Annotated in this window: 72 protein-coding genes and 1 tRNA gene (1 of these 73 cut by a window edge); 37 read left to right on the top strand and 36 right to left on the bottom strand. The window is 65.0% G+C overall.

Annotated elements, in window-relative coordinates; genetic code table 11:
- The 11 genes from DFR45_RS06100 to DFR45_RS06150 all read left to right on the top strand — a co-directional run.
- Nucleotides 1-176, top strand: the 3' end of a protein-coding gene (locus DFR45_RS06100; RefSeq protein ID WP_114482820.1) for an acyl-CoA dehydrogenase family protein. 973 nt of this gene lie to the left of the window's left edge; only the last 176 of its 1,149 coding nucleotides appear in the window; the start codon falls outside the window, past its left edge; it ends in the stop codon at nucleotides 174-176.
- Nucleotides 177-189: 13 nt separating this feature from the next.
- Nucleotides 190-1,716: a class I adenylate-forming enzyme family protein gene (locus DFR45_RS06105; RefSeq protein ID WP_114482821.1), complete on the top strand. Its 1,527-nt coding sequence runs from the start codon at nucleotides 190-192 to the stop codon at nucleotides 1,714-1,716.
- 82 nt (nucleotides 1,717-1,798) lie between these two features.
- Nucleotides 1,799-2,287, top strand: a complete 489-nt coding sequence (locus DFR45_RS06110) for a MaoC/PaaZ C-terminal domain-containing protein (RefSeq protein WP_114482822.1) — start codon at nucleotides 1,799-1,801, stop codon at nucleotides 2,285-2,287.
- 35 nt (nucleotides 2,288-2,322) lie between these two features.
- Complete coding sequence (locus DFR45_RS06115) at nucleotides 2,323-3,114, top strand: citryl-CoA lyase (protein WP_114482823.1); 792 nt, start codon at nucleotides 2,323-2,325, stop codon at nucleotides 3,112-3,114.
- 130 nt (nucleotides 3,115-3,244) lie between these two features.
- Nucleotides 3,245-4,378, top strand: coding sequence for a CaiB/BaiF CoA transferase family protein (locus tag DFR45_RS06120; protein ID WP_114482824.1), 1,134 nt, complete (start codon nucleotides 3,245-3,247; stop codon nucleotides 4,376-4,378).
- 84 nt (nucleotides 4,379-4,462) lie between these two features.
- Nucleotides 4,463-5,275, top strand: coding sequence for an enoyl-CoA hydratase-related protein (locus DFR45_RS06125; RefSeq protein WP_114482825.1), 813 nt, complete (start codon nucleotides 4,463-4,465; stop codon nucleotides 5,273-5,275).
- A 146-nt stretch (nucleotides 5,276-5,421) separates the two neighbouring features.
- A complete protein-coding gene (locus DFR45_RS06130; protein ID WP_114482826.1) occupies nucleotides 5,422-6,588 on the top strand; it encodes an acyl-CoA dehydrogenase family protein in 1,167 nt (388 codons plus the stop codon).
- Between the two features lie 31 nt (nucleotides 6,589-6,619).
- The gene (locus DFR45_RS06135; RefSeq protein ID WP_114482827.1) at nucleotides 6,620-7,072 is read left to right on the top strand and encodes a PaaI family thioesterase; all 453 of its coding nucleotides are present in this window, start codon (nucleotides 6,620-6,622) and stop codon (nucleotides 7,070-7,072) included.
- A gap of 126 nt (nucleotides 7,073-7,198) precedes the next feature.
- A complete protein-coding gene (locus DFR45_RS06140) occupies nucleotides 7,199-8,473 on the top strand; it encodes an ABC transporter substrate-binding protein (RefSeq protein ID WP_144686927.1) in 1,275 nt (424 codons plus the stop codon).
- 18 nt (nucleotides 8,474-8,491) lie between these two features.
- Nucleotides 8,492-10,954, top strand: a complete 2,463-nt coding sequence (locus DFR45_RS06145; RefSeq protein WP_114482829.1) for a putative bifunctional diguanylate cyclase/phosphodiesterase — start codon at nucleotides 8,492-8,494, stop codon at nucleotides 10,952-10,954.
- A gap of 35 nt (nucleotides 10,955-10,989) precedes the next feature.
- Complete coding sequence (locus DFR45_RS06150) at nucleotides 10,990-12,186, top strand: MFS transporter (RefSeq protein ID WP_114482830.1); 1,197 nt, start codon at nucleotides 10,990-10,992, stop codon at nucleotides 12,184-12,186.
- Nucleotides 12,187-12,245: 59 nt separating this feature from the next.
- Here the strand turns inward: DFR45_RS06150 and DFR45_RS06155 are convergent, their stop codons facing one another.
- The 3 genes from DFR45_RS06155 to otnI all read right to left on the bottom strand — a co-directional run bounded on the left by DFR45_RS06155 (nucleotide 12,246) and on the right by otnI (nucleotide 14,006).
- Complete coding sequence (locus DFR45_RS06155; RefSeq protein ID WP_114482831.1) at nucleotides 12,246-12,767, bottom strand: GNAT family N-acetyltransferase; 522 nt, start codon at nucleotides 12,765-12,767, stop codon at nucleotides 12,246-12,248.
- Nucleotides 12,764-13,090, bottom strand: a complete 327-nt coding sequence (locus DFR45_RS06160) for a type II toxin-antitoxin system TacA family antitoxin (protein WP_114482832.1) — start codon at nucleotides 13,088-13,090, stop codon at nucleotides 12,764-12,766. Before DFR45_RS06160 ends, DFR45_RS06155 begins: the two co-directional genes overlap by 4 nt.
- A 61-nt stretch (nucleotides 13,091-13,151) precedes the next feature.
- Nucleotides 13,152-14,006 carry a 2-oxo-tetronate isomerase gene (gene otnI, locus DFR45_RS06165; RefSeq protein ID WP_114483019.1) on the bottom strand — a complete coding sequence of 285 codons (855 nt, stop codon included), beginning with the start codon at nucleotides 14,004-14,006 and terminating at the stop codon, nucleotides 13,152-13,154.
- A gap of 125 nt (nucleotides 14,007-14,131) precedes the next feature.
- Between otnI and DFR45_RS06170 the strand changes: the two genes are divergently transcribed.
- A complete protein-coding gene (locus DFR45_RS06170; RefSeq protein ID WP_114482833.1) occupies nucleotides 14,132-14,851 on the top strand; it encodes a glutathione S-transferase family protein in 720 nt (239 codons plus the stop codon).
- Nucleotides 14,852-14,898: 47 nt separating this feature from the next.
- Entirely contained in the window at nucleotides 14,899-15,516 is a 618-nt protein-coding gene (locus DFR45_RS06175) for a glutathione S-transferase family protein (protein WP_114482834.1), read from the top strand.
- 701 nt (nucleotides 15,517-16,217) lie between these two features.
- Here DFR45_RS06175 and DFR45_RS06180 read toward each other — a convergent pair.
- The 7 genes from DFR45_RS06180 to DFR45_RS06210 all read right to left on the bottom strand — a co-directional run bounded on the left by DFR45_RS06180 (nucleotide 16,218) and on the right by DFR45_RS06210 (nucleotide 28,398).
- Nucleotides 16,218-22,589, bottom strand: coding sequence for an excinuclease ABC subunit UvrA (locus DFR45_RS06180; RefSeq protein WP_114483020.1), 6,372 nt, complete (start codon nucleotides 22,587-22,589; stop codon nucleotides 16,218-16,220).
- A 199-nt stretch (nucleotides 22,590-22,788) separates the two neighbouring features.
- Nucleotides 22,789-23,808 (bottom strand): porin, encoded by a 1,020-nt coding sequence (locus tag DFR45_RS06185; protein ID WP_114482835.1) that lies wholly within the window; start codon nucleotides 23,806-23,808, stop codon nucleotides 22,789-22,791.
- A gap of 321 nt (nucleotides 23,809-24,129) precedes the next feature.
- Nucleotides 24,130-25,788: an MFS transporter gene (locus tag DFR45_RS06190; RefSeq protein WP_114482836.1), complete on the bottom strand. Its 1,659-nt coding sequence runs from the start codon at nucleotides 25,786-25,788 to the stop codon at nucleotides 24,130-24,132.
- A 193-nt stretch (nucleotides 25,789-25,981) separates the two neighbouring features.
- Nucleotides 25,982-26,620 carry a 2-hydroxychromene-2-carboxylate isomerase gene (locus DFR45_RS06195; RefSeq protein WP_114482837.1) on the bottom strand — a complete coding sequence of 213 codons (639 nt, stop codon included), beginning with the start codon at nucleotides 26,618-26,620 and terminating at the stop codon, nucleotides 25,982-25,984.
- On the bottom strand, nucleotides 26,617-26,937 hold the full coding sequence (locus DFR45_RS06200; protein WP_114482838.1) for a DUF1289 domain-containing protein: 321 nt from the start codon (nucleotides 26,935-26,937) through the stop codon (nucleotides 26,617-26,619). Before DFR45_RS06200 ends, DFR45_RS06195 begins: the two co-directional genes overlap by 4 nt.
- A gap of 4 nt (nucleotides 26,938-26,941) precedes the next feature.
- On the bottom strand, nucleotides 26,942-27,478 hold the full coding sequence (locus DFR45_RS06205; RefSeq protein WP_241659285.1) for a YbaK/EbsC family protein: 537 nt from the start codon (nucleotides 27,476-27,478) through the stop codon (nucleotides 26,942-26,944).
- Between the two features lie 2 nt (nucleotides 27,479-27,480).
- Nucleotides 27,481-28,398 carry a hydroxymethylglutaryl-CoA lyase gene (locus DFR45_RS06210; RefSeq protein WP_421781469.1) on the bottom strand — a complete coding sequence of 306 codons (918 nt, stop codon included), beginning with the start codon at nucleotides 28,396-28,398 and terminating at the stop codon, nucleotides 27,481-27,483.
- A 135-nt stretch (nucleotides 28,399-28,533) separates the two neighbouring features.
- On the opposite strand from DFR45_RS06210, the gene DFR45_RS06215 reads away from it, so the two are divergent.
- Nucleotides 28,534-28,609 (top strand) — tRNA-Arg (locus DFR45_RS06215).
- Between the two features lie 104 nt (nucleotides 28,610-28,713).
- Complete coding sequence (locus DFR45_RS06220) at nucleotides 28,714-29,352, top strand: outer membrane lipoprotein (protein ID WP_114482840.1); 639 nt, start codon at nucleotides 28,714-28,716, stop codon at nucleotides 29,350-29,352.
- A gap of 163 nt (nucleotides 29,353-29,515) precedes the next feature.
- Here DFR45_RS06220 and DFR45_RS06225 read toward each other — a convergent pair whose 3' ends face one another.
- Nucleotides 29,516-30,808: a nucleotide sugar dehydrogenase gene (locus DFR45_RS06225; RefSeq protein WP_114482841.1), complete on the bottom strand. Its 1,293-nt coding sequence runs from the start codon at nucleotides 30,806-30,808 to the stop codon at nucleotides 29,516-29,518.
- A gap of 146 nt (nucleotides 30,809-30,954) precedes the next feature.
- Here DFR45_RS06225 and DFR45_RS06230 point away from each other — a divergent pair, with 146 nt between their 5' ends.
- Genes DFR45_RS06230 through DFR45_RS06255 form a run of 6 tightly spaced genes read left to right on the top strand, consistent with a single transcriptional unit; the run spans nucleotide 30,955 to nucleotide 37,570 of the window.
- Nucleotides 30,955-32,685 carry an ABC transporter ATP-binding protein gene (locus DFR45_RS06230; RefSeq protein WP_114482842.1) on the top strand — a complete coding sequence of 577 codons (1,731 nt, stop codon included), beginning with the start codon at nucleotides 30,955-30,957 and terminating at the stop codon, nucleotides 32,683-32,685.
- Nucleotides 32,675-33,403, top strand: a complete 729-nt coding sequence (locus DFR45_RS06235) for an FkbM family methyltransferase (protein ID WP_114482843.1) — start codon at nucleotides 32,675-32,677, stop codon at nucleotides 33,401-33,403. Before DFR45_RS06230 ends, DFR45_RS06235 begins: the two co-directional genes overlap by 11 nt.
- Complete coding sequence (locus DFR45_RS06240; RefSeq protein ID WP_114482844.1) at nucleotides 33,400-34,419, top strand: glycosyltransferase family 2 protein; 1,020 nt, start codon at nucleotides 33,400-33,402, stop codon at nucleotides 34,417-34,419. Before DFR45_RS06235 ends, DFR45_RS06240 begins: the two co-directional genes overlap by 4 nt.
- 25 nt (nucleotides 34,420-34,444) lie before the next feature.
- Entirely contained in the window at nucleotides 34,445-35,365 is a 921-nt protein-coding gene (locus DFR45_RS06245; RefSeq protein WP_158636965.1) for a glycosyltransferase, read from the top strand.
- The gene (gene glf, locus DFR45_RS06250; protein ID WP_241659286.1) at nucleotides 35,350-36,453 is read left to right on the top strand and encodes a UDP-galactopyranose mutase; all 1,104 of its coding nucleotides are present in this window, start codon (nucleotides 35,350-35,352) and stop codon (nucleotides 36,451-36,453) included. The genes DFR45_RS06245 and glf overlap by 16 nt, the downstream gene beginning before the upstream one ends.
- Before the next feature lie 4 nt (nucleotides 36,454-36,457).
- The gene (locus DFR45_RS06255; protein ID WP_114482847.1) at nucleotides 36,458-37,570 is read left to right on the top strand and encodes a glycosyltransferase family 4 protein; all 1,113 of its coding nucleotides are present in this window, start codon (nucleotides 36,458-36,460) and stop codon (nucleotides 37,568-37,570) included.
- A gap of 24 nt (nucleotides 37,571-37,594) precedes the next feature.
- Here the strand turns inward: DFR45_RS06255 and DFR45_RS06260 are convergent, their stop codons facing one another.
- The 9 genes from DFR45_RS06260 to sucC form a co-directional block, all read right to left on the bottom strand.
- Nucleotides 37,595-38,758, bottom strand: coding sequence for a glycosyltransferase family 4 protein (locus DFR45_RS06260; protein WP_114483022.1), 1,164 nt, complete (start codon nucleotides 38,756-38,758; stop codon nucleotides 37,595-37,597).
- 38 nt (nucleotides 38,759-38,796) lie between these two features.
- A complete protein-coding gene (locus tag DFR45_RS06265; protein ID WP_114482848.1) occupies nucleotides 38,797-39,651 on the bottom strand; it encodes a glycosyltransferase family 2 protein in 855 nt (284 codons plus the stop codon).
- Nucleotides 39,652-39,666: 15 nt separating this feature from the next.
- Entirely contained in the window at nucleotides 39,667-41,445 is a 1,779-nt protein-coding gene (locus DFR45_RS06270) for a tetratricopeptide repeat protein (protein WP_194161650.1), read from the bottom strand.
- A gap of 230 nt (nucleotides 41,446-41,675) precedes the next feature.
- Nucleotides 41,676-42,119: a pilin gene (locus DFR45_RS06275; RefSeq protein ID WP_114482849.1), complete on the bottom strand. Its 444-nt coding sequence runs from the start codon at nucleotides 42,117-42,119 to the stop codon at nucleotides 41,676-41,678.
- A 259-nt stretch (nucleotides 42,120-42,378) separates the two neighbouring features.
- Nucleotides 42,379-42,810 carry a pilin gene (locus tag DFR45_RS06280; RefSeq protein WP_114482850.1) on the bottom strand — a complete coding sequence of 144 codons (432 nt, stop codon included), beginning with the start codon at nucleotides 42,808-42,810 and terminating at the stop codon, nucleotides 42,379-42,381.
- Nucleotides 42,811-42,979: 169 nt separating this feature from the next.
- Nucleotides 42,980-43,636, bottom strand: coding sequence for an FHA domain-containing protein (locus tag DFR45_RS06285; protein WP_114482851.1), 657 nt, complete (start codon nucleotides 43,634-43,636; stop codon nucleotides 42,980-42,982).
- Between the two features lie 286 nt (nucleotides 43,637-43,922).
- On the bottom strand, nucleotides 43,923-44,609 hold the full coding sequence (locus tag DFR45_RS06290) for a TerC family protein (protein ID WP_114483023.1): 687 nt from the start codon (nucleotides 44,607-44,609) through the stop codon (nucleotides 43,923-43,925).
- 96 nt (nucleotides 44,610-44,705) lie between these two features.
- Nucleotides 44,706-45,605, bottom strand: a complete 900-nt coding sequence (gene sucD / locus DFR45_RS06295; RefSeq protein ID WP_114482852.1) for a succinate--CoA ligase subunit alpha — start codon at nucleotides 45,603-45,605, stop codon at nucleotides 44,706-44,708.
- A 24-nt stretch (nucleotides 45,606-45,629) separates the two neighbouring features.
- Entirely contained in the window at nucleotides 45,630-46,790 is a 1,161-nt protein-coding gene (gene sucC / locus DFR45_RS06300) for an ADP-forming succinate--CoA ligase subunit beta (RefSeq protein ID WP_114482853.1), read from the bottom strand.
- A gap of 155 nt (nucleotides 46,791-46,945) precedes the next feature.
- Between sucC and argC the strand changes: the two genes are divergently transcribed.
- The 8 genes from argC (at nucleotide 46,946) to DFR45_RS06340 (ending at nucleotide 55,163) form a co-directional block, all read left to right on the top strand.
- The gene (gene argC, locus DFR45_RS06305; protein ID WP_114483024.1) at nucleotides 46,946-47,878 is read left to right on the top strand and encodes an N-acetyl-gamma-glutamyl-phosphate reductase; all 933 of its coding nucleotides are present in this window, start codon (nucleotides 46,946-46,948) and stop codon (nucleotides 47,876-47,878) included.
- 273 nt (nucleotides 47,879-48,151) lie between these two features.
- Complete coding sequence (gene motA / locus DFR45_RS06310) at nucleotides 48,152-49,012, top strand: flagellar motor stator protein MotA (RefSeq protein ID WP_114482854.1); 861 nt, start codon at nucleotides 48,152-48,154, stop codon at nucleotides 49,010-49,012.
- Between the two features lie 42 nt (nucleotides 49,013-49,054).
- Entirely contained in the window at nucleotides 49,055-49,993 is a 939-nt protein-coding gene (motB, locus tag DFR45_RS06315) for a flagellar motor protein MotB (RefSeq protein ID WP_114482855.1), read from the top strand.
- A 64-nt stretch (nucleotides 49,994-50,057) separates the two neighbouring features.
- Entirely contained in the window at nucleotides 50,058-50,456 is a 399-nt protein-coding gene (cheY, locus tag DFR45_RS06320; RefSeq protein WP_114482856.1) for a chemotaxis response regulator CheY, read from the top strand.
- A gap of 59 nt (nucleotides 50,457-50,515) precedes the next feature.
- On the top strand, nucleotides 50,516-51,157 hold the full coding sequence (locus tag DFR45_RS06325) for a protein phosphatase CheZ (protein WP_114483025.1): 642 nt from the start codon (nucleotides 50,516-50,518) through the stop codon (nucleotides 51,155-51,157).
- A 48-nt stretch (nucleotides 51,158-51,205) separates the two neighbouring features.
- Complete coding sequence (locus tag DFR45_RS06330; protein WP_114482857.1) at nucleotides 51,206-53,299, top strand: molybdopterin-containing oxidoreductase family protein; 2,094 nt, start codon at nucleotides 51,206-51,208, stop codon at nucleotides 53,297-53,299.
- Between the two features lie 49 nt (nucleotides 53,300-53,348).
- A complete protein-coding gene (locus tag DFR45_RS06335; RefSeq protein ID WP_114482858.1) occupies nucleotides 53,349-54,677 on the top strand; it encodes a DUF3108 domain-containing protein in 1,329 nt (442 codons plus the stop codon).
- A gap of 180 nt (nucleotides 54,678-54,857) precedes the next feature.
- A complete protein-coding gene (locus tag DFR45_RS06340; RefSeq protein ID WP_114483026.1) occupies nucleotides 54,858-55,163 on the top strand; it encodes a BTH_I0359 family protein in 306 nt (101 codons plus the stop codon).
- 123 nt (nucleotides 55,164-55,286) lie between these two features.
- Here the strand turns inward: DFR45_RS06340 and DFR45_RS06345 are convergent, their stop codons facing one another.
- The 12 genes from DFR45_RS06345 to DFR45_RS06400 all read right to left on the bottom strand — a co-directional run bounded on the left by DFR45_RS06345 (nucleotide 55,287) and on the right by DFR45_RS06400 (nucleotide 73,431).
- Complete coding sequence (locus DFR45_RS06345; RefSeq protein ID WP_114482859.1) at nucleotides 55,287-55,856, bottom strand: hemerythrin domain-containing protein; 570 nt, start codon at nucleotides 55,854-55,856, stop codon at nucleotides 55,287-55,289.
- A gap of 30 nt (nucleotides 55,857-55,886) precedes the next feature.
- Nucleotides 55,887-59,645, bottom strand: a complete 3,759-nt coding sequence (locus DFR45_RS06350; RefSeq protein ID WP_114482860.1) for an LAGLIDADG family homing endonuclease — start codon at nucleotides 59,643-59,645, stop codon at nucleotides 55,887-55,889.
- 87 nt (nucleotides 59,646-59,732) lie between these two features.
- Nucleotides 59,733-60,569: a peptidylprolyl isomerase gene (locus tag DFR45_RS06355; protein ID WP_114482861.1), complete on the bottom strand. Its 837-nt coding sequence runs from the start codon at nucleotides 60,567-60,569 to the stop codon at nucleotides 59,733-59,735.
- Nucleotides 60,570-60,631: 62 nt separating this feature from the next.
- Entirely contained in the window at nucleotides 60,632-61,348 is a 717-nt protein-coding gene (narI, locus tag DFR45_RS06360; RefSeq protein WP_114482862.1) for a respiratory nitrate reductase subunit gamma, read from the bottom strand.
- Nucleotides 61,345-62,040 (bottom strand): nitrate reductase molybdenum cofactor assembly chaperone, encoded by a 696-nt coding sequence (gene narJ / locus DFR45_RS06365; RefSeq protein ID WP_241659287.1) that lies wholly within the window; start codon nucleotides 62,038-62,040, stop codon nucleotides 61,345-61,347. The genes narI and narJ overlap by 4 nt, the downstream gene beginning before the upstream one ends.
- Before the next feature lie 34 nt (nucleotides 62,041-62,074).
- Nucleotides 62,075-63,607, bottom strand: coding sequence for a nitrate reductase subunit beta (narH, locus tag DFR45_RS06370; protein ID WP_114482864.1), 1,533 nt, complete (start codon nucleotides 63,605-63,607; stop codon nucleotides 62,075-62,077).
- A gap of 17 nt (nucleotides 63,608-63,624) precedes the next feature.
- The gene (locus DFR45_RS06375; RefSeq protein ID WP_114483027.1) at nucleotides 63,625-67,419 is read right to left on the bottom strand and encodes a nitrate reductase subunit alpha; all 3,795 of its coding nucleotides are present in this window, start codon (nucleotides 67,417-67,419) and stop codon (nucleotides 63,625-63,627) included.
- Between the two features lie 37 nt (nucleotides 67,420-67,456).
- The gene (locus DFR45_RS06380) at nucleotides 67,457-68,815 is read right to left on the bottom strand and encodes an MFS transporter (protein WP_114482865.1); all 1,359 of its coding nucleotides are present in this window, start codon (nucleotides 68,813-68,815) and stop codon (nucleotides 67,457-67,459) included.
- 59 nt (nucleotides 68,816-68,874) lie between these two features.
- Nucleotides 68,875-70,188: an MFS transporter gene (locus tag DFR45_RS06385; protein WP_114482866.1), complete on the bottom strand. Its 1,314-nt coding sequence runs from the start codon at nucleotides 70,186-70,188 to the stop codon at nucleotides 68,875-68,877.
- Nucleotides 70,189-70,410: 222 nt separating this feature from the next.
- A complete protein-coding gene (locus DFR45_RS06390) occupies nucleotides 70,411-71,193 on the bottom strand; it encodes a response regulator (RefSeq protein ID WP_114482867.1) in 783 nt (260 codons plus the stop codon).
- Complete coding sequence (locus DFR45_RS06395) at nucleotides 71,190-73,106, bottom strand: type IV pili methyl-accepting chemotaxis transducer N-terminal domain-containing protein (protein WP_114482868.1); 1,917 nt, start codon at nucleotides 73,104-73,106, stop codon at nucleotides 71,190-71,192. The genes DFR45_RS06390 and DFR45_RS06395 overlap by 4 nt, the downstream gene beginning before the upstream one ends.
- 49 nt (nucleotides 73,107-73,155) lie before the next feature.
- Nucleotides 73,156-73,431, bottom strand: a complete 276-nt coding sequence (locus DFR45_RS06400; RefSeq protein ID WP_146953246.1) for a hypothetical protein — start codon at nucleotides 73,429-73,431, stop codon at nucleotides 73,156-73,158.
- Between DFR45_RS06400 and DFR45_RS06405 the strand changes: the two genes are divergently transcribed.
- From DFR45_RS06405 to DFR45_RS06415, 3 genes are all read left to right on the top strand, one after another.
- Nucleotides 73,420-75,243, top strand: a complete 1,824-nt coding sequence (locus tag DFR45_RS06405) for an ABCB family ABC transporter ATP-binding protein/permease (protein ID WP_114482870.1) — start codon at nucleotides 73,420-73,422, stop codon at nucleotides 75,241-75,243. The two genes, DFR45_RS06400 and DFR45_RS06405, sit on opposite strands and share 12 nt — an antisense overlap.
- A 301-nt stretch (nucleotides 75,244-75,544) precedes the next feature.
- Entirely contained in the window at nucleotides 75,545-75,802 is a 258-nt protein-coding gene (locus tag DFR45_RS06410; RefSeq protein ID WP_114482871.1) for a type II toxin-antitoxin system Phd/YefM family antitoxin, read from the top strand.
- Nucleotides 75,792-76,070 carry a Txe/YoeB family addiction module toxin gene (locus DFR45_RS06415; RefSeq protein WP_114482872.1) on the top strand — a complete coding sequence of 93 codons (279 nt, stop codon included), beginning with the start codon at nucleotides 75,792-75,794 and terminating at the stop codon, nucleotides 76,068-76,070. The genes DFR45_RS06410 and DFR45_RS06415 overlap by 11 nt, the downstream gene beginning before the upstream one ends.
- 66 nt (nucleotides 76,071-76,136) lie before the next feature.
- Here DFR45_RS06415 and DFR45_RS06420 read toward each other — a convergent pair whose 3' ends face one another.
- The 4 genes from DFR45_RS06420 to DFR45_RS06430 form a co-directional block, all read right to left on the bottom strand.
- Nucleotides 76,137-77,177 carry a DctP family TRAP transporter solute-binding subunit gene (locus tag DFR45_RS06420; protein ID WP_114482873.1) on the bottom strand — a complete coding sequence of 347 codons (1,041 nt, stop codon included), beginning with the start codon at nucleotides 77,175-77,177 and terminating at the stop codon, nucleotides 76,137-76,139.
- Between the two features lie 54 nt (nucleotides 77,178-77,231).
- Nucleotides 77,232-77,474 (bottom strand): hypothetical protein, encoded by a 243-nt coding sequence (locus tag DFR45_RS14490; RefSeq protein WP_170132846.1) that lies wholly within the window; start codon nucleotides 77,472-77,474, stop codon nucleotides 77,232-77,234.
- 100 nt (nucleotides 77,475-77,574) lie between these two features.
- Complete coding sequence (locus DFR45_RS06425; protein ID WP_114482874.1) at nucleotides 77,575-78,873, bottom strand: TRAP transporter large permease; 1,299 nt, start codon at nucleotides 78,871-78,873, stop codon at nucleotides 77,575-77,577.
- Nucleotides 78,870-79,472, bottom strand: coding sequence for a TRAP transporter small permease (locus tag DFR45_RS06430; protein ID WP_114482875.1), 603 nt, complete (start codon nucleotides 79,470-79,472; stop codon nucleotides 78,870-78,872). The genes DFR45_RS06425 and DFR45_RS06430 overlap by 4 nt, the downstream gene beginning before the upstream one ends.
- A gap of 110 nt (nucleotides 79,473-79,582) precedes the next feature.
- Here DFR45_RS06430 and DFR45_RS06435 point away from each other — a divergent pair, with 110 nt between their 5' ends.
- From DFR45_RS06435 to DFR45_RS06455, 5 genes are all read left to right on the top strand, one after another.
- A complete protein-coding gene (locus tag DFR45_RS06435) occupies nucleotides 79,583-80,572 on the top strand; it encodes a LysR family transcriptional regulator (RefSeq protein ID WP_114482876.1) in 990 nt (329 codons plus the stop codon).
- A 121-nt stretch (nucleotides 80,573-80,693) separates the two neighbouring features.
- Nucleotides 80,694-81,623 carry an amino acid ABC transporter substrate-binding protein gene (locus DFR45_RS06440; protein WP_114482877.1) on the top strand — a complete coding sequence of 310 codons (930 nt, stop codon included), beginning with the start codon at nucleotides 80,694-80,696 and terminating at the stop codon, nucleotides 81,621-81,623.
- Nucleotides 81,624-81,712: 89 nt separating this feature from the next.
- Nucleotides 81,713-82,471 carry an amino acid ABC transporter permease gene (locus DFR45_RS06445; RefSeq protein WP_114482878.1) on the top strand — a complete coding sequence of 253 codons (759 nt, stop codon included), beginning with the start codon at nucleotides 81,713-81,715 and terminating at the stop codon, nucleotides 82,469-82,471.
- 2 nt (nucleotides 82,472-82,473) lie between these two features.
- Nucleotides 82,474-83,139 carry an amino acid ABC transporter permease gene (locus DFR45_RS06450; RefSeq protein ID WP_114482879.1) on the top strand — a complete coding sequence of 222 codons (666 nt, stop codon included), beginning with the start codon at nucleotides 82,474-82,476 and terminating at the stop codon, nucleotides 83,137-83,139.
- Nucleotides 83,140-83,165: 26 nt separating this feature from the next.
- Complete coding sequence (locus DFR45_RS06455; RefSeq protein ID WP_114483028.1) at nucleotides 83,166-83,903, top strand: amino acid ABC transporter ATP-binding protein; 738 nt, start codon at nucleotides 83,166-83,168, stop codon at nucleotides 83,901-83,903.
- The last annotated feature ends 265 nt before the right edge of the window (nucleotides 83,904-84,168 follow it).

The raw sequence follows: 84,168 nt of genomic DNA on the forward strand, positions 1-84,168 counted from the left end.
CGCACGAGGTGGCCAGCATGGCGCTGCAGGTGCACGGCGGCTCGGGCTACAGCGAGGACTTGCCGATCGAGCGCATCTTCCGTGACACGCGCGGCGGCATGATCCCCGAAGGCACGACCGAGATCCAGACCCTGATCATCGGCCGCGAGGTGCTGGGGATTTCCGCCTTCCATTGAAAGAGGTGACACCATGGGCATGAGCCTGCTCAAAGCCTTGCGCCTGAATGCGCGCCGCGTGCCGCAGCGCACGGCCCTGCGCTTTCGCGACACGCGGATGAGTTACGCCGAGCTCCTGCAGGCCACCGAACGCGCGATGTGCGCGCTGGCCGATCTGGGCATTGCGCCCGGCGAAAAGGTGCCGCTGCTGTCGTTCAACCACCCCGACATGCTCGTGGCCTACTTTGCGCTCACGGGGTTGGGCGCGGTGCCGGCGCCGCTCAACTACCGCCTGAGCGACGACGACCTGCGCTACGGCATGGACGCCGCGCACGCGCGCTGGGCCTTGCTGGGTTCGGGCTTTGCCGAGCGCGCCGAGGCGCTCGCGAGCCCCGCGCGGCGCTGGATCTGGTTTGGCGACGCGGCTGCGCAGGCGCCGCAAGTCCCGCGCGCCGAGCTGCGCTGGGGCGATCTGCTCGCGCAGGCCGGCGGCACACCGCCCGAGGGACGTGACGGCAGCACCATCATGCTGCACACCTCGGGCACCACGGGCCGGCCCAAGGGCGCGCTGCGCTCGCGCTTCGGCTTCGAGGAGCGCGCGATCGAGCAGGGCTTCGGCATGGACGACCACACCTTGTGCGTGCTGCCGCTGTGCCTGTCGGCGGGCTGCGTGTATGCGCTGCTGCCGCTGTACCTGGGCGCGAGCGTGTCGCTGCAAGAGCACTTCGACGCGGGCGCGGTGCTCGACGCGATCGAGCGCGAGCGCATCCATTCGGCCATGCTGCTGCCCGCGATGCTGCAGCGCATAGTCGAGCACCCGCGCTTTGCCACGGCCGACCTGAGCAGCCTGCGCGTGATCCAGTCGGGCGCGGGCGCGATTCCCGCCGCGCTCAAGCGCACGCTGCTCGATCGGCTGGGCGACGGCGTGCTCAACATCTACGCGGCCTCGACCGAGGTCGGGCCCTACGCCAACCTCAAAGGGCCCGAAGTGCGCGCGCATTTGGACGGCAATTGCGTGGGGCGGCCGTTTTTTGGCGTGGAGCTCAAACTGCTCGCCGACGACGGCCACGAAGTGCCCACGGGCGAGGTCGGCGAAATCTGCTGCCGCAGCGATTCGCAGTACGACGGCTACTTCGAGGACGAGGCGCTCACCGCGAGCACGCGGCGCGGCGAATTCCTCACCGTGGGCGACCTCGGGCGCTTCGACGCGGACGGGCTGCTGTATTTCGTGGGCCGCAAGCGCGACATCATCAAAAGCGGCGGCATCAACGTGCACGCCTCCGAGATCGAAGATGTGCTGCAGCAACACCCCGCCGTGGCCGAGGCGCACTGCATCGGCCTGCCCGACGAGCGCTGGACGGAGCTGATCTGCGCCGTGATCGTGCTGCGCCCCGGCGCGCAGGCGAGCGCCGACGAGATCGCTGCGTTTGCCGCCGAGCGCCTCGCGCCCTACAAAAAGCCGCGCCGCGTGGTCTTCGTCGATGAAGTGCCGCGCAACCTCACGGGGCGCGTGCTCAAGGCCCAGCTGGTCGAGCAGGTGCTCGCGGGCGCGCACCGTTGAAATGCTATTGAATAAAGAGCTGGTAGCGCTTGGTACATCTACACGAAAGCCGTTTTTTATCTAAATTGTGTGAGGAATTTGCATGAACATCCCCGCCCCCGCCTTGCAAGCCCGCCCGTTCTTTTTTGAAGACCTGAACGTGGGTGACTTTTTCGACAGCCCCACGCGCACCATCACCGAGGCCGACGTGGTCAACTTTGCCTGCCTGTCGGCGGACTTCAACCGCCTGCACGTCGATGCCGAATACGCCAAGGGCACGGCCTACGGCCAGCGCATCGCGCACGGGCTGCTGGTGCTCGCGGTGATGTCGGGCCTGGTCACGCGCATGCTGCTGAACCAGCACCTCGAGCCCAACCTGATGGGGCTGCTCGACATCCAGTGCCGCTTCCCCAAGCCGACCTTCATCGGCGACACCGTGCAGGTGCGCGTCTTCGTGGCCGAGAAAACCGCCACCTCCAAGCCCGACCGCGGCGTGGTCGCGTTCCGCCGCGAGGTGGTCAACCAGCGTGGCGAAGTCGTGGTCGAGGGCGTGTGGAAGCTGCTCGTGCGGCGCCGGCCCGTCGAGGTGTGAAGCGTCCGTTTTCCCTCGTTTTGGAGCCCCGCCCTATGAGCATCAAGACCGACATCGGCTTTACCACGCAAGACCAGATCTTCGTGCGCGGCCGCAATCTGAGCGAAGACATCCTCGGCAAGATGGACTTCATCGACATGATTTATTTCACCGCCACGGGCCAGGAGCCGAGCGCCCCCTTGCGCGCGATGATGAACGCGATCATCGTCACCGCGACCGACCACGGCCTCACGCCCAGCGCGATCGCCGCGCGCATGACCATCCTGGGCGCGCCCGAGTCGCTGCAGGGCGCGGTGGCCGCCGGGCTGCTCGGCGCGGGCAACCACTTTCTCGGCACCATGCAAAACGCCGCGCAGTTCGCACAGGACCACATCGGCAGCCTGACGCTCGAGTCGCCTGACGCCGAAGTGGCCGCGCAGGCGCGCAGCGTGGTCAAAAGCTACCGCGCGGCCAAGCGCATCCTGCCCGGCATGGGCCACCCCATCCACATCCACGGCGACCCGCGCACGCCGCGGCTGCGCCAGATCGCGCGCGACAACGGCTTCGACGGCAAGCACTGGCGCTTCATGTGCGCGGTGGAACAGGCCGCCAAGGACGAATACGGCCGCCTGCTGCCCATGAACGCCGCGGGCGCCGTGGGCGCGAGCGTCTCGGACATGGGCCTCGCGCCGATCTGGGCGCGCGCGTTTGCGCTGATCGGGCGCTCGGCCGGGCTGCTCGCGCACCTCATGGACGAGGCCGCGAAGCCGCTCGGGCAAAAAATCTGGGACTTGATCCTCGCGCAGGACGACTCGGCCCAGCTCGCCGGCCTCGCGCCGCGCAACTGAGGATGGCGCGGCGCCGTCCTGCGCACGATGGCGTTGCCCATCTTCGCTTGCCCGCATTCCACCGCCGCACCTGACGGCCACCCCCCCCCCGAACCACCATTCCCTTTTTGCCACTGCTTTGAAAAACTCCATGAACTTCGCCGCTTCCGCCTCTGCCCCCGCCCCGCTCGCGGGCCTGACCGTGCTCGATCTGACCGAACTGCTGCCCGGCCCCTACGCCACGCAGCAAATGGTCGAAATGGGCGCGACCGTGATCAAGGTCGAGCGCCCCGGCGGCGACAACGCGCGCGGCATGTTCCCGGGGCTGTTTGCCGCCGTGAACCGCGGCAAGAAAAGCATCGTGCTCGACCTCAAGACCGACGCCGACCGCGCCACGCTCCAGCAGCTCGCGCAGCAGGCCGACGTGCTCATCGAGGGCTACCGCCCCGGCGTCACGACGCGCCTGGGCATCGATTACGCGAGCCTCAGCGCGCTCAACCCGCGCCTCATTTATTGCTCGATCAGCGGCTACGGCCAGACCGGCCCGGCGCGCCTGTGGCCGGGGCACGACCTCAACTACGCAGGCATCGCCGGCGTGGTGGCGCTCTCGGGCCACGGCAGCGAGCCCGACTACAGCATCGGCATCCCCGTGGGCGACCTCGCCGCGGCGATGTACGCGCTCGTGAGCATCCTCGGCGCGCTGCACAGCCGCGCCCGCACGCAAAAGGGCCAGTACCTCGACGTGGCCATCACCGACGCGCTCGCGAGCTGGGTCGTGCCGCGCCTGGGCGTGTGGAACGAGGCGCGGCAAAAGGGCGAAGTGTTCGACAAGTCCAGGCTCATGAACCACCCCGGCTACGGCATCTTCCGCACCCAAGACCAGCGCTACATCACCATTGGCGCGATCGAGACGCCGTTCTGGCGCCGCCTCGTGCAGGCGCTCGAACTGAAAGAGTTTGCCGACCCGGCCTACGAGGACTTCGCCACGCGCAGCCAGGCCTACGAAGCCATCACCGCCGCGCTCGCGCAGCGCATCGCCACGCAGAGCTACGCGCACTGGGCCGCGCTGCTCGAGCGCGCCGACGTGCCCTTCGGCCCGCTCAACACGCTCGACGACCTCGCCGACGATCCGCAGCTCAAGGCGCGCGGGCTGGTGCAGCACATAGGCAACGCGCAGATGATCGCCTTCCCCGTGCCCATGCAGGGCATCGCAGGCGTGGCGCAGGGCGTGCCCGCGCTCGGCGCGCACCAGGCCGAGGTGCTGCAAGCGCTCGCCACGCGCTGATTCAATCCGCCCCCCACACACGCGCGCCACCCATTGCATGGCAGATTCGCTTTCCAACCCCCGCCGCACGGCCAAGGAGCTCTCATGGCAAGTCCAACATTCGAAACCATCCACCTGGACATCGACGCGCTCGGGGTCGCGCGCCTCACGCTCGCGCGCCCCGACATGCACAACGCGCTCAACCCCACCATGTTCGAGGAAATCGACCAAGCGCTCGACACCATAGAGGCCGACCCGACGGCGCGCGTGGTGGTGCTCAGCGGCGCGGGCGAGAGCTTCTGCGCAGGCGGCGACTTCCGCTGGCAGCAAAGCCAGCGCGAGCAAAACCGCGCGAGCCGCATCCGCAGCGGCATGCCGCTGGCCCATGTGCTCGCGCGGCTCGACACCTTCGGGCGCCCCATCATCGGCCGCATCAACGGCTCGGCCTACGGCGGCGGCGTCGGACTGATCTCGATCTGCGACGTGGTCGTGGCCGTGGACAGCGCCAAGATTTCGCTCAGCGAAGTGCGCCTGGGCCTGGTGCCCGCGACCATTTCACCTTATGTCGCAGCCAAGCTCGGCCCGAGCTACGCGCGCCGCGTGTTCTTGAACGGCAAGATCATGAGCGCCGCCGAGGCGCAGCGCTACGGCCTGGTGCACGAGGTCGTCCCTGCGGCCGAGCTCGACCAGGCCGTGAACGCCGAAATCGACCTCGCGCTCGCCTGCGCCCCGGGCGCGGTGCAGATGACGAAAAAACTGGTGCAGTACGTGCTCGCGCACGACATGGCCGACAACCTGATCTACACCGTCGATCGCCTCGCCGACTTCTGGGAAACCGACGAAGCCCGCGAGGGCCTCACGAGCTTCTACGAAAAACGCGCCCCGGCCTGGCGCCGCAAGCACAGCGACAAGGCGTGAGCACCGTGCGCCAACCGTCCAAATTTCTAGAAAATGCAATCAAAAAAGGAGCTGATTGCGCTTTGATATAAAGCGCTAGTTGGCATTTTTATAGGTATAAATTCACAATCAAAAACGTAGCATTTAGCCCACCCAGGAGACCCACCATGCGCTACACCCACGAACACCGCGAAATCCAGCAGACCCTCAAGCGCTTCATCGACGACGAGATCAACCCCCATGTCGATGAATGGGAGGAGGCCGAAATCTTCCCCGCGCACGAGGTCTTCAAAAAACTCGGCAACCTGGGCCTGCTCGGGCTCACCAAACCGCAGGAATACGGCGGCGCGGGGCTCGACTACAGCTACAGCGTGGCCATGGCCGAGGCGCTCGGGCACATCGAGTGCGGCGCGATTCCCATGGCCATCGGCGTGCAAACCGACATGTGCACGCCGGCGCTCGCGCGCTTTGGCAGCGACGAGCTGCGCCGGCAGTTCCTCGCACCCGCGATCGCGGGCGACATGGTGGGCTGCATCGGCGTGTCCGAGCCCGGCGCGGGCAGCGACGTGGCGGGCATCAAGAGCCGCGCGCGCAAGGACGGCGACGACTACGTCATCAGCGGCCAGAAGATGTGGATCACCAACAGCCTGCAGGCCGACTGGATGTGCATGCTGGTCAACACCGGCGATGGCCCCATCCACAAGAACAAAACCTTGGTCATGGTGCCCATGCGCGAAAACGGCAAGCTGCGCCCCGGCATCGAGGTCGCGCGCAAGATCAAGAAAATCGGCATGAACGCGAGCGACACGGGTCTGATCTACTTCGACGAGGTGCGCGTGCCGCAGCGCTACCGCATCGGCGAGGAGGGCAAGGGCTTCATCTACCAGATGCAGCAGTTCCAGGAGGAGCGCTTGTGGGCCGCGGCGAGCTGCCTGCAGTCGCTCACCAACTGCATCCAGTGGACCATCGAATGGGCGCAGGAGCGCAAGTTGTTCGGCGGCGCGCTGGCTGACAAACAGTGGGTGCAGTTCAAGCTCGCCGAGCTCAAGGCCGAGGTCGAGGCGCTGCGAGCGCTGGTGTACCAGGCGTGCGAGCACTACGTCGCCGGCGAAGACGTGACCGAGTGGGCCACCATGGCCAAGCTCAAGGCCGGACGCCTGAACCGCATCGTGCCCGACACCTGCCTGCAGTTCTGGGGCGGCATGGGTTTCACCTGGGAAAACAAGGTGTCGCGCATGTACCGCGACGGGCGCATCGCCTCGATCGGCGGCGGCGCCGACGAAGTCATGCTCGGCATCCTGGCGAAGATCATGCGCATAGGTTCGCAGAGCTGATCTCCACCCACTTTTTGCGAAAAAGGACTCCATGAGCGGCACCTACATTCAAGAAAAACTCCGCCCCAACCACTGCTTCGGCTGCGGGCCGGACAACCCCTACGGGCTGCAGATCCACAGCTTTTGGGAGGGCGACGAAGTCGTCTGCCGCTGGACGCCCAAGCACTACATGACCGGCCCGCCCAACTTTCTCTACGGCGGCATCTCGGCGAGCCTGATCGACTGCCACTCGCTCAACGCCGCCATCGCTTGGGCCAACCGCCAGGCCGGGCATGAGGACGCGTTCGACCCTGAGCTTTTCATGGTCACGGGCACGATGACGATCAAGTACCACAAGCCCGTGCCCATGCGCGAGGTGGAGCTGCGCGCGCGCATCGCCAAGGTCGAGGGCCGCAAATACCTCGTGCACACCGACGTCCTGAGCGACGGCGAGCGCTGCGTGAGCGGCGAGGTGCTGGCGATACGCATTGCGCGCATGGGGTAAAAAACGGCCGTTGGCGCAGTAGCAGGCAGTTTCACCGAGATCAAAGCTGATGTGCCTGCAAGGAGCGGATGCGAACCAGAAGTTTCGCGCCGCACGCAGTTACCGCTGGTTAAACTTGCGGCCATCGTGAAAAAGACATTGTTACGTTCGTGGGCTTTGCTGGGCATGGGCCTTTTCATGGCCTGCGTGGCATGGGCGCAGACGTCTGCGGCTGTGCCTGCGGCCGCCAAAGCGCCGCTCGTGATCGCCCATGTCGCGCCCACGAGCGGGCGTTTCGCGCTGCACGCTGAAGCCGATCGGCGCGGCGCCGAGATGGCCATCGAGGAGTTCAACGCGCGCGGCGGCGTGCTCGGGCGCGAGGTGGTGCTGGTCGCGCGTGACCCCACGCTCGACAAGGCGCGCGCGGCGCAGGTGGCGCAGCAGCTCATCACCGAGAGCAAGGTGGGCTTTTTGCTCGGCGCCATCGATTCGGGCGTAGCCGCGAGCATGTCCGCGGTCTGCCAGCAGTACGGCGTGCTGTTCATCAACACCAATTCGTCCGCGCCGTCCGAATCGGTCGAAAACGCGCACCGCAGCAAATTCACGTTCGACGCCAACGGCGCCAATTTCAACCGGGCCCTGCTGCAGTACGCGCTGGCGCAGCGCCCCGGCAAGCGCGTGGTGCTGCTCACCGAAGACAACGACTGGGGCCGCAGCAACGCCGCCGCTTCGCGCGCCATCGTGGCCGAATACGGCGGCAGCGTGGTGGGCGAAGTGCTGGTGCCGGTCGCGCTGCCAGACCCGGCGGGCGCGCTGCGGCAGGTTGCAGCCATTGCTGCCGACGTGGTGGCGGTCAACGTCAGCGGCAGCAACCAGATCCGCCTGTTCGCGCAAATCGACCCCGCGGTGTTCGAGGCGCAGTCCTGGGTCGTCGGCGAGGTCGATTGGGAGGAGCTCTACCCCGCGCCCGGCACGCCGCGCCCGCTTTACGGCACCACCTGGGCCTGGAACCTCGACACGCCGGGCACGGCGCAGTTCGTGGCGCGCTACCGCGAGCGCTATCGCCACACCCAGCGGCTGCCCTACCCCGGCGACGTGACCCACGCCGCCTACCTGGCCACCAAGGCGCTGCTCTCGGCCATGGAGCGCACCGGCAGCACCGACAACCACGCGCTGATCCGCGCGCTCGAGGGCATGCGCTGGAGCGCGCGCGAGCGCATGCAGCACGACGACGCCTATATGGATCCGCAGAGCCACCATCTGCAGCAGACCATCTACATCGCCACCTGGAAGCCGCGCCCCGACCGGCCCGAGCTCAGCCAGGTGATCCTCGGCCACCTGCCACCCGCGCAGGTACGCTACGTGCCCGAAGGCAAGACGCAACTTGAGCCTCTGGCCAGCATGCCGCGCTATGCGCCTTGATGCGCGAATCGACGTGCGATGAAGAAATTTCATCTCGGTCTGATCGGTCGTATCGCGCTTGTGGTGATCGCGATCGAAGTGCTGGCCTTCGGTGCGCTCGGCTGGTTCTACATCGACCGCTTCAGCCGCGCGATCGCCGAGCGCACCTATGCGCGCCTGCACCAGATCGGGCACATGATCGCTGCCGAAGACTTGCCTATAGGCATGGTGGCGCGGCCGCCGATCATGTCCGACCTCGTGGGCCTGCCTTACCTCGAAGGCATGGTGATCGGCGGCAACGGCCGCGTCATCGTGGCGAGCAACCCGGCGCAGCTCGGGCGTCTGGCCGCGCAGGTGTCGGGTTGGGACGCTGCATGGCTCGCGCCCGGTGCGCCCGAGGATCGCTTCGTCGCGCGCGGCGAAGCGCTCACCTTCGTTTTGCGCCCGCGCAGCGCTGCCGATGTTGCGCCCACCTACACCACAGTGCTCACGGTGAGCACCGCGCCGCTCGTGGCCACGCAGCGCGCCATTGCCTGGGGTGGATTCGCAGGCTCGCTGCTGTTCATCGTGCTCACATCGGTGGCCATCGTGCTGTTTGCGCGGCGGCTGATCACGCGGCGTGTCGATCAGTCGTTGCGGGTTTTGAAGCGCGTCGAACAGGGCGAGCTCGATGCGCGCATTCCCGTCACGGGCCATGACGAGCTCGGCCTGCTGCAGCGCGGCGTGAACGCGATGACGGAGCAACTCGCCCGCCTGCTCGCGCAGCAGCAGCGCCATGTCGAAGCGCTGCGCGCGCAGAAAGAACTGCTCGCCTCCGTGATCGAAAACGCGCCCATCCGCGTGTTCTGGAAAGACCGCGACTCGCGCATCATGGGATGCAACACCCAGTTCGCGCGCGACGCCGGCGCGCAACGACCCGAGCAGCTCATAGGCAAGACCGATGAGGAGCTGCCCTGGCGCGACCAGGCCCAGGCCTACCGTGCCGACGATCAGCAGGTCATGGCGAGCGGCCAGCCCAAGCTCGACTACGAGGAGCCGCAGACCACGCCCGAGGGCCGCACCATCTGGCTCAGCACCTCCAAGGTGCCGCTGCGCGACGCTGCAGGCCAGGTTTCGGGCTTGCTCGGCATTTACGCCGACATCACCGAGCGCAAGCAGGCGCAGGAGCAGGTGTACCGGCTCGCCTATTTCGATGCCTTGACAGGCCTGCCCAACCGCACGCAGCTGCTCGAGCGCCTGCGCCAGACCATGGCGTGTTGCAGCGGCGGGGCTTGCGACAGTGGCACCTGCGGCGCGCTGCTGTTCATCGACCTCGACGACTTCAAGGCCATCAACGAAACCGCCGGGCACGACATAGGCGACTTGCTGCTGCAGCAGGCGGCGCAGCGCCTGCGCGCAAGCGTGCGCCCCGAGGACATGGTGGCGCGCGCGGGCGGCGATGAATTCCTGGTGCTGTTGCCCCTGCAGAATGCGAGCGAAGCGGCGGTCGTGCACCTCGTCGAAACCGTGGGCGCGCGCATGCTCGAGGCCTTGAACCAGAACTACCGCCTCGACGGCATGGTCTTTCACTGCACCGCGAGCATAGGCGCCACGCTCTTGCACGGACGCGACACGTCGGTCGAAGAACTGCTCAAGCAGGCCGACATGGCCCTGTACCAGGCCAAGGACGCGGGGCGCAATGCGCTGCGTTTTTTCGACGCCGAGATGGCCAGTGCCGTGCGCGCGCGCATGGCGCTCGAAAAAGACCTGCGCGAGGCCCTGCCGCAGGGGCAGCTCACATTGCATTACCAACTGCAGGTCGATGGCGCAGGGCGCGCCACGGGCGCCGAGGTGCTGCTGCGCTGGCAGCACCCGCAGCGCGGCATGGTCTCGCCCGCCGCCTTCATCCCGCTGGCCGAAAAGACGGGCCTGATCCTGCCCATAGGCCAGTGGGTGCTGCACGCGGCTTGCGTGCAGCTCGCCGCGTGGGCCGGTCAACCCGAAACCGCACAGCTCACACTCGCGGTCAACCTCAGCGCGCAGCAGCTGCGCCAGGCAGACTTCGTCGCGCAGGTGCTGCAGGTGCTCGATGAAACGGGCGCGAATCCGCAGCGCCTCAAGCTCGAGCTCACCGAGAGCATGCTGGTGAGCAACGTCGAAGATGCGATCGAAAAAATGCAGGCCCTCAAGGCGCGCGGCGTGCGCTTTGCACTCGACGACTTTGGCACCGGTTATTCCTCGCTCGCCTACTTGCGGCGCCTGCCGCTGGATCAGCTCAAGATCGACCAGTCGTTCGTGCGCGACGTGCTCGGCGACCCCAGCGCCGCCGCGCTCGCGCAGTCCATCGTCGCCCTGGCGCAGACCATGGGCCTGGGCGTGATCGCCGAGGGCGTGGAGACCGCGGAGCAGCGCGAGTTTCTGGCCCGCGTGGGCTGCCACGCCTACCAGGGCTACCACTTCGGCCGTCCCGTGCCGCTGGCGGAGTTCGAGGCGCAAATGCAGGCGCTGCGCGCGGCGGGCTGAAAAACACGTACCGCCGAGCCATTTTTTTCTTATCCATGAACCAAAACCTTGCCCTGCTGGCGCTGTGCCAGGGTCTTTTTCTGACCAACAACGTCGTCTTCATCGCCATCAACGGACTCGTGGGGCTGCAGCTTGCGCCGCAGGGCTGGATGGCCACGCTGCCGGTGATGGGCTACGTGGTCGGCGGCGCGCTTTCGACCGCGCTGGTGGCGCGCAGTCAGGCGCTGTGGGGGCGCAAGGCTTCGTTCCAGGCGGGGCTGCTGGTGGCGCTGCTGTCGGCGCTGCTGTGCGCCTGGGCGGCGGTGGGCCGGCAGTTCTGGTTGCTGTGCGCGGCCACCGTGGTCGCGGGGTACTACAACGCCAATGCGCAGCTGTACCGCTTTGCCGCGGTGGAGCTGGCACCGCCGCAGGCGCGCGAGCGCGCCGTCTCGCTCGTGCTCGCGGGCGGCCTGATCGGCGCCGTGGCCGGGCCCTACCTGGCGCGCGTCACGCGCACGCTGTTTGCCGTGCCGTTTGCGGGCGCGTACCTGGCGCTGGTCGGCGTGGCGCTGCTGTCCATGGCCTGCATGGCGGGCATACGCTTTCCTGCGGCTGCACAGCCATCCTCCGCGCACAAGGGCGCGGCCGCCGCAGCACCTGCCCCAGGCCGCAGCGTGGCCGAGTTGCTGCGCGAGCCCGCGTTTGCCGTGGCCGTGCTCGGTGCGGCGCTGGGCTACGGCGTCATGAACCTGCTCATGGCCGCGACGCCGCTGGCCATGCAGGTGTGCGGCTTCAGCTTCGACGACGCGGCCCAGGTGCTGCAGTGGCACGTGATCGGCATGTTCGCGCCGGGCTTCTTTACGGGGCGCCTGATCGAGCGCTGGGGCGCCGTGCGCATCATGGCCGTGGGCGTGCTGCTCAACCTCGCCTGCGTGGGCGTGGCGCTGGCGGGGCTGGAGCTGCGGCATTTCGGCGTGGCGCTGTTTTTGCTCGGCGTGGGCTGGAACTTTCTGTTCACGGGCAGCACCACGCTCGCCGTGCGGGCCTACCGCCCCGAAGAAAAAGACCGCGCCCAGGCGGCGATCAACTTCTTCGTCTTCGCCACCATGGCCGTGACCTCATTCTCCTCGGGCGCGCTCGTGACCACGCAGGGCTGGGTGCTGCTCAACTACGGCTCGCTCGCGCCCATCGCGCTCGTGGCGCTGGGTTTGCTGTGGCTCGCCGCGCGCCAGAGGATGCTTGCGAAACAGTAGCTGCTTGCGCTTGCTGCGCCTGCGTGAAACGGTATTTTGTCTTGTAATTTTCGATGGCTTCACGCCGCAGGTGAAGAGGAATTGCGCGCCGCCTGAAAGCTTGCCAAGGGCAGAAACAAGGTACGAGGTGACTCCGGTAGGGCGATGAATCCGTGGTGACGGTAAAAGGCCACCGCCGCCTCGTCCTTGGCGTCCACCACCATGGCGTGGGCGGCGATTTCCGAGCGCAGGGAGCGCTCGAGCGCATCGGCCAGCAACGCGCCGCCCAGCCCTTGGCCTTGGAAGTGCCGGTCGACTGCAAGCCGCCCCAGGCGCACCGCTGGTACTGTGGGGTAACGCGGCAGCTTTTTGGCGATCTGCGCAGGGAGCGCGGCCAGCAGCAGACTCGCCGCTGCCAGCGTGTAGTAGCCGGCGATGCGCTGGCCCTCGTCCAGGGCCACGAAGCAGGCAGCCACGCGGCGACGCTGGTCCTGCGTGACTTGTTCGCGCAAATAACGATCCAGGGCCGCGGAGCCGCTGTCGAAGGTGACGCGCTCGTGGGCAGCCGCGAGCGCAGCCAGCCGAAACGGTGTGCCGCTCATTCTTGCAAAAGTGCGCGCCGCCGCTGCACTGCGCGCTCGAGCGCCGGAGTGGGCGGTGGCGGCGAGAGCAGCGCCTGGGCGAAGCATTCCTGGTCGGCGAGCGAAAGCTGCAAGACCGTGGCTTGTTCGATGGCGCGCTGCGCGGCATCCTGAACGGCAGCCACGACGAAGTCGGTCACGCTGCGCCCTTGTAGTTCGGCGGCATGCCTGAGCAAGGTCTGCAGTTCGGGGCTGATGCGGGCTTCGAGCCGGGCAGTGGCGCGGGCGCCGGTGCGAGGAGCGACAGGGGGCGTTGGGCGAGAGCCGGTGGCGACCGAGGACATGGTAGCAATCTCCGAAAGAACGAAAATTGTCCGGCAATAAGCCGTACAAGTCAAGCCCTCATCAAGTTGCGCACGGCGGTCCGCTGCCATGCTGGCACTCCCCCATGCGCCGCAGCCACCCGAGCCCCTGCGAGGTGTCTCCCGCGGGGCGGTATTCGCAGCCTATCCAGCCGTCCCAGCCCAGCGCGTCGATCAGCGCGAACAGGTAGGGGTAGTTGAGCTCGCCCAGGTCGGGCTCGTGGCGCTCGGGCACGCCGGCGATCTGGATATGCCCCACGCGGCCCGTGGGCAGGTACTGGCGCAGCTTGGTGCTCAGGTCGCCCTCGACGATCTGGCAGTGGTACAAGTCCATTTGCACCTTGAGGTTGGGTGCCTGCACGGCGTCGAGCAGCGCGTGCGCCTGCGCCTGGCGGTTCAGCACGTAGCCCGGCATGTCGCGCGGGTTGATGGGCTCGATCAGCACTTCGCGCCCGCACTGAGCGGCCTGCGCTGCGGCCCAGCGCAGGTTGGAAGCGAGCTGCTGCAGCAGCACCGCGCGCTCGGCTTCTGCGCAGCCCGGTGGCGCAATGCCCGACATCACGTGGATACGCGGGCAGTGCAGCACCTCGGCATATTCGAGCGCCTGCAGCACGCCGGCGCGGAATTCGGCCTCGTGCCCCGGCAGCGCCGCCGTGCCGCGCAGGCCCTGCGCCCAGGCTTCGGCCATGGCGCTGCGCTGCGTGCCGCCCGCGGGCGCGTTGAACAGCACGAGCTGCAGGTCGTGCGCGGCCAGCTGCGCGGCCAGCGCGCTCGCCTCGAAGGCGTAGGGAAACTGGCACTCCACGGCCGTGAAACCGTCGCGCGCGGCGGCGGCAAAGCGCTCGAGAAAGGGCAGCTCGGCGTACATCAGGCTCAGATTGGCAGCAAAGCGGGGCATGGGGCAGGGCTCGTGATCGGGGAAAACCAGGGGAATGGGCACGCGCAGCGGCATTTGCCGATGGGCTTGACTATGATCGTTGATCGTCGCACCGACCCGCACCAACCACCCACCGGAGCCAAGCCATGATAGACCTCTACACCGCCGGCACGCCCAACGGCCACAAAGTATCGATCGCGCTCGAGGAGCTCGGTCTGCCCTACGAGCTCAAGGTGCTCGACCTGGCCAAGAACGAGCAGAAGTCGCCCGAATTCCTCGCCATCAACCCCAACGGCCGCATCCCCGCGATCGTCGATCACGACGAGGACGACTTTGCCGTGTTCGAGTCCGGCGCGATCCTGATCTACCTCGCCGAAAAAACCGGCCGCCTCATGCCCACCGACCGCAAGGGCCGCTCGCGCGTGATCCAGTGGCTGATGTTCCAGATGGGCGGCGTGGGCCCCATGATGGGCCAGGCCAACGTGTTCTACCGCTACTTCCCGGAAAAAATCCAGCCCGTGATCGACCGCTTCCAGGGCGAGTGCAAGCGCCTGTTTCGCGTGCTCGACGGCCACCTCAAAGACCACGAATACCTCGCGGGCGACTACTCGATCGCCGACATCGCCAACTGGGCCTGGGTGCGCACGCACCGCTGGTCGGGCATAGAAATCGACGACCTGCCGCACCTCAAGCGCTGGCGCGACGCCATCCGCGCGCGCCCCGCCGTGCAGCGCGGCATCGAGCGCCCACCGTCCAAGATCGACCTCACGCGCGACGGCGACGAAAAAGCCGCGCAGTTCGCACAAGAGGCGCGTGCCATGGTCGAAATGGGCCAGTCCAAAGACGCTGCGCCGCCGGCACGCTGACGCTCATCCCCACGGACATCCATTCACCCACCAACAAGGAGACGACAATGCTGCTCTACACCACCGCGCGCGCCCCGAACCCGCGCCGCGTGCTCATGTTCCTGGCCGAAAAAGGCATCCACGACATTCCGCTCCAGGAAATCGACCTCAACGCGCAGGAGCACAAGACCGAGGCCTTTCGTGCCAAGAGCCCGCTGGCCAAGGTGCCCGCGCTCGAGCTCGACGACGGCCGCGTGCTGACCGAGACGCGCGCCATCTGCACCTACATCGAAGGCCTGCACCCCGAGCCCAACCTCATGGGGCGTGACTTCGAGGAGCGCGCCTTCATCGAAATGGCCGACCGCCGCGCCGAGTGGTATTTGCTCGCCAACATCGCGAATTGCGTGCGCCACACGCACCCGGGCCTCGCGCCGCTCGAGCAGCCGCAGTTCCCCGACTTCGGCCACGCGCAGGCGCGCAAGGTGCGCGAGGTGGCAGGCTGGTTCGACGAAGTGCTCGCGCGCCAGCCCTGGGTTGCGGGCGAGCGCTTCACGATCGCCGACATCACGGCCTTTTGCGCGATCGAATTCGCCAAGCTCATGAAGTTCAAGCCCGCCGACGAAGGCTTTGCCGCGCTCCAAGCCTGGCGCGACCGCGTCGCCGAGCGCCCGAGCGCGCGGGTGTGAGTTTGCATGTAATTGGGGTCAGATTCCTGTAATTGGGGTCAGATTCCGATTATTTGTGCAGGTGAATGAGCCAATGGCGGGTGCCGGGATGTGCGCCCGGCGGCGCACCTTCTTTTCTTGTCTCGCCAAGAAAAGAAGGCAAAAGAAGGCGACCCTGCTGTCTGCGTCCCTGTGCGCCTGCTCGGCGCCCAGGGCAACCTGCGGTGCTCGCACCCGGCGGGGTCGCGCGAAACTCGCTGCGCTCAAACATCGCGCGCCCTTGATCCGCCGGGCGCTGCGCTCCTCGGCGCAGCCAGAAAGGGCGGGGATACCGCACGGGCCGTCGCTGCGCTCGGCCTTGGTCTGAAAAGCTCCCGTCATTGCGAGCCCCGCAGGGGCGCGGCAATCCAGGCCGGGCTCAGCAAGGGACGCAGGCGCTGCATCGAAAGCCGCTTGGATTGCCGCGGGCCTGCGGCCCTCGCAATGACCGGGAACGATCCGCCCGCGTCCTGATGATGAATGGGCCATGGCGGCCCGGCTGTACCGATGGCCATGCGCCGCTAGTGCAGTGTTTGACGCTTGATGCGACAAATAAAACCGATGGATTTTTGGTCTGGGCAAGGCGCAAACCGCAGCGATACCGGGTGGTATCGCGAGGATTTGCAACGCGGCCCAGGCCGAAAAGACGCGGTTTTATGTCGCAGATAGCGTCGAACACTGCACTAGCGCGCGAGCACCGGCGCGAGCGCCTGGCCTGTCGGGATCGCTAATTCGGCGACGGCTTCGGGCGTGCCTGCGGCGGTGATGCGGCCGCCCTCGGCGCCGCCCTCGGGCCCCAGGTCTATGACCCAGTCGGCCTCGGCGATCAGGTCGAGGTCGTGCTCTATCACGAGCACGCTGTGGCCGTGATCGACCAGGCGGTGCAGCACGTTGATGAGCAGGCGCACGTCGGCCATGTGCAGGCCCACGGTGGGTTCGTCGAGCGCGTAGAGCGTGTGCGGCGTCTTTTGCCCGCGGCGGCCGACTTCGTCGCGCACCTTGCTGAGCTCGGTCACGAGCTTGATGCGCTGCGCCTCGCCGCCCGAAAGGGTGGGGCTGGGCTGGCCCAGCGTGAGGTAGCCCAGGCCCACGTCCTGGAGCAGCTGCAGCGGGTGCGCGATGCTGGGCATGCTCGCGAAGAATTCCACCGCTTCATCGACTTCCATGCGCAGCACGTCGCCAATGCTTTTGCCGCGCCAGCGCACCGTGAGCGTCTCGGGGTTGAAACGCGCGCCGTGGCAGGCTTCGCACGGCACTTTGACGTCGGGCAAAAAAGCCATGCCTATGGTGCGTATGCCCTGGCCTTCGCAGCTTGTGCAGCGGCCCGCGCTGGTGTTGAAAGAAAAGCGCCCCGGCCCCCAGCCGCGCGCCTTGGCTTCGAGCGTTCCGGCAAACAGCTTGCGCACCGTGTCCCAAAAGCCGATGTAGGTCGCGGGGCAGCTGCGCGGCGTCTTGCCTATGGGGGTCTGATCGACTTCGAGCACGCGGTCTATGCTCTCGAAGCCCGCGAGCCCCGTGCAGCCCACGAGCGCCGGCGCGCGCCCCGCGTCCAAGGCTTCGCGCCCGGCGCGCGTGCTGCGCTGCTGCACCCAGGCCTGCACGTTGCGCAGCAGCACTTCGCGCGCGAGCGTCGATTTGCCCGAGCCGCTCACGCCCGTGACCGCGACCAGGCGCCGCAGCGGCACGCGCACGTCGAGCTGCTGCAGGTTGTGCAGCTGTGCGCCGTAGAGACGGAGCCACTCGGCGGGCTGCACGTTTTTGGCATCAAATTCGGCTTTTGCGCTGATGGAATCAGCGCTTGCAGCTTCTTTATCCGTAGCGTTTTGCGGCGTTGCAGAGCGCCCGCCCTCCCAGGCCGGATCGGGCAGCACGGGCCGGCGCGGCTGCAGCGGGTGGCGCATGGCATGCAGCAGGTAGCGCCCGGTTTGCGATGCGGGCACGGCGGCCAGGTCTTGCGCGCTGCCCTGCGCCACCAGGCGCCCGCCGCGCCGGCCCGCGCCGGGGCCAATGTCGATGAGGTGGTCGGCGGCGCGCAGCGTGTCCTCGTCGTGCTCCACCACCACCAGCGTGTTGCCCTGGTCGCGCAGCTGCTGCAGCGCGCGCAGCAGCACGCGGTTGTCGCGTGCGTGCAGGCCGATGGTGGGCTCGTCGAGCACGTAGCACACGCCCTGCAGGTTGCTGCCGAGCTGCGCCGCGAGCCGGATGCGCTGCGCCTCGCCGCCGCTGAGCGTGGGCGCGCCGCGGTCCAGCGTGAGGTAGCCCAGGCCCACTTCTTCGAGAAAGGCGAGGCGGCTTTGAATTTCGGGCAGCAGGTCGCGCGCGATTTCGGCCGCGCGACCCTGCAGCCGCAGCCCCGCGAACCAGCGCCGCAGTTCGCGCACGCTCTGGCGCGCGAGCGTGGTGATGGCGATGCCGGCGTGCGTGGCGGTGTCGGCCGGGGTGTCGGTCGGGGTGCTGGCGTCGGTGCCGACGTCGGTCGTGGCGAGCGCCCCGGCGCCCGGCAATTCGAGCCGCACCGCGCGCGCCGTGGCGTTCAGGCGCGTGCCCTGGCAGCTTGGGCAGACGGTGTCGGCCAGGTCTTCGACTTCGGGCTCGGCAAAGGTCTGCTCGCGGCCCTTGGCGTCGTCGGCGCGCTGCGAATCGTCGAACAGCTTGCGCTGCTCCTTGCTCAGCAGCACGCCCGTGCCCACGCAGTCGGGGCACCAGCCGTGTTTGCTGTTGTACGAAAACAGGCGCGGGTCGAGCTCGGCATAGCTGGTCGCGCACACCGGACAGGCGCGCGTGGTGGAAAACACCTGCAGCGTGCCGACCCCGGCCGTGGAGGCGCCCGCGGCCAGCGCTTCGGCCAGGCCGTCGAGCGGCGCGAGCACGTGCAGCACGCCCTTGCCGAATTCGAGCGCGCGCGCCAGCCCGTCGCGCAGCAGGTCTTCGGCCTCGGGCGTCACGTGCAGGCTTAGCACAGGCAGCTCGATGCTATGTTCTTTGAAGCGGTCGAGGCGCGGAAATGGCGCGGTGGGCACGAATTCGCCATCCACGCGCAAATGGCTGTAGCCGCGCGCGCGCGCCCACTCGGCAAGCTCGGTGTAAATGCCCTTGCGCCCCTGCACCAGCGGCGCGAGCAAGCCGATGTGCTGGCCGCGGTATTGCTGCAGCAGCTGCGCGGCGATGCGCTCGGGCGTTTGCGGCTGCACCGCGGCGCCGTCGTGGATGCAGTGCTGCACGCCGAGCTTGACGTACAGCAGGCGCAGGAAATGCCAGATTTCGGTGCTCGTGCCCACCGTGCTCTTGCGCCCGCCGCGCGAGAGGCGCTGCTCTATCGCCACCGTGGGCGGAATGCCATAGACCGCATCGACTTCGGGCCGCCCCGCGGGCTGCACGATGCTGCGCGCGTAGGCGTTGAGGCTTTCGAGGTAGCGGCGCTGGCCCTCGTTGAACAGAATGTCGAAGGCCAGCGTCGATTTGCCCGAGCCGCTCACGCCGCTGACCACGTTGAAGCGCCCGCGCGGAATCTGCACGCTCAGGTGCTGCAGGTTGTGCTCGGTGGCGTTCACGATGTCTATGGTGTTTTTGGCCTCTAGGAGCCTGTCGGACTTTGGAATCGTCGGCTGCGAATGCGCCGCAGCGGCCCATTTTTTACCGGCTTCTTGCCCCATAGCACCACTATGGGGCGGCGAATCCGGCAAAAACTGGCCTCGCTGGGGCGCATTCTCGCTATCGACGCCCAAAGTCCGACAGGCTCCTAGCGCCCGTGATTCTTGCGCTGATAGCTCTTGTTTCGGGAGCCCCGGCGCCGCTTCCTGCACGGCGCCTGAACCCAGGCCCAGCGTCTGGTCGTAGTCGCGCAGCGCTTGGCCGGTGTGCGAGCTCGGGTGCTGGCGCAGGTCTTCGGGCGTACCCTCGGCCACGATGCGTCCGCCCGCGTCGCCGCCTTCGGGGCCCAGGTCGATCAGCCAGTCGCTCGCGCGGATCACGTCGAGGTTGTGCTCGATCAGGATCAGCGAATGCCCCGCGTCGAGGAGCTTGCGCAGCGCGCGCATGAGCTTGGCAATGTCGTCGAAGTGCAACCCCGTGGTGGGCTCGTCGAACAAAAACAGCGTGCCCTTGCGCGCGAGCGGCTGCCGGCTCGCCGACGCGCTCTTGCCCGCCTGCGCCAGAAAACCCGCGAGCTTGAGGCGCTGCGCCTCGCCGCCGCTCAGCGTGGGCACGGGCTGCCCCAGCGCCAGATAGCCGAGCCCCACGTCCACGAGCGGCTGCAGCATGCGCAGCACCTCGCGGTCCTGCGCAAACACCTGCACCGCCTCGCCCACCGTGAGCTCCAGCACCTGCGCCACGTTCAGGCGCCTGAAATGGGTGAAATGGGGGTCAGATTCCGATGTCCGGCCTTCTTCTGCCAAATTGGGGTCAGACTCCAATTTCTGCCCGTCTTCAGGGTCGCCAAAATAATTGGAATCTGACCCCAATTTCTGGAGCGCGCCCGAAGCGTCGGCAAAATTGGAATCTGACCCCCATTTCCGCTCGATCGTGACTTCGAGGATTTCGGGGCGATAGCGTTGGCCGTTGCAGTCGGGGCAGCGCAGATAGACGTCGCTGAGGAACTGCATCTCGACATGCTCGAAGCCTGAGCCGCCGCAGGTGGGGCAGCGGCCGTCGCCGCTGTTGAAGCTGAACTTGGCCGCGGTGTAGCCGCGCTGGCGCGCGAGCGGTGCGTCGGCGAACAGGGCGCGGATGGCGTCCCAGGCGCCGACGTAGCTCACGGGGTTGGAGCGCGCGGTCTTGCCTATGGGCGACTGGTCGACGAAGACCACGTCGCTCAGGTGGTCGGCGCCGAGCAGCCTGTCGTGCGCGCCGGGCGGCTCGGTGGGCTTGCCGAAGTGGCGCAGCAGCGCGGGTGCGAGGATGTCCTGGATCAGCGTCGATTTGCCCGAGCCGCTCACGCCCGTCACCGTGACCATGCGCTGCAGCGGAAACTCCACCGTCACGTTCTGCAGGTTGTGCGCGCGGGCGCCTTCGAGGATCAGGCGCGGCGTGGCCTCGGTCACGCGGCGCTTGAAGCCGAAGCCGACCTGCTTGCGCCCGCTCAGGTACGCGCCCGTGAGCGTGTCGGCCTGGCGCAGCGCCGCGGGGCTGCCGTCGAAGACGATGCGCCCGCCCTGCGCGCCCGGGCCCGGCCCCATGTCGATCACGCGGTCGGCCGCGAGCATCACGGCCGGGTCGTGCTCCACCACCACGAGCGTGTTGCCCGCGTCGCGCAGGCGCAGCATGGCCTCGGTGATGCGGTGCATGTCGCGCGGGTGCAGGCCTATGCTGGGCTCGTCGAGCACGAACAGCGTGTTGACCAGCGAGGTGCCCAGCGCCGTGGTCAGGTTGATGCGCTGCACCTCGCCGCCGCTGAGCGTGCGGCTTTGCCGGTCGAGCGTGAGGTAGCCTATGCCCACGTCGCACAGGTAGCGCAGGCGCGTGCTGATCTCGTCGTACAGCAGGCGCAGCGCCTGCGCCTCGCCGTGCGATTTGAGGTCAAATCCGCCCTTGGCGCCCGTGGATGGTGCGCTAGCAGCTCCTGATTCAGAAGCGTTTTGCGCCTGCTGCAATTCTTCTGTGAGCAGCGCGAAAAAGCGCCGCAGCCGCACGATGGGCAGCAGCATCAGGTCGTGCAGGCACAGGCCCGGCAGCGCCTCGAGCTGCGCGCGGCCCCAGGGCAGGCCCACGGGCATGAAGCGCTGCGCAGGTTCGAGCACGGCGTCGGCCGCGGCCTTGCTGCCCACGCGCCACAGCAGGCTCTCAGTGTGCAGGCGCGCGCCGCCGCAGGCCGGGCAGGGCGTGTAGCTGCGGTATTTGGACAGCAGCACGCGGATGTGCATCTTGTACGCCTTGCTTTCGAGGTAGTCGAAAAAGCGCTGGATGCCGTACCACTGCTTCTGCCACTGGCCCGCCCAGCCCGGCGCGCCCTGCAGCACCCAGTGCTGCTGTTCGGGCGTGAGTCGGTTCCAGGGCGTGTCGCGCGGGATGCCCGCAGCCTCGGCGTGGCGCAGCAGGTCGGCCTGCACCTCTTTCCAGGCGGGCGTCTGTATGGGCTTGATCGCACCGGCGCGCAGCGTGAGCTTGTCGTCGGGGATCACCAGGTCCCAATCGACGCCGATCACGCGGCCAAAGCCCCGGCAAGTCGGGCACGCGCCCACGGCGGAATTGAACGAGAACATCGACGGCAGCGGCTCGTGGTAGTGCAGGCCGCTGTCGGGGCAGTGCAGGCCGCTGGAAAAGCGCCAGCGCTCGGGCGCACCAACATTTTTGCCATCGCCATTGCCCTCGGTTTGGTGCCCGGCCTCGCCTTCAGCCTTGCCGCCGGCGCCCAGCCGGTACACCGTGAGCTGCCCGCCGCCGCGCTGCAGCGCGAGCTCGATCGCCTCGACCACGCGCGCCTTGTCGGCCACGCTCCAGCGAAAGCGGTCGGCCACCACGTCGAGCACCTTGACGGGCGCCTGCCCCGGCGCGCCGGGCTCCTCGCGCTCGGCCTGCACCTTGGTAAAGCCGCTCGCCGACAGCCATTGCTCGATCTGCTCGGGCGGCGTGCCCGCGGGCACGGTCACGGCAAAGGTGAGCACGATGCGCGCATCCTCGGCGGCGCAGCGCCGCTGCAGCTCAGCGTAGATGCTCTCGGGCGTGTCGTGCTGCACGGGCAGCGCGGTCTGCCGGTCGAACAGCCGGCCCGCACGCGCGAACAGCAGCTTGAGGTGGTCGTTGAGCTCGGTCATCGTGCCCACGGTGGAGCGCGAGCTGCGCACGGGGTTCGTCTGGTCGATCGCGATCGCCGGCGGCACGCCCTCGACCTTGTCCACCGCGGGCTTGTCCATGCGGTCGAGAAACTGGCGCGCGTAGGCGCTGAAGGTCTCCACATAGCGCCGCTGACCCTCGGCGTAGAGCGTGTCGAACACCAGGCTCGACTTGCCCGAGCCGCTCGGCCCCGTGACCACGGTGAGCTCGCCCGTGCGCAGGTCGAGGTCGAGGTTCTGCAGCTTGTGCTGGCGTGCGCCGCGGATGCGTATCAGTCCCTGGGTCATGGCTGCAATGGGGATGTGCTGTGGTTGAGGCGGGGCATTGTAGGAGCGGGGCAAAGTCCTTGGGGGCGCATGTTTTTGCGCGCCCTTGCGTTCCGGCCGGCGAAAAAAAACCTTGCAGCCGCTGGACTGCAAGGCAGGAAGATTCGCAATGATGAAAAAAAGCACATGGCCACTGAGGGCCATGTGCGCAGCCGGGCAATCAGAAGTTGTGCGACAGACCGACGCCGAAGGTGTTCAGGTCAGCACCCGTGATGTAGGTGCCGTAGCGCGCGCCAGCCTTGTTGTCCACCCGGGTGTAAATCGCGTACACCTTGGTGCGCTTGCTGAAGTTGTAGTTGTAGCCCAGGATGATCTGGTTGGCATCGCTGTCGGCCACGTGGTCGAGCTTGGTCGTGTGCGCAAAGCCCAGGGCCACGTCGGATGCTCCAAAGGCATAGCCGCCAGTGATGCGATAGACGTTGCGGGAACCAGCATTGATCAGGTAGTCGTTATCGTAATTTTTGACATGCTGGTAATAGCCGCCGATCTGGAACGGCCCCCAGGTGTAATGGGCACGCAAGCCGAACTGGTTCGCGTCGCCCACCTTGGTGTAGCCAGCGCCCAGTGCGATCGGGCCATTTTCCCAGTTGGCTGCCAGATCGTAGGCGTTCTTGGCGGTTTGGATGCTGCGGGATGGGACGGTCGGATCGGTAAATGCCGTGTTTTGGCGCTCGTTCAGCGAAACGGCACCTTCCACCGTCAGCCCGGCGAACAGCGGAGTGCGGTAAGCCACCTTGTTGACGTCGCGCATCATGTAGCCATACAGCGCGTCCGAAGCGTTGCCGGTGTCGTAGTTCGGGGCGTCGAGCACACCGTAGTCAGCCACGGCGAAGTACGACTCGGCAATCCAGCGGCCCATGCGTACCATGCCGAAGTTGCCCGAGAGGTTCACTTCGCTCTGGCGGCCGAAGAAGCTCGAGCTCGATTGCGCGCCCGTGCTCGAATCAAACCCGCTTTCGAGCTGGAAGCCGGCCTTCAGGCCGCCGCCCAGGTCTTCCACGCCCTTGAAGCCGAAGCGCGAGGCGTTGTTGTTCATCTTGGTGGTCGTGGTGTCGCCGATCTTTTCGCGCTCGATCGAGGTGTTGATACGGCCGTAGAGCGTCACGTTGCTCTGGGCCAGAACAGCGCTGCTGCCGGCCACGGCCAGCGCTGCGAGGGCGATGCGGGTCATGGTTTTCATGGGACTTCCTCCGAACGAAGATTGGTTGTTGAAAAGAATGGCATGGGTTTTTGGCTTGTCCATTCCTGCTTTTACGCGGACGCGATGGTAGAGAAAAACGTGAAAATGAAGAAGATTTATTGAAGGTTTGATGACAGTTGGTGCATGTTTGATGTCCATTTACAACATTTGCGCGCGATTCATGGGCGTCCAAACAGGTTTGCACCAAATCTGTGCGTTGCCTGCCGCTGCAACTTCCTGCCATGGAAAAACCCCATGGCCACAGGCACCGGGCCTGTCTCCATGGGGCGGCTGCACAGGGGCTGCAGAGCAGGGCGCGCGTCAGTCGTTCGCGTAGATGTCCACGTCTTTGGTTTCAGGTACGAACAGCGTGCCCACCACGGCCGTGATCGCGGCGATGATGATCGGATACCACAGGCCGTTGTACATGTTGCCCGTCTGCGCCACGATCGCGAACGAGGTCGTGGGCAGCAGGCCGCCGAACCAGCCGTTGCCGATGTGGTAGGGCAGGCTCATCGAGGTGTAGCGGATGCGCGTGGGGAACAGCTCCACCAGCATCGCGGCGATCGGGCCATAGACCATGGTCACGAGGAGCACGAGGTAGGTCAGCAGGGCGATCATCATGCCCTTGTTCATCTTTGCGGGGTCGGCCTTGGTCGGATAGCCTTCGGCCTTGAGCGTCTCGACCACGGCCTTTTTGAACTCGGCTTCCTTGGCCTTGGCTTCGGCGGGCGGCAGGCCCTTGGCAGAGAAGCTCGGGATCACCACGTCGCCGATCTTGATCACTGCGGGCGTGCCTGCGGGCGCGGCCTCGTTTTCATAGCTCACCGAATTGGCGGCCAGCACCTGCTTGGCAATGTCGCACGAGCTCGTGAACTTCACCGTGCCCGTGGGGTTGAACTGGAACGAGCACTCCGCCGGGTCGGCCACGACCACCACCTTGCTCTTGGCCTGTGCGGCCGCGAGGTCGGGGTTGGCGGCTTCGGTCAGCGCCTTGAAGGTCGGGAAGTAGGTCAGGGCCGCAAGTGCACAACCCGCCATGATGATGGGCTTGCGGCCGATCTTGTCCGACAGCGCGCCAAACACCACGAAGAACGGCGTGCCGATCAGCAGCGCGGCAGCGATCATCAGGTTCGCCGTGACGGCATCGACCTTGAGCTGTTGCGTGAGGAAGAACAGCGAATAGAACTGCCCCGTGTACCAGACCACGGCCTGGCCTGCGGTGATGCCGACCAGCGCAAGGATCACGATCTTCAGGTTCTTCCACTGGCCGAAGGATTCGGACAGCGGCGCCTTCGAGGTCTTGCCCTCGGCCTTCATCTTCTGGAACGCGGGCGACTCGGACAGCGACAGGCGAATCCACACCGAAATGCCCAGCAGCAGGATGGACACGCCGAACGGAATGCGCCAGCCCCAATCACCAAAGGCTTGCTCGCCCGTCACCGTGCGCGTGCCCAGGATCACCAGCAGCGACAGGAACAGCCCCAGCGTCGCGGTGGTCTGGATCCACGCGGTGTAGGCGCCGCGCTTGCCGTGCGGCGCGTGCTCGGCCACGTAGGTTGCGGCGCCGCCGTATTCACCACCGAGCGCCAGACCTTGCAGCAGGCGCAGGGCGATCAAAATCACCGGCGCAGCCACGCCGATGCTCGCGTAGTTGGGCAGGATACCGACGATGAAGGTCGAGAGACCCATGATCAGGATGGTCACCAAAAAGGTGTATTTGCGCCCGATCATGTCGCCCAAACGGCCAAACACCAGCGCGCCGAAGGGCCGCACGATGAAGCCGGCCGCAAAGGCCAGCAACGCAAAGATGAAGGCCGAGCCTTCGTCGAGGCCGCTGAAGAACTGCTTGGCGATGATGGCCGCCAGCGAGCCGTACAGGTAAAAGTCGTACCACTCGAACACGGTGCCGAGCGACGAGGCGAAGATGACCTTCTTCTCCTCGGCCGTCATGGGACGGGGGGCGGGATGGGTTGCCATGGATTTGTCTCCTCAAAAAAGCCATGCGATCCGCGCCGGGGCCAAACGCCCAACGCGAGCCATGGCATTTTTCGGGCTACCGCTGACCCGACTCTGACGCCAAACTGACGAGGCTCTGACAATCTCAGGTCAAACCCGCAGCGCTGATTTCATGATGTGAGAATTGGCCCGGGAGACCGTCTGCCTGCGGCCTTCACGCCGTCGGCAACTGGCGCACGGCGTCCCAGTCGGGGCCGTCGAACCAGGCGTCGCCCGTGAGGTAGGCGCGCAGCATGGGCAGGCTGTCCAGGCCCCAGAACAGCTTGTCATCGACGACGAAGGCCGGCACGCCGAACACGCCCTGCGCGATCGCGGCGTCGGTGTTGGCGCGCAGCAGCGCCTTGGGCGCTTCGCTCGTGCTGCTCTGGCCGGGGCGCGTCTGCTCGGCCAGCGCCTGCGCGAGCGCCTCAAGGCGCTGCGGGTCGAGCGCGTCCTGCCCATCCGCCCACACATGGCGCAACACCGTGCCGGTGACGAAGCGGTTGACGCTGCCGTCGTCGCTGCAGGCCAGCGCCTGGCGCAGCAGCGGCAGCGGGCTGAACGGAAAGCGCGCCGGCATCTTGAGCGGAATCCCCAGCGCATGCCCGAGCCAGGCCACGTGGCGGAACGTCCAGTCGCGCTTGGGCGTGATGCCGCCCGGCCCCGGATTGCCGTGCTGCTTGAGCAGCGCGCCGAGCAGCACGGGCCGGTAGCGCACGCTGTAGCTCAGCCCTTCCAGTTCCAGCGGCAGGCGCTCGAACGCGAGCCAGGCGTAGGGTGAGAGAAAGTCGAGGTAAAAGGTGATGTGCTTCATGGCTTGCCGGCCGAGGAGCCTTCGGCGGGGTGGGTTTGCGGTGCAGGGCTCTCGGCGCGCGCAGGAAAAACAAAACCTGCGCGCTGCGCGAGCCGCGCCCAGATGGCCAAGCGTGCGGCGCTATCGGCGCTGGCCCAGGCCCGGATCTCGGCCACGGTGCGAAAGCAGCCTTCGCAATGGCTCTGGTCGGGCGCCATGCGGCACACCGAGATGCAAGGCGAGGGGATGACCTCGTCGGAATCTGCATCAAAATAGCCCGCAGACGCCAACAGGCCTGCGCGGGCAGCTATGGGTTTGGTAGTTTCTTCGGCGTTCATGGGTTCATTGTTTGGCTGAGCCAGCTGCCCCATCGGAAGCAGCATCGACCACCACGTCCACAACGGGGGCGCCCGTCCAGCGCTGCAGCTCACTCGGGTGCAGCGGGAACACTGCGTGCGGATGCCCTGCGGCGGCCCAGACCTCGGCAAAGCGCAGCAGATCACGGTCGATCAGCGTCACGGGCGGCGTGGCATGCGCGATCGGCGCCACGCCGCCAATCGAAAAGCCCGTGCGCGCCTTGACGAAGTCGGCGTCGGCGCGGCCTATGGGGCCCACGAGCGCCGCCACCTTGCGCTCATCGACGCGCCGGTCGCCCGAGGTGATCACGAGTACCGCGGCATCGTCGCTCTTGCGCCGGAAGATGATGCTCTTGGCCACCTGCCCGACGAGAATGCCCAGCGCATCCGCCGCCTGCTGCGCCGTGCGCGCCGCATCGTCGAGCATGCGCGGCAAATGCGCGTGCCCCAGCGCCTGCAGCTGCACGCTGACGCGCTGAACGCCCTCGGGGAGTTTCGGCGTATTCTGGTCTGGCTGCATCATCCTCACCCCGCACGCTTGTTCAGAATCGCCGTGGCCGCGCGCGACTGCGTCTTGCGGCCCAGAAAGTCGCTGATATACACACCCGCGTCGATGAGCTTGTCGAGGTTGATGCCCGTTTCTATGCCCATGCCGTGCAGCATATAAACCACGTCCTCGGTGGCCACGTTGCCGGTCGCGCCCTTGGCGTAGGGGCAGCCGCCCAGGCCCGCCACCGAAGTGTCGAACTGCCACACGCCGAGCTCGAGCGCCGCCAGCGTGTTCGCGAGCGCCTGGCCATAGGTGTCATGAAAGTGGCCCGACACGTCGTCGAGCGCGTAGTGCTGCAGCGCCGCCTCGATTGCGCGCTGCACCTTGAGCGGCGTGCCCACACCGATGGTGTCGGCCACGCCCACATGCTGCACGCCGATCTGCTTCATCAGCTGGGCCACGTAGGCCACGCGCTCGGGCGCCACCTCGCCCTCGTAGGGGCAGCCCACGGCGCAGGAAATCGCCCCGCGCACGTAGATGCCGGCAGCGCGCGCTGCTTCCACGACCGGAGCAAAGCGCTCGATGCTCTCGGCGATGCTGCAGTTGATGTTCTTCTGGCTGAAGGCTTCGCTCGCCGCGCCAAAGACCACGACTTCATCGGGCCGGCTCGCGCGCGCCGCCTCGAAGCCCTTGAGGTTGGGCGTGAGCACCGAATAGCGCACGCCGGGCTTGCGCTGTATGCCCGCCATGACCTCGGCGTTGTCGGCCATCTGCGGCACCCACTTGGGGCTCACGAAGCTGGTCACCTCGATCTCGCGCAGGCCCGCGTCTTGCAGGCGGTGCACGAGGGCGATCTTGACCGCGGCGGGCACGGGCGATTTTTCATTTTGCAGGCCGTCGCGCGGCCCGACATCGACGAGCTTCACGCGGGAGGGGTAGGAGGCGGTGGGCATAGGAGACATTTACGGCTGTTCGGAGGGGTGAAAGATCGGCTGCGCGGTCGTTTGGGTCGTCATTTTCGCCGATTGCAAAATACCGCCGGCCAGCGCGTCTGACCACACCGCCGTTTCTGCGACAATTGCCCGTTCGCGGCTGTAGCTCAGTGGATAGAGTATTGGCCTCCGAAGCCAAGGGTCGTGGGTTCGATCCCCGCCAGCCGCACCACATTGCGCCATACAAAAGGCGGTCGTCTGTCGTCGCAAACGTCCATCGCGGCGTTTCATCTGATGACCTTTGTCTTGCCCACTTCACCACACTGAAGGAAACCCATGCGCAGCCAACACCTCGCCCCCATCGCCGCCGTCCTTTTTGCCCTGGCGCCGCTTGCCCAGGCGCAAACTGCCGCCCCCAGCACCCCCTTGTCGCCCAAGGCGCAATACGCCGCCGACAGCAAGGCAGCCAAGGCCCGCTACGACCAGGATTTGAAACTCTGCGCCAGCGAGCCCACCGCCGAAGGCCGCATGCAGTGCAAGCGCGACGCCAAAGCCGCTTACGACCAGGCGCTGGCCGAGGCCAAGGCGCGCACAGGCGTCAGTGCACCAGCCAAATCCAGCGCCGCCGCCCAGCCCGCCTGCGCGGACTGCGGCAAAGTCATCGCAGTGCGGCAGGTTCAAAAAGAAGGCGAAGGCAGTGCCGTCGGCCTCGTCGCCGGCGGGGTGGCCGGCGCCTTGCTGGGCAACCAGGTCGGCAGCGGCACGGGCCGCAAACTTGCTACCGTTGCAGGAGCTGCCGGCGGCGCTTACGCGGGCCGTGAGATCGAAAAAAAGGTCAAAACCCACACCGTCTGGGCCGTTACTGTGGAATTCCCCCACAGCGGCAGCGCCGTTTACGAATTCGAAAGCGACCCAGGCTTTCGCGTAGGCGAAACCGTGCGCCGCACCGAGAACAACAGCATCGCCCGGCCTTGAGCCAGTGCAGTGTTCGACGCTATCTGCGACATAAAACCGCGTCTTTTCGGCCTGGGCCGCGTTGCAAATCCTCGCGATACCACCCGGTATCGCTGTGTTTTGCGCCTTGTCCAGACCAAAAATCCATCGGTTTTATTGGTCGCATCAAGCATCGAACACTACACTACAGCCGCTCATCCACACAGTCGCGCGGCCACACGGACTTCACGTCGAACACCACCCCGCCTGGCGCCAGCAGCTGCTTGATCTGCGCCGGCGCCATGCGGCAAAACGGCGCGTGCGCCACCGCCAGCACCAGCGCGTCCCACGGCCCCGCGGGCAGCGTGCGGGCCAGCGGCTCGCCATACTCTTGCAGCACCTGCGGCGCATCGGCCACCGGGTCGTGCACCTGCACCTGGGCGCCAAAATCGCGCAGCGTGCGCACGATGTCCACCACCTTGGTGTTGCGAATGTCCGGGCAGTCCTCCTTGAAGGTCATGCCCAGCACCAGCACGCGCGCGCCACGCGGGGCAAAGCCGCGCCGCGACAGCAGCCGCAGCACGCGCATCGCCACGTGCTCGCCCATGCCGTCGTTGATGCGCCGTCCGGCCAGGATCATCTCGGGGTGGTAGCCCAGCTGCTGCGCCTTGTATGTCAGGTAATACGGGTCCACGCCGATGCAGTGCCCGCCCACCAAGCCGGGGCGAAAGGGCAGAAAGTTCCACTTCGTGCCCGCCGCGTCCAGCACCTCGCGCGAATCCAGCCCCAGGCGCTCGAACAAAATCGCCAGCTCGTTGACCAGTGCAATGTTCACGTCGCGCTGGATGTTCTCTATCACCTTCGCCGCCTCGGCCACGCGCAGCAAGCCCACCGGGTGCGTGCCTGCGCGGATGATCTGGCGGTACAAAGCGTCCACATACGCCGCGCACTCGGGCGTCGAGCCCGAAGTCACCTTGACCACGTCCGCAAGCCGCCGCTGCCGGTCGCCCGGGTTGACGCGCTCGGGGCTGTAACCTACGAAAAAGCCCTCGTTGAAGCGCAGGCCCGAGGCGCGCTCCAGCACCGGCACGCACACCTCTTCGGTGCAGCCCGGGTACACCGTGCTCTCGTAAATCACCAGGCCGCCCGCGCGCAAATGCCGCCCCACGAGCGCGCTGGCCGCCTCCAGCGGCCCCAGGTCAGGCCGCCGCGCCGCGTCCACCGGCGTAGGCACGGCCACGATGAACACGTTGCACGCGGCCAAGTCCGCCTCGTCGGCGCTGAAGCGCAAGCGGCTCGCCGCCGCCAGCTCCTGCGCATCCACCTCGGCGCTCGCATCCAGCCCCTGCTGCAACTGCGCAATGCGCGCCGCGCTCACGTCAAAACCCACGGTAGCATGGTGCTGCCCAAACGCCACCGCCAGCGGCAGCCCCACGTAGCCGAGGCCGATGATGGCGATGTGAGGGGAGGTGGGGAGGGGCGAAGGGGTGAGAGGCATAGAAGGTCAGGAAAATGGCAAAAATCATGGCTCGGATTCAAGGGTATGATTTTCCACTCCCTTTGCTGCCTCACCTGTCACATCCTCTTCCAACCCCCGGGCTAACGCGCTGCGCGTGCAGCACACCAGGTTGCCATCCAGTTTGCATGCTTTCCCAACCGAAAAAAATCTGGCAGCTTTTTACCCCCGAAGAACGGCGCAAGGCGTGGTGGATGCTGCTGCTCGTGTTTCTGATGGCGCTGGCCGAAACCGCCGGCGTGGTTTCGATCATGCCCTTCCTGTCCGTGCTCAGTCGGCCGGCCGTCATCCACGAGCTGCCCTGGCTCGATGCGCTCTACACACGGCTCGGCTTTGGTGAATACCGCCCCTTCATCCAACTGCTGGGCGTGGTTTCCATCGTGCTGGTGGTGGGCTCATCGCTTTTCAAAACACTCACCCTGCACGTACTCAACCGCTTTGTGCACCTGCAGCGGCATTCGCTCAGCACGCGCCTGCTCTCGCGCTATTTGCACCAGCCGTATGAGTTCTTTCTAACGCGCAACCCCTCGGTGCTGGCCAAAAATGTCCTCTCCGAAGTCGATCAACTGGTGTTCGACCTCATTCAACCCCTGTCTCAACTGCTGGCCCAGGGCGTGCTGGTGATCGCCATGGTGGCGCTCATTTTTTACTACGACCCCGTCACCGCCGCCTGTACCGTTACCGTGCTCGGGCTGCTCTATGGCGGCATTTACGGCTTGGCGCGCAAGCACCTGGCGCGCATAGGTCGCGAGCGCCAGGCCGCCGACGCGCAGCGCTACCAGGCCTGCAACGAGGCGCTGGGCGGCATCAAAGACGTACAAGTCAACCACGTGGCCCCGGCGTACCTCGCCAAGTTCGAGGCCGCCTCGCGCCTTTTTTCGCGCCACATGGCAGCCAACGAGACGCTAAACCAATCACCGCTCTACCTGGTCGAGGCCACCGGTTACACCGGCCTCATCCTCATCGCCCTCATCCTGCTGCGCCGCACGGACGACATTGCCCACCTGCTGCCAGCGCTCGGCCTGTACGGCTTTGCCGCCTACCGCATGCTGCCCTCGGCGCAGATCATGTACCGCGGCTTTGCCCGCCTGCGCTTTGCGTCTGCGGCCTTGGACAACCTGGCGCGCGACCTCGCCCTGCCGCAGCCTTCACCCCCGCCGCCCATGCCGCCCCTGGTGCCGCAGCGCGAAATCCGCCTGCAGGGCATCCGCTACGCCTATCCATCCACGCCCGACAAACCCGTTCTGGAGAACTTTGACCTCGTCATCCCGGCCGGCACCAGCCTGGGCATCGTCGGGCGCAGCGGCGCGGGCAAAAGCACGCTCATGGACATTCTGCTCGGCATCCTCACCCCGCAGGCCGGCACGCTGAGTGTGGACGGCGTTCCCATCACCGCTGAAAACCTGCCGGCCTGGCAGCGCGCAATAGGTTACGTGCCGCAGCATATCTACCTGGCCGACATGAGCGTTGCCGAGAACATCGCCTTTGGCCTGCCGCGGCAGGCCATCGACATGGCAGCAGTGGAACGTGCCGCGCGCGTTGCGCAGATTCATGACTTCATCGTCAATGAGCTGCCGAACGGCTATGACACCCTGGTGGGCGACCGCGGCATTCGTCTTTCTGGTGGGCAGCGCCAGCGCATAGGCATTGCGCGGGCGCTGTATCGCGATCCGCCGGTGTTGTTGATGGATGAGGCGTCGAGTGCGTTGGATGGTCACACAGGGGATGCCGTCAATAGTGCTATTCAAAATGCATTCAACGATGTGACCTTAATTGTCATTACCCACAAAGAATCGGCTATAAAGCACTTTTCAAATAATATATTAATTTCTAACGAGATTGGTAGGCATGGCGCTTAAGAAATATATCCCAAAATGGATGTTGGTCTACGTCAGAGCAATGCTTCACCATATGGGGAGGTATGCTCGCGCAAGTTATTCGCAAGAGGGGGAGGATATTTTGCTTGCGCGTTATATTGACGAAAAGCGGGGGGGGTTCTATGTGGATATAGGTGCACATCATCCGTCGCGTTTTTCGAATACGTTTTATTTTTACAAGCGTGGGTGGCGTGGCATAAATATAGATGCGCAGCCTGGGAGTATGCGTGTTTTTCGACTGACGCGCCCTCGCGATATAAATTTGGAAATTGCTATATCCGATAAAAATGAGACTTTAGAGTTTCATCTCTTTAAGGAGCCATTGCTTAATAGTGCAAACAAGGAGCTTGTCGAGTCGAGGCGTAGAGTCCTTGGTGAGCACCGAAATGAAAATAATGTTTTTTGCGTTCGAGCAGTGACTCTTGAATCCGTTCTGGATAGTTTTTTGCCTTCTGATGTCTTTATCGATTTTATGAGTATTGATGTAGAGGGATTGGACTTGAATGTATTGCGATCAAATAACTGGGAGATATATCGTCCAAATTATGTGCTTGTCGAGGTGCTTGGGGGCGACCTGCAGTCGCTGGCGCACACTGATATTGGTGAATTTCTTCTCGGCGTTGGGTATGAGCCAGTGTCAAAATTGGTACATACGGTTGTTTTTAGGGAAAAAGGGCTGGGGAAAGTTAACTATATATGAAAGATGAAGATCGAAATGACGTTTCGTGTCCCCATGTTTCGGTGGTTATTCCTACAACTGGTAAGCGCCAAAACTTGTTGGCCCGGGCAATAAATTCTGCTGATGCTCCGGGTTATGATGTTGAAGTCATTGTTGTGGTGAATGGCAATGACGCCTCTGCATTTCAGTTGCCCTGCCTGAATTTTAATGGCACAGTTCGTGTTATAAGGCTTGAAAGTTCCGGGGTGAGCAACGCGCGAAATTGTGGATTGGATGCAGCAAAAGGCCTGTTGGTAAGATTTTTAGATGATGATGATTATTTGCTGCCTGAATTCACTGTTAAGCAATATGCATTGGCGTTAGAGAGTGGTGTGTCGATCGTCTCTGGTCGGATAAAAATATTAGACGAGTCTGGGGCGTGTTATGGTGTGAGCCCACAGATAGGGGAGAGTGATCCTTATTGTGATCTTCTTTCCGCGAGTATGGTTGTGTTGCCGTTAGCACATGTTTATAAGGCGAGTTCAATAAAATGCCTGCGTTGGGATGTGCGCAAAAATAACGCCGAGGATGTGGATTGGCTGCATCGTGTGGCGCGTGATCAGGAACAAGCGTGGCGGGCGATAGATGAAATTGTTGGTGTGTGGTATCAGCACTCGGATATAAATAGGCTTTCATATGTTTTTGTTAATAATGAGGCAACAAAAGTTAGCGCAGAAGCTATATTGGAGACCAATAAAGTATTAAGAGAATCAGGCCGGGCTACTTTATTGCGTGAATCGGCGGCAGCGCTGGGGCTTTGGCGCTGTGCGCATAAAGCATTTTATTTGTCACCGATCTATTGGACAAAAATTAAAAAAATATCGATGATGCTGGATAAGGAGATTGTAAATCAATTTCCTCTTTATCGTGAGCTGAGTCTTTTTGGAATTACGCCAATATTTATTGACTGGCTAATGATTCCAAAGCGTTTTCTAAATAATTGTTGGCGCATGGTGACGTGGCGTGCTCTTCGTGTCGCGCATGTTCGGCGCTTTTAATTGACTGTGAAAATCAATGAATTCAATGCGTGAGGGAAGTGTTGCTGCTGTCGTCGTTTCATATAATCGCAAAGAGCTCTTGTCGCATTGTTTGAGAAAGCTTACAAGCCAATCGCGAAGGCCGGATAGAGTCTTTATTGTGGATAATGCTTCAACTGATGGCACGGCTGAGTTATTGTGCGACAATGACTGCTTGCAACGCCGGGGTGTGCAAGTGATACGGCTGTCCGAAAACATCGGGGGGGCGGGCGGTTTTGGATGTGGCGTGGAGCATGCGATGCGTGCCGGTTTCGATTGGATGTGGCTAATGGATGATGATGCCGCACCTCATTCGGACGCGCTTGAAGAACTTCTCAAGGTTGCAAAAGATCCATCTAACATCTATGGTTCATTGGCAATTTCTGGCGCTGAGACCTCGTGGATGATGACCTTGCTTGGTGAGCGAAAAGTCACTACACATCACGTGCAAGAAATTCCGGCGTCTGCTCAGGTTCAAATGCTTCCATTTCTTGGTTTTTTTATCCATCGAAGCTTGGTAGAGAAAATTGGACTACCTGATGCCGGATTTTTCATAGCTGCTGATGATGTCGAATATTGCGTTCGGGCCCGGCAGGCCGGTGCGGACATTATCGTTGCGGGCTTGAGTCACATAGACCATCCAAAATCAAGGCCGTATAAGATTCAATTCTTTGGCTACACGTTGACGGGCCTCGAATTGCCGCCATGGAAGCGCTATTACGACACTCGTAACCGACTGCTCATTGCGCGAAGACACTTCGGGTTAAAGCTGGTGACGCAAACAATTCCAGGGTCGTTCGTCCGACTCATTGCTGCTTTGCTGCGCGAGCCGAATAAGCTGCGGCAGCTTCATGCCTTTTGTGCCGGTATGTTTGATGGACTGCTTGGCATCAAAGGTAAGCGGCACACTAAATGGGGTATAAAGTGATGGAATTGGTATGCATCATCGGCGCCGGCTTCGCTGGCAGTGTCGTCGCCCGTGAACTGGCCGAGGCCGGACGGCGGGTGCATGTCATCGACAAGCGGCCGCATATCGCTGGAAATGCCTACGACGAATATGATGCCCACGGTGTATTGATTCACAACTACGGCCCGCATATTTTTCATACCAACAGCGAGCGTATTTTTGAATATTTGTCTCGCTTTACCGCATGGCGCCCTTATGAGCACCGGGTTCGTGCCGTTCTTGACGGTAAAACCTATCCGTTCCCTATCAACCGCGATACGCTGAACCAGCTTTATGGATTAAACCTGGATGAAGCTGGCGCTGCTGTGTTTTTGGAGCGCGTTCGCGAGCCGCGTGATCCGGTACTGACCAGCGAAGATGTGGTCTTGAATAGCGTCGGTCGCGATTTGTATGAAAAGTTTTTTTTGAACTACACGCGCAAGCAGTGGGGGCTGGAGCCCTCGCAGCTCAAGGCGGGCGTGGCGGCGCGCATTCCGGTGCGCACCAATACGGATGATCGTTACTTCACGGACACCTTTCAAGCCATGCCCAAGGATGGCTACACGAAAATGTTCGAAGCCATGCTCGACCACCCCAACATCTGTGTAGAGCTTGGCGTGGATTTTGAAGACGTGCGCGATTCCTTGCGCCCGGCGCACCTTGTTTATACCGGGCCTATCGATGCGTATTTTCGCTATTGCTACGGCCGGCTACCCTACCGTTCGCTGCGTTTCGAGCACGCGCATTTGCCCGGTGTGCAGAGGTTTCAAGAAGTGGGGACGGTAAACTACCCCAATGATTTCGGCTACACCCGAATCACCGAATTCAAGCACATGACAGGCCAGCAGCACAGTGGCACGTCTATCGTGCGCGAATATCCTCAGGCCGAGGGCGATCCGTATTATCCCATTCCGCGAGCTGAAAATGAGGCGCTTTTTCAGCGCTATGAAGCCTTGGCGGCGCGCGAAAAAAATGTGACTTTTGTCGGTCGGCTGGCCCAGTATAAGTACTACAACATGGATCAGGTGGTGGGCGCTGCCTTGGCGGCGGCGAAGCAGATCATTGGATGACTGAATGAAAATCGCCTTTTTGTGCAAACGCCGCTACATGGACAAAGATGTAGTGGCAGATCGATATGGGCGCTTGTATGAAATCCCTTATCAGCTGAGCCGTTTGGGGCATGCGGTAGAGGTTTTTTGTCTTGATTACAAAAGCGGCCTGGCGCAGCGGCTGGAGCATGAGGCAAGTCCTGGCAGCTTGCGCTGGAATTCGCGCGCGCTCGGGTCGGGTATTTTGCCGCAGGCTGTGCGCTACCCTTCTCGCCTGCTGCGCGCCTTGCAGAGCTTTTCGCCTGACATCGTGATCGGGGCTTCGGATATTCCGCATGTGGTTTTGGGGTGGTGGCTGGCGCGACGCCTTGGCCGGCCTTATGTTGCCGACCTCTACGACAATTTTGAGAGTTTTGGCCAGGCGCGCATCCCTGGAATGGTGCCCGCGCTGCGGCATGCGGTGCGCAATGCCGATGTGGTGACGACGACGAGTGAGCCGCTGGCCCGTTTCGTGCGCAGTGTTTACCGTGCACGCGGAGACGTTTTCGCATTGCCGAGCAGCGTGGATTTGGCGGTGTTTCATCCACGAGATCAGCAAGCCTGTCGCAGGCATCTTGGGCTACCCTTGCACGCAAAGCTCATCGGCACCGCGGGGGGGCTCAGCCGGATGAAGGGAATAGATACTCTGTATGCGGCGTGGCAATTGCTTGCCCACAGCCATCCCGAGGTGCATTTGGTTTTGGCTGGATCGATTGACGCTGATTTGCCGATTCCAAAGGGCGAGCGGGTGCATTATCTTGGCCAGTTGCAGCACGCCAGCGTGGCAGAATTATTTTGCGCGTTGGATGTGGGCGTTATGTGCGTGCCAGATACGCCTTTTGGGCGTTATTGTTTTCCGCAAAAGGCGTATGAAATGTTGGCCTGCGCCCTTCCGGTGGTGGCGAGCGATGTGGGGGCCATCGGCGGTTTGTTGGAATCCTATCCCTCTTGTCTTTTTCGGGGAGCAGATGCCGCACATCTTGCGCAGCAAATAACCACACAGCTGACCACGCCCACCGTGCCTGCGGTGCCTATCGAGGATTGGGCGGGCCTCGTCGCCCGGCTCCATGCAAAATTGAGCAAACTGGGCCAGCGGTAGAAAACGCCCGCAGCGTGCGCAAGGCTAAGTGCCGGCCCCTAAGACCCGCTCCACCCGCTCCCCGAACGCCTCCCACGCAAAACCCCGGGCGAACGCGTGGATGCCCGCTTCGTCCAAAGGCTTGGCAAGCAGCTGCAGGACGGCATCGGCAAAGGCGGCGGCATCACCGGGCGGCACCAGAGAGCCGCTTTGGCCGTGGGCCACCGCATCCACCACGCCGCCCGCGGCGTAGGCCACCGTCGGAAGGCCGTGCACTGCGGCTTCGATCGCCACCATGCCGAAGCCTTCGGGGTCGTTGGGCAGCGCGCGGATCGGGAAGGCATGCACCTGTGCGGCCTGGTAGGCGGCGGCAAGCTCCTCCTCCGATACTTTGCCGAGGAAGATCACATGCTGCGCCACCCCGGCCACCGCGGCGGCGGATTGGATGGCGGCGGGCGTTTGCGCCTGGCCGTAAAGGGCATTGGCGGGCGCATCGCCGATCACCAGCAGGCGCACATCGGGCCGCTCGGCAGCGATGCGCGGCAGCACTTCGGTGACGAATTCGCGCAGCCCCTTGCGCGCCGTCAGGCGCCCGACCGAGAGCAGCAGCGGCGCATCGCCCAGCCCGTGCGCGGCGCGAAAGGCGTGAGCGGAGGGCGTGGGCCGGGCGGCGGGCGACGCGGGCGGTAGCTGCACGCCGGGGTGCACGATGTGGATGCGCTGCGGGGCGATGCCCGCCTGCGCGGCCAGTGCTGCTGTGGCGTGGCTGTTGGCAATCACGGCGTCAACGCGGCGAAGCGCAGGCAGCCACAGGCGCCGGTACAGCGCATGCGGCACGGTGATGTCCAGCCCATGCACATAGGCCACTGCGCGCGCACCCGCACAGCGCGCGGCCAGCCAGGCGAGCGGCGCCGTCAGCCCGCTGCCGGCCAGCACCACGGCAGGGCGGTCGCGCCGGGCGGCCCGAAAGGCGCGCCAGCCAGCGGCCAGCACGAAGCGCCACAGGGGTTTGAGCGGCACTTCTTCCACCGTGACGCCCGTGGGGGCCTGGGCGGCGGCACCTGCGGGGGCGATCACGTGCATGGGGTGGCGCTTGCCAAGCTCGGCCGCCAGATGCCAGTTGAGCCGCTCCATGCCGCCCAGGAGCGGCGGAAAGTTGCGCGTCACGAGCAGGACGCGGGTGCGCGCAGGCAGGGGTTGCGGGGGCATGGCGTTGGGCATCACAGCGCAGCGCAGGTCGTGATGGATCAACCCTCACGCTTGTAAGTCAGGTTGGTAATCTGCTCTGAAATCAAGCCGATCAAAAACACGATCACCGCGGCCGAAAGCAGCAGTGCGCTCATGTTGGTAAAGCGGCGTTCGGTCAAAAAGGTGTGCAGATAATTGCCCAGCCCCAGCAGAAAAAAGCCCGCACTCACCGGAAAGAACAGCTTGAGCGGTGAATACAGCGTGGCGATTTTGAAGATGATGAGCAAAAAGCGCACGCCGTCGCGCACGAGGCGGATGTGGCTTTTGCCTATGCGCCGCGCGGCGACGATGGGCACGTAGGCCACGGGGTAGGCGCTGCGAAAGAACGCCATTGTGCAGGTGGTGGGGTACGAAAAGCCGTTGGGCAGCAGGTACAGAAATTCGCGGAACTTGGCGGCGCGCACGGCGCGAAAGCCGCTGGTCAGGTCTTGCACCGGGTGGCCCGTCATCCAGCTGGCCAGGCGGTTGTAAACGCCATTGGCCATGCCGCGCCCCACGCTGGCCTGCGAGCCCTGGCCGCGCGCGCCCACGGCCATGTCGTAGCCTTCATCCAGCTTGGCCAGCAGGCGCGCAATGTCGGCCGGGTCGTGCTGGCCGTCGGCGTCCATGAAGACGAGCACATCGCCCGTGGCGGCGCGCGCACCGGCCTTGATGGCGGCGCCGTTGCCCATGCTGTAGGGGCGCGAGAGCACTTGCGCACCGGCGGCGCGGGCGATGGCGGCGGTGTTGTCGGTGGAGCCGTCGTCCACCACGATGCACTCGGCAGCAGGGTAGTGCGCGCGCAGGCGCGCGAGCAGCGGGCTTAGGGCAGCGGACTCGTTTTTGGCGGGCAGGATGATGGAGAGCTGGGGCATGGCCGGCGGGGCGCGTCAGCGCATTTCGTTTTGCAGGATGGCGCGGATGCGGGCGATTTCGCGGTCGTAGATGCTGCGGGGGAACTTCAGCGATGCCTCGCTTTGTGCGTGGTAAATCGCCTCGGCCTGGTCGAGCAGACGCATCGCGTGCTGCGGGTAGCCGGCGTTGCCCATTTCGGCCACCATTTGCATGGCCGAATCGATGTTGCCGTATTTTTGCATGGCAATGCGGTATTGCGCCTCGGCCTCGTCGGGGCGGCCGTCGGCCAAGGCGAGCCTGGCTTTGAGGTAGGGGATGAAGCGCAAGAAGATGGGGAACAAGGCATAGCGGCTGTGGTTTTCCGCTTGCGAGAGGCGATCGAGCAAGGCTTCGGTGGCGTGCCGCGTCCATGAGGGCTGGCCTTTTTGCGTCACCTTGTCCACCAGTTGGCGCAGCGCCATGACGGCTTGTGCATCGAAAGGCTGTTCGGTAAGGCGCTGCGCAGCCCAGTCGAAGTCCTCGGGCCTGGCGCTGCCAAGATACACTTTTTCTAGCAGATAACCCATGGTCAGCAAGGGGCTGTCGGGCATTTTCTGCATTGCGCTGCGCATGACGGTGTCGGCCTTGTCTGCCTCGCCGTGGCGCGTGTAATAGTTGGCGAGCGCATTTTGTGCGCGCGGCGAATTGGGCGCGGCCAGCGCCCAATAAAGCTCCAAACCTTCAGGCTGGCCCCACAGCGTGGCGCGCTGGTAGGTCAAAAAGGCCAGCGTGGCCACGATGGCTATGGCCAGGCCCGCCACGAGGCGGCGCGAAATATGGCGCCCCAGCGCGTCCAGCCCTTGCGCAATGGGCAAAAACAAAAAGGCGGCGGGCAAATAATTGCGATGTTCGAAATACAGCTCCAGCCCCACGACGGTGGATTCGAGCAAATGCCCGGCTAAGAAAAACAGGAGCGCAAGGCCAAGGAACGGCCAGCGCTTGCGGGCAAAAATACCCACGAAAAACAGCGCGAGCAAACCCACTGCCGCCAGCAAAGTGGAGGGCGGCGAGAGCCAGCCATGCGAGACGACGATGCCGTCCTGGTACAGGCCGCTGCCCTCGATGCGCGGCAAAAACAGGTTGCGCAGGTAGTCCCACATCAGGCGCGCTTCGGTCCACAGGCGCTCGGGCTGGTTGAAGGTGCGGTGCGGCCACGGGTTGGACGAAAAGTCCACCATGCGCAGCAAGTAGCCCAGCAGCGCAATGCTGGGCAGCCACAGGCATAGCGCGAGAAAAAGCCGCGCCGGGCGCGGGCGCGTCTGGGTTTGCGGGGCGCAAAACTCGACCACGGCGAGCAAAAGCGGTAGCAGCGCGCCGTTTTCCTTGCTCAGCGTAGCGAGCACGGTGCCCAGGCCCAGGCTGGCCAGCATCCACGCATAGGCGGCGCGCGGGCGCTGCGCGAGGCGTTGCCGGCCATGCAGGTAGCCCGCCATGCCCGCAAAGACGAACAAGGCCGCAAGCTGCGTCATGCGCTGCACGGCGTACAGCGTGGTCGAGACCAAAAACGGGTGCAGCAGCCAGACCGTGGCGCTGAACAAGGCATACGCCTGCGCCTTGCGCTCGGGCAGGCCGTAGTTGCGGCACAACTGCAGCGTGGCCCACAAAAGCAGGCAGCCGCACAGCAGGTGCAGCAGGATGTTGGTGTATTTGAACGATGCCGGGTCGGACGGCCAGGCGTTGTCGTTGAGCAAAAAGCTCGCGAGGGCAAGCGGGCGGCCGCTGGGGCCGGAAAACCCGCTGAAAACAAAAGCGCGGAAAGTATCCCAATCCGTCACGCCGCCATAGGCAGAAAGGTCTTGCAGGTTGGGAGCGTCGTCAAATAAAAATGGCCCACTCAATCCAGGCCGTAGACAAAAAAAGGCCAGGGCCAAAGCTAACGCGAAAAAGAGTGTGTTCGTAATTTCGTAATTGGATGGGCGACGCATTCCTGGGGAATTGAGATTTGAGGGTTTATGTAATAGAAAACGCCCGATGAACGGGCGTTTTTCAAAGAAATATCAGGATATCAACGGCAATTGGAGGGGAGCCACTTGTTAGGAACAGGATTAGTGAGGCCCGTCGTTTTGCATCGCCATTGAACGCTCCCTCCCGATCCCGTGATGGGGCTGAGAGCAAGTGTGTCATTATTTGCCGAATCCACTTTGCTGTTATAGGTAATGGTGATAAGGCCATTTGTGCCAACCGACACGCTAGAAACAGCATTTCCCTTAATGCTGGTAGCACTGGCCAAGCCAGCGGAGGAGTTGCTTGCAGGCATTCTGTTGTTGGTGGAATAAAACTCCGTCACCGACGCCTTCGCTCCGGAGGCCAAAGTCAAACCTTCAGACACATGCGTGCGCTTGGTGTAGTCCTGGTAGGCCGGCAGCGCGATGGCGGCCAAGATGCCGATGATCGCGACGACGATCATCAATTCGATGAGGGTGAAACCCTGCTGCATGGAACGCTTCATGAAAAACTCCTGAAAAAAAGGGGGAAGAAGACTCGCCCTGATGGATAAGCAGCAATCATGCCACATTAGTCCTGCCACACAATCTGGTGATTTTGCGGGGCTTCCAAGCGGCGGCCGATGGCTTGCGCCAGGACATGGATGCGTCGGGCTGACAAATTTGTTGCACGCAAATGTTGCTGAAGGGCCGGAAATTGCGGGGCTGCACGCTTTGCACGTGGCTGGCGGCTCTGCCATCTTGCGCTCTTTTGCGCTGCCTGCATCAGCGGCAGGACATTGGGCGCCACTTGGGGTCGACGGTCGAGCCGCTGGCGCCGCACTTCCACTGAACGCTGCCCGCGCTGGTACTGGGGCTCAGGGTGAGTGTGGCGTCCTCCTGCACCTTGCCGTTGTAAGTGATGGTGATGACGCCGCTGGTATCGAGCGCCACGCTTTTGACGGCATGGCCCGTAATGGAGCTGCTGATGGCAAGCCCTGCAGAAGTGTTGCCAGTGGGCATGCGGTTGTTGCTGCTATAAAACTCCGAGACCGCTGTCTTGGCGCTGGCCGCCAGCGCCAGGCCCTCGGAGACGTTGGTGCGCCTGACGTACTCTTGGTAAGAAGGCAGTGCAATGGAGGCCAAGATGCCGATGATCGCCACGACGATCATCAGTTCGATGAGGGTAAAGCCCTGTTGTTGGCCGGAGCGCTTCATCGATCCCTCTGGACGTTTGTTGTAGTTTGGGGTTCTCGGCTGCGATCACCGCGATCACGGAGGTAAGGTCTTTGGATGCCCGTCGCTTTTATCGCCTGCGGGCAGGTGATAAGCAGCAACCGTGCCACTGACTGCCGGCAGGGGTTGGTTTGGCCGGCTCGCAGCGCCGTCAATGCTGCTCGAACACCATCTGCGTGCCCGCGAGTTCGATTTGGTCGCCGTCGTGCAGCAGGATGGGGGTATCGACGCTGATGGGGGTGCCGTTGAGCCGGGGCATTTCTGCGCCGTCGACGTGGGCCAGCATGAACCCTTGCGTGCGGCGCGTGATCGATGCCACTGCCACGCCGGGTTTGCCGATGGTGGTCACGACTTTTTGCAACACCATTTCTCGTCCGGCCGTCGGGCCCGAGAGGATGCGAATGTTTGCCACGAGTGGCAGCATGGGTGGGGGTGGCGGCGGTGGAACTTGCGGGTGCGCTGCCGACGGCACGGCTGTGAGCGGGGCGTGGGCAGAGTTGCGCGTGGCATGGGCGAGGGCTTGCTCGTCCACGAAACGCAACAGGTATTTGCCGACGATGATCTTGTCACCATGCTGCAGCACACGGCGGCGCACGGGCTTGCCGTTGACGTAAGTACCGTTGGTGCTGCCCAGGTCTTCGATTTCGACCTCGCCATCGTGCATGTGCAGGGCGGCGTGCTCGCCGCTCACCGCAAGGTTGTCGATCACGATGTCGTTGTAGGGCCGGCGGCCCAGCGTGGTGTGCGCTTGGGTGAGCGGCACTTCACGGGTAACGAGGCCATCGATGGAGATGATCAGGCGCGGCATGGGGGCTCCCTTGGTTCTCTGTGTATGTGTCCCAGACTGTTCATCATGACACGGGCTGATCCTTTCCCCGTCATTGCGAGGGCCGAAGGCCCGCGGCAATCCATGGGGCCTGTGCAACAGCGCTGGCGCACGCTGACACGAGCGGGGGGCTGGATTGCCGCGCCCCTGCGGGGCTCGCAATGACGGGTTTCTTTGCAGCGGCCAAAATGACCGGCAGCGGCAGCGTAGGTGTGCATGCCGGGCGAGATCCGGGTGAAATCGAGGGGAAGGGCTTGCGCGGCGCCGCTCATGCCCCGGTGGCGGGCTGCGCTTTGTGCTGCCAGAGTTTGCCCACACCGACCACGAAGGCGGCACCGAGCGCAGGGGCCAGGTAGTGCAGCAGCGGGACGGCCAGAGCAACATCGTGCAGCGCCGTATCGCTGATGATGGTTTCGCCACCCACCCAGCCGATCAGGCCCGCGCCGAGCACGACGATCATCGGCAAGCGCGCCATGAGCCGGATCATGAAGCTGCTGCCGAAGATGACGAGCGGGATGCTCAGGGCGAGCCCCAGCACCAGCAGCACCAGGTTGCCTTGCGCGGCGGCGGCCACGCCGATGACGTTGTCCAGGCTCATGACCAGGTCAGCGACGAGGATGGTGCGTATGGCGCCGAGCAGGTTGCCATGGGTGGGTGTCGCGGCGTCGTCTTCGTCCTCTTCGCGCAGCAGTTGCAGGCCGATCCACAGCAGCAGGCAGCCGCCGACGATTTGCAAATAGGCGAGGGTGAGCAGTTTGGCCGCGACCATGGTGAGCGCAACGCGCAGCACGACGGCCGCGCCGGAGCCCCAGAAGATGGCTTTTTTCTGTTGCGCAGCTGGCAAAGTGCGGGCGGCGAGCGCGATCACGACGGCGTTGTCACCCGAGAGGATGATGTTGATCCAGACGATCTCGAACAGGCCGATCCAGAAGGCGGCGGTTTGCAGGGATTCCACGGCGGACATTCCAAAGTGCGGTCGGGGTTTTGTAGCACAAAAAACAAAACGCCCGGAACCGAAGTTGCGGGCGCTTGGGGGTGAGCCAGGGCGGGGTTACTTCTTGAGCGCGGCCTTGGCGAGTTTGCCGAGTTCGGAGGGGTTGCGCGTGACGATGAAGCCGCATTCTTCCATCACGGCGAGCTTGGCTTCGGCGGTGTCGGCGCCGCCTGCGATGAGCGCGCCGGCGTGGCCCATGCGCTTGCCGGGCGGGGCGGTGACGCCCGCGATGAAGCCGATGACGGGTTTCTTCATGTGGTCTTTGCACCAGCGCGCGGCGATGGCTTCGTCGGGGCCGCCGATTTCGCCGATCATGATGACGGCGTCGGTTTCGGGGTCGTCGTTGAAGGCTTTCATCACGTCGAGGTGCTTGAGGCCGTTGATCGGGTCGCCGCCGATGCCCACGGCGCTCGATTGGCCCAGGCCCTCTTCGGTGAGCATGGCCACCGCTTCATAGGTGAGCGTGCCCGAGCGGCTCACCACGCCGACGCGGCCGCGGCGGTGGATGTGGCCGGGCATGATGCCGATCTTGATCTCGTCGGGGGTGATGAGGCCGGGGCAGTTGGGGCCGAGCAGCAGGGTTTCTTTGCCGCCGGCGGCGACCTTGGCCTTCATTTTGTTGCGCACGATGAGCATGTCGCGCACGGGGATGCCCTCGGTGATGCAGACCACGAGGTCTAGGTCGGCCTCGACGGCTTCCCAGATGGCGTCGGCAGCACCGGCGGGCGGCACGTAGATGACCGAGACGGTGGCGCCGGTGTGCTGGGCGGCCTCTTTGACCGAAGCGTAGATGGGGATGTCGAAAATCGACTCACCGGCCTTTTTGGGGTTCACGCCGGCGACAAAGCAGTTTTTGCCGTTGGCGTATTCCTGGCATTTTTGCGTGTGGAACTGGCCGGTCTTGCCGGTGATGCCCTGGGTGATGACTTTGGTGTTTTTGTCGATGTAGATGGACATGTTCGTGGCTCCTGGTTCCGTCTTTTACTTGGCAGCGGCAACCACTTTTTGCGCGGCTTCGGCCATGGTGTCGGCGGGGATGATGGGCAGGCCCGATTCGGCGAGCATCTTTTTGCCCAAGTCTTCGTTGGTGCCCTTCATGCGCACGACCAGCGGCACGGACAGGTTCACGGCCTTGCAGGCGGTGATGACGCCGGTGGCGATGGTGTCGCACTTCATGATGCCGCCGAAGATGTTGACCAAAATGGCCTTGACCTTGGGGTTCTTGAGCATGATCTTGAAGGCTTCGGTGACTTTCTCAGGCGTAGCGCCGCCGCCCACGTCGAGGAAGTTGGCCGGCTCGCCGCCGAAGAGCTTGATGGTGTCCATGGTCGCCATGGCCAGGCCCGCGCCGTTGACCAGGCAGCCGATGTTGCCGTCGAGGCTGATGTAGGCGAGGTCGTATTTGGAGGCTTCGACTTCGGCCGGGTCTTCTTCGTCGAGGTCGCGCAGGGCGACGATCTCAGGGTGGCGAAAGAGCGCGTTGTCGTCGAAGTTGAACTTGGCGTCGAGCGCGATCAGGCGGTTCTGGCTGTCGCGGTTGAGCGGGTTGATTTCGACCAGTGTGGCGTCGGTGTCCATGTAGCATTTATAGAGCTTCTGGAACATGTCGATGGCCTGCGCCATGGAGGCTTCGGGCAGGCCGATGCCGGCGGCGATCTTGCGCGCCTGCGCATCGGTCAGGCCGATGAGCGGGTTGATGTATTCGGTGATGATTTTTTCGGGCGTGGAATGGGCCACTTCCTCGATGTCCATGCCACCTTCGCTCGAGGCGATGAAGGCCACGGTTTGCGTGGCGCGGTCGGTCAGCAGCGAGACGTAATACTCTTTTTGGATGTCTGCGCCTTCTTCGATGTAGAGGCGCCGCACTTTTTGCCCTTCAGGGCCGGTCTGGTGCGTGACGAGCTGCATGCCGAGCATTTGGCCGGCGAGCTCCTTGACCTGATCGACGCTCTTGGCGAGCTTGACGCCGCCGCCCTTGCCACGCCCGCCGGCGTGGATCTGCGCTTTGACGACCCAGACCGGGCCGCCGAGCTTTTGCGCGGCCTCGACCGCTTCTTGCACCGTGAACGCCGGAATGCCGCGCGGCACGGACACGCCGAAATTGCGCAGGATTTCCTTGGCTTGGTATTCGTGAATCTTCATGAGGTCTCTCTCAGGAATGGGTGACGACAGCCCGCTCGTCGAGCCAAAAACCGCAGGCTGTCTGTGACAAGGGACATGGCAACCAGCGAATGTATCATGCTGCGGCGCATCATTCGTGCGGCCACGAAGGCAAAACGCATCTGGAAGGAAGGTTCATGTTCAAAGTATTCATCGACGGCGAGGCCGGCACCACGGGCCTGCAAATCCGCGAGCGCCTGCAGGCCATGCCGCAGATCGCGCTGCTGAGCATCGCGCCCGAGCAGCGCAAGGACCCGAAGGCCAAGCGCGCGCTGCTGGCCGAGGCAGACCTGGTGGTGCTGTGTCTGCACGACGATGCGGCGCGCGCGAGCGTGGCTCTGGTCGAGGAAGTGGAGGCCGCCACGGGCCGCGCGATCAAGGTGATCGACGCGAGCACCGCGCACCGCACGGCGCCGGGCTGGGTGTTTGGCTTTCCTGAGCTCGCGCCCGGCCAGGCCGATGCCGTGCGCGCGGCGCAGCGTGTGGCGAACCCCGGTTGCTATGCGACCGGCGCGATCGCGCTGCTGCGCCCGCTGGTGGACGCGGGGCTGATGCCGGCGGACTTTGCGCTCGCGCTGCCAGCCGTGAGCGGCTATTCGGGCGGCGGGCGCAGCATGATCGAGGCGCACGAGCAGGGCGTGGCGCCGCCGTTCGAGCTCTATGCGCTCACGCTGGAGCACAAGCACCTGCCCGAGATCATGCGCTACAGCGGCCTCACGCGCCGCCCGATCTTCGTGCCCGGCGTGGGCAACTTCCGCCAGGGCATGCTGGTGCAGGTGCCGCTGCACCTGGACCTGCTGCCCGGCGCGCCCAGGGCGAGCGATCTGCACGACGCGCTCGCCAGCCACTACGCGCGCAGCAACACGCCCGCGCAGTGGGTGCAGGTGCTGGCGCCCACACCGGACGGCCGGCTCGACGCGACAGGCGTGAACGACACCAACCGGCTCGAGCTGCGCGTGTATGCCAACGAGGCCGAGCGCCAGGCGGTGCTGGTCGCGCGGCTGGACAACCTGGGCAAGGGCGCGAGCGGCGCGGCGGTGCAGAACTTGCAGTTGATGCTCGGCTGCTGAGCGCGTTGCTTTTGTATTGATAGCTGCATGCGCTTGTATATCAAGCGATAGAGTCCAAAAACACCTTAAATTCTATGCTTCGGCCCTCAGGCTTGCGGCATTGCCCGGTTTCGTGGTGCAGGCCGCGCGAAAGCCGCAGAAAAGCCATGGGAAAGCCGCAAAATGGCGGCGAATTCTCTGGTTTTCGTAGCGATGGGCGGGCACTGATCCGATACATTCGGGCCTGTGGCGCGCAGGCGCCGTTGCCATCAACCCCGATTCTCTTCAGCTTGCATGTTCGTCATCATTGGTTATGTCGTCAGCCTGGTGTGCGTCTTTGGCGTGTTCATGCTGCACGGCGGAAACATTTTCGTGGTGCTGCACGCGCTGCCGTTCGAAATGGCGACGATCGGTGGCGCAGCCATCGGGGCGTTTTTGGTGAGCAACCAGCCCAAGGTCATCAAGTCCACGCTCAAGGCGCTGGGCGGCGTGCTCAAGAGTTCCAAATACACCAAGGCGCGCTACCTGGAGCTCATGACCATGCTCTACGAGATTTTGCAAAAGGCGCGCAAAGAGGGCCTGATGGCGATCGAAAAAGACGTGGACGCGCCGCAGGAGTCTGAAATTTTCAACAAGTTTCCCATGGTGGGCAAAGACCATCACGTGATCGAGTTCACCACGGATTACCTGCGCATGATGGTGTCGGGCAACCTCAACGCACATGAAATCGAGTCGCTGATGGACAACGAGATCGACACCCACCACGAAGAGGCTTACGCGCCGGTGGCCGCGCTCAACCGTGTGGCGGGTGGCCTGCCGGCGTTCGGCATCGTGGCGGCCGTGCTGGGGGTGGTGAACACCATGGGCTCGGTGGGGCAGCCGCCTGCGGTGCTCGGGGCCATGGTGGGCTCGGCGCTGGTGGGGACGTTTCTCGGCATCTTGCTGTCGTATGCCTTTGTCGAGCCCCTCGCGGCGCTGATCGAACAAAAAACGCAGGACGCCGCCAAGGAGCTGTTGTGCATCAAGAGCACTTTGCTCGCGAGCATGCAGGGTTACAACCCCGCGACGGCGATCGAATTCGGCCGCAAGGTGCTGTTTTCGGGCGACAGGCCGGATTTTGCCGAGCTCGAAAGCCACGTGCGCGGCAAGAAATAAAGACGAGAGGTAGCGCCCCGATCCGCGTGCGCCCCAGCCACCATGGCCGAAAAAAAGCTCCAGCCCATCATCATCAAGCGCGTCAAAAAGGGCGGCCATGCGGCCCATGGCGGCGCATGGAAAATCGCCTACGCCGACTTCATGACGGCGATGATGGCGTTTTTTCTCGTGATGTGGCTGCTGGGCTCGACCACCGAGGGCGATCGCAAAGGGATTGCGGACTACTTCAGCTCGCCGCTCAAGCTGTCCATGTCAGGCGGCAGCGGTGCAGGGAATAGTTCAAGCATCATTCCTGGCGGCGGCAACGATCTGGCGCGGGTGCACGGCCAGGTTCGGCGCGCGGACGCCAAGGCGGACAAGGACCCTACGCGCAATGTAGATACGCCTTACCTTGGACGTGGGCGCGACGACACGGCGCGCATCAAGGCGTTGCAAAAGCGCCTGGACGCCGCAATCACGGCCAACCCGCGCCTCAACGAATACCGCTCGCAGATCCGCATAGACCTCACGCCCGACGGCTTGCAGGTGCAGATCGTCGATGCGCAAAACCGCCCCATGTTCGATAGCGGCAGCGCCGTGGTCAAGCCCTACATGCGCGACATCCTGCATGCGATCGGCGCAGCGCTCGCCGACGTGGACACCAGCATCAGCCTGGCGGGCCACACCGACGCGACCCCTTACGCGGGCGGCGAGCGCGGCTACAGCAACTGGGAGCTTTCGGCCGACCGTGCGAACGCCGCGCGGCGCGAGCTGATCGCCGCGGGCATGCCAGAGTCCAAGCTGGCGCGGGTGGTGGGCCTTGCCGCAAGCGACCCGCTCGAGCCCAGCGACCCGCGTGCACCCATCAACCGGCGCATCACGATCACGGTGCTCACGCGCGAAGCCGAAGAACGCTTGCTGAACAAAAAGCCGGTGATCGTGCCGGCGGCAGAATTGGCCGCGCAAAAGAGCGAAAATCCGGCCTCTGCCGCACAGCCGTAACGAGTTGTCACAATAGCGGTGTTTCCAGCAGTATTCACCCATCCTGACCGAAAGGGTCCCCCACGTGAGCCATGCCCTTCGCTTTTTGATCGTCGATGACTTTTCCACGATGCGCCGCATCGTGCGCAACCTGCTCAAAGAGAGCGGCTACCCCGACGCCGACGAGGCCGAGGATGGCGTGGTCGCGCTCAACAAGTTGCGCAACGGCAAGTTCGATTTCGTCATCACCGACATCAACATGCCCAACATGAACGGCTTCGAGCTGCTCAAGGAAATCAAGAAAGACGAGCAGCTCAAGCACCTGCCCGTGCTCATGGTGACCGCCGAAGCACGCAAGGAGGACATCATCGCCGCCGCGCAAAACGGCGCGGCTGGCTACATCGTCAAGCCGTTCACCAAAGCCACGCTCGAAGAAAAAATCGGCCTGATCCTGCAAAAAATGGGTTTGGAGAAAAAACCATGACGGCGCCGCAGACCCCCTCTGGAAGCGCGGGTGCGGCGGACGCGGCGGCGGGCAGCGCCATGGCGCCGACGGCCGGCAGCGGCGCGGGCGCAGCGTCGTCCAGTGCCACCGACATCCACCACAAAATCGGCCGTCTGGCGCGCCAGCTGCACGACGCACTCAACGAGCTCGGCTTCGCGCAGCAACTGCGCTCCACCATGAGCGAGTTGCCCGATGCGCAAAGCCGGCTGTCGTACATCGCGCGGCTCACCGGCGAAGCTGCCGAAAAAGTGCTCAACCGCGTCGAGCAAGCCAAGGCGCAGAACGACTACATCGTGACCGAGACGCGCCGCGTCAAAGAACTGCTCATCCAAGACCCGGTGGCTGCGGTTGCCAAAGGCGAGGTCATGAACTACATGCTCGACATGGAGCGCGTGAGCCGCGACATCGACACGCACCTGACCGAGATCATGATGGCGCAGGATTTTCACGACCTCACGGGCCAGGTGATTGCACGCGTCGTGAACCTCACGGCCACGCTGGAGCAGCAACTCGTGCAACTGCTGATCGAAACCGCCCCGCCCGACGCACCCATGCCCTCACTGCCTGCCGAGGCCGAACACCACCACTTCCCCGGCCCCGTGGTCGATCCCGCGCACACCCCCGACGTCGTCACCAGCCAATCGCAAGTGGACGACTTGCTCGCCAGCCTTGGATTCTGAAATTGGTGAAATTGGGGTCAGATTCCAATTTCCCGCGACCGAATTGCCATGCCCGATAATTGGAATCTGACCCCAATTTCCCCAACGGTCTCGCCGCTGCAGGTGCGCGGCGCGTGTCCGCACGATTGCCCGGATACTTGCGCGTTGCTCACCACCGTTGAGGGCGGCGTCGCGACGCGGGTGCAGGGCAATCCGGCGCACGCGCACACGGCCGGGGTGCTGTGCGCCAAGGTGGCGCGCTACCCGGAGCGCACCTACCACCCCGAGCGCATCCTCTCGCCGCTCAAGCGCAGCGGCGCCAAGGGCAGCGGGCAGTTCGTGCCCGTGGGCTGGGACGAGGCGCTCGCGGACATCGCGGCGCGGCTGCAGGCCATCGCCACGCGCGATGCGCAGGCCATCCTGCCCTACAGCTACGCGGGCACCATGGGGCTGGTGCAGGGCGAGAGCATGGACCGGCGCTTTTTCCACCGTTTGGGCGCGTCGCTACTCGAGCGCACCATCTGCTCGACCGCCGGCACCGAAGGGCTGGTGCACACGCTGGGCGGCAAGGTGGGGATGAAGGTGGAGTTTTTCGCCGAGGCGCAGCTCATCCTGATCTGGGGCAGCAACTCGATCACGAGCAACCTGCATTTCTGGCGCTACGCGCAGCAGGCCAAGCGCCAAGGGGCCAAGCTCGTGTGCATAGACCCGCGCAGGAGCGAAACCGCGGACAAGTGCCACGAGCACCTCGCGCTGCGTCCGGGCACCGATGCCGCGTTGGCGCTGGCGCTGATGCACGAGCTGACCGTGCACGACTGGCTCGACCACGACTACATCGCGCGCTACACCCTGGGCTGGGAGGCGCTGCGCGAGCGCGCCTTGCAATGGCCGCCCGAGCGTGCAGCCGATGTGTGCGGCGTGCCGGCCGCGCAAATCCGCGCCCTGGCGCGCGACTACGGCACCCTGCGCCCGGCGGCCATTCGCCTCAACTACGGCATGCAGCGCGTGCGCGGCGGCGGCAACGCGACGCGCGCCGTGGCCTGTCTGCCGGCGCTCGTCGGCGCCTGGCGGCAGCGCGCGGGCGGCTTGCTGTTGTCGAGCTCGGGCTACTTTCCGGTGCAGCGCGCGCAACTGCAGCGCCCCGAGCTGCTCGCGGGCCGCCAGCCGCGCAGCCTCAACATGGCGACGCTGGGCAACGATTTGCTGCGCCCCGCCTCGGCCGACTTCGGCCCGCGGGTCGAGGCGCTGGTGGTCTATAACAGCAACCCCGCCGCGGTGGCGCCGGAGTCGGGCAAGGTGGTGCAGGGCTTGGCGCGGCCCGATTTGTTCACCGTGGTGCTCGAACACTTTCGCACCGATACCGCCGACTGGGCCGATTACATCCTGCCCGCGACCACGCAGCTCGAACACTGGGACGTGCATTTGTCCTACGGCCACACCGATGTGTTGCTGAACCGCCCTGCGATTGCGCCGCTGGGCCAGGCGCGCTCGAACGCGCAAATTTTTCGTGATCTGGCGGCGCGCATGGGCTTTACCGAGCCCTGCTTCGCCGACAGCGACGAGGCGCTGTGCCGCCAGGCTTTCGGCGCGGCCGTGGATGGCGCGTTGCTCGACGCGCAGGGCTTTGCCCCGCTGCATCTGCCCGACGCGCCCTTTGCGCAAGGCGGCTTCCCTACGCCGTCGGGGCGCTGCGAATTTTTCAGCGCGCGGCTCGCGCAGCAGGGGCTCGATGGTTTGCCCGATCACCTGCCCAACCACGAGACGCCGGGTGCTGCACCGCAGCATGCGCCGTATCCGCTGGCGATGATTTCGCCCCCGGCGCGCAATTTTTTGAACTCCACCTTCGTGAACGTGCCCAGCCTGCGCGCCGCCGAAGGCCGGCCTTTGCTCGAAATCCACCCCGACGACGCTCAGCCGCGCGGCATCGAAGACGGCGCGGTGGTGCGCGTGTTCAATGCGCGCGGCAGTTACATGTGCCACGCGGCGCTGAGCACGCGCGCGCGGCCCGGCGTGGTGCATGGCCTGGGCATCTGGTGGCGCAAAGACGGTTTGAACGGCACCAACGTGAACGAACTCACGAGCCAGGCGCTGACCGACCTGGGGGCCGGGCCGACGTTTTACGACTGCCTCGTCGAAGTGGAGGCGGTCGCCGATTGCTCCTAAGAAAATAGCTGCTTGCGCAGGTATATTCTGGGTATTCTCGTGTTTTGGCATGCAAACCCGGCATTTCCTTACCCTCACCCTGCTCGTGCTGGCTTTGCATCTGCTGCTGCTCGGCGGCCTGCCTTTGCAGATGGGCGGAGGGGGCACGCCGTCCGCTGCAGCGCCGCTCGTGTTCAGCACGCGCAGCATTCCTGCGCCGCTGGCGTCGCCTGAGCCACCCGCCACGAGCGCCGAGGCACCGCCAGCCCCTACGTCCCAGGCAGCACCCACACCGACGGCGCGCAAAAAACCGCCGCGCCGCAAGCCCGCAGCGCCCGTTGCGGAGCCGAGCATGGAGCCGAGCGTGGAGCCGACCGATCAGGCCACCGCAGCGGCGCAGACCCAGGCGCAGCCCGACGAAGCAGCACGCGCCCCGGCCGACGCCGAGGAAGCTGCGCAACCAGGGCACGCGGGACAAGAGGCGCAAGAGGAACAACAAGGCCCCGCCGATCGCCTGGCGTCCGTAGCCGAGCCCCCCGCCACCGGCGCAGCGGGCGCTTCAATGGCCGCGTCCAGCACGCCGGCCGTCGCTGCCGCCCCCGTTGTTTCTGCCGCTGCGGCCAGCAGCCCCGCCGCCCCCATGGAGGCCGCCAGCACCGCCCGTGCCGCAGCGATCGGCAGCGACAGCGACGCAGGCCTCGAAATCCTCGCCCCTGGCGCTGCAGCCGAGGCGTCTGCTGCGAGCCGCACGCCGCCACCCGTGCGCATACCGCCGCCCATGCGCCTGGAATTCGACGCGCAAGGTCTGGTCAAAGGGCTGCACTACACGGCCAGTGCACAGCTGCTGTGGCAACACGATGGCAGCCGCTACCAGGCGCGCCAGGAAGTGCGCGTGTTTTTGCTGGGCACGCGCGCGCAGACGAGCACCGGCAGCATCACCGCGCAGGGTTTGCGCCCCGAGCGCTTTGGCGACATCGCGCGGCGTGAACTCGCGGCGCACTTCGACTACGCGCAGGGCCGCGTCATCTTCAGCGCCAACACGCCGCAGGCGCCGCTGCGCGCGGGTGCGCAGGACCGGCTCAGCGTCTTCATCCAGCTTGGCGCCATGTTCGCCGCGCAGCCGCAGCGCTTCGTGCCCGGCACGCGCATCAGCGTGCCCACCATCGGCCCGCGCAGCGCCGACCGCTGGGTCTTTGCCGTGCGGGCACTCGAAACGCTGCACCTGCCCGCAGGCGACATCCCCGCCTGGAGGCTGGAGCGCCTGCCCGAGCGCGACTACGACCAGAAGGCCGAACTCTGGCTCTCCCCAGACTTCGAGTACCTGCCCGTGCGCATCCGCCTCACGCAGAGCAATGGCGACTACGTCGATTTGCAGCTGCGCAGCAGCGGGCCGCCCTGATGCGACGCTGAGGGGTGCGGCGCCTGCCGTGACGTGCGGACGGCACGCCACGTGGGGCTTTTGCGCAAGGTGCATGGTGCGCAGGCTTGGATGTTTCGTGAAATACTGCAAGCGATGCCACGTCTTGAAGTTTGTCAAGCAGCGGTCATCTGATGCGCATACCGAATGGGGGGAAACATCATGCACATGCTCTACGACTCTGAATCCTTTGTAGTAGTCCACATGCTGCCTGAAGCAGCAGACCCTGCCGCGGTCGAGCAAACCGAGCCCAAAACGGGCGCATCTGCCGCACCGCACATGGTGCGCCACGGCTTCGAAATCGTGGACAAGCGCTCGGGCAAAGAGGTCTATCTCGACGGCTCCTGGGCCGAGCTCTTTCAGCAGCAAATCCTTGCCTGGCAACAAAAAACGCCCACGCAGGAAGAAGTCGAAGACACGCTCGACCGCTACGCCAGCCTCGCGCAAAACCCGGTAGTGGTGCACTGAGCCCTGCTGGCTCTGCGGCTGCTGTCCGAGGGAGTGCGAAAAGGCCGCAGGGCAGGCTCTATTGCTGCATGGTTCGAGGTGAAATCGGCCTCGAACCCGCATGAATAAAGCGTAGGCAGATCCTTATTTAGGAGTCTCCGAAGGAGGCGGCCTTGCCCCGCGCCGCGCTGCCATTTCCTGCCCCATCGCCAGCAGCGCCTGTGCCTCCAACAGCTTTTGCGCGGCGGGGTAGGCGTGCTGTTCTTCATCCTTGATGTGGCGAGCGTAGTGCGCTGCGAAACAGTCGAGTGCAGTCTCCTCCTGTGCGCGGAAGCCGAAACGCTGCCCGTTCGCAAGCGCCAGCAAGGGCATGCGCAGCTGCGCCCAGGTGGTCGCCATGTGCACATGGTCTTGCGCAAGGCGCTCCACCAAAGCCCGCACCTCGGCGTTGCCCTGCACGCGCAGTAGCGGAAAAAGGTGTTTTTCTTCGTCCTCGTGGTGCAGCGGGCCGGCTTGGTCGAAGTAGCGCAGCACGTCGCGCGCGGCCTGGCGTGCTGCGTCGTCGCAGCCGTGCGCGCGCAGGTGGGCGCAGAGCTTTTGCAGCAGGGCCAGCATGCGTTGCACGCGCTCGTGGCAGGCTTCGAGCATGGCAAACGGCTGCTCGAAGCCCGCTGCAGGCGTGTGCAGACCGGGGAAGGCTTGCGAGGTGCGCATGGTGAAAGCTGATGAAAGCTGCGCGCACCCTCAGCCACAGGCGCCGATGTGGCCGCACTGGGTGCAATAGTCGCAACCATCCTTGCGGATCACGGCATGCGCGCCGCATTCGCTGCATTTTTTGCCGAGCATGACGGGCGGCATGCCTGCGGGTGGGTCGGCGTTTTGCAGAGCGTCGGGCGTGGCGCTGGTGCCGGATGCGTTGGCCGCGGCGCGGCGCGCAAGGATGTTTTGGATCGCGTAGGCAATGGCCGCGACTTCCGAGTCGTGCCACATGGGCACGCGCGTGCCGTCTGCTTTTTCATAGCTGCCCAGGCGCACGGGGCCTCGATCCCAGGCCACTTTGCGCATGTCGCGCAAGGCACGCTCCAAAAAGCCGCCGCGCGCGGCGAGCGAGAGCAGGCGCATGCTCGAGGTGATCCACTGCTGCGATTCGCCGCTTTGCCCCACGGGCATGAAGAATTCGATCGCGCGATCGACCGTGCCCTGGCCGTCGGCCGTGGGCACGGGCAGGAAGGACACCACGAGGTACAGCGTCTTGTGCCCTTCCTGCGTCCAGTATTCGAGCTTTTCGGCCACGGCCGAGAGCGCGCCCTTGGGGCGGCTCTCGATCACGCTGCGCATCGGGTCGGTGGCTGCTGCTTCTTTTTCAGGAGCTGCTTGCGCTGGTTGGGCGCTGCCTTCATGCGCTTCGAGCACTGCGCCGAGGATGGCGTTGGGGCGGTACGTGGCCAGGCCCTTGAGCCCTGCGCGCCAGGCTTGCAGGTACAGGCCCTTGAAGTCGTCGAAGGGGTAGTCGGCGGGGATGTTGACGGTCTTGGAAATGGCCGTGTCCACGAGCGGCTGCACGGCCTGCATCATGGCGATGTGGCCCGCGGTGGACATTTCAAGCGCCGAGACGAAGTACGCAGGCAGCGCCTGCACGTCACCGCCGAGCGCACGGTACAGGCGCCAGGCGTGGTCTTGCACCTCGTACTCGCTGGTGCTGCCGTCGGCCTCGCGCTTTCTGCGCGTGTACGTCCACGAGAACGCGGGCTCGATGCCGTTGGAGGCGTTGTCGGCAAAGGCCAGGCTCACGGTGCCTGTGGGCGCGATCGACAGCAGGTGGCTGTTGCGTATGCCGTGCGTGCGGATCGCTTGCTGTAGCGCCGCGGGCAGGCGGCTCGCGAAGGTGCCTTCGGCGAGGTAGCCGGCGGCGTCGAACTTGGGGAACGCGCCTTTTTCGCGCGCGAGCTCGACCGAGGCGGCGTAGGCCGCGTCGCGCATGTGCGTGGCGATGCGCTGCGCCATTTCGCGGCCTTCGGGCGCGTCGTAGCGCAGGCACAGCATGCTCAAGGTGTTGCCCAGGCCCGTGAAGCCCACGCCGATGCGCCGCTTGGCCATGGCCTCGGCGCGCTGCTGCGGCAGCGGCCACCAGGTGAGGTCGAGCACGTTGTCGAGCGCGCGCACCTGCAGCGCCACGGCTTTTTCGAAGGCGGCAAAGTCGAACGCGGGCACGCCGTCGAAGCCGAACGCATGGCGCACGAAGCGCGGCAGGATGATGGGGCCGAGGTCGCAGCAGCCGTAGGGCGGCAGGGGCTGCTCGCCGCAGTTGTGCACCACGAGGCCGTTGGCGTCGAAGGCGTGCACGTCGGCCACGGTGACGTCGAACACGTCTTCAAAGCCGTCGTCGGCCAGCGATTCGACGGTGGCGGTGAAGCGCTCGCGGTTCAAGGCGCGGCTGTAGCCGGCCAGGGCGGCTTGCAGGCGCGCGGCTTTGTCGGTGTCGGCAAAGCCGATGCGCTCGGCAAACACGCGCAGGTTGTCACCGCTGAGGACCAGCTCGTGCTGGCTGCGCGTGGCGTAGTGCTGCATGCCGCCGCGCCCATCGGGCAATGCGCGCACGGCCGCGGGGCGGCGTTCGCGGTACAGCGTGCAGGCCATGCCCAGGCGCAGCAGCATGCGCTGCACGGTCTGCAGCAATGCCAGGTCGCTTTGCGCCAGGCGCACGCTGACGCCTTTTTCTTGACTGCCCTGCACTGAGCCATCGGCATCGAACAGGCCGCGCAGCAGGCCGCAGGCGAAGGCCGACGATTGCCGCTCCATCGCCGGCGTGATGGTTTTGCGGCGCGGGGTCATACCGGGGAGCCTGTCGGACTTTGGAATCGTCGGCTGCGAATGCGCCGCAGCGGCCCATTTTTTACCGGCTTCTTGCCCCATAGCACCACTATGGGGCTGCGAATCCGGCAAAAACTGGTCTCGCTGGGGCGCCTTCTCGCTATCGACGCCCAAAGTCCGACAGGCTCCCTGGCGCTGCGCCAGTCGGCACAGCGCACCGCTGGCCAGGCGTGCTTCCCCTCGCGCATGGATGGGGCGCTGAAAGCCCGTGAAATCAGCGCGGTGCGCTAATGTTTGGATAGCATCTTGGGCTGCTTGCATGATGCCCGCGGCGCCGCTCGCGGCGTAGGCCACGCTGCCCTCGCTGCCATTGCCCACGGCGCGCAGCTCGGGCGCCCAGACCGAGAGCACGGCCTTGTGCTCTTGCAGGGTGCCGTCGCCGATCAGCAGGCCCAGCAGGTAGCCCTCGGCCTCGGTGCCGGGGCCCTCCCAGCCGGCGGCTGCGCGGTGGTCGTGCAGCAGGATTTCGTCGCCGGGGGCGAGCTGCGCGGCGGGCGTCCACTCCACTTCGAGGCTGTAGCGGGTTTTGCGCGCCACGCGGCGCACGCGGTGGTCGGCCGTGAGCCTCAGGCGGTAGCCCTCGCGCGTTTGCAGGCGCAGCACGGGCTTGGTGCCGGTTTTGAAAAAGCCCTGGCTCTGCACGCGGTAGGCGCGGCCATCGACCAGCGCGCTGAAAGGCTGCCCCACGAGGTCTGCCACCTGCGCGGGCCCGCTGGCCGTCATGACCCAGGTGTCGGCCGTGACGCAGGGGTTGGTGGCCTCTATGGTTTCGCAGTAGCGCAGGTTGTTGTCGCGCTGAATCTGGTCGAGGAACAGGATGCCCGGCTCGGCGAAGTCGTAGGCGGACTGCATGATGCTGTCCCACAGCGTGCGTGCGGGCAGGCGCGTGTAGGCCCACAGGCCGTCGGCGCGCTGGTAGGCGCCCTGGGCGATCAGCGCGGCGCTGGGGCGCGCGCGGTGCACGAGCTCCCAGGGCTGGTCTTGTTCGACGGCCTGCATGAAGGCGTCGGTCACGGCGACCGAGACGTTGAAGTTGTTCCAGCGCCCGGGCGTGCGCTTGGCGGTGATGAATTCACGCACGTCGGGGTGGTCTATGCGCAGCACGCCCATTTGCGCGCCGCGGCGCGCGCCGGCGCTCTCGACCGTGGCGCAGGACTGGTCGAACACGTTCATGTAGCTGCACGGCCCCGAGGCCAGCGAGGCGGTGGCGCGCACTTCGGCGCCGCGCGGGCGGATGCGCGAGAAGTCGTAGCCCACGCCGCCGCCGCGGCGCATGGTTTCGGCGGCTTCGCGCAGCGCTTCATAGATGCCGGGGTAGCCGTCTTCATCGACGCCCTGGATGCAGTCGCCCACGGGCTGTACGAAGCAGTTGATGAGCGTGGCCTGGATGTCGGTGCCCGCCGCGCTCATGATGCGCCCCGCGCCGATGGCGCCCGCGTGCAGGTTGGCGAGGAACAGTTTTTCGTAGCGCGCGCGCAGCTCGGGCGCCTCGACCGAGGCGAGCGCGCGCGCGACGCGCTGGTAGAGGTCTTCGACGCTGTTTTCGCCGGGCTTGAGGTACTTCTCGCGCAGCACGTCGAGGCTGATGGGCTGCGGCGGCAGGGGTTCAGGGGGAAGGGTGTCGCGTTTCATGGCGAGGGGGTGCGGTACGAATCAAAAGGGAGTAGGGGATTGTGCACCGCACCGCAGCGGCACCACCGTGCAGGGATGCAGTGACCGCTATTGCACCAGTGGCGTCTGGGCGGCGCCCAGGTCTATACCCTCGACCTCGGCCTGGCCCGCGAGCAGCAGCATGTATTGGTGCAGCGCCCGGGCGCGCGACTGCAGCGCCAATTGCGCCGCGATGCGGTCGCGCACATGGTCAAAGCTGGCCAGCTTGCCCTTGCGCCGCTCCAGCACCTCGATGATGTGAAAGCCATAGCGCGTATGCACGAGCCGCGGGTGCACGCCCAGCCCCCATTGCGCGTGTTTTTGCTGGAACAGCTCGTTCGCGAGTTCGGGCGCACAGTCCTCGGGCGCCACCCAGCCAAGGTCGCCGCCCTGCGCGCCCGAGGGGCAGTTGGAGAGCTCCGCCGCGAGTTCGGCAAAACGCGGGGCGGGCGCGTCCTTGCCCACCAGCTCCAGCAAGGCCTGCTCGGCGCGTACGGTGAGCGCATGCACGTTGACGCCTGGCGTCACCGCAAAAAGGATGTGCCGCAGGTGCACGGCCTGCCCCTGCATGAACTGCTGGGGGTTGGCCTCGTAATAGCGCCGCACTTCTTCAGGCGTGGGCTGGGGCGAGGCCACGGCGCGCTCCACCATGGATTCGATGACGGCGCGCTCGGCGGCGTCGAGTTCGGGCGCGAGCGCTGTGTCGAGCGCGGGCAACAGGCCCGCGCGCACGGCTTCCTGGCGCAGCAGCTCGGCATACGCACGCTCGCGCAGGGCGTCGGCGCCGTGGTGCTCATCGGTACGGTGCAAGGCCACGCCGTTGATGCGGGCGGGCGCGGACGGCGCGCCTGTGCAGGCGCAGGCAGCGTGGCCGCAGCCGGTGACGGTGGAGGTATGGGGTTTCATGGAACGCCTCGAAAGTTCAGGCCATGCCGGGAAGATCAGCCGTTTGCAGCCATTGCCGCGCCTTAGCGCATCGCCTGCGGGCCGCCCAGGCCCACGCGGCGGCTGCGCACGAGCTGGTAGGGGCGCCACAGATAGGCCAGGGTGCCGAAACCGCTCCACACGTGCACGAGGCGCGTGAACGGAAACACCAGGAAGATCGTCATGCCGAGGAACATGTGCGCACGGAACACCCAGCTCGCCTCGGCCAGCAACTCGGGCGCGCCGCTGCGGAAGGTGACGATGCGCTGCGCCCATTCGGCCAGCAACATCATCATGCCGCCGTCGAGGTGCTGGGCAGACAGCGGAATCGTGGCCAGGCCCAGCGCGAATTGCAGCCACAAGAGCCACAGCAACACGATGTCGCTGGTCTTGGAGGTGGCGCGGATGCGCACGTCCGACAGGCGGCGGTGCAGCAGCAGCGACACGCCCACGAAGCCGAACAGGCCGAACAGGCCGCCCGAAACCATGGCAAGCAACTGCTTGGCGCCCGCGCTGATGAATGGCGAATACACGAAGTGCGGCGTGAGCATGCCCACGCTGTGCCCGAAAAACAGGAACAGGATGCCGACGTGAAACAGGTTGCTGCCCCAGCGCAGCTGGCCCGCGCGCAGCAGCTGGGAAGAATCGCTCTTCCAGGTGTATTGGTCGCGGTCGAAGCGGATCAGGCTGCCGAGTAGGAACACGGTCAGGCAGATGTACGGGTAGTACCCGAACAAGAAGTGGGTGAGGTAGTCCTTCATGCTGGAACTCCTTGGGTGGGCGTCTTGCGAACGATGTGGATGGGTTGGGCCTCGCCCGGGCGCGATTGCCCGTGTGTGCTGCAGCCGGCGAAAGCCTCGGGCTCGGCCCAGCTGTCGTCCATGGGGACGTCGGGGTCGAAGGCGACGGCCTGGACTTTCTCGCCGGCGAGCTCGAGCACGGCGGCGATGACGCTGGCGTAGGGGTTGCCGCGCGCGCGCAGGGCACTGAAGATGGCCTGCAGGATGTGCGCCATTTCCGCCAGAAAGGCCCGCGCGAGCTTGGGTGGCTGCGTGGAGGCAAACTCCAGCACCACGCACAGGTGGTCGGGCAACTCCTCGGGGGCGAGGTACAGGCCGGCCTGTGCGTAGGTCTGAACCAGGTCCAGCATGGCCGGCCCGCGGTCGCGCGAGTCGCCATGCACGTGTTCGAACAGGTGCAGCGAGGTCGAACGCCCGCGGTCGAAGGTTTCGACGTAGCGCGCCTCGGCCTCCATGGCCAGGCGCCCAATATCGGCGGCCAGGGCGCGCAGCTCGGCGCGCCGCGCCGCGGGCAGCACGGCCTCGTCATCTATGGCCGCGATCAGTTCCGGCAGGTGGGCGCGCAACTGCGCGTCCGGGTAGCGCAACAGGGCGGCCAGGGCTCTGAGGGTGTAGCGCTGGGGGTGGCGCTGCAAGTGATGGGGGACGGGCACGATGGGCTCCTTGGGGTGCGTCGGTGCGCGGGCTTCAGACCACGGACTGAATCGGGATGGTGCGGCGCTTCTTGGCGCCGAACAGGCTGGTCTGCGAGCTGCCGTCCGAGCAGCCGTTGCCGAACGAGAAGCCGCAGCCGCCGCGCAGGTCGAAGGCGTTTTCGGCGTATTCGCGGTGGCTGGACGGGATCACGAAGCGGTCTTCGTAGTTCGCGATGGCCATGATCTGGTACATCTCCTCGACCTGCGCGACCGTGAGGCCGGCCTGCTCGAGCACGGCGAGGTTCTGCACCTGGTCAACGTGCTTGCCGCGCTGGAAGGCACGCATCGCAAGCATGCGCTCCAGGGCGCGCGCGACGGGCTGCGTGTCGCCGGCCGTCAGCAGGTTGGCCAGGTACTGCAGCGGGATGCGCATCTGCGCGATGTCGGGCAGCTCGCCGTTCACGCCGATGTGTCCGGCATTCGCCGCCGATGTGATGGGCGACAGCGGCGGCACGTACCAGACCATGGGCAGCGTGCGGTACTCGGGGTGCAGCGGCAGCGCGACCTTCCAGTCTATGGCCATTTTGTAGACCGGGCTGTTTTTGGCGCCTTCGAGCCAGGACTCGGGGATGCCGTCCTTGCGCGCCTGCTCGATCACGCGCGGGTCGTGCGAGTTCAGGAAGATGTCGAGCTGGGCCTGGTACAAGTCCTTGTCGTTGGCGACGCTGGCCGCTTCGGCGATGCGGTCGGCGTCGTAGAGCACCACGCCGAGGTAGCGGATGCGGCCCACGCAGGTTTCGCTGCACACGGTGGGCTGGCCGGCCTCGATGCGCGGGTAGCAGAAGATGCACTTCTCGGCCTTGCCGGTCTGCCAGTTGTAATAGATTTTCTTGTAAGGGCAGCCTGAGACGCACATGCGCCAGCCGCGGCATTTGTCCTGGTCGATGAGCACGATGCCGTCGTCTTCGCGCTTGTAGATCGAGCCCGAGGGACACGATGCCACGCAGGCGGGGTTCAGGCAGTGCTCGCACAGCCGGGGCAGGTACATCATGAAGGTGTTTTCGAACTGGCCCACCATGTCTTTTTGCACCTGCTCGAAGCTGGCCAGGTTGGCGTCCTTGCTGCGCTTGCTGAACTCGCCGCCCAGGATTTCCTCCCAGTTCGGGCCCCACTCGATCTTTTCCATGCGCTGCCCGGTGATGAGCGAGCGCGGGCGCGCAGTGGGCGGCGCCTTGGTTTCGGGGGCGGACTGCAGGTGGTCGTAGTCGTAGGTGAAGGGTTCGTAGTAGTCGTCGATCTGCGGCAGGTTGGGGTTGCTGAAGATTTTCATCAGCAGCGACCACTTGCCCCCCTGCTTGGGCACGATGGAGCCATTGTCCCGGCGCACCCAGCCGCCGTTCCATTTGTCCTGGTTTTCCCATTCCTTGGGGTAGCCTATGCCGGGCTTGGTTTCGACGTTGTTGAACCAGGCGTATTCGACGCCGGGGCGGCTGGTCCAGACGTTTTTGCAGGTGACCGAGCAGGTGTGGCAGCCTATGCACTTGTCCAGGTTCAGCACCATGGCGATTTGCGCGCGAACTTTCATCGTGTTCTCCTTGTTGCTCAGGCCTGGGTGGCCGCGGGGGCTTCGTCGTCGAGCCAGTCGATCTTGCGCATCTTGCGCACCACGACGAATTCGTCGCGGTTCGTACCTATGGTGCCGTAGTAGTTGAAGCCGTAGCTGAACTGGGCGTAGCCGCCGATCATGTGGGTGGGCTTGGTGACGATGCGCGTGACCGAGTTGTGGATGCCGCCGCGCGTGCCGGTGACTTCCGAACCCGGGGTGTTGATGGTTTTTTCCTGCGCGTGGTACATGAGCACCATGCCCGGGTTGACGCGCTGGCTCACGACCGCGCGTGCAGCAATCGCGCCGTTGGCATTGAAGAGCTCGATCCAGTCGTTGTCGGCGATCCCGGCGCGGCGCGCGTCGTCTTCGCTGAGCCACACCACAGGCCCGCCGCGGTTGAGCGTGAGCATGTGCAGGTTGTCGCTGTAGGTGCTGTGGATGCCCCACTTCTGGTGCGGGGTGATGAAGTTCAGCGTGATTTCCGTGTGACCGTTGGGCGTGCGGTGCATCACCTCGCCGGTGGTCTTGAGGTCCACGGGCGGGCGGTAGCTCGAAAGCCCTTCGCCAAAGGCGAGCATCCACGGATGGTCGAGGTAGAACTGCTGGCGCCCCGTGAGCGTGCGCCATGGAATCAGCTCGTGCACGTTGGTGTAGCCGGCGTTGTAGGACACCTTCTCGCTCTCCAGTCCCGACCAGGTGGGCGAGCTGATGATCTTGCGCGGCTGCGCCTGGATGTCGCGGAAGCGGATTTTCTCGTCTTCGCGGTGCAGCGCCAGGTGGGTATGGTCGCGCCCGGTGATCTTGCCCAATGCCTCCCAGGCCTTGACGGCCACGTGGCCGTTGGTTTCGGGGGCGAGCTGCAGCACCACCTCGCAGGCGTCGATGTCGCTGTCGATCCGGGCCATGCCCTGCGTGGCGCCCGCGGTATGCACCTTGCCGTTGAGCTCGGCCAGCTGGCGCACCTCGTCCACGGTGTTCCAGGCAATGCCCTTGCCGCCGTTGCCGATTTTTTCCATCAGCGGCCCCAGCGCGGTAAAGCGCGCGTAGGTGTTGGGGTAGTCGCGCTCGACCACGGTGATCGCGGGCGCCGTCTTGCCGGGGATCAGGGCGCACTCGCCCTTTTTCCAATCCTTCACGTCGAAGGGCTGCGCCAGTTCGGCGGGCGAGTCGTGCATCAGCGGCGTGAGCACCAGCTCTTTTTCCACGCCCAGGTGGCCGACGCAGACCTCGCTGTAGGCCTTGGCGAAGCCTTTGTAGATTTCCCAGTCGCTCTTGCTCTGCCATGCCGGGTCCACCGCCGTGGACAGCGGGTGGATGAAGGGGTGCATGTCGCTGGTGTTGAGGTCGTTCTTTTCGTACCAGGTGGCCGTGGGCAGCACGATGTCGGAATACAGACAGGTCGTGCTCATGCGAAAGTCCAGCGTCACGAGCAGGTCCAGCTTGCCTTCGGGGGCCTTGTCGTGCCACTGCACTTCGGCGGGCTTGGCGTCGTCCGCGCCCAGGGCCTTGCCCTGCACGCCGTGCGTGGTGCCCAGCAGGTGCTTGAGGAAGTATTCGTGCCCCTTGCCCGAGGAGCCCAGGATGTTGGAGCGCCACACGAACATGTTGCGCGGCCAGTTGAGCGGGTGGTCCGGGTCTTCGCAGCTCATCTTGAGGCTGCCGTCCTGCAGCGCCTTGACGGCGTAGTCCTTGGGGTCCAGGCCCGCGGCCTGCGCATCTTTCACCACCTGGATCGGATTGGTCTGCAGCTGCGGGGCGCTGGGCAGCCAGCCCATGCGCTCGGCGCGCACGTTGTAGTCGATCAGGCTGCCGCCGAATTGGGCGGGGTCTGCGAGCGGCGAGAGAATTTCCTCGACGCCGAGCTTTTCATAGCGCCACTGGTCGGTGTGGGCGTAGAAAAAGCTCGTGCTGTTCATCTGGCGCGGCGGGCGCACCCAGTCAAGCGCGAAGGCCAGCGCCGTCCAGCCGGTCTGCGGGCGCAGCTTTTCCTGCCCCACGTAGTGCGACCAGCCGCCGCCGCTCTGGCCTATGCAGCCGCACATCATCAGCATGTTGATGATGCCGCGGTAGTTCATGTCGCTGTGGTACCAGTGGTTCATCGCGGCGCCGATGATGACCATGGACTTGCCGCGCGTCTTGTCAGCGTTGTCGGCAAACTGGCGCGCCACCGCGATCACCTGGCCGCGCGGCACGCCGGTGATCTTCTCCTGCCAGGCGGGCGTGTAGGGGGTGTCGTCGTCGTAACCGAGCGCGGCGTTCTCGCCCGGCAGACCGCGCGCCACGCCGTAGTTGGCCACCGTGAGGTCGAACACCGTGGCCACGAGCGCGTGGCCACCCTCGCCCTGCTGCGCCAGTGCAATGCGCCGCATGGGCACCTTGCGCACGAGCACGTCACCCACGGCCGCAACCTGCTTGTTGGCCGGGAAGTGCGGTGTCTCCAGGCCGCCGAAGTACGGGAAAGCCACGTCGCCGACCTCGTAGGCGCTGCCTTCGCCTTCCATCAGGCTGAGCTTGAGCTGCACCTGGCTGCCGTGGCAGGCTTCCTTGTCTTCGAGGTTCCACTTGCCGGCGTCGTCGCGCCCTTCGGTTCCCCAGCGAAAGCCGATGGAGCCGTTGGGCAGCACGACCTGGTCGCTGTGGTCGAGCGCCACCGTTTTCCACTCGGGGTTGTTCGTCTGCCCCAGCTGGCCCGCAAAATCGCTCGCGCGCAGGTAGCGTCCGGGCACGAGCACCTTGCGCCCGTCCGCCAGGGAGCGCTCCTCGAGCTGCACTAGGTTGGGCATGTCGGTATAGCGGCGCACGTAGTCGTCGAAATAGCTGCTGCGCCGGTCGAAGTAGAACTCCTTGAGGATCACGTGCCCCATGGCCATGGCCACGGCGGCGTCGGTGCCTTGCTTGGGGTGCAGCCAGAGGTCGCAGAGTTTGCTGATCTCGGCGTAGTCGGGCGTGATCGCGACGGTCTTCGCGCCCTTGTAGCGCACCTCGGTGAAAAAGTGCGCATCGGGCGTGCGCGTCTGCGGCACGTTCGAACCCCAGGCGATGATGAAGGTGGAGTTGTACCAGTCGGCCGATTCGGGCACGTCGGTCTGCTCACCCCAGACCTGCGGGCTGGCCGGCGGCAGGTCGCAGTACCAGTCGTAAAAGCTCAGGCACACGCCGCCGATCAGCGACAGGTAGCGCGAGCCGGCCGCGTAGCTGATCATGGACATGGCCGGGATCGGCGAGAAGCCGATCACGCGGTCAGGCCCGTATTTCTTGGCGGTATAGACGTTGGCGCTCGCAATGAGCTGGTTGACCTCGTCCCAGCTGCTGCGCACGAAGCCGCCCAGGCCGCGCTGCTGCTGCCACTCGCGCCGCGCCTCGGGGTTTTCGACGATGCTGGCCCAGGCATCGACCGGGCTTTTCGCCACGGCCAGCGCCGCGCGCCAGTGCTTGAGCAGGCGCGCACGCACCATGGGGTACTTCACGCGGTTGGCACTGTAGAGGTACCAGCTGTAGCTGGCGCCGCGCGCGCAGCCGCGCGGCTCGTGGTTGGGCAGGTCGGGCCGGGTGCGCGGGTAGTCGGTCTGCTGCGTCTCCCAGGTGACGATGCCGCCCTTGACGTAGATCTTCCACGAGCACGAGCCCGTGCAATTCACGCCGTGCGTGGAGCGCACGATCTTGTCGTGGGCCCAGCGGTTGCGGTAGGCGTCTTCCCAGGTGCGGTCTTCGCCGGTGGTTTGGCCGTGGCCCTGGGCAAAGCCCTCGCGCGGCTGCGCAAAATAGGTCAGGCGGTCGAGAAAATGGCTCATATGAGGCTCCGAGATGGCTGTGGTCTGGTGCGCGGGATCAGCAGGGATGGGTCGCACCGCGGCGGGCATAAAGCCACCAGTTCAGCACGACGTTGAAAGCGAAGAAGGCGGCCAGGCCATAAAACACCGGCGTGGCGGACTGAAATTTGGCAAACGAGGCGGCAAACAGCATGCCGAACAGGAAGGGGCCGTAGGCTGCGATGGCGCCGGTAAAGCCGATCACGCCGCCGGCCTGGCGCGGCTCGAACAACATGGGCATTTGTTTGAACGTGGAGGCGTTGCCCACGCCGGCAAAGAAAAACAGCACCAACATGGCCGCTACGAACATGGGAAAGCTCTCCAGGCCGCTGGGGTTGGTCAGTGTGGTGAGCCACAGCGTGGCCGCGAGCATGCCCAGCCCGGCCCAGTGCGTGACGCGCGCGCCGCCGAGCCTGTCGGACAAGGGGCCGGCCAGCACGCGCGCGGCCGAGCCCACCAGCGGGCCGTAGAACGCCCAGGCCAAGGGGTCGGGTGCGCCCTCGAAGTGACCGAAGAGCTGCTTGATGAGTAGCGGGAACGTGGCCGACAGCCCCGAAAAGGCGCCGAAAGTCATCATGTACAACGAGGTCATGGCCCAGGTATGCCCGGAGCGAAAGATGTCGAACTGCTGCGCAAAATTGGCTTTCACGGGCACCGACTTGAGCATCAGCCAGGCGCAGACGCCAAAGACGAGCACGAACGGAATCCACACCGCTGCGGCGTTTTGCAGGTACACCTGGCTTTGCACACCGCCTTTGGTCAAGGTCTGCGGCGTCCCCATGAAGGCTGCGCCACCGAAGAGCGCGAAGCCGATGATCCAGGGCGTGACGAACTGCACGATGGATACGCCGAAGTTGCCTATGCCTGCCTGGATGGCCAGCGCCGTGCCTTGCAGGCGCTTGGGGAAAAACAGGCTGGTGGAAGGCATAAAGGAGGAAAAATTGCCTCCGCCCAGGCCGGCCAAAAAGGCCAGCAGCATTAGTACCCAGTAGGGGGTGGCAGGGTTTTGCACAGCATAGAACCAGCCCAGCAGCGGCACTAGCAGCGACAGCGTGGACAGGCTCACCACACGGCGCGTGCCATACATGGGCGTGAGAAACATATGCACCAGGCGCAGCGTGCCGCCCGCGAGCCCGGGCATGGCCGCGAGCCAGAACAGCTCGCCGGCCGTGAAGCGAAAGCCTATTTGCGGCAGGCGCACCACCAGGGCCGAAACCAGAAACCAGACGATGAACGCCATGGTTAGGTTGAGCGTGGTGATGATCAGTGTGCGCCAGGCCAGTCTGGAGCCGCCAGAGCGCCAGAAACTGTCATTCTCCGGCTCCCAACGCGAGAGCCAGGTGCCACCCGTGGTGGCCAGGGATGCAGAGCTTGCCATGATGGGCCTTTCGAGAAAAAACGGGGATGCAAAAAAAGGTCGGCGCAGCGGCGATGGCCTCAGCGCACCGGGCGCAAGGACGTGCGTGGAGCCACGGCTGAAGCGCAAGAGTCGTTCGCGGGTGCTGCGGTGCTGCCGCCGAGCACGTCCGTGTGGCGCACCTCCGTCCAATACATCCAGATCAGCGACACCCAGACCACGCCGTACATCAGCATGAAGGCGCTGGAGCGGATGCCGGTCCAGTCCAGCAGGATGCCGAACAGAATGGGCAGCACGAAACCCCCGAGTCCGCCAGCCAGCCCGACGATGCCGCTGATGGCGCCGATGTTCTGCGGGTAGTCGTCGCTGATGTACTTGAAGACGCTGGCCTTGCCGAACGCAAAGGCCACGCCCAGCACGGCCATGAGCGCCGTGAAGGCATAGACGTTGAGGCCGATGTGGAAGGTCGTGGGGCCGTTGACGGTCACGATGGTGAAGTCCGTTTGCGGGTACGAGAGCAAAAACAGACAGATCCAGCTCACCCACATCACCCACCAGGTGACCTTGTGCGCGCCGAACTTGTCCGACAGGATGCCGCCGATCGCGCGCAGTACGCCGCCGGGCAGAGAGAAGCAGGCTGCAAGCAGCGCTGCGATGCGGATGTCCAGGCCATATTCGCCTACGTAGTACTGCACCATCCACAGCGACAGCGCCACGTAGCCGCCGAACACGATGCTGTAGTACTGGCAGTATTTGAGGACGCGCGGGTCTTTCAGGGCCTTGAGCTGGTCGCTGAAGCGGACGTTGCTGGGCACCAGGTGGGCGGGGTCCTGGTAGCTGAACAGCCAGAACAGCACCAGCGCACCGAGCATGATGGCCGCATAGACCTTGGGCACCATGGTCCAGCCAAATGCCACCAGCAGCACCGGAGCGACGAATTTGTTCACGGCCGCGCCGGAGTTGCCCGCACCGTACACCCCCATGGCCATGCCCTGGCGGTTTTTGGGAAACCAGCGTGCCACGTAGGGCGTGCCCACCGCAAAGGCGCCTCCTGCCAGCCCCACGAACAGGCCGATGACGATGAAGTGCCAGAACGCCGTGGCATAGCTCATCAGCCAGATCGCAGGGATGGTGACGGCCATGAGGGTGGCCATCACGATGCGCCCGCCGTAGCGATCCGTCCAGATGCCCAGCGGCACACGAATGAGCGAGCCCGTGAGCACCGGCGTCGCGGTCAGCAGGCCGAACTCGGTGGCGTTGAGGTTCAGCATTTTCTTGATCGGGATGCCGATCACGCCGAACATCATCCAGACCATGAAGCACACGGTGAACGCCAGCGTGCTGACGATCAGCACCGACCAGGCTCTACGGGAATTGTGCAATTCGTTGCCCATGTCTTCCTCCACAAATTTGCATGTGTGGACTATCCGACTTTGGCCCGGCGCTGAACATCCGCCAATGGCATACCGCGGCTGCGGCAGAAGAACGAGGGCGGCGTGCTGCCCTCGTTCCAAAGAACTATGAGGCTTGCGTAAACCTGGGATTTCCGCAGGTCGCACACACGCTCTTTCCCCGAATGCGTCAGCCGCACGCCATGGGGCTATTGACGGTCTTTTTTATGGCAATTTCGAGGAAGATGTCAGCCCTTTGCTGGCGACAAAGACGGCGGCCTGCACCCGCGAGCTCAGCTTGAGCTTGCGCAGAATGTGCTGCACATGGATCTTGACGGTGGTCTCGGCGATGCCCAGCTCGCGCGCAATGGCTTTGTTTGCCAGGCCGGCGGCGATCAGGGCCAGGATTTCCCGCTCACGCCCCGACAACAGCGCCAGCGAATCGTCTGCAGGCGCCTGTGCGTGTGGCTCGCCGGGTGCCTGAGCACCTGTGACCGCGGGAGTATCCGCCGCCGCACTTGCTGTTCCTTGCGCACTGTGCCCTGGCACGGCACGGCTGCCTTCGGCTGCGCCCGCAGGCCGGCTGCGCAGGGCGGCGACCAGCTTGCCCAACATCTCGGGGCTGACCACGGATTCGCCCGCGAGCACTTTGCAGATGGAGTCGCTCAGGTCTTCGGAGTTGATGGTTTTGAGCAGGTAGCCGTCGGCGCCCGCCTGCAGCGCGGCCACGAGGTCTTCCTCGTTTTCGCTCACTGTGAGCATGAGCACGCGCGCTGCCGGCGCCACTTCCTTGAGGCCGGCAATCGCATCCACCCCGCGCACGCCAGGCAGGTGGTTGTCCAGCAGGATCATGTCGGGCGCGCACGCAGCCGCGCGGCGCAGGGCCTCGCCACTGTCGCCCGCCTCGCCGACGACCGCAAAGCGCTCGTCCTGCGACAGCAGGGCGACCAGACCACGGCGAAACAGGGTGTGGTCATCGACCACCAGCAGGCGAACGGGTTGGGTCATGCGGATGCTTCCTGGTCGATTGCAAGGGCGGTGGGCGCGGTGGCGCTCGCGACCGGGTGCGGTGGCAGCGTTAGCGTGACGGTAGTGCCCTGACCCGGTGCCGTGACCACCTGCACCTCGGCGCCTATGCGCGCGGCGCGCTCGCGCATGATCTGCAGGCCCACGTGCGATGTACCTCGGCTTTGCTGCGGGTCGAACCCCGCCCCATCGTCGCGCACGCGCAACTGCCAGCGCGCGCCCTTGTCCACCTCCAGCGTGACGTGGCTGGCGCGCGCGTGCTTGCGCACATTGGACAGCGCCTCCTGCACCACGTGCAGTACCTGCACCTGCACGTCCGGCGGCAGCGGCAGGCCCTGCCCGTGCACCGCGAAGCGCGTGGCGATGCCCGCCTGGTGTTCGAATTTGCGCAGGGTTTCCTGCAGTGCGCGTTCGATGTCGTCGGTGTTCGTGCGCGTGCGAAAGTGCACCAGCAACTCGCGCACGTCGCCTATGCTCTCGCGCACGCCGGCGTCGAGTTCGTCGAGGATGCGCTGCACCTGCGCGGTCTGCCCTTTTTGCACGGCGCCGCGCAGCAGCTGAACTTGAATCTTGAGAAAGGCCAGCGATTGTGCGATCGAGTCGTGCAGCTCGCGCGCAAGCAGCGCGCGCTCCTCGCTCACCGCGGCCTCGCGCTCCAGGGCGTCGGCGCGCAGGCCCTCGAGCGCGCTCGCAAGGTGGCTGGCCAGGGCGTCGAGCAGGGCCGTTTCTTCGGTACTTAGCTGCACTTGGCTACGAAAGAACAGGTCGCATTCGCCCAGCAGACGGTGCTGCAGCCGGATGGGCACGCTGACCACGCTCTCGTAGCCCGCGCGCGCACACAGCCGCATAGGGGCAGCCTCATGCGCCAGGATCGGGATCACGCGCGTGCGCGCATCGGGCTGCAGGCTGCCGCAGGCGCACACGCCGGCCAGCAGGCTGCGCTCCTGCTCGGCCAGCTCTTGCGGCAGGCAATCGGAGGCCAGCATCAGGTAGCGCTGGTTTGCCTCGTCCGACCAGCGCACGGCGGCGGCGTCGGCGCGCAGCAGCTCGCGCACCTTGTGCGCGAAACCGCGTGCGAGCTCCTCTATCGTGTCCGCTTCAGCCAGCAAGGCGCTGACCTCGTATAGCGTCTCGAGCCGCGCCCGCTGGGCCTCGATGTCGCGCGTCTTGGCCTGCACCTTGGCTTCGAGCTCGCCGTAGAGCGACTGCAGCGTCTCGGTCATGCGGTTGAAGCCCGCCGCCACCTGGCCGAATTCGTCCGAACTGTCCACATCGACGCGCACGGAAAAGTCCCCTGCTTGCACGCGCTGCAGCCCTTGCGCCAGGCTGGCCAGCGGATGGATCACGTACAGATAGCCTGTGTAGAGAATGACCACGGCGCCCGCGATCGCCAGCGCCATCATCACGAACTGGAACAGGTTGAGGATGGCCGTGAAACGCGCGAGTTGCCGCTCGATCGAGAGCACGAAGCGGTCGATTGCGGTCACAAACTCTTCCGCGAGCGCAACGGCCCGCTCCGGCGGCGGGGGCGATTCGGCCAGCCATTGCGCGCGTTGCTGCGCCCAGCGTCTTTCCACCTGCGCGAAGCTGGCCTCGACTTCATCGTCCCAGGGCACAAACAGGGGCCGCGCAGGGTCTCCCGCGCGCAGCAAGCGCAGGCTGTCGTCGAAACGCTGCACCAGCGCCGCACGCCCGGCTACCGTCGTCTGCAGCTGCGCCGCGCTGGCCAGCTGCCAAGTCTGCATGCGCATGCGCCCGGCCTCGTTCACCGCGGCCGCGCCGCCGTCAAGCTTCCACGTTGCCCACAGCGTGATCGCAATCGACACCATCGCCACCAGCAAAAAGCTTACGCCCAGGGCGATCAACTTGGTAGTCAGTGCGGTAGGCAGACGCATGGTGGCAGTGTAGGACGAAGAAGGGCCAGGCAGAAAAATGAAGAAAAGGTCAAGAAGGCTGCAGGAAATTTTCGCAACGCTGCGCTATCCACCTTTCCATGCGCTTGGGGCTGGGCTGGTTTGCTTGCGACATCCTCCAGCGGACGAAGAGGTTGCCGTTGGCGTTGCGGCCCGCCAGCATGGAGAGGGTCTTGCGCATGAGCCTTTTGTCAGCGGGCAGCGGGGCGGGAAGGGGCGTCGTGGAGGCGGCGATGGCGACGGTGATGTTGGCGGGTAGGCGCACAATCGCAAGTTTTGCCTTTGATTGTCGTCCATGCGCCGCCACGGTGAATCCGCATCTTCTCCTCCTGCCGCGCCATCTTCAGCGCATTCCGACTGGGCAACGCTGCGCCGGCTGCTGCCGTATCTGTGGCAATACAAATGGCGCGTGCTCGCCGCGATCGCGTTCATGGTCGGCGCCAAGCTCGCGAACGTGGGCGTGCCGGTGCTGCTCAAGGCGCTCGTGGATGCGCTCAACGTGCGCCCAGGCGATCCAGCGGCGCTGCTCGTCGTGCCCGTGGGGCTGCTGCTTGCCTATGGCGGACTGCGGCTGTGCACTTCGCTGTTCACCGAGCTGCGCGAGTTGGTGTTTGCCAAAGCCACGCAGGGCGCGGCGCGCAGCATCGCGTTGCAGACCTTTCGCCACCTGCACGCGCTGAGCCTGCGCTTTCACCTCGAACGCCAGACGGGCGGCATGTCGCGCGACATCGAGCGCGGCGTGCGTGCGCTCGAGTCGCTGGTCTCGTTCACCTTGTTCAACATCATCGCCACCCTCGTCGAGGTGCTGCTCGTGCTCGGCGTGCTCGCCGTGAAGTTCGATGCGGGCTTTGCCTGGATCACGCTCGCGGCGCTGCTGCTGTACATCGTCTTCACGGTGCGCGTGACCGAGTGGCGCACGCAGTTTCGCCGCCAGGCGAACGAATCCGACTCCGCCGCGCACAGCAAGGCCGTCGATGCGCTGCTGAATTACGAAACCGTCAAATACTTCAACAACGAGGAATTCGAGGCGCGCCGCTACGACGAGAGCCTGGAGCGTCTGCGCCGCGCGCGCCTCAAGAGCCAGAGCACGCTGTCGCTGCTCAACACGGGCCAGCAGCTCATCATCGCCACGGCGCTCGTGGTGATGCTCTGGCGCGCCACGCAGGGCGTGGTCGCGGGGCGCATGACGCTGGGCGACCTGGTGATGGTCAACGGCTTCATGATCCAGCTCTACATCCCGCTGAACTTCCTCGGCGTGATCTACCGTGAGATCAAGCAGGGCCTGACCGACGTGGACCGCATGTTCGCGCTCATGGACCGACCGCAGGAAGTCGCCGACGCGCCCGGTGCGCCGCCGCTCGCGGGGCTCGAGCGGCCGGTGGTGCGCTTCGAGGACGTGCACTTTGCCTACGAGCCCGAGCGGCCCATTCTGCGCGGCCTGAGCTTCGAGATTCCGGCGGGCCAGACGGTGGCCGTGGTCGGCCCCTCGGGCGCGGGCAAATCGACGCTCGCGCGGCTGCTGTTTCGCTTTTACGACGTGCAGCAGGGGCGCATCACCATCGCGGGGCAGGACATCCGCAGCGTCACGCAAGAGAGCCTGCGCCGCGCCCTGGGCATCGTGCCGCAGGACACGGTGTTGTTCAACGACACCATCGCCTACAACATCGCCTACGGCCGCCCGGGCGCGAGCCAGGCCGAGGTCGAGGCGGCCGCGCGCGCTGCGCACATCCACGACTTCATCGCTTCCACGCCCAAGGGCTACGCCACGCTGGTGGGCGAGCGCGGGCTCAAGCTCTCGGGCGGCGAAAAGCAGCGCGTGGCGATCGCGCGCACGCTGCTCAAGAACCCGCCGATTCTGATCTTCGACGAGGCCACCTCGGCGCTCGACTCGGCCAACGAGCGCGCGATCCAGGCCGAGTTGCGCAGCGCCGCGCAGGGCAAGACCACGCTGCTGATCGCGCACCGCCTCTCCACCGTGGTCGATGCGCACGAAATCCTCGTGCTCGAAGCCGGCCGCATCGTCGAGCGCGGCACGCACGCCGCCTTGCTCGCGCAAGGCGGCATCTACGCGCGCATGTGGGCGCTGCAGCAAAGCGGCGAGGCGGCAGTCGCGGCATAGGGCTTGGGGGTGGGCTGGGAGCGACGGGTGGCAGAAGGCTTGATCGCAGCGCAAGGGCAGCAGCCTGCCTTTCGACGCCCAAAGTTCGCTAGTGCAGTGTTCGACGCTATCTGCGACATAAAACCGCGTCTTTTCGGCCTGGGCCGCGTTGCAAATCCTCGCGATACCACCCGGTATCGCTGCAGTTTGCGCCTTGCCAAGACCAAAAATCCATTGGTTTTATTTGTCGCATCAAGCATCAAACACTACACTGGGCTGCTAGACTTGTACTTTTAATAGAACAACTCAAGGAGCCGTCGCAATGCGGGTGGTGAATTTCTCGGAGGCGCGCAACGGCCTCAAAAACGTGATCGATCAAGTCATAGACGATGCCGACTACACGGTCATCGTGCGCCGCGATGCACCCGATGCGGTGCTGATGTCGCTCGACACCTTCAATAGCCTCATGGAAACGGTGCACCTGCTGAAGTCGCCGGCCAACGCGGCACATCTGGCGCGCTCGATCGAGCAGTATCGCCAAGGTCAGGTCACGCAGCGGGACCTGGTCGATGCCGATTGAGCCCGCCCTCAGCAAGCTGACCTGGACGCTCGCTGCCTGGGATGATTACGCCTACTGGCAGCTCCAGGATCGCAAAACCGTGAGACGTATCAACGCCTTGATCAAGGACTGCTTGCGTCATCCCTTTGAAGGCATAGGCAAGCCCGAGCCGCTCAAAGAAAACCTCGCGGGCTTTTGGTCGCGGCGCATCGACGACACCCACAGGCTGGTGTACTGCGTGGACGCGCAGGCGCTGGTGGTGATCGCCTGCCGTTACCACTACCAGTAACTGTTAGGTGTTTTTGATCCAAAGCGCTTGATTTGCAAGCGCTTCAAGCTATTTTTAGCGCAGCAATTATTTTTTGCGCGCAGCAATCGCCTTTTCCGCCTGGCTCACGAGCTCGGCGCCGATCTGGCCCTTCCATTTGTCATAGACGCCGCGGGTGGCTTTGACGAAGGCTTCGCGCTCGGCGGGGCTGAGTTGCGTGATGCTCACGCCGTGGCTGGCGATTTCCTTGAGCAGTGGTTTGTCGGCTTCGACCAGGCCCTTGCGCGCGAGGGCGACCTGCTCCTTGCCGGCCTCGATCGCGGCCTGGCGCACGGCTTCGCGGTCGGCGGGTGTCCAGGAATTCCAGACCTCTTTGTTGACCACGAAGATCAGCGGGTCGGCGATGTAGCCCCACAGCGTCAGGTACTTTTGCCCCACCGTGTAGAGCTTGGCCGCGGTGTAGATCGACAAGGGGTTTTCCTGCCCATCGACGGCGCCGCTGGCCATCGCGGGCTGTGCGTCGGCCCAGCTCATCTGCGTGGGGTTGGCGCCGAGCGCGCTGAAGATGTCGAGGAACAGCGGCGAGCCGACCACGCGGATCTTCATGCCCTTGAGGTCCTCGGGCGTCTTGATCGGCTTTTTGGAGTTGGAAATCTCGCGGTAGCCGTTCTCGCCCCAGGCCAGCGGCACCACGCCGGCCTTGTCGAGCGTGGCAAAAATCTGCTTGCCCACCTCGCCCTGCGTGAGCGCGTCGATGGCGGCGTAGTCGGGCATCAGAAAGGGGAGCGAGAACAGGTTGAGCTGCTTGACCTGCGGCGACCAGTTGATGGTCGAGCCCACGGCCATGTCAACCACGCCCTGGCGCAGCGCGGAGAATTCGCGCGTCTGGTCACCCTGGATCAGCGACACGCCGGGGTAGAGCTTGATGTTGATGCGGCCGTTGGTCTTCTGACGCACCTTGTCGGCCCAGAGCTCGCCGCCCTTGCCCCAAGGGAAAGACGGGCCGAGCACCAACGACATGCGGTATTCGCTTTTGTAGGTTTGCGCGGCGGCGGGCGCGGCAGCGCCGAGCGTGAGTGCGGCGCTGGCGGCCGCGGCGAGGGCGAGCAGGGTGCGGCGGATGGTCATGCGAAGGTCTCCTTACTATATAAAAAAGAGCTGCCAGCGCTTATCCCATAAGCGCTAGTGCAGTGTTTGATGCTTGATGCGACAAATAAAACCGATGGATTTTTGGTCTGGGTAAGGCGCAAACCACAGCGATACCGGGCGGTATCGCGAGGATTTGCAACGCGGCCCAGGCCGAAAAGACGCGGTTTTATGTCGCAGATAGCGTCGAACACTGCACTCTAGCAGCCTGTCGGACTTTGGAGTCGTCGGCTGCGAATGCGCCGCAGCGGCCCATTTTTTACCGTCTTCTTGCCCCATAGCACCACTATGGGGCTGCGAATCCGGCAAAAACTGGCCTCGCTGGGGCACCTTCTCGCTTTCGACGCCCAAAGTCCGACAGGCTGCTAGGCCAAAAACATCAATAACCCATAACCTGCGGCAACCACAGCGCGAGCTGCGGCCAGACGATCACGGCCAGCATCACGAGCCCCATGGCCAGCAGCATGGGGCCGACCCAGCGCACGGTGTCTTCCATGCGCACGTTGGCGATGCGGCACGACACCATGAGGTTCACGGCCAGCGGCGGCGTGAACTGGCCCAGCGCCACTTTGAGCGTGAGCAGCACGCCGAACCACACCGGGTCCCAGTGGTAGTGCTGCACGATGGGCCACAGCAGCGGCACGAAGATCAAAAAGATCGACACGCCGTCGAGGAACATGCCCACCGTGACCAGCAGCAGGATCAGCAGTGCGAGCACACCGTATTCACCCAGGCCCGAATGGACGATGGCGTTGGTGATCGGGTCGATCACGCCCAGGGTCGAGAGCGAGTAGGCAAAAATCCCTGCGAGCGAGACCACGAGCAGGATCACGGCCGAGAGCTCGCCCGACTCGCGCAGGATGTCGAACAGATCGCGCACCCGGATCGTGCGGTGGATCGCCATGCCCACGAACAGGCCGTAGAACACCGCGACCACGGCGGCCTCGGTGGGCGTGAACCAGCCCGCGCGCATGCCGCCCAGGATCAGCACGGGCGCGACCAGCCCCCACACGGCCTCGCGCAGGCTGCGCCAGAACGGCGGGCGCGGCAGCGCGGCCTCCTGCGCGCCCATGCCGTGCTTGCGCGCGAGCCACACGGCCGGCACGATCAGCGCCAGGCCCGCGAGCACGCCCGGCACCATGCCCGCGGCAAACAGCGCCGGCACCGAGGCGCCGGGCACGAGCACTGAATAGATGATGAAGGCGACCGAGGGCGGAATCAGAATGTCGGTGGCCGCCGCCGCGCCCACCACGCTCGCCGAATAGCTGGCCGGGTAGCCCGCGCGGTTCATGGCCGCGATCATCACGCCGCCCACGGCCGCCGCGTTCGCCGGCCCCGAGCCCGAGATGCCGCCAAGAAACATGGCCACCGCGATCGCCACGAGCGGCAGCATGCCGGGGCCGCGCCCGACGATGGCGAACGCAAAGTTCACGAGCCGCAGCGCCACGCCCGAGCGGTCGAAGATCGAGCCCACGAGCACGAACATCGGGATCGCGAGCAGCGGGTACTTGCCCAGCCCCGCGTAAAAGTTCTGCGGCACGGCGAGCAGGCCGAACCACTGGCTGCCGGCATTCGCGAGCGCAATGGCCGCGGCGCCCGCGAGCCCCAGCGACGCGGCTATCGGCACGCCCAGCAGCATCAACAGCATGAAAGCCGCAAAGAGCAGCGTCGCGATCATGGTGCGCGCTCCGCTGGAGCTCCCCCCGCTGCGGGGCTTTCGTGCAGCGGCAGGCGGCTGAAGCGGCGCAGCAGGCCGAGCGCGCGCAGCGTGATCAGCGCCGACAGCAGCGGCAGCCAGCCCGAGTACCACCACTGCGGCACGCCGATGCCGGGCGAAGTCTCGCCAAAGCGGTAGTCGTCCCAGACCACGCGCACGCTGAGCACGGCCATGAGCCCGAACAGCAGCGCGACCATGGCCGCGCCCAGCTGCGCGAGCCGCCGGCGCCGCGCGGGCGAGCCGCTTTCGGCGAAATATTCGATGCGGATGTGCTGGTTGCGCGCCACCGCGGCCGAGCCCGCCACGAGCGCGAGCACGATCATGAGGAATACCGAGATTTCCTCCGTCCAGGCGAACGAACTGTTCGTGAAGTAGCGCACCAGCACGTTCGCAAAGGTGATCAGCGCGAGCAGCGCCATCACGCCCACGGTGAGCCAGTCTTCGATGCGCAGCGAGCGCGGCTCGTCGGGCACGGGGGCGACCAGCGGGATCGGGCAGGCGCCGCCGGGCGCTTCTTCAGCCTCGGCGCGGGAGTGGAGGGTATCGGTAGGGACGGTCATGGGGCGCGGCAAAAACGTGGTCGCGGGATGTTAGCGGATGGGCGTGCCCAAAGCCGCATGCCCAAAGCCGCATGGCGCGGCTGTCGCGTTCGTCTCGCGATAATGCCCCGATGGAAACCAAGTGGCTCGAAGACTTCGTCAGCCTGGCCGAAACGCGCAGCTTCAGCCGCTCGGCGCAGTTGCGGCATGTGACGCAGCCGGCGTTTTCGCGCCGCATCCAGGCGCTCGAGGCCTGGGCCGGCACCGACCTCGTCGATCGCAGCGCCTACCCGCTGCGCCTCACGCCCGCGGGCCAGACGCTGTACGCGCAGGCGCTCGAATGGCTGCAGGCGCTGCAGGGCACGCGCGCCATGCTGCGCGCTCAGGCTGCGGCGGGGCAGGACGTGATCGCGTTCGCGGTGCCGCACACGCTGGCGTTCACGTTTTTCCCGGCCTGGGTGTCGCGCCTGCACGCCGAATTCGGCCCGTTCAAGAGCCGCCTCGCGGCGCTCAATGTGCACGACGCCGTGCTGCGCCTGGTCGAAGGCGGCTGCGACCTGCTGATCGCCTACCACCACTCGGCGCTGCCCCTGCAGCTCGACGCCGAGCGCTACGAGATGGTGCAGCTCGGCGAGGAGCTGCTCGCGCCCTACAGCAAGCCCGACGCCCATGGACAGCCGCTGTTTCGCCTGCCCACCCGCGCGGGCCAGGCAGTGCGGCCGCAGCCTTATCTCGGCTACGCGCCTGGCGCCTACCTCGGGCATTTGGCAGAGTTGTTGCTCAAGCAGACGGACATCGCGGGCCGGCTCGAGCGCGTCTATGAAACCGACATGGCCGAGGGCCTCAAGGCCATGGCGCTCGAAGGGCACGGCCTGGCTTTTTTGCCCCACAGTGCGGTGCGCGAAGAACTGCGCGCCCAGCGGCTCGTGAGCGCGCTGCCCGCTGACGCGCAGGCGGGCGAGGCGCTGCAGCTGCGCCTTTCCGTGCGCGCCTACCGCGCCAGGCCCGCAGGCAAGGACGCCGAACAAAGCCGCGCGCAGGCGTTGTGGAGCCATTTGCAGGCGCAGGAGACGAAAGAGGCGCAAGCGGTACCGGCGGCGCAGCGCAAATCCCAGGGTTGACGGTTGACGGCATTGGTGCAAAACGGTGCGAAAATTGCTTCGCTTCTGTTTTGTTACCAAGTCGTGCGGCGGCTCCGTTCGCAGAGGGCCGCCGGTGGAAATTTCTCACAAGGAGATTGCAATGCAAAAACGTTCTTTTGCCAAAGCCGCCCTCGCGGCGCTGGTGTTTGCGGCCTTTGGAGGCCTTGGCAGCCAGGGTGCTTTGGCGCAGGCCAACGACACGCTGGCCAAGATCAAGGCCACGGGCAGCGTGACGCTGGGCGTGCGCGAGTCCTCTGGCCTGTCGTACACGCTGGGCAACGGCAAGTACGTGGGCTTTCACACCGAGATGGGCGAGCGCATCCTCGAAGACATCCGCAAGCAGCTCGGCTTGCAGAAGCTCGAAATCAAATACCAGCCCGTGACCTCGCAAAACCGCATTCCGCTCGTGGTCAACGGCACGGTCGATCTGGAGTGCGGCTCGACCACGAACAACCGCGCGCGCCAGAAAGACGTGGCTTTTGCCGTCACCACCTACGTCGAAGAGGTGCGCATGGCCGTCAAGGCGAATTCGGGCATCCAGTCGATCAAGGACCTGAACGGCAAGACCGTGGCCACGACCACGGGCACGACCTCGGTGCAGACGCTGCGCAAGCACGAGCGCGCCGGCGGCATCGACTTCAAGGAGGTCTATGGCAAAGACCACGCCGACAGCTTTTTGTTGCTCGAATCGGGCCGTGCCGATGCTTTCGTGATGGACGGCTCCATCCTCGCGGCCAACATCGCCAAGGCCAAGAACCCGCAGGACTTCAAGATCGTGGGCGAGGTGCTCTCGGTCGAGCCCATCGCGTGCATGATGCGCAAGGACGATCCGGCGTTCAAGAAAGCAGTCGATGACAGCATCAAACGCCAGATCGCCGACGGCTCGCTCGCCAAGCTCTACGACAAGTGGTTCATGCAGCCCATTCCACCCACCAACACGGTGATCGGCCTGCCTTTGTCCGAATACACCAAGGAAGCCTGGGCGCACCCGAACGACAAGCCCATGGAAGACTACGTGCTGAAAAAATAAGCACGCACGCCTGCGACTGCCCCTCGCGCAAGGCATGCGAGGGGCTTTTTTGTGCGGCCTGCGCCGCACCCTGCCCATGAGGAGGGCTTATGCGTTGGGAATGGCAGGTGTTTTGCCAGGACACGCTGGATCAGGAGCCCGTGTCCGGCTGCTTCGGGCACGGCGGCAGCGTGACCTATCTGGACTGGATGTTGTCGGCCTGGGGCTGGACGGTGACGGTATCGCTGCTGGCCTTGTTGATCGCGCTGGTGCTGGGCACCGTGATCGGCACGCTGCGCACGCTGCAGGGGCACCCGCTCGTGGTGCGCCTGGGCAACGCCTGGGTCGAGCTGTTTCGCAACATTCCGTTGCTCGTGCAGATTTTCGTCTGGTACCACGTGGTGCCCGCGCTCGTGCCGGCGCTCAAGGGCGTGCCGGGCTTCGTGCTCGTGGTGCTGGGCCTGGGCTTTTTCACCTCGGCACGCGTGGCCGAGCAGGTGCGCGCGGGCATCGAGGCGCTGCCGCGCGGGCAGCGCTACGCGGCGCAGGCGCTGGGCCTGACGCCCTGGCAGGTCTATCGTTACGTGCTGCTGCCGCAGGCGTTTCGCATCGTCATCCCGCCGCTCACGAGCGAGGCGATGAACGTGTTCAAGAACTCGTCGGTGGCCTTTGCCGTGTCGGTGGCCGAGCTCACCATGTTCGCCATGCAGGCGCAGGAGGAAACCTCGCGCGGTGTCGAGATATATCTGGCCGTGACCGCGCTGTACGTGCTGTCGGCCTTTGCGATCAACCGCGTCATGGCGCTCATCGAAAAGCGCCTGCGCGTGCCGGGGCTCGTGGTGCCTGGGGCCGTTGGCGGGGGGCATTGAGCATGCAGCTCGACTTTTCTTTCTTCAGCTGGGAGCTGGTCTCCAACTTTCTGCTCAAGGGGCTGTATTTCAGCCTGCTGCTCACGCTGGTTGCCACCGTGGGCGGCGTGGTGCTGGGCACGCTGCTCGCGCTCATGCGCCTGTCGGGCCTGCGCTGGCTGGCCTGGCCCGCGACGATCTACGTCAACGGCATGCGCAGCATCCCGCTCGTGATGGTGATTTTGTGGTTCTTTCTGCTCGTGCCTGCGCTCATCGGCCGGCCCATAGGCGCCGAGTGGTCGGCGGTGATCACCTTCGTCGCGTTCGAGGCCGCGTACTTCAGCGAGATCATGCGCGCCGGCATCCAGTCGGTGCCGCGCGGCCAGGTGCTCGCGGGGCAGGCGCTGGGCATGCGCTACGCCCAGGTGATGCGGCTCGTGGTGCTGCCGCAGGCTTTTCGCAACATGCTGCCGCTGCTGCTCACGCAGACCATCATCCTGTTCCAGGACACCTCGCTGGTCTATGCGATCGGCGCCTACGACCTGCTCAAGGGCTTCGAGATCGCGGGCAAGAATTTCGGCCGCCCGATCGAGAGCTACCTGGCCGCGGCCGTGGTTTATTTCGTGCTGTGCTATGCGCTGTCGAGGCTGGTCAAGCGCCTGCACCAGAAAATCGCCATCGTGCGCTGATCAGAAAGAACACCCCCATGCAAGCCATGATCGAACTCAAAAACGTCTCCAAGTGGTACGGCCCCGTGCAGGTGCTCACCGATTGCTCCACCACCATTCACAAGGGCGAGGTGGTGGTGGTGTGCGGCCCCTCGGGCTCGGGCAAATCCACGCTGATCAAGACCATCAACGCGCTCGAGCCTTTCCAGAAGGGCGAAATCTATGTCGATGGCGTACCCGTGCACGACCCCAAGACCGACCTGCCGCGCCTGCGCAGTCGCGTGGGCATGGTGTTCCAGCACTTCGAGCTGTTTCCGCACCTCTCGGTGACGGACAACCTCACGCTCGCACAGGTCAAGGTGCTCGGGCGCAGCCCTGACGAGGCCTTGAAGCGTGGCCTCCAGATGCTCGAGCGCGTGGGCCTCGGCGCGCACAAGGACAAGTTCCCCGGCCAGCTCTCGGGCGGCCAGCAGCAGCGCGTGGCGATTGCGCGCGCGCTCAGCATGGACCCGATCGTGATGCTGTTCGACGAGCCCACCTCGGCGCTGGACCCTGAAATGGTCGGCGAGGTGCTCGACGTGATGGTGGGCCTTGCGCGCGAAGGCATGACCATGATGGTCGTGACGCACGAAATGGGCTTTGCGCGCAAGGTCAGCAGCCGCGTGATCTTCATGGACGTGGGCGGCCGGATTCTGGAAGACTGCAGCCGGGACGAGTTCTTCGACCATCCCGAGGCGCGCCAGCCGCGCACCAAGGAGTTCCTGGACAAGATCCTGCAGCACTGACGCGCCGTCGCTTTCTTACAAGCAAAAAGGGCTGTTCGTGCTTATGGTGTCTGCGCAAGCAGCTGCATAAAAAATAGCGACCAGTCCCGCATTAGTCGATCACATCGGCAAACAGCTGCTCTGGCGGCAGCTCCAGGCCCACACTTGCGAGCACCACGGTCTCGTCGCGTGCGAACGGGTGCAGCACCCACAGGCCCTCGGCGCTTTTGCGAAAGCAGTCGGTGCTGCGCGTGTCGAGGTCAATGAGCGCGTATTCCTCGAGGCT

The organism is Extensimonas vulgaris (genome assembly GCF_003337425.1).
In the GTDB taxonomy this organism is placed as follows: Bacteria; Pseudomonadota; Gammaproteobacteria; order Burkholderiales; family Burkholderiaceae_C; genus Extensimonas; species Extensimonas vulgaris.

Excerpts from the sequence above, each read along its gene's own strand:
- DFR45_RS06380 (WP_114482865.1), bottom strand. The coding sequence starts at position 68,815 with ATGGCAAGCTCTGCATCCCTGGCCACCACGGGTGGCACCTGGCTCTCG.
- DFR45_RS06355 (WP_114482861.1), bottom strand. The coding sequence starts at position 60,569 with ATGAAACCCCATACCTCCACCGTCACCGGCTGCGGCCACGCTGCCTGC.
- DFR45_RS06150 (WP_114482830.1), top strand. The coding sequence starts at position 10,990 with ATGAACCAAAACCTTGCCCTGCTGGCGCTGTGCCAGGGTCTTTTTCTG.
- DFR45_RS06225 (WP_114482841.1), bottom strand. The coding sequence starts at position 30,808 with ATGCCTCTCACCCCTTCGCCCCTCCCCACCTCCCCTCACATCGCCATC.
- DFR45_RS06155 (WP_114482831.1), bottom strand. The coding sequence starts at position 12,767 with ATGAGCGGCACACCGTTTCGGCTGGCTGCGCTCGCGGCTGCCCACGAG.
- DFR45_RS06280 (WP_114482850.1), bottom strand. The coding sequence starts at position 42,810 with ATGAAGCGCTCCGGCCAACAACAGGGCTTTACCCTCATCGAACTGATG.
- sucC (WP_114482853.1), bottom strand. The coding sequence starts at position 46,790 with ATGAAGATTCACGAATACCAAGCCAAGGAAATCCTGCGCAATTTCGGC.
- narI (WP_114482862.1), bottom strand. The coding sequence starts at position 61,348 with ATGAAGGACTACCTCACCCACTTCTTGTTCGGGTACTACCCGTACATC.
- DFR45_RS06120 (WP_114482824.1), top strand. The coding sequence starts at position 3,245 with ATGAACTTCGCCGCTTCCGCCTCTGCCCCCGCCCCGCTCGCGGGCCTG.
- DFR45_RS06205 (WP_241659285.1), bottom strand. The coding sequence starts at position 27,478 with ATGATGCAGCCAGACCAGAATACGCCGAAACTCCCCGAGGGCGTTCAG.
- DFR45_RS06105 (WP_114482821.1), top strand. The coding sequence starts at position 190 with ATGGGCATGAGCCTGCTCAAAGCCTTGCGCCTGAATGCGCGCCGCGTG.
- DFR45_RS06325 (WP_114483025.1), top strand. The coding sequence starts at position 50,516 with ATGGCGCCGACGGCCGGCAGCGGCGCGGGCGCAGCGTCGTCCAGTGCC.
- DFR45_RS06195 (WP_114482837.1), bottom strand. The coding sequence starts at position 26,620 with ATGAAGCACATCACCTTTTACCTCGACTTTCTCTCACCCTACGCCTGG.
- DFR45_RS06145 (WP_114482829.1), top strand. The coding sequence starts at position 8,492 with ATGAAGAAATTTCATCTCGGTCTGATCGGTCGTATCGCGCTTGTGGTG.
- DFR45_RS06445 (WP_114482878.1), top strand. The coding sequence starts at position 81,713 with ATGCGTTGGGAATGGCAGGTGTTTTGCCAGGACACGCTGGATCAGGAG.
- DFR45_RS06115 (WP_114482823.1), top strand. The coding sequence starts at position 2,323 with ATGAGCATCAAGACCGACATCGGCTTTACCACGCAAGACCAGATCTTC.
- DFR45_RS06265 (WP_114482848.1), bottom strand. The coding sequence starts at position 39,651 with ATGCCCCAGCTCTCCATCATCCTGCCCGCCAAAAACGAGTCCGCTGCC.
- DFR45_RS06235 (WP_114482843.1), top strand. The coding sequence starts at position 32,675 with ATGGCGCTTAAGAAATATATCCCAAAATGGATGTTGGTCTACGTCAGA.
- DFR45_RS06430 (WP_114482875.1), bottom strand. The coding sequence starts at position 79,472 with ATGACCGTCCCTACCGATACCCTCCACTCCCGCGCCGAGGCTGAAGAA.
- DFR45_RS06420 (WP_114482873.1), bottom strand. The coding sequence starts at position 77,177 with ATGACCATCCGCCGCACCCTGCTCGCCCTCGCCGCGGCCGCCAGCGCC.
- DFR45_RS06385 (WP_114482866.1), bottom strand. The coding sequence starts at position 70,188 with ATGGGCAACGAATTGCACAATTCCCGTAGAGCCTGGTCGGTGCTGATC.
- DFR45_RS06125 (WP_114482825.1), top strand. The coding sequence starts at position 4,463 with ATGGCAAGTCCAACATTCGAAACCATCCACCTGGACATCGACGCGCTC.
- argC (WP_114483024.1), top strand. The coding sequence starts at position 46,946 with ATGTTCAAAGTATTCATCGACGGCGAGGCCGGCACCACGGGCCTGCAA.
- DFR45_RS06405 (WP_114482870.1), top strand. The coding sequence starts at position 73,420 with ATGCGCCGCCACGGTGAATCCGCATCTTCTCCTCCTGCCGCGCCATCT.
- DFR45_RS06390 (WP_114482867.1), bottom strand. The coding sequence starts at position 71,193 with ATGACCCAACCCGTTCGCCTGCTGGTGGTCGATGACCACACCCTGTTT.
- DFR45_RS06160 (WP_114482832.1), bottom strand. The coding sequence starts at position 13,090 with ATGTCCTCGGTCGCCACCGGCTCTCGCCCAACGCCCCCTGTCGCTCCT.
- DFR45_RS06440 (WP_114482877.1), top strand. The coding sequence starts at position 80,694 with ATGCAAAAACGTTCTTTTGCCAAAGCCGCCCTCGCGGCGCTGGTGTTT.
- DFR45_RS06450 (WP_114482879.1), top strand. The coding sequence starts at position 82,474 with ATGCAGCTCGACTTTTCTTTCTTCAGCTGGGAGCTGGTCTCCAACTTT.
- DFR45_RS06190 (WP_114482836.1), bottom strand. The coding sequence starts at position 25,788 with ATGGCAACCCATCCCGCCCCCCGTCCCATGACGGCCGAGGAGAAGAAG.
- motA (WP_114482854.1), top strand. The coding sequence starts at position 48,152 with ATGTTCGTCATCATTGGTTATGTCGTCAGCCTGGTGTGCGTCTTTGGC.
- DFR45_RS06230 (WP_114482842.1), top strand. The coding sequence starts at position 30,955 with ATGCTTTCCCAACCGAAAAAAATCTGGCAGCTTTTTACCCCCGAAGAA.
- DFR45_RS06185 (WP_114482835.1), bottom strand. The coding sequence starts at position 23,808 with ATGAAAACCATGACCCGCATCGCCCTCGCAGCGCTGGCCGTGGCCGGC.
- DFR45_RS06340 (WP_114483026.1), top strand. The coding sequence starts at position 54,858 with ATGCACATGCTCTACGACTCTGAATCCTTTGTAGTAGTCCACATGCTG.
- DFR45_RS06345 (WP_114482859.1), bottom strand. The coding sequence starts at position 55,856 with ATGCGCACCTCGCAAGCCTTCCCCGGTCTGCACACGCCTGCAGCGGGC.
- DFR45_RS06240 (WP_114482844.1), top strand. The coding sequence starts at position 33,400 with ATGAAAGATGAAGATCGAAATGACGTTTCGTGTCCCCATGTTTCGGTG.
- DFR45_RS06375 (WP_114483027.1), bottom strand. The coding sequence starts at position 67,419 with ATGAGCCATTTTCTCGACCGCCTGACCTATTTTGCGCAGCCGCGCGAG.
- sucD (WP_114482852.1), bottom strand. The coding sequence starts at position 45,605 with ATGTCCATCTACATCGACAAAAACACCAAAGTCATCACCCAGGGCATC.
- DFR45_RS06415 (WP_114482872.1), top strand. The coding sequence starts at position 75,792 with ATGCCGATTGAGCCCGCCCTCAGCAAGCTGACCTGGACGCTCGCTGCC.
- DFR45_RS06285 (WP_114482851.1), bottom strand. The coding sequence starts at position 43,636 with ATGCCGCGCCTGATCATCTCCATCGATGGCCTCGTTACCCGTGAAGTG.
- DFR45_RS06210 (WP_421781469.1), bottom strand. The coding sequence starts at position 28,398 with ATGCCCACCGCCTCCTACCCCTCCCGCGTGAAGCTCGTCGATGTCGGG.
- motB (WP_114482855.1), top strand. The coding sequence starts at position 49,055 with ATGGCCGAAAAAAAGCTCCAGCCCATCATCATCAAGCGCGTCAAAAAG.
- otnI (WP_114483019.1), bottom strand. The coding sequence starts at position 14,006 with ATGCCCCGCTTTGCTGCCAATCTGAGCCTGATGTACGCCGAGCTGCCC.
- DFR45_RS06175 (WP_114482834.1), top strand. The coding sequence starts at position 14,899 with ATGCTGCTCTACACCACCGCGCGCGCCCCGAACCCGCGCCGCGTGCTC.
- DFR45_RS06110 (WP_114482822.1), top strand. The coding sequence starts at position 1,799 with ATGAACATCCCCGCCCCCGCCTTGCAAGCCCGCCCGTTCTTTTTTGAA.
- DFR45_RS14490 (WP_170132846.1), bottom strand. The coding sequence starts at position 77,474 with ATGGGGCAAGAAGACGGTAAAAAATGGGCCGCTGCGGCGCATTCGCAG.
- DFR45_RS06260 (WP_114483022.1), bottom strand. The coding sequence starts at position 38,758 with ATGCCCCCGCAACCCCTGCCTGCGCGCACCCGCGTCCTGCTCGTGACG.
- DFR45_RS06330 (WP_114482857.1), top strand. The coding sequence starts at position 51,206 with ATGCCCGATAATTGGAATCTGACCCCAATTTCCCCAACGGTCTCGCCG.
- DFR45_RS06455 (WP_114483028.1), top strand. The coding sequence starts at position 83,166 with ATGATCGAACTCAAAAACGTCTCCAAGTGGTACGGCCCCGTGCAGGTG.
- DFR45_RS06245 (WP_158636965.1), top strand. The coding sequence starts at position 34,445 with ATGCGTGAGGGAAGTGTTGCTGCTGTCGTCGTTTCATATAATCGCAAA.
- narH (WP_114482864.1), bottom strand. The coding sequence starts at position 63,607 with ATGAAAGTTCGCGCGCAAATCGCCATGGTGCTGAACCTGGACAAGTGC.
- DFR45_RS06170 (WP_114482833.1), top strand. The coding sequence starts at position 14,132 with ATGATAGACCTCTACACCGCCGGCACGCCCAACGGCCACAAAGTATCG.
- DFR45_RS06135 (WP_114482827.1), top strand. The coding sequence starts at position 6,620 with ATGAGCGGCACCTACATTCAAGAAAAACTCCGCCCCAACCACTGCTTC.
- DFR45_RS06395 (WP_114482868.1), bottom strand. The coding sequence starts at position 73,106 with ATGCGTCTGCCTACCGCACTGACTACCAAGTTGATCGCCCTGGGCGTA.
- DFR45_RS06255 (WP_114482847.1), top strand. The coding sequence starts at position 36,458 with ATGAAAATCGCCTTTTTGTGCAAACGCCGCTACATGGACAAAGATGTA.
- DFR45_RS06425 (WP_114482874.1), bottom strand. The coding sequence starts at position 78,873 with ATGATCGCGACGCTGCTCTTTGCGGCTTTCATGCTGTTGATGCTGCTG.
- DFR45_RS06335 (WP_114482858.1), top strand. The coding sequence starts at position 53,349 with ATGCAAACCCGGCATTTCCTTACCCTCACCCTGCTCGTGCTGGCTTTG.
- DFR45_RS06350 (WP_114482860.1), bottom strand. The coding sequence starts at position 59,645 with ATGAAACGCGACACCCTTCCCCCTGAACCCCTGCCGCCGCAGCCCATC.
- DFR45_RS06180 (WP_114483020.1), bottom strand. The coding sequence starts at position 22,589 with ATGACCCAGGGACTGATACGCATCCGCGGCGCACGCCAGCACAAGCTG.
- DFR45_RS06130 (WP_114482826.1), top strand. The coding sequence starts at position 5,422 with ATGCGCTACACCCACGAACACCGCGAAATCCAGCAGACCCTCAAGCGC.
- DFR45_RS06220 (WP_114482840.1), top strand. The coding sequence starts at position 28,714 with ATGCGCAGCCAACACCTCGCCCCCATCGCCGCCGTCCTTTTTGCCCTG.
- glf (WP_241659286.1), top strand. The coding sequence starts at position 35,350 with ATGGGGTATAAAGTGATGGAATTGGTATGCATCATCGGCGCCGGCTTC.
- DFR45_RS06200 (WP_114482838.1), bottom strand. The coding sequence starts at position 26,937 with ATGAACGCCGAAGAAACTACCAAACCCATAGCTGCCCGCGCAGGCCTG.
- DFR45_RS06275 (WP_114482849.1), bottom strand. The coding sequence starts at position 42,119 with ATGAAGCGTTCCATGCAGCAGGGTTTCACCCTCATCGAATTGATGATC.
- DFR45_RS06410 (WP_114482871.1), top strand. The coding sequence starts at position 75,545 with ATGCGGGTGGTGAATTTCTCGGAGGCGCGCAACGGCCTCAAAAACGTG.
- DFR45_RS06435 (WP_114482876.1), top strand. The coding sequence starts at position 79,583 with ATGGAAACCAAGTGGCTCGAAGACTTCGTCAGCCTGGCCGAAACGCGC.